Origin of the sequence: Mesorhizobium captivum (assembly GCF_033977165.1) — a bacterium.
GTDB lineage: Bacteria > Pseudomonadota > Alphaproteobacteria > Rhizobiales > Rhizobiaceae > Mesorhizobium > Mesorhizobium captivum.
This window is the reverse complement of record NZ_JAVIJB010000019.1, coordinates 1-107816: the sequence shown is the minus strand read 5'-3', so window position 1 is coordinate 107816 and position 107816 is coordinate 1. Positions and strand designations below refer to the sequence as shown.

Sequence of the window (107816 nt, the reverse complement as noted above, 5' to 3'; positions counted from 1 at the left end):
GCTCTACCGCGTGATGCGGCTTCTGGCGCCGGAGGGGGTGTTCACTGAAATTCGTCCTCGCCATTTCGGCTTGACCGAAGTTGGCGCAGCGCTTCGTTCCGATCGACCCGGACCGCGTGACTTCATCCGGATGATCAACAGCGAGGCCTATCTTGCCTTCGAGCAGCTTCTGCATTCCGTCCGCACGGGAAAGCCGGCCTTCGACAAGGTGTTCGGAAGCCCGAGGTTCGATTGGCTTTCGGCCCACCCGGAACAGGCTGCCCTGTTCCAGCGAGCCATGGTCGCCTTAAGCCAAGGCGGCAACGAGGCGGTAGCCGACGCCTATGATTTCGGCCGATACACGCGGGTCGTCGATGTCGGCGGTGGGCATGGACAGCTTCTCTCGGCCATCCTTGCCCGCAATCCTCATTTGAGCGGCGTTCTGTTCGATCTGCCGTCTGGGGTGGCGGCGGCGCGCCGGGGCGCCGGAGGCGACCTGCCGCGCACCGACTTCGTCGCCGGCGACTTCTTCGAGGGCCTCCCGGCTGGCGATATCTATGTGCTCAAGAAGGTCATCCACGACTGGGACGATGAACGCGCCGGGCTGATCCTGCGGCGTTGCCGCGAGGCCATGGCAATACACGGCAGGGTGCTCGTGGCCGAGACGCTCGTGCCTCCGGGCGACGATCCAGATCCGATCAAGGCCATCGATGTAGTCATGCTTGCGGTCACCGGCGGCCTCGAGCGGACTGAGGCACAATACGCCCGCCTGTTCGCAGGCGCCGGACTGAAGTTCGAGCGGGTGATCGGCACTCGAGCATCGATCTCGATCCTCGAGGCTTCGCCCGCCTAACCAAAGCTTCGCCTGCCTAGCCAAAGAATGTGCCGAAAGATCGCGCTGCTCGGGACCCGAATCCGTCGAGAGATGCAGACCGGTGTCGGTTCGACAATCTTCCGCTTGCGATCAATCCGGCTTCGGCCTAAGTCACCGGCAACCCCCCGGAGACTTTTATGGCAGGCACATCCCAACACGGCAAAGCGTTCATTCGTCCGAAGGCGAAGGCGCATCTGCTTATTGTCGAGGCGCGTTTCCACGACGACCTCGCCGACGCGTTGCTCGAAGGCGCGACCGGCGCGCTGGACGAAGCCGGCGCCACCTATGACGTCGTCACCGTTCCCGGCTCGCTCGAAATACCGGCCGTCATCACCTTCGCGCTTGACGGCGCCGGCGAGGGCGGCACGCACTATGACGGCTTCGTTGCGCTCGGCACCATCGTCCGCGGCGACACCTATCATTTTGACATCGTCGCCAATGAATCGAGCCGTGCGCTGATGGACCTTTCCGTGCAGGAAGCGATCGCGATCGGCAACGGCATCCTGACCACCGAGAACGATGCGCAGGCCTGGACACGCGCCAGGCGCGCCGAAGGCGACAAGGGCGGTTTCGCCGCGCGCGCGGCGCTGACCATGATCGCGCTGAAAGAGAAATTCGGAGCCCAATCGTGAGCGAACCTGCTTCGCCCGGCCAGCCGACTGTGCGCCACGCCAACAAGCGGGGTGCCGCACGCCTTGCCGCCGTCCAGGCGCTCTACCAGATGGATGTCGCCGGCAGCGGTGTCTTCGAAACAACTGCCGAGTATGAGACTTTCCGCCTCGGCAAGGAAGTCGATGGCGCGCTCTACCGCGAAGCGGACGCGCAATGGTTCCGCGCCATCCTCACCGGCGTCGTCGAGAACCAGAAGACCATCGATCCCGTCATCCGCCAGGCGCTGACCGAGGACTGGCCGCTGTCGCGGCTGGATTCGACGCTGCGCGCCATCTTGCGCGCCGGCGTCTATGAGCTGATGAAACGCGAGGACGTGCCGGTGGCGGTGATCGTGTCGGAATATGTCGACATCGCCAAGGCCTTCTACGAGGAAGACGAGCCGAAGCTGGTCAACGCCGTGCTCGATCGCGTGTCGCGCCGCGTGCGCGGCGAAGGTCGAGGCAAGGACGCATCGTGACCGCTACGGCAGTCGTCGCTGGCGCTGGCGGGGAAGCGCGCCGCACGGCGGTGCTGCTTGCGGCGGCGCAGGCGATCGTCGGTTCCGCCGCGCCCATCGCCATTTCGCTCGGCGCGCTTGCCGGACAGTATCTGCTCGGCCCCGACAAGTCGCTGGCGACGGCGCCGGTCACCGGCTTCAATCTCGGCGTGGCGCTCGGCGCGCTGCCTGCGGCCGCCATCATCCGCCGGCTTGGCCATCGCGGTGGCTTCATGACCGGCACTGTCATCACCGCGCTCGGCGGCCTGATCGCGACGCTGGCGCTCTATCAGGCGAGCTTCTGGCTGTTCGCTGTCGGCCTCGGCGTGATCGGCGTCGGCGGCGCCTTCGTCCAGCAGTTCCGCTTCGCCGCCGCCGACAACGCGCCGCCTGAATTCAGGGCGCGCGCCATTTCCTTCGTGCTGGCGGGCGGTATCGTCACCGCTATCCTCGGACCGCAGATCGTCATCTACACCCGCGAGCTTCTGGCGCCGGTGATGTTTGCCGGATCCTTCGCCTCGGTCCTCGCGCTAGCCGCCGTCGGCGCGATTATCCTTTCCTTCCTTCATACGTCCAGGCGGACGAGCAGCGCCGCTGTGGTCGCTGGTCGCGATGCCCGCCCGCTGGCTGAGATCGCCACTCAGCCGCGCTTCGTCGCGGCGCTGTTCTGCGCCGTCGGCAGCTACGCGCTGATGAGCTTCGTCATGACCGGCGCGCCGCTCGCCATGGTTGGCTGCGGCCTGTCGACCGACGACGCGACGCTCGGCATTTCCTGGCACGTCATGGCGATGTTCGGGCCGAGCTTCTTCACCGGTTCGCTGATCCACCGCTTCGGTGCCGAGCGCATCGTCGCCATCGGGCTGGTCCTGCTCATCGGCTGTGCGGTGGTGGCGCTTTCAGGCGTTGCGCTGTGGCAATTCTGGACGGCGCTCATCCTGCTCGGCCTCGGCTGGAATTTCGGCTTCATCGGCGCCACCGCCATGGTCGCCGCCGGCTACCACCCATCTGAAAAAGGCAAGGTCCAGGGCTTCCACGACTTCGTCCTGTTCGGCTCCGTCGCCTTCGCTTCGCTGATGTCGGGAGCGGTCTACAATGCCTGGGGCTGGACCATGCTGAACTGGATCGTGTTCCCGGTTGTAGTGCTCTGCTTCCTGGCACTCGGTGCCTTGAAGCTGCCGGGCTTGCGCGCCGCCAACTGACGCTGCGCGTCATTCGCGCCGGGAACAAAATTATTGCGTGCATCCCGCTAGTTATGAAACCGTGTACCCCGACGGCGCGTTAACGCCATGCTCATATGCCGCCTCCGGTCCATCGGCTCACAGCAAAGGATTCTCAAATGTTTTCAATCGGAAAGCTCGCCGTAGCGGCGATCGCGCTCGGCATCACCGCAGCTTCGGCACATGCTCAGGTGGTGGTCTCCTCGAAGATCGACACCGAGGGTGGTGTGCTCGGCAACATCATCCAGCTGGTTTTGAACGCCAACAACGTCAAGACCACCGACCGCATCCAGCTGGGCGCCACGCCCGTGGTGCGCAAGGCCATCACCGCCGGCGAGATCGACATTTATCCCGAATATACCGGCAACGCCGCCTTCTTCTTCCAGAAGGCGGACGATCCTGTGTGGAAGGATGCCGCCAAGGCTTACGAGACCGCCAAGAAGCTCGATTATGATGCCAACAAGATCGTCTGGCTGTCGCCGTCGCCGGCCAACAACACCTGGGCGATCGCGCTGCGCAAGGAGGTGGCCGACGAGAACAAGCTCACCACGCTGTCGGACTTCGGCAAGTATGTCTCGGGCGGCGGCAAGGTGGTGCTCGCCGCTTCGGCCGAGTTCGTCAATTCGGCGGCGGCCCTGCCGGCTTTCCAGACCACTTACGGCTTCAAGCTGAAGCCGGACCAGTTGATCACGCTCTCGGGTGGCGACACCGCCGCGACCATCGCCGCCGCCGCCAACCAGACCAACGGCGCCAACGCCGCCATGGTCTACGGCACCGACGGCGGCATCCAGCCCTCAGGCCTTGTCGTGCTTCAGGACGACAAGGCCGTGCAGCCCGTCTACCAGCCGACGCCGATCATCCGCGAGCAGGTCTTGAAGGAACATCCGGAAATCGAGACGCTGCTGAAGCCCGTCTTCGCCAAGCTCGATGTCGCCGCGCTGCAGCAGCTCAACGGACGCGTCCAACTGGGTGGTGAGCCCGCGAAGGCGGTTGCCGAGGACTTTTTGAAGACGAACGGGTTTTTGAAGTAGCAAGCCCGGCTAGCGCGATGCCAGTGCGAGGCACCCCCCTCTGTCCTGCCGGCCATCTCCCCCTCAAGGGGGGAGATTGGCAGCTGCTGCGCCGTGCTTCCAGCATCCGGAATTGGCGAAAGCGTTCGCGACATCTGATCTCCCCCCTTGAGGGGGAGATGGCCGGCAGGCCAGAGGGGGGCGTCTCGCGCAACCGCTCTTCATGACCCTCCGCTTCGACAAGCTCGGCGTCGTCATCGCCGTGATCGTCACCTATGCCGCCTTCGTGGCGCCCTTCGCCACGTTCCGCGCCAACCGCATCGTGCCCGGACAGGCGCGCTCGATCCTCGAAGCGTTGCCGCCCACACTTGGCGCGCTGCTGCTTGCGATCGTCATTGCCGGCGGCATTGTCGCGCTGCTGCGGACGTCGCTGATCCTGAGGCTCGTCGCCAGCATGATTGCGCTTGTTGCGCTCGCGATCCTGATCGGCACCGCCGGCGGTTTCCTGACGCCCGCCGGCAACACTTTCGCCCGCGTCGCGCCGGCCTCGGGCTTCTGGCTGCTGATCTTTGCCTTCACGCTGCTTCTGGCCGATGTGCTGACCAGACTTAACCTTTCGCCCTGGGCGCGTGTCGGCGTCCTCATCGTCGCTGCGCTCGCGATCGGCGCGCTGCTGGTCTCGGGAAATTGGAACAGCCTTTCCATTCTCAAGGAATATGCCAGCCGCGCCGACAGTTTCTGGGCCGAAGGGTCCAAGCACGTCACGCTGGCGCTCGGCTCGCTGGCGGCAGCGGTTGTCGCCGGAGTTCCGCTTGGCATCCTCTGCCACCGCGTCGAGCCGCTGCGGGCAGGGGTGCTGAATGTGCTCAACATCATCCAGACCATTCCGTCGATCGCGCTGTTCGGCCTGCTGATCGCGCCGCTCGGCTGGGTCGCCGCGCATGTGCCGGGCGCCGCGGCGGCCGGCATCAGAGGCATCGGCACCGCGCCGGCCTTCGTGGCGCTCTTTCTCTATTCGCTGCTGCCTGTCGTGGCCAACACCGTGGTCGGGCTTGCCGGCGTGCCGCGCGCCGCCAACGATGCCGCGCGAGGCATGGGCATGACCGATCGCCAGCGCCTGTTCGATGTCGAGTTCCCGCTCGCCTTTCCGGTGATCCTGACCGGCATCCGCATCGTGCTGGTGCAGAACATCGGGCTTGCAACGATCGCGGCGCTGATCGGCGGCGGCGGTTTCGGCGTGTTCGTCTTCCAGGGCATCGGCCAGACAGCGATGGACCTTGTGCTGCTCGGCGCGGTGCCCACAGTGGCGTTGGCCTTTGCCGCGGCCATCATCCTCGACGCAATCATCGAAATGACCTCCACCACGCGCAGGGCGGACCCCGCATGATCGAGATCGAAGGCATCACCAAGCGCTATAACGGAACGGCCGTCGTCGACGACGTGTCGATGGTCATCGAACCGCGCACCATCGCCGTCATTGTCGGCACTTCCGGCTCAGGCAAGACGACGCTGCTCCGGATGATCAACCGGCTGGTCGAGCCGACGTCCGGCGTGATCAGGCTCGACGGCGCCGACAACCGATCGCTGCCCGGCTACCAGCTGCGCCGCAGCATCGGCTACGCCATCCAGGGCCATGGCCTGTTTCCGCATCGCACCGTGGCGCAGAACATCGGCACGGTGCCGCTGTTGCTCGGCTGGGACAAGGACCGCATCAAGGCGCGCGTCGAAGAACTGATGACGCTCTACCAGCTTGACCCGCAGGCCTATGGTCCGCGCTACCCGCATGAGCTCTCCGGCGGCCAGCAGCAGCGCGTCGGCGTTGCCCGCGCGCTTGCCGCCGAGCCCAATGTGCTTCTGATGGACGAGCCCTTCGGTGCGCTCGACCCGATCATCCGCACCAAGGCGCAGGAGGATCTGCTGGCGATCCAGAAGCGCTTCGGCACCACCGTCATTCTCGTCACCCACGACATGGAGGAGGCGGTGCACATGGGCGACAAGATCGCCGTCATGGATGCCGGCAAGGTGCTGCAATACGCCAAACCGGCGGAGATCCTGGCGAGGCCCGCAAATGGCTTCGTCGAAACCCTGGTCGGCTCCAGCGAGCGGCCGTTCCGGCTCTTGTCGCTCGGCCGCGTGCGCGATGCCGTGGAGGCCGGCGGCGCCGAAGGCGAGGCGATCCCGGGCGACGCCAGCCAGCGCGACGCATTGGCCGAGCTTTTATGGACGGGCCGCCCGGCACTGCCGGTGAAGGGCGCCGACGGCAAGCCGCTCGGGCGCGTCACCGTGGAAGGGCTGGTGAAGCGCGCGAGGCCGGCATGAAGGCGTGGCTGCCCGCGCTGTTGAGGCTGGCGCTTCTGGTGCTGCTTGTGGTCTTCATCGCCAGTCCGGGCTGGTTCGAGCCACTGCTCCGACCGCTGACCGAGAACGGCGCGCCGGCGATCTACAACCAGGGCAGCCTGCTGACGCTGACATTGCTGCATCTGAGGACCGTGCTCGCCGCCACGGTGGCAGCGACGATCGTCGCCGTCGCGCTCGCCATCCTCGTCACCCGGCCCGCCGGCGCCGAGTTCCTGCCGCTGTCGCGCAGCCTGGTCAATATCGGCCAGACCTTTCCGCCGGTCGCCGTGCTGGCGCTTGCCGTGCCGGCGGTCGGCTTCGGCGAGAAGCCGACGCTGATCGCACTCTTTCTCTATGGGCTGCTGCCGATCTTCGAGAACGCGCTGACCGCGCTCACCACGCTGCCAGGCAACGTCATGGAAGCGGCGCGCGGCGCCGGCATGACCGGCTGGCAAAGGCTGATGAAGGTCGAACTGCCGCTGAGCGCCCCGGTGATCCTCGGCGGCATACGGCTCTCCGTGGTCATCAGCCTCGCCACAGCCACCATCGGCTCGACGGTGGCCGCCAAGACGCTGGGCGAGGTGATCATCGCCGGCCTGATCTCGAACAACCTTGCCTTCGTGCTGCAGGGCGGCCTGATCGTCGCGGCGCTTGCGGTGCTGATCTACGACGGCCTGTCGGCGATCGAGCGCTTCGCCGCGCGCCGCATGGGGCGGGAAGCGGAGTAGCCGGCTATCAGATCTCATCCTCGGCGATTTCCGCCATCTTCAGAAGATGGCGCAGGAGGCCGGTCTTGAGCGGCTTGTTGCCGTGTATCGGGATGGAGAGACGGACGATGCTTCCCTCCTTTCCATAGATATGATGGCTTCCGGCTATGCGCAGAAGTTGCCAGCCTCGTCGCTCTACAGCCTTCGCAAGCTCCTTGCCGGATATGGACTTCAAACAGCGATTTCCACGACCCTGCCGGGCTCCGAGGTCGTTGATGACGGCAGATCGACGGAAAGGCAGCCCTCGATGGCTTCACGCAGATTTGCCAAAAGTTCGTCCAGGGTTTCTCCCTGTGTCGCGCATCCGGGAATGGCCGGGACCTCTGCCCAGAACCCACCTTCTTCGGCTTCGTGGACGATTGCCTTGAATTTCATTGATCGCTCCTGTCTCCAGCGGAAGATAGGCTTGCGGCGGGTATTTGCAAAGTCAGTGGCGCTGCCGCTCAGCGGGCAGGGTGGTCCAGCGTCAGTTCGAGCATCGTGCCGCCTCGGGCGTCGATAATCCAGCGGCGGCGGATGACAGCGAAGTCGTGGCGCGCGCCGGCAGTCTCGAGCGAAATAAGATCACCAACCGCGCAATCGCTGCCGAGATCGAGCGTTTCGACCATCCCGGCAATGGCTTGCTTGCTGGCATAATGTTTCGCGCTGGCTGTGAGCGCGACCGACACTGAGCCCCCGGTTGCGCGATCTTCGGGACTCGGCAATTGATCTTCCCGATGCCCCGATCTTTCAGCAGGAGTTCTTGCCATGACCTTGCGTCTCTCCAAGATCGTCATGTGTCTCTGTCTCGCGGCGTTCGCCTTCCTGGACGCTTTCGGCAACATCACCGATTACGGCTCAAACTTCGCCTTTGTCCAGCATGTGCTGAGTATGGATACCACCTTTCCAGGCAACGCGCTGATGTACCGCTCGATCACCAACCCGGCGCTGTGGACGGCCGGCTACTGGCTGATCATCCTCGGCGAGGCGCTGACTTGCCTGCTCTATCTCGTCGCCGCTTGGAGCCTTTGGCGGGCGCGCAAGGCGAGCGCGCAGGACTTCAACGACGCCAAGAAATTTGGCCGTCATTGCCGCCACGATGGGCTTCCTGATCTGGTATTTCGGCTTCATGGTCGTGGGCGGCGAATGGTTCGCCATGTGGCAGTCGGGCATCTGGAACGGCCAGCAGAAGGCGTTCATGTTCTACATGACCATGCTTGCCGTCCTGATTTTCGTCATCCAGCCTGACGGCGACCTGCGCAAGCGCTGATCACGCCAGGTCATTTCAATCGATCTAAAAAGACGGTGACTCGCACCGGTGAGTCGCCGCCTTCGTCTTTTGGGCGAAAGCCGGGCAAAAACCGAACAATATCTTGACGTTCCGAGCCCTGTTTCGCATACACCGCAGCCAAGGGTTGGATTCCGTGCGCGGCATTCATCCCGTTCCAACGGCCCAGGGAGGGGTTCTTTTGGGCCATCAATCGAGGAAAATCCGGCAATGACCATCATTACCGCCGTCATCGCCTGCGGCTTGCTGTCAATTCTGTACGCCATCTGGGCGACACGTTCGGTCCTTGCGTCCGATCAGGGCAATCAGCGCATGCAGGAAATCTCCGCCGCCATCCGCGAAGGCGCCCAGGCCTATCTGGCGCGCCAATACACCACCATCGCCGTCGTCGGCATCGTCGTGCTTCTGCTTGCCTGGTGGCTGCTGTCCATCACATCCGCAATCGGCTTCCTGATCGGCGCCGTGCTTTCGGGCACCGCCGGCTTCATCGGCATGCATGTGTCGGTCCGCGCCAATGTGCGCACCGCGCAGGCCGCCTCCAACAGCCTCGCCGCCGGCCTCGACATCGCCTTCAAGTCGGGCGCCATCACTGGCCTGCTGGTGGCGGGCCTGGCGCTGCTCGGCGTCGCCATCTATTACGCCATCCTGACCGGCCCGATGGGCCTGCAGCCGAACGACCGCGTCGTCATCGACTCGCTGGTCTCGCTCGGCTTCGGCGCTTCGCTGATCTCGATCTTTGCCCGTCTCGGCGGCGGTATCTTCACCAAGGGTGCCGACGTCGGCGGCGATCTCGTCGGCAAGGTCGAAGCCGGCATTCCGGAAGACGATCCGCGCAACCCGGCCACCATCGCAGACAATGTCGGCGACAATGTCGGCGACTGCGCGGGAATGGCCGCGGACCTGTTCGAAACCTATGCGGTGACCGTCGTCGCCACCATGGTTCTGGCCTCCATCTTCTTCGGCCGCACTGCCGTTCTTGGTGCGGCGATGCTCTATCCGCTCGCCATCTGCGGCGCCTGCATCCTGACCTCCATCGTCGGCACCTTCTTCGTCAAGCTTGGGTCCAACGGCTCGATCATGGGCGCGCTCTACAAGGGCCTGATCGTCACAGGCCTGCTGTCGATCATCGGCCTCGCTATCGCTACGTCGGTAACGCTCGGCTGGGGCGAGATCGGCAATGTCGGCGGGATGGCCATCACCGGCAAGAACCTGTTCATCTGCGGCCTGATCGGCCTCTTGGTGACCGGTCTCATCGTGGTGATCACCGAATACTACACCGGCACCAACAAGCGCCCGGTGAACTCGATCGCCCAGGCGTCGGTGACCGGCCACGGCACCAACGTCATTCAGGGCCTCGCGGTCTCGCTGGAATCGACGGCGCTTCCAGCGCTCGTCATCGTCGGCGGCATCATCGCCACCTACCAGCTCGGCGGCCTCTTTGGCACGGCGATCGCCGTCACCACCATGCTTGGCCTCGCCGGCATGATCGTGGCGCTCGACGCCTTCGGCCCGGTCACCGACAATGCCGGCGGCATCGCCGAAATGTCAGGCCTGCCCAAGGAAGTCCGCCATTCGACCGACGCGCTCGACGCCGTCGGCAACACCACCAAGGCGGTGACCAAGGGTTACGCCATCGGCTCCGCCGGCCTCGGCGCGCTGGTGCTGTTCGCGGCCTACTCGAACGACCTGAAGTTCTTTGCCGCCAATGGCGACAAATATCCCTACTTCCAGGGCATGGGCGAGGTCTCCTTCGATCTCTCCAATCCCTATGTCGTCGCCGGCCTGATCTTCGGCGGCTTGATCCCGTATCTGTTCGGCGGCATTGCCATGACCGCCGTCGGCCGCGCCGCCGGCTCGATCGTCGAGGAGGTGCGCAAGCAGTTCCGCGAAGACAAGGGCATCATGGCCGGTACGTCGAAGCCGAACTATGCGCGCGCCGTCGACCTTCTCACCAGGGCCGCGATCCGCGAGATGATCATCCCGTCGCTGCTGCCGGTGCTGGCGCCGCTCGTCGTCTATTTCGGCGTGTTCTTGATCTCGGGCTCGAAAGCCTCGGCCTTCGCCGCGCTCGGCGCCTCGCTGCTCGGCGTCATCGTCAACGGCCTCTTCGTCGCCATCTCGATGACCTCCGGCGGCGGCGCCTGGGACAACGCCAAGAAATCGTTCGAGGACGGTTTTACCGACAAGGACGGCGTCAAGCACCTGAAGGGCTCCGAGGCGCATAAGGCATCGGTCACTGGCGATACTGTCGGCGACCCCTACAAGGACACCGCCGGCCCGGCCGTCAACCCGGCGATCAAGATCACCAACATCGTGGCGCTGCTGCTCCTGGCCGTGCTCGCGCACGGCTGACCGCAGCCTTTTTTCTAAACAAAAACCCGCGGGAGCGATCCCGCGGGTTTTTCATTGCCTGAGATGTTGAAGCTTCCGAACGAAGCCAAAGAGAGAACGCTGAAAGAAGATCAGGTGCCGGGCGTGCCGCCGCCCGGGATGCCGGGCGCCAGCTTGCTGGCGCCGTTGATGATCTGGCTGAGGAAGTTCTGGTCCTTGCCGCCCGTCGGCGTCGTCCTCGAGATGAAGTCGAAGATCTTGCCGTCCTTCAGACCGTAATTGGCGATCTGGGTGACGCGGCCGTCGGCGCCGAAATAGACCGCCAGCACGTGCTGGTCGACCAGCCGTGGCTTGTCGAAAGCGACATAGCGCTTGCGCGTCTGCGATATGTAGTAAAACGCCTCGTTGTCGAAGGTCGCCGTCGTCGACGGCGTGCCCAGCGCCAGAAGCACCTGCTCGCGGCTCGACCCGACCGGCACCGAGTCGATCGCCGCCTGGTCGATGACATAGCCTTGCGTCAGCGTCTCGCTCGGGCTGAGATCGCCGATCATCTTGGATGAATTGCAGGCCGAAAGCGCGGACACCGCCACCAGCAGAGAAGCTACGCCCGCCGGCAGGGGCGTAAGAAACGACTTGAATTTCAGCGCACCCAACAACAATTCTCCATCACATCCCCGCAACTTGCGCTGGGCCGCAAAACCGGTAAACCAGCTTGCATGCCGATGCAACAAGGCCAAATCAAACACAAGGTCCCCGGGAGACCACCCTCAATGTTCCAGCGCCTTTTTGGTCGCGAACGTCATGCCAACCGCGCCATCACCGAGGCGCTCTACGCACAAATCGTGGCGGCGGCGCGGCAAACCGTGTTTTATTCCGACTGGAATGTGCCGGATACGCCGCTCGGCCGCTTCGAGATGCTGGCGCTGCATATGTTCCTGTTCCAGCACCGGCTGCGCGGGGAGGGCGGTGCGGCAACTGAGATCGCGCAGGTGCTGATCGACGAGTTCTTCCTCGATGTCGACCATTCGCTGAGGGAACTCGGCATCAGCGACGTCGGCGTGCCGAAGCGCATGAAGAAGCTGGCAAAGATGTTCTATGGCCGCACCGCGGCTTATGACGACGCCTTGCGGGACGACGACCGCGCCGCCCTTAGCATGGCACTTGCCCGTAACGTCAGGCCCGATGCCGGCGAGTGGCTCGAGGCGCCGCTGCTGGCGGGCTATGTTTCCGCAGCGTCCCGGCAGCTTGCCGCGCAACCGACCGAATCGATCGCGGCCGGCACCGTGGCGTTTCCGGTCGCCGGAGCCGTGTGAAGGAGGCGAGAATGAAACACGCCGAACCGCAGAGCCCCGTATCTTTCGTCGCCAACGTCGCCCGCCTGCCGCACAAGGGCTTGCCGGTTGTGATCGCGGCCGACGAACGCCAGCGCGCGGCCCTTGCCGCCGAATACGACCTGCTCTCCGTCGAGAGCTACCGCGCCGAACTCCTGGTGGCGTCCTGGAAACGCAACGGCGTCAAGGTCAGCGGTCGCGTCGAAGCCGACATCACCCAGGCCTGCATCGTCACCCTCGATCCGGTCGCGGCCCATATCGACGAACCCGTCGAGGCGCTTCTCTTGCCGGAGCAGTCGAAGCTCGGACGCGAAGGGTTCGAGGGCGGCGGCGAGATCGTTCTCGATGCCGACGGACCGGACAGTCCCGAAACTTTTTCCGGCGACACTATCGATGTCGGTGCGCTCGCCGAGCAATTTTTCGGCCTGGCGATCGATCCTTATCCACGCAAGCCCGGAGCCTCGCTCAAGGCCGAGGCCGACGATCAGCCTGAGGAAAGCGAATTTCAGAAAAAGCTGCGTTCGCTGCTCGGAAAATCCTGAAGGCGGCTGGGATTTTGGAAAAGTTGGTTGTGCGGCTGCCCAAAACCGCTATTTTCGCCGGACCTTCGCGAGCCCCCCTTACCTCGGCAGGCGCACGCCGCCAGCCAGGCAAACCGTGAGAAAAACACCGCGTGATCAGGATTTCCATCGATGCCATGGGCGGCGATCACGGACCAGGCGTCGTCATCCCGGCGCTGATGACGGTCGCCATCCGCCGCCCTGACATCCGCTTCGTCATCTATGGCCGCGAGGACGCCGTGCGTCCCGAGCTGGCCAAGTTCCCCAAGCTGGCCGAGGTCAGCGAGTTCGTCCATTGCGAGATCGCGGTAAGGATGGACGACAAGCCGAGCCAGGCGCTGCGCCACGGCCGCTGGAAGTCGTCGATGTGGAAGGCGGTCGAGGCGGTGAAGAATGGCGCAGCGCAGGCCTGCATCTCGGCCGGCAACACCGGCGCGCTGATGGCGATGTCGAAATTCTGCCTGCGCACCATGGCCACCATCGACCGCCCGGCGATCGCCGCGCTCTGGCCGACGACGCGCGGCGAGAGCGTGGTGCTCGACGTCGGCGCCACCATCGGGGCGGATGCGCATCAGCTCGTCGATTTCGCCATCCTCGGCACCGGAATGGCGCGCTCGGTGTTCGGCATCGAGCGGCCGAGCGTCGGCCTGCTCAATGTCGGCGTCGAGGAGATCAAGGGCCAGGAGGAGGTCAAGGAGGCCGGGCGCATGCTGCGCGAGGCCAACATGGCCTCGATGAACTATCGCGGCTTCGTCGAGGGCGACGATATCGGCAAGGGCACGGTCGACGTGGTCGTCACCGAAGGCTTTGCCGGCAACATCGCGCTCAAGACGGCCGAGGGCACGGCAAGGCAGATCGCCGGCTACCTGCGCGCCGCCATGAGCCGCACGCTGATGGCCAAGATCGGTTATGTCTTCGCCAAGGGCGCCTTCGACCGGCTGCGCGAGAAGATGGATGTCGGCCGCTCCAATGGCGGCGTCTTCCTGGGCTTGAACGGCATCGTCGTGAAGAGCCACGGCGGCGCCGATTCGGACGGCTTCGCGGCGGCGATCGAGCTCGGCTACGACATGGTGCGCAACAATCTGCTTGACCGGATCGAGGCCGATCTCGATCTGTTCCATGCGCGCAATCCGACTGCCCAGGCAAACAGGAAATCCGGCGTCGCCGTCGACGCCGAGGAATAGGAACGAACCTTGATCAGATCAGTCGTGCGCGGCAACGGTGCCGCGCTGCCCCGCCGCATCATGAAGAATGCCGACTTCGAAGGCATGGTCGAAACCTCCGACGAGTGGATCGTCCAGCGCACCGGCATTCGCCAGCGCCACGTCGCGGCCGATGACGAGACGACGGCCTCGCTGGGCGAGGCCGCAGGGCGCGCCGCGCTCGACAGCGCCGGTCTGACGCCTGCCGACATCGACCTGATCGTGCTGGCGACGTCGACGCCCAACAACACGTTTCCCGCGACCGCGGTGGATATCCAGAACCGGCTCGGCATGCATCACGGCTTTGCCTTCGACATGCAGGCCGTGTGTTCCGGCTTCGTCTACGCGGTTGCCACCGCCGACCTCTATATCCGCGGCGGCCTGGCAAAGCGCGTGCTGGTGATCGGCTCGGAAACTTTCTCGCGCATCCTCGACTGGAGCGACCGCTCGACTTGCGTGCTTTTCGGTGACGGCGCCGGGGCCGTTGTGCTCGAAGCAGCGCAGGGGACGGGCGGCATTGCCGATCGCGGCGTGCTGGCGGCCAGCTTGCGCTCGGATGGCGTCCACAAGGAGAAGCTCTTCGTCGACGGCGGCCCATCGACGACGGGCACGGTCGGCCATCTCAAGATGGAAGGCCGCGAGGTGTTCAAGCACGCGGTCGGCATGATTACCGACGTCATCGAGGCAACCTTTGCGCAGGCTGGCATCACGGCGGAAGACCTCGACTGGTTCGTGCCGCATCAGGCCAATAAACGGATTATTGACGCTTCCGCCAAGAAGCTCGGGATTGCCGAACAGAAAGTGGTGGTCACCGTCGATTTGCACGGTAACACCTCGGCTGCCTCCGTGCCGCTCGCTTTGTCGGTGGCCGTTGCCGATGGCCGCATCAAGAAGGGCGACCTGGTTCTGCTCGAGGCGATGGGCGGAGGTTTCACCTGGGGCGCGGTGTTGCTCCGCTGGTAAGTGCCGAACGCGCGGGTTCGGTCCTTGACCTTGCCGGATCAATTACTTAGGCTCTGCCGCTGGCTGTATCGATTTACGTTTTTTTGAGCTGATGGGACGGTTGCATGGGGGGAAAGACACTTACGCGTGCCGACCTTGCCGAAGCCGTTTATCGCAAGGTTGGTTTGTCGCGAACTGAATCGGCCGAACTCGTCGAGGCCGTGCTGGATGAAATTTGCGAGGCCATCGTTCGCGGTGAAACGGTGAAGCTCTCGTCCTTCGCAACCTTCCATGTCCGCTCCAAAAATGAGCGCATCGGTCGCAATCCGAAGACCGGCGAGGAAGTGCCGATCCTGCCGCGCCGGGTGATGACCTTCAAGTCGTCGAACGTGCTGAAGAACCGTATCTTGCGCTCGCACCAGAACAGCAAGGCCAAGAGCGGCAAATAGCGCGCCGGCAAATACGGTTGAAAAACCGCCGTGAGCTTTGACGCCGGGCTTGAATATCCTTTCATAAATCGCTGAAATAAGGCTCGATTCGGCATAAGTGTCGGATCGTCGTCCAGCGTGAGGATTCGTCCATGGACAAGAGCCCCGATGCCTTCCGCACCATCAGCGAAGTCGCGGAAGATCTTGACCTGCCGCAGCATGTGCTGCGTTTTTGGGAAACGCGCTTCAACCAGATCAAGCCGATGAAGCGTGGTGGCGGCCGCCGCTACTACCGGCCGCAGGATGTCGAACTGATCAAGGGCATCCGGCACATGCTCTACGATCAGGGCTACACGATCAAAGGCGTGCAGAAGCTGCTGCGCGAGAACGGCAACCATTTCCTGGTCGCCATCGGCAGTGGCGACATGGCCGCGGTCGAGGCGATCGCGCAACGTCGGCAGGCCGATCAGGTACCGCTGACCGCGGCCGCCCAGCCGCGCAGCGACGAGGATGCGCTTGTCGGCCAGCCGAAGGTGAAGCCCAGCCGCCGTTTCTTCGGCCTCGGCAAAAGCGACGACGAAGGTCCCGTGCAGCCGGACTCCTCGAAATTGTCGCGCGACAACCGGGCTTTGCTGCAGGAAGCGCTCTTTGACCTCCTGGAGTGCAAACGCCTGCTCGACCAGGTGCGTTGAGCTTCGGTCGCCGGCCCTGCGACCTGAGCGGTCAGCGTCTCTGAACGTCGGAACTGCCATCGCGCCCACGCGTTAGGCCTTCTCTGCGAAGGAAGGATACCTGGCATGGCGTTGTTTGCGACCGATCATGATCTGGACAAGCAGTTTGCGGCGCTCTCGCGGCAGTTCGACGATCTTAGGAAAGCCCTCGCCAAACGCGGCGACGCCTATTACGAGGACGGGCGAGAGGCGGCGTCCGACTATTATTCGCAGCTCGCCGAACGCCTCTATGAGACACTGCCGGCAATCAGGCGCAGGGGCAGGGCGCTCGAGCACACCGCGCGCGATCATCCGGCCACCGCGGCAGCGGTAGGGTTGGTTGTGGTCGGGCTGCTTGCCGGCCTTCTCATCAGCCGGCGCTGACTTTCACCCGACTGCGAAACAGAAATGGCGGCCGTTCGCGACGGCCGCCATTTCCGTGCCCCCTCCCGATTTGATCGGCATGAAACGGCTCTATCCCCGATCAGTTCGCGAGCTTGATCCGGCTCTTCGGGTCGACCTGAGCCGTCGCCGGACGGCACTTGCCATAGACGGTGCCGTTGGAGTCGGTGCCGTCGACATATGTGCCCTTGCAATTGAGCTGCAGCACCACGCATGCGCCATGGCCCTTGCAGACAGCGCCGTCGTTGCTGGGAAGAATGCCGGCGAAAGCCGGGGCCGAAACCGAGCCGAAAGCCGAGACGACGAGGGCGGCGGCGAGCGCGATACGCTTGAAGTTGGTCATTGAGCATTTCCTTCCATTGGTTGTTGGGATCGCCTTCCTGGCGTCCCGGTGGGTTGAGGAGCGCCTTCGTGGCGTCCATGACCGCTTGGTGCCGCGTCCAATGGGAAAGGTTCACATCCCATGCGATTTCTTTCGCCGGGCAGATGTGCGCGTTGTTTTGGAAGGTGTCAGACGTCGGATTCGCTTGCAGCGCGGGCTGTGCTTCTGGCCAGCAGCGCCTCGCCGTAGAGGCACCCGATGCCGCGGCGCGGCCGTCTGAGATAGGCGGATTCGTAAAGGCGCCGATGATGCTCGATCGGCAGCATAAACCTTTGCGGACTCAAAGCCAGCCGGTCGCGCATACCGGTGCGGGCAAGAGGTCGAGACTGCAACGAAGAGGGTCGAACACGACTGCGCGTTTGATGGGCAGTTGACGCCAAAGCTGGTGGGCTTGGCCTGCAAAGCGAAAATCCGACGGGAAGGCCGCGCCCGGTCAACAAGGGCCGGCCTTCCCATCTGCAGGAGAAAGGATCAGGCCTTCTTCGCAACGACCTTGTGGTGGTGACGATGATGATGGTGGCGGTGGTGGTGCCGGTGATGATGCTTGCGGTGATGATGGTGATGCTTCTTCATCGGAGCCGCATCGGCGCTGGTCGTGCCGAGGATCGGCATCGTGAACGCCAGGGCCAGAGCCAGCCCGAGCGCGGACAGGAGGGACTTCTTCATGACTTCGTTTCCTTTTTACGCGGGCGTTCGGAGATTCACCGAACCAAATCGGTGACCCAAGCCTCGCGATCGGGACTATCCTCCTGGATTTTTTCGACAATTTTTCCCAACTGTAGATTTTTGTTTCTGGATTGTTTCCGGCTGAACTCCGGCGGCGCCGCGCGTCCGAAAGGACGCGCAGCTGGCGTTGCGACACCATGATCTTTTGAAACCTGCCGGACGGTACGCCGGCCTCTTCGCTCACATCGGCGGGGCGATGCCATGATTGCCGACCACAACGCGGCGCGAGACGAGCTTGCCGTCGCTGCCGCGCTCGGCGCTGACGAAGACCGCCATGCCCGACTTGAGGTCCGTCGGCTTGGCGGTCGCGAATTTCACGATCGGCGTCGATTGCGGGATGGCGATCTCTTTCTTCTGGCCATTGCTATAGGTGAGCGTCACGGTTCGTCCGTTGATCCCGGTCACGTTGGCGACGGTGCCGTTGGTCATCCGGCTGTTGGGCTGCAAATCCCAATCGCGATCGCCTTCTCCGGTGCCCTTCAATGCGGCGGGGAAGATCACGACTTCCAGCGCGCCGCTGCCGCCGTCGGCCTTGGATACCGATGCGATGCCAAGGAAATCGCCCTGCTTGATATCGTCGGCCGATGCCTTGGCGACACCGGAGATCATCCAGTCGGGAGCAAGGGTGACCGTATCGGTCTTGCCGTCATGGGCTTTCACCGTCAGCGCCGTTCCGGCGAGGTCGACCACCGTGCCACGCACGCGCACGCTCTCGGCCTGCGCGGAAACGGCAAAACATGAAATCGTGCCGAGCACGATCGCGAATAACTTCAGTTTCATGGCATCCGATCCTTCCAAAAGGGTTTGACGCCGCCCGCCATCGACCAGTGACAGAGACCTAACGAATTGGAGCAGGCAAAATGCCGACGGTTCCGTCTTCAGCGCTTCAAAAGAACTTGATTGCGCGTCGCGCCATCTTACGTGTTGGTAGCCTTGCGGCTTCGGCCTTCGGTCGACAGGACCGGTTCACGATGGCGTGACGGCCGCGACGGTCCCTCTTGGCAAATCACCTGTTAACGGCCATTCTCCCGCCCGTCTCAGGCAACGCCACATTTCATCTGTCTTGTTTCATCCCAAGGAGTTGCCATGCCCAACACCGCACGAAACGCTGTTTCCAACAACATCATTGCCGCGAACGGCCTCAATCCGCTGAAGGCCGTGCGCGAAACGAGGGGATATACGATCGAGGAGCTTTCCTTGACCTGCGGCTTGGCCGTGGGCGAGATCGTCGACATCGAGGACGGCAAGGACGCCGATCCCGCCAAGCTCAGGCGTATCGCTTCCGCACTGCAGGTGCCGGAAGAGGAATTGATCACGGTGCCGACCGAAGAGAATCGGCCCACACAGCAATAGAGACGCAAGAAGCGTCCGCATGAAGAGAGCCCGCCACGGCTTCGCCTGGCGGGCTTTTTTTCGCCTTCGACGTATGGTTCCTGGCTCTTGCCAAAAGCCGTGGCGCCATGTGCCAATCCCGGCCGGCGCCGCGATTCGGCGGCGCCAGCCAATACGTCTGACGAGGTTTCGCTCATGAGCTTGGAATCGGTCCGCGCCTTCTTTGCCGAATATGCGCCCGACATCGAGGTTCTGGTCACCGACGCGAGCTCTGCGACCGTGACGCTGGCGGCGGAGGCTCATGGCGTGATGCCGGCGCAGATCGCCAAGACCATCTGCCTGCGCGTCGGCGATGAAACCATGCTGGTCGTGACCAGCGGCACCGCCAGGCTCGACAACCGCAAGTGCAAGGACACGCTCGGCGGCAAGCCGCGCATGCTCGACGGCGAGCAGGTGCTTGCCGCGACCAGCCATCCGCCCGGCGGCGTCTGCCCCTTCGGCCTGCCGGCGCCGCTGCCGGTCTATTGCGACGTGTCGCTGAGAGCGTTCGATGAGGTTGTTCCCGCCGCCGGCGCCACCAACGCCGCCGTGCGCATAGCGCCGCAACGAATGGCCGATCTGGTCGGCGCCGTATGGGTCGATGTGTGTCAGTAGGAGGTTGGTGAAGAACGCTTGGGGCCAAGTCTTAGGCTTGAAATGGTCGCAGTAACCCCGCGTTTTTCTGCACATCCATACAATAGCGTTTCAGCCGACAAGTTGAGCCGGACCTGCTTAAGCCCGAATGAAGGAGGCTATCTAAACGCCGATCGCTACGCAGAGGACGGCCGGCTCCTCTACGGCGCATACGATGGCCCGTTAACGGCCCGACGAGCTGCCAGGCAAGTTCCGGTGAAGCGCATCTGGATTGCTGCGGTGCTGGCCGTCTTACCGATAAGTGCCTTGCCGCATTGGGGCGCGTCCTGGAATCCAGAGGGTTTGGCGACTGCCGACGCGCAGGTGATCACTTAGCAAGCGCTGCACCAAGAATGTTTCGCTGCAGGGCGGCGCTGTAGGCCGCATCGTTCGCAAATCGATCCCACAGCGCGAAACAGCTAGAGAGCGCGGCCAGAGCTAAAATCATGCGCATCGAAACCTCCGCCACAAGCGCCTGAAAGCCGCGCAGGCTACGGCCGCCTCAAAATGCAAGCTATTGCTAATATAGTAGGTGAACGCGATTGGACTCCTCTTCGCGCCTACGGCAAATAGATGAGCCCGCGTCATCCGATCGTTGATGAAGCCCCGTCACGGCCTGATGCTACTTAAGAGGCGGCAACCCGGTTTTGCGGCCCAAGAAGCCAGTTGGCTTTAGGGGTTAGATATGAGCAAGACCACTATCGTTGCTATCGCTATCCTCGCGATCAGCATCGGCTATGCCGAAGCCAAGGACCGTAAGGTCCAGCCGGTTTGCACCGCGTCAAGTCCACTCATCGAGGTTCTGGATGGCAGGTGTTTTCTCGTCAAAGGTTCGATGATCTATGGCGATATCGCCGATCTTTCGCAGATAATCCACTTGGGCTGGTAGCCAGGGGCACCTCGGCGCTTAGACGCTGATCTTCACCAGCCTCACGCCAGCACCGCCACCAATCTCAGGGAATGAATTCCACATCGGCGACCGACGGCACGTAGTTTCGCGGAGCCGCAAACGATCAGTGGATTGGTCATCTATTTGTCTGACCTCCCAGCCCAGCAAGGCACGGCTGCTCGGGTGGCCGGGCGTTCTTGTTTCTGTGGCAGAAAAGTCACGCAACTCGAATATGCGGCGCTTCAACTGGCGCGCGCTTATTATCCAGCTAGGTGAGGCGTACCATTATCAAATGGGCAAGGGGACGCCCCTGACCGCACGCGTTTTCATTTCCTCCCGAACTAGCGCCCGCTGCGAAAACGTGGTGGGCGTTTTCTTATCCCGCGAAGGCGAGCCCGATGCCGCAATTCCCGGAGGTCGGGGTTTCCAGGCTTTTGTTACCCAGAACGCACCCGGGTGGATTTTTCAGCGATTCGGGGACGTCGGACTTTTGGGGGTAAGTCCTTGATTTTATGATGGTCGGAGTGGCCGGATTCGAACCGACGACCCCTTGACCCCCAGTCAAGTGCGCTACCGGGCTGCGCTACACTCCGGACCGGGTGGCGATGTATCGTGATAACCCCGTGCCGGTCAACCGAATTCGGCGGCTATCTTGCCGATCATATTGCAGGGACAGCAACGGGCCGCGCCAGCCGCAATTCCTTCTGATGCCGGTACTCCAGCGCGATCGCGCCCCAGATCAGACCGAGCAGCAGGTAGAGATGGCGCCAGTGGTCGATGTCGATGAAGGTGCCAAGCCCGATATTGCCGAGATAGGCGACATAGGCGCAAAGCAGATAGGGCTGCCAGGGCCGGTCGCGCAGGAGGATGCGGAAGCCGGCACCGATCGTCCATAGGGTCAGCGTCAGGAACGAGACGAAGCCCAGCCAGCCATAGTCCATCAGCGCCTTCAGCCAGATGTCGTGCGTGTCCTCGCCATAGATCGTGCCGAAGACCAGCGGGCCGATGCCGAACGGATGCTCCAGCGCTAGCTGGAAGCCGATCGTGTAGCGGGCGAAGCGGCCTAACCGCGCCGTGTCGTAGCTCTGCTCCAGATGCGCGCGCTGCGTGAACATGTCCGACACGCCGGGCAGTTGCAGGATGACGAGGATGGCGATGACCAGCAACGTCAACGCGGCGATCGTCATCACCACGACCCTCAGCCGGAACATGCCGCTGGCGCTCTGCAGGAAGAGGCAAGCGGTGAGCAGCACCGCCGACACCGCGAACATGCCCCAGGCGCCGCGCGAGAAGGAAAAGAAGATGCCGGCGGTGATGATCAGTAGCGGCACCGCCAGCAGCGGCATGCGCGACACCGAACCGGTGAGCAGCAGGTAGAGCAGGTAGGTGCCGGGCGGCACCAGGAACGGCCCGAACACGTTCGGATCCTGGAAGGCGCCGGCGGCGCGGTCGTATTTGGTGAACATCTCCGCGCCCGGAAAGGCATGGAAATAGCCGGCGATGCCGAGCAGCGAGGTCGCGACGGCCGAGACCACATAGGCGATGAAGATCAGCCGGTAGAGGTCGGGCTGGACCGACGTCACCGAGGCGAAGAAGACCGCGCTGAAGGCGAGAAACAGCGAGACCGCAAGATAGAGCGGCGTGCTGGCGAGATCCGCCATTTGCGTCATCGCGATCATGCCGCCGATGTTCATCGCCACGAGCAGCAACAGCAGCGGCACTATCGCTCGCGATATTTTCAGCCCGAACAGCGCCCAGACGGCGATCAGCCCGGCCATGTAGAGCTCGTAAGGCGCGGGCTCGCTGATGACGAAGCCGGAAAGCAGGATGCCGACGGCGATCGCTGCCGACGAAATCAGCGCGATCAGCTTGGCGTTGACCGCCTGAGGCGGCAACTGGTTGACCGCCCGAGGCGGCAACTTGTTGACCGCGGCCGCCGGCAATTCATGCGCGACCGCGCTCAATAGGCGTTTTCCGTGTTGAGCAGGCGGGCCGGCGTCAGGAAAAGGATGCGCAGGTCGAACAGCATCGACCAGTTCTCGATGTAATAGAGATCGTATTCGGTGCGCATGCGGATCTTTTCATTGGTGTCCATCTCGCCGCGCCAGCCATTGATCTGCGCCCAGCCGGTGACGCCGGGCTTGACCTTGTGGCGGGCGAAATAGCCGTCGACCACCTCGTTGTAGAGCAAATTGTGCGACTGCGCGGCGATCGCATGCGGGCGAGGCCCGACCAGCGACAGCGAGCCGAACAGCGAGTTGAAGAACTGCGGCAGCTCGTCGATCGAGGTCTTGCGGATGAAGCGGCCGACGCGGGTGACGCGCGGGTCGTTCTTGGTTACCGTCTGCTTGGCCGTCGGGTCCGAGCGGTCGGTATACATCGAGCGGAACTTGTAGACCTCGATGATCTCGTTGTTGAAGCCGTGCCGCTTCTGCTTGAACAGCACAGGGCCCTTGCTGTCGAGCTTGATGGCGAACGCGGTGGCCAGCATCACCGGCGAGAAGAGGACGATGCCGACGAGCGAGAAGATGATGTCGAAGCTGCGCTTGGCGACCGAATCCCAGTCGTTGATCGGCTTGTCGAAAATATCGAGCATCGGCACGGAGCCGATATAGGAATAGGCGCGCGGCCGGAACTGCAGCGCGTTGGAATGCGCCGAAAGCCGGATGTCGACCGGCAGCACCCAGAGCTTCTTCAGAAGCTGCAGCACGCGCGATTCGGCGGTCAGCGGCAGCGACACGATCAGCATGTCGATGCGCGCGATGCGGGCGAATTCGATCAGTTCGGAGATTGTGCCGAGCTTCGGGTAGCCGGCGACGATGGGCGGCGAGCGCTTGTCGCCGCGGTCGTCGAAGATGCCGCAGATGCGGATGTCGTTGTAGGGCTGTTTTTCGACCGAGCGGATCAGCATTTCGGCCGACTTGCCACCGCCGACAATGACGGCGCGGCGCTCCATCCGGCCGTCGCGCGCCCAGCGCCTGATCAGCCTGGACATCACCAGTCTCAGGCCGAAGATCAGCACGAAGCCGACCACGAACCAGGTGCCGAACAGGAGGCGTGAATAGTCCTGCGAGGCCTTCATGGCGAAGGCCGTGAGCGCCATCAGCGCGTAGGTGCCGGCCCAGACAAGCAGCACGCGGCCGAAATTGGCGAGGGGGCGCATCAGCGCCGCGATCTGGTAGCTGTCGCTGACGTCGAGCAGCACCACCGCCAGGAACGAAGAAGCCGCGATGGTCAGCGGATATTGCCAGGCGAGATAATTGAAGAAGCCGACAAAATAGAAATAGAGGCCGAGCCCCGAAAGGAACAGCACCGCGAATTCAACCATGCGCAGCACGCCGCTGACCATGATCGGCGACATCGTATCGCGCCGATACTGGGAAGCGACCTGGCGCGCGACATCATTGATGCCGCTGGGCGCTTCGCCCTCGGCCGGGCCATCGAATTTGCGCACCGCATCCATGGAAAAGCGGCGCGCGGGATCGATCTCGTTCATGGGATTGTCCGCAAGCTATGCGGAAGTGGATAGCAAAAGAGAGCTAAGAAAGCCTTGAAACAACCGGTGGTTTTGAATGCGTATTGTTGCTTGTGGGGACTGACGTTCTTCTCATGGCGCCAATAAATTAGTAAATTCTAAAGTTTCAGCGCCGCGAAATAAGCCTTCTCGATCTCGGCTGCCATCACGTCGGCGCCGAATCGCGCCTTGAGCTCGCGGCCCTGCGGCATCAGCTTCCGGTAAGCGCCGAGATCGTTGAGAGCCGTTCTGAGGCTGTCGGCGAGCTGGCCGGCATCCGGCCATATCAGTGCAGGGGAGCCTTCGCCGAAGATTTCCGGAATGCCGCCGACGGCGGTCGCGATCATCGGCATGCCGGCGGCCAGCGCCTCGAGCACGATGTAAGGCATGGCTTCCGCGCGGGACGGGACGACGATCAGCTCGGCCAGCGCGAAGGCTTCTCCGGCCGGCATCGGTGGGAGGAAACGGACATGGTTCGTCAGTCCGAGTTGTTCCACTTGCGCGTGATAGCGTGGCAGGTCGTCGCCGTCGCCGACCATCACCGCGCGCAACGGGCGGCCAAACTCAATGCCGGCCAGCGCCAGCGCATCGATGAAGATGTCAGGACCTTTGAGGTCGCGCATCATGCCGATGTATAAGAGATCGGCGGCATCCGCCGCCGTCGCCACCGGTTCGAACTCGACGGCCCGCAGGCCGTTATAGACCAGCCTGTTGGGGATAGGCGGCTCGCCGACCTTCCGACGATAGGTTTTCCGCTCATAGTCGGAGACGAACAGCAGGCAATCGGTGAAGCGCGCCATAAAACGCTCCAGCGCGAAGAACAGCTTTCCCGTGGCCGTCGTTTCGTCATAGTGGAGCGAGCCGCCATGCGGCGAATAGAGGCGGGCCACGCGAGACCTTGAAACCCGCAACAGTGAGCCGAACAGACGGGCATAGGCGCCACCCTTGGCGCCGTGCCCGTGCAGCACGTCCGGCCGCAATTCCTTGATGATTCCATAAGTGCGCCAGGCCGCCGCAAGATCGCCCGGCCCGATGTGACGCTGCATCGGCGTGCGATGGATGCCGAGCGCCAGGCTCTCCTTCATCGCCGCGAACAGCCGCTCCTCATAGTCACCGCCCGTGGTCGAATCGCAGACGATACCTACGGAATGGCCGGCGGCGACCTGAGCCTCGGTCAGGTCGCGCACATGCCGGAAAATTCCCCCGACAGGTGAGCGGAAGCAGTGGACGATGCGGAGGTGTGCCGCCACGTCGGTTTTCAGAACAGCCGTTCGCGGACGTAGACGGTGTCGCCGGGCAGGAGCGGGTCGGATGTCTGCACCCTGCCGGTCATGACCTTGCCGTTGATATCGCGGGTGATGTCGACGCTTTCCTGGTTGGCGCGCGGCGTGAAGCCTCCGGCGATCGCGATCGCCTTTTGCACGGTGACGCCCGGCACATAGGAATATTGGCCCGCGGCGCCGACCTCGCCCATGACGAAGATCGGCCGGTAGCGATCGATCTCGACCGAGACGTCGGGATCGCGCAGGTAGCCCTGGCGCAATTTGTCGGCGATTTCCTTTTCCAGCTGCTGGGCGGTGTGGCCGCGCGCCGGCACGGCGCCGACGAGCGGGAAGGAGATGTAGCCGGACTGGTCGACGCTGTAGGTGTTGGTCAGCCCGTCCTGCTCGAACACGGTGACGCGGATGCGGTCGCCGGCGCCGAGTCTATAAGGCTGGTCGAGCACTTCATGGAAAGCGGCGGGTGTCGGGCGGTAGCTGGAACAGCCGGTAAGCAGCGACAGGGCAAGCATGGCGCGAAAGAGATGAGCAGTGCTTTTCATGATCGGACACGAACCTTCGTCGCTCTCGCCGCCAGTTGCCGCGGCCAACCCCAGGAAGTGCGCCCGTTATCATCCTGTTAGGGTTAATGGCCGGTAAAGGTCCGCGCCCGAAGGCGATGATGACCGGTAAAAAACCAATTGTTCTATTGCTTTCAGCCGATGTTCTTTGAGTGCTGTCTAATAAGTGCGCATTCTGATCTTAACGGCTGAGTTACCATAGTTGTTTACGGTCCATCCTCGACTCAAAGTTCCGGAGCAGGATGCATGTCCGTTCAGTCCGCGGCCGCAGATGTCGATGTCGACCTGAGACAGCTCTTCGCCAGCCTGGCGAGGAACTGGCTGCGCATCGTTCTGGTCACGCTCGTGGTCACCGGGCTGGCGTTTGCATTCGCCTGGCTGGCCACGCCGCAATACAAAGCGGTGGCCAAGTTGGAGATCGGGCCGCGCGAATCGGTGTTCACGCGGCCGGCCGGATCGACCAGCGACGACAAGCCTGCAACCGACGAGGAGGCGGTGGCCACCGAGGTCCAGATCATATCGTCCCCCGACATCCTCAAGAAGGTTGCGGCGGACCTCAATCTGGACAAATTGCCCGAATTCGACGAAGCGCTGAGGATGTCGGCGCTCAGCCGCGCCCTTGTCCTTGTCGGCCTGAAGAGCGATCCCTTCGACATTCCGCCGGAAGAGCGGGTGCTCAATGCAATGCACGATAAGCTCAACGTCTACGGCGTTGAAAAATCTCGTGTTATTGCCGTCGAGTTCTCTTCGAGGGATCCAAAGCTTGCCGCCCAGGTCGCGGACGCCATCGCCCAGGCCTACCTTGCCTCCAAGGGCAACGCGAAGAAGGAATCGAACACCGCCGCCACCGGCTTTCTCGGCCCCGAAATCACCGATCTGCAGAACCGGGTGAAGGAAGCCGAAGCCAAGGTCGCCGCCTACCGCGCGCAATCCGACCTTTTGATGGGCGGCAACAATTCGGTGCTCGCGACTCAGCAGCTCTCCGAACTGTCGACCGAGCTTTCGCGAGTGCGGGCCAATCGCGCCGCCGCCGCGGCGACCGCCGACAGCGTGCGCAAGGCGCTGCAGAATGGCGGCACGCTCGACAGCGTGCCGGAAGTTCTGTCTTCCGAATTGATCCAGCGCCTGCTCGAGCGGCAGGTGGAACTCAGGACCAACATTGCCGACCTATCGACGACCTTGCTCGACAACCATCCGCGCATTCGGGCGCTGAAGTCGCAGCTTGCCGATCTCGAAGGCCAGATCCGCAACGAGGGGCAGAAGATCCTGAAGGGATTGGCGACCCAGGCGCAGACGGCCAAGGCTCGCGAGGACCAGCTCGTCGAGGAGGTCAACCAACTGAAGGCCGCCTCGGCTCGTGCCGGCGAACAGCAGGTGCAACTCGACGCGCTGCAGCGCGACGCCAATGCGCAACGCCAGCAGCTCGAATCCTATATGGCGAGCTACCGCGAGGCGGCCTCGCGCGCCGACCGCAACTATCTGCCGGTGGATGCCCGTCTGCTCTCGAAAGTGCAGGTGCCGACGGAACCCTATTTCCCGAAGATCGGTCCGATCACGGGCGCCGCCGCGGCTGCGTCGCTGCTGTTGATGGCGATCGGCACCCTTCTCAAGGAATTGTTCTCCGGCCGTGCCATGCGGCCGGCCGCAGGCGTCAGATTCGAACCGATCGAGCAGGTGGCGATGCCGGTGCCTCGGACCGAGCCGACAGCCGCCGAAGCCGAGGACGAAGATATCGGCGTCGCCGAAGGCCAGATCAGGCACAGTGCCGCTGCCACCGACACAGAGGCCGCCGAGCCGGCAGAGGTGGAAGCGCCCGAGGGCCGGCGGTCCAGGCTGGGCGAGATCGATGTCGACAAGGCGGCGCAAAAGCTGATCGCCTCGGGTGCGTCACGCGCCATCTTCGTGTCTCCGGAAGGCGACGAGGCCGCCGCCACGGCCGTTCTGGTGGCGCGCGAGGTTTCCGACGCCGGCCTGCGCGTACTGCTCCTCGATCTCACCGCCTCGGGCGCCGCATCGCGCCCGATGCTGGAGAGCGGGCTTTTCCCCGGCATCACCAATCTGCTTGCCTCCGAAGCGCAGTTCAGCGACGTCATTCACCCCGATCTCTATTCCGACGCCCACGTCATTCCGGTCGGCACTGCCGATCCGGTCCGCGCGATGCGCGCCGCCGACCGCCTGCCGATCATCATGCAGTCGCTGACCACCGCCTATGATCTTGTCGTCGTCGAATGCGGTCCGGCCGACGCGCAAGGCATCAGCCGCCTCGTCGGCGACGGCACGGAAGTCTTCCTGTCGATGCTCGAAGCCGATGACGAGGTGACGCAGGCGGCGGTGAAGCTGATCGAGAACGGCTACCCGGATGTCACGCTGGTGACCCCGGTCGGTCACGAGCCTGGAAACCCGTTGCCCGGGCGTCGCTCGGCGGCATAACGTCGAACCCAACAGGGCTGTTTCTGCATCGCGCTGCTAGCGATTGCCCCGAGGTACCGGAGGAAAAACCGAGACGAATCGAGCACGATTCAGTCGGTATCGGGCGCGACAGTCCTTAGGCGCAAGACCGGACCAAGCAGCCCCAGCACTTTACATCGGCGGCAGGGCACCTAGTTTTAACGTTTCGCACCGCGCGCTTTCGTGCGTGGATGATCGAGAACGGGACCCGTAAGCTCTAGGCGGGGTCCCTCAAAAAACTTCCAAAAAGGATGGCTGCTATGACACAGGCCAAGAATGGCGACACTGTACGCATCAACTATACTGGACGTCTGGTCGACGGCACTCAATTCGATTCCTCCGGCAGTGAACCGCTGCAATTTACACTGGGCGAAGGGCAGGTAATTCCCGGTCTCGAAACCCATGTCGAGGGCATGGAGGTCGGCACGAAAAGCACCATCACCGTTCCCGCCGACGCCGCCTATGGTCCCCATCGCCCCGAAGCGGTCGTGACCATCGACCGCGCCAGCGTGCCGGAAAACGTCAACGTCGATATTGGCACCCAGTTGCAGGCCCGCACCCGGGAAGGGCGCCCCATGCAAGTAACGGTCGTCGGCGTAGACGACGCCAGCGTCAAGCTCGACGGCAATCATCCGCTGGCCGGAAAGGACCTGGTGTTCGACGTTGAACTGGTCGAGATCGTTCAGGCGGCGTAGTTAGAGCTTGAACGACTGCTCAGGATCGAGGTTACGAGCGCTACCTGCAAAGCGCTCCCGCGTGGCCTCTAAGAGCAGGGTCAAGGCGCGCGATCGGTCAGAGCGTTGGCCCCTTCCTGCCCGGCGCAATGCGCGCAGCAATAGATGATATCGCCTTGCTCGACGCCATGCCCCATGATCCGTACACTGCAATGAGGGCACGTCGGTGCAAGCTTCTCGATCGCACATTCGAAGCTATCAAACGTGTAGGTCTGCCCGCCCAGGCTCACTTGGAATGCCTTGTCGTAGTCATTGCCGCACTGGTCGCACTTAGCCAAGGCCGTTCTCCGTTTCTGAGTGCGAAAACCTCGCGGCTAGCGATAGGTTCCGCCCGCGGCCCTTCAGGGTCTCAACCTCGACCTGCTTTGCCCGTATCAACCGGAAGCTTGACGGCATTCTGCGACATGCCGACAGGGCTAACTATCATCATCGGCAGCGGCAGGTGCTGCCGTCTGTCCAGCGGTCTTCCGGCGCAGCATCTTGGTCAACTTCCAGACCATCGGATTGTTCTTGATGAAGGCCTTTGCCCGCGCGCCTTGCCGGAGCCCTGTCGCCAGCACCCGGCCCTTCAGCGTCAACGGCGCAAGCGCCTCGAAATGCTGGACCTCGATGTCGCACCAGAGCCGCTTGTAAGGCTCGTCGCCGACCGAGAAATCGTAGGCACCGAAACCGAGCTCGCAAGCTTCCTGGATGTTGTCGAAAAACAAGAAGTCGCCGGGGCTGGTGAAGGCGAGATCGTCCTCGGCGATCGCGCCGAACTCGCAGGTCAGTCGTTTGCCCGAGCGGCTGGAGCCGGTGACGGCGCGAAGTTTGCCCGCTACATCCAGGCCATGCAGCAGGAAGGATGGCTTTTCCTCGGCAAGCGCATCGGCAAACAGCGCCCGGAAGAAGGCACGCACCTCTTCATCACCGAAGACGTTGGCGATGCCCATCTTGGCGAAGCGCACCTCCTTCATGTCGAAGAAGGCATCGAGAAGCCTGTCGACCTCTTCGCGGCTTCGCGCCTCGATGCGGCGGAAGCTGCCGACGGCCTCGAACTTGCGTGTCTGCGAGCGATGCTTCTTGCGCTTACGCTTGCCGCTCGCGCGGGCGAGCAGCGCATCGAATCCTCCGTCGAGATCGACCGCGAGCGCAAGGTTCGGGCTCGGAAAATTCGGCAGCGCGGCGAGCGGATTGGCGACGCCGTCAAGATCGGGCAGCAGCCGCTCCAGCGAAACGAGGTCGATGTCCGGCCGCGCCTTGGCGATGGCCGAGAACAACGAGCGGATCGCCGGACCGTCGATGGCCGGCAAAAACCGCCGGTCGGCGGCGGGGAAATTGCCGTTGGCATGACGTCCGCCCGCGAAACGGGCGACGCGGAACGGGCCACTTCGGACGACTTCCAGCGCCAGCGAAAGCGCCGGCCGGCTGTCGGTGTTCAGTGTGGCGACCACCATATCGGCCCTTGTCTCGGCCGCCCAGTTGCGCACCCAGGACGGACTCTGCGCCGGGGCAAACAGCGCCGAGGCGCAGAACTCCGCATAGTCCGCTAGGCCGTCGCTCACCGCTGCCGTCAGCCGGCCCTGGCTCGAGGCAGGCGCACGCGCCGGCGCTTCGTTGGCCGCGATCCGATTGCCGTCAAATGAAGCGGCGGCGTCAACCATCCCTCAATCCTTAAGACGTATTGGTTGCAACCTGGGGTTCGCATAGGCGTCGTGCTTGGATGAGCCTAGGCGCAAAAGGTGAAGGAATGATCGACGGGGGCGAGGCGATCCGGAAGCTGGCTTTGAACGTTGCTCGCTACACCGGCCTCGCTCCGCTCGCGAAGCCGTTTGTCGGCGGCATCGGCGCCATCTTGATGCTGCATCGTGTCACCGCGACGCCGGAGAAGCCGAACAGCGTCAATCGCCATCTGAACATCGCCCCTGCATTTCTTGACAAGCTGATCGCGGACATGAAGGCAAGGGGCTATGCCTTTGTTACCCTTGATGAAGCGATCGAGCGCATCAAGATTGGCGGCAAGGGCGGTCAGTTCGCCACAATCACCGCCGACGATGCCTATCGCGACAACATGACGGAGGCGCTTCCGGTGCTGGAAAAGCACGGCGCGCCTATCACCATCTATGTCGCGCCCGGCTTGATCGACGGCGCAGCCGACCTGTGGTGGGACCTGGTCGAGGATATCGTCGATACGACCTCGCGGCTTACGCTGAAGACGGCGAGCGAGTCGACGGTCGTCGATTGCTCGACACCCGGCAGAAAGATTCAGGCTGTTGCCCGGCTGAATGCCTGGCTAACCCTCGAGGTCAGTGAGGAAGCGCAGGGTGCGGCGCTGCGCGAACTGGCGCGCTCCAACGGGATCGAATTGGGCACCGGCCGTGCCGGCATCCTGATGAACTGGGACGAGATCCGGACAATGACCGCGCATCCGCTGGTGACGATCGGCGCGCATACCATCAATCACCGCAACCTCAAGCGGCTTTCCGAGGCCGATGCGCGGCATGAAATCGGCGATGTTAAGCGCATCCTCACGGAAAGGCTCGGGCAGGAGCCGCGCCATTTCGCCTACCCGTACGGCTATGCCAGAGCGGTCGGCTGCCGCGAGGTGGGGTTTGCCCGCGACGCCGGCTATGTCTCGGCGGTGACGACGCGGCACGGGGTGCTCAGAGCCGAGCATGCCGGATTCCTGCACGCGCTGCCGCGCATCTCGGTCAACGGCCGCTACCAGAGCGTCGCCCATATCCGCACGATGCTGTCGGGCATCACGACGCCGCTCGCCAATGCCGGCAAGATGGTGGTGACAATCTGAGGCGCCTTAGTCCTTCTGAGGCGACTCCAGGATCAGCCATTTGATGATGCCCATTGCCGGCAGCACCCAGAGCAGGCCGCTGAGCAGGAAGAACAGGAAATGCGCCGTCGCGCCATACTCGGCAAGCCTGGTGACCGCGATGGCCGAAGCGATCAGCGCGTAGATGATGACCAGCGCCACCAGCAGGATGGTTCCAATCAGCTTTTTCAGGCGAATGGGCATGTCGCGGTCCTGTTGAGCAGCTTCGCTTAGGCTGATTGGGCGGCGCGCGCAACTCTCGAGCTTCGGCGCGACGGCGTGCCGCGCTGTTCGGTCTTGCCACCGGGCCTGCCTTGGTCCACCAATCCCGCGATTTCATCTGCCGGGAACCGTCCCATGGCTGCCATCACCGCCACGGCTTCATACGCCGCCCGCGACCGCGATCTGCGTAACCGCGCGCTGGTGCGCGGCTGGCTGTATTTCGTGCTCATCGTGCTGTTTGCGCTGGTCCTGGTCGGGGGCTCCACCAGGCTCACCGGTTCCGGCCTGTCGATCACCGAATGGCAGCCGATCCATGGCGTGATCCCGCCGCTCAGCGATGCCGAATGGCAGGAAGAATTCCAGCGCTACCAGCAGATCCCGCAATACACCGAGCTCAACAAGGGCATGAGCATCGAGGCTTTCAAGTCGATCTTCTGGTGGGAGTGGGTGCACCGTATCCTTGCGCGCAGCGTCGGCGTCGTCTTCGCCTTGCCGCTGCTGGTCTTCTGGGCGACGCGCCGCATCGAACGCGGCCTCGGGCCGAAACTGGCCGGCATCCTTCTTCTTGGCGGCCTGCAGGGCGCCATCGGCTGGTGGATGGTGGCGTCGGGCCTGGTCGACCGCGTCTCGGTCAGCCAGTACCGGCTGGCGACGCATTTGACGATCGCCGCGCTGATCTTTACCGCGACCATGGTGGTCGCGCGGGGCCTTGCGCCGCATTCGGAGCCGGCCGCCGACCGCCCGACGCAGCGGCTCGCCGGCTTCATCGTGCTTTTGGCGCTGATCCAGATCTATCTGGGCGGGCTGGTTGCCGGCCTCCATGCTGGCCTGAGCTACAACACATGGCCGCTTATGGACGGCAAGGTGATCCCATCCGACCTGCTGCTGCTCGAACCGGCATGGCGGAACTTCTTCGAGAATCCGAAGACGGTGCAATTCGCGCACCGGGTCGGCGCCTATACGATCTTTGTCGTGGCGCTCTGGCACATGATCGCCACATGGCGCCGCCGGCCCGGCACCACGCATGCCCGCCGCGCCGCGCTTCTGTTCCTGCTGGTGCTGGCGCAGGCCGCGATCGGCATAGGCACGCTGCTGATGCAGGTGCCGCTGCATATGGCGCTCACCCATCAAGGCGTCGCGCTGTTCGTGCTTGGCTTTGCCGCCGCGCACTGGCGCGGCACCAAGGGCGCTTATCCGCTGCCTGCCGAGATCGCCGTCAGAGGTTGAGGCGGACTTTCCGGATCGCCTCAGCGACCGCCAACTCGCGGTTTTCATCGACCGCATTGCTATCCTCGCGGTGCCAGGCGGCCGACAGGCAGCCATAGGCGATCGCATGGTCGAGGATGACGCGCGGAGACTGCCCGAGGGTCTTTCCAAACACTTCGGCCATATGCGCGATGCGGCGCGGATCGAGGCAGAGATCGTCGCGATCGAGTGGATTGTAGAACATGTTCGCCGCGTCGAAGCCGGGATCGCCGAGCACGCCCTTGGGATCGATCGCCAGCCAGCCGCGCGGCCCGAACAGGATGTTGTCATGATGCAGGTCGCCATGCAGCGGCCTGACCTCGCGGGGATCGGCAAGCAGCCGCTCGGCAGTTGTCGCGGCTTCGACGTAGAGCGTGTCCCGACCGGCATCGCGGTCGGCTTTGGCTGCCCGGAACAGGCTGACAAACCTGTCGCGCAGCGGCTGCAGGTCCGGCGGTGGAAGATGTTCGGAAAGCGAGAGCAGCTTCGCCAACACCTCGGCCGCGATCGCGGCGGCTGCATCGTCGCCATGCTCGGCGAGATGCTGCGAGAGCAGCCGGTCGCCTGCATATTCGAGCAGCATGCGATTGCCGTCACTACCCAGCAGCCGCACCGCGCCTTCGCCGCGCCGCCAGGCAAGAAAATGCTCGCCGCGCAGCTCGTCCGCGACGTCGTCGAAGGGTTTCAGGTCCTTGACGATCGCAGGCGAGCCGTCCTCGCGCGTCACCTTCCAGATGCGGCTGGAGAAGCTCTCGGCAATGAGCTCGGGAGCGCTGACTTTCCAGCGCCCAGGGAACGCCTGCATCGCCGCTCAGTGCTTGATGCCGAGCATCAGGTCCAGGTTCTGCACGGCCGCACCCGAGGCACCCTTGCCGAGATTGTCATAGACGGCCAAGAGTAGGGCCTGCGCCCGATCGTCATTGGCGAACACATAGACCTTCATCCGGTTGGTTCCGTTATAGACCTCCGGATCGATCTCCGGCATGCGCTCCATATGCGTATAGGGCGCAACCTCGACGACGCCGCCATCGATGGAGGCAAAGTGGTCGGCGATCGCCGCGTGGAGCTCGGCGCCGGTCGGCACGCGGTCGAGGCCGCAGAGCTGCAGCGGCACCACCGTGATCATGCCTTGCGCGAAATTACCGACCGCCGGCTGCATGATCGGATCATGCGACAGCTTCGCATAGGTCCTGAGTTCCGGCACGTGCTTGTGCTGCAGCGTCAGGCCATAAGGCAGGAACTCGGGCGCATCCTCGCCCTTGCCGACATAGTCCTCGATCATCGGGCGGCCGCCGCCGGAATAGCCGGAAATGCCGTTGACGGTGATCGGGAAATCGGCTGGCAGCAGGCCGGCGGAAACCAGCGGGCGGAGCGTCGCGATCGGCCCCTGGGGCCAGCAGCCGGGGTTGGCGATGCGTTTCGCGCTGGCGATCTTCTTCGCCTGGTCTTTGTCCATTTCGGCGAAGCCGTATTCCCAGCCTTCGGCCACGCGATGCGCGGTCGAAGCGTCGATGACTTTTGTCGTGTCGTTCTCGATCAGCGACACGCTTTCCTTGGCCGCGGCATCCGGCAGGCAAAGGATCGCGACATCGGCGGCGTTGAGGAATTCGGCCCGGGCCGCGGCTTCCTTGCGGCGGTCGGCGGGAATGGAGATGATCTCCAGGTCGCCGCGGTCGGCCAGCAGTGCCCTGATCTGTAGGCCTGTCGTGCCATGCTCGCCGTCAATGAAGATTTTCGGTTTCATCGGTTACCAAATTCCCTGCGATTTCAAAGCTATATGCCTTGAGCGTTATGCATCACGGCATGAGTGCCGTTGTTCAGGTCCTCGAGCCTCGCCTTCCGCTCCGCCACCAGGCCGAGATAGTGCATGGCGATGATCGATCCGGCGATCGCCGTAATATCGGCATGATCATAGGCCGGCGCAACCTCGACGACGTCGGCGCCGACGATATCGACCTGGCCGAGCTGGCGCAGCGTCGAGAGCATCTTGGCCGAGGACGGGCCGCCGGCCACCGGTGTGCCGGTACCGGGCGCGAAAGCCGGGTCGAGGCAATCGATGTCGAAGGTGAGATAGGTCTTCCTGCCGCCGGTGCGGTCGACGATCGCGTAGGCGATGTCGGAGGCCCGCATTTCCTCGACCTCATGGCCGTAGAGGATCTTGATGCCGAAGCTGTCCGGCGCATGCGTACGGATGCCGATCTGGATCGAGCGGTCGGGATCGATGATGCCTTCATTCACCGCCCTGGCGACGAAGGAGCCGTGGTCGATGCGCTTGCCGTCGTCCGGCCATGTGTCCTGATGCGCGTCGAACTGCACCAAGGCCAGCGGCCCGTGGATCGCGGCATGCGCCTTGAGCAGCGGCCAGGTGATGAAATGATCGCCGCCGAGCGTCAAAAGGAAAGCGCCTGACTTCAGGATCTTGGCCGCCTCGCGCTCGATCGTGCCGGGGGTCTTCTGGTGGTTGCCGCTGTCGAGCAGGCAATCGCCATAGTCGATCACCGCGAGTTGCTCGAACAGGTCGCGCGAGAACGGGTATTGCGGATCGTTGTCGAGGATCGCCGAGGCGCGGCGGATCGCCTGTGGCCCGAACCGGGCGCCCGGACGGTTGGTGACGGCGGCGTCGAAAGGAATGCCCCACACAACGGCGTCCGCACCCTTCACGTCCTTCGTGTATTTGCGCCGCATGAACGACAGCGCGCCGGCATAGGTCGGCTCGAACGACGCGCCCGTCCTTGAACGGGCGGTGAAGGCGTGATCGATCTCTTTATTCGCCATTACGGGTCCTCGGTTGTCATCGGGCAGCCACAACTACAGAACCGGCACGCAACATGCCAGTCACAGCTTGCGGAGACGGAATGGCGCTCGCCGAGTGCCATGGCAACACAGGATTTGTACCATTATGACCGAGGCTGCCTTGCTCAACCTCGCACCTCCGCCGGCGGCGATCCGCGCCGGCACGGTGGCTGGCGAGCGCTTCCTGGTGCTGGATTCCTGGCGCGGCATCTGTGCGCTTTTGGTGGCGCTGTTCCATTTTCCGACGACGTCGACCATCTCGCAGAGCGCCTTTGTCGGCGGCTCCTATCTGTTCGTCGACTTCTTCTTCGTGCTTTCCGGCTTCGTCATCGCCAGCTCCTATGGCAGCCGGCTGAGCGAGCCGGACGGGCTCGCCCGTTTCGCGCTGGTGCGCTTCGGCCGCATCTACCCGCTGCATCTTTTGATGCTTGCCGCTTTTGCTGGCTTCGAGGCGGTGCGGCTTGTGCTCCCGGCCGTGCATGGAACCGCTGCTGCGCCTTTCACCGGCGGCTTCGATCTGAGAAGCCTCATTGCCAATCTCTTGCTGCTGCAGGGCATGGGGGCTGAGGATCGTCTGAGCTGGAACGCGCCGAGCTGGAGCATCTCGGCCGAGTTCTTCACTTATCTGCTGTTTGCCGGCGCGGTGTTCGCGGCCGGCCGCCGCGCCTGGATATGGTTCGTCGCCGCGGCTGTCACGGCGCCATTCTTCCTGCTGGCCTTCTCGACCCGTCATATGGACGTGTCCTTCGATTTCGGCTTCATCCGCTGCCTATACGGCTTCTCGCTTGGAGCGCTGCTTGCCTGGTTTCAGCACCATTCCATTGCAGAGGCGCGACAGGCACGTAGCGGCGGGGCAGGGCGCGTCGCCTGGACGCTGGCCGAACTCGCCATGATCGTGGTGATCGGGCTATTCGTCTCCGCCGCCGGCACGAATGACGCCGGCATCGCAGCGCCTGTCGTCTTCGCGCTGGCGCTTTATCTATTTGCTCATGAGGGCGGCTTGATCAGCGCGCTGCTCTCCAGCCGCCCGATGCTGCTGCTCGGCTCGCTCTCCTACTCGATCTACATGGTCCACATCTTCGTGCAGGCCCGCATGATCAATGTCGGCGGCCTGATCGAGCGCAAGCTCGGGCTTGGCATTGTCGGCGACATGACGCTGCGCGGCGATCCGGTGACGGGCTTCGGTGTCGGCTCGCCATGGATCGGCCTCGCCGCGATCATAGCCATGTTGATCGCCGTCATCGTCGCATCCTGGTTCACCTGGCGCTTTGTCGAGATGCCGGCGCTGGCCTGGTTCCGCCGCCTTTCCAAGCGGATTTGACCCAAGCAATTCCAGGAAAAGTGTGAAACGGTTAGGCTCGGCGACTTCGCCGTAGCCCTTCCGTCCGGAATTGCACCAAAAAAGGAGACAGCTAGCCGGCTTCGTTCACCGCCCTGTCATGGGCATCGCCTAACCGGGTCCCGACCCGGAACGGAGCGATTCCCCCTGATGCGAACACTCTGGCTGAGCCTTCTTCTGTCCGCCACGCTTGCCGCCACAAGCCAAACCTTGGCCGGCGAAACGCGCGCCAGCCAGATTCTCGACCGCTTCGAGCACGCCAACCAGTGGCGCGACCATGTGATGGTCGCCGCGCATCGCGCCGGCAGCATGCAGGCCCGCAAGACGCTCTATGCCGAGAACTCGCTGGCCGCGGTCGAGGGCTCGATCGCGATGGGCGCCGAGATCGTCGAGGTCGATGTCAGGCGCTCGAAGGATGGTGAGTTCGTCATTATGCACGACAGCTGGCTGGACCGCACCACGACCTGCAAGGGCGAAGTGGTGAAATATACGCTGGCCGAGCTGAAGAAATGCCGGCTGGTGATCGAGGGCACGGGCGCGGTCACCAACGAGCCGGTCTCGACGCTGCGCGAAATGCTGGCGGAGACCAAGGACAGAATCCTGATCAACCTCGACAACAAGCTGGAGGTTACAGACCTGCCCGGCATGATCGCGATCGCCCGCGATCTCGGCATGGCCGATCAGGTGATCGTCAAGGAAAACCTGTGGAACCGCCAGCGCATCGATGCAGCGAAGGTGGCACTCGCCAAGGCTGGCGGCGGTTTCCAGTTCATGCCGATCCTTGCCGACGACGCCGTGCATGATGCTGCCTTTGCCGACGAAGTAGGCCGGGCATTCCCGCTGCGCGCGGTCGAGCTGATCAATTGGCGCAACGGCGCAGAGACGCTGACCGAGACCGGCGGCGCCCTGTTCAGCACCCGCATGCGGGCGGAAGCGGTGCGGGGCGACTGGCACCTTTGGGCCGATACCTACGCCATCGTCAACAAGGCGGGCGGCTTCCTTGCCGGCGGTCGCGGCGACGAGCTGGCCGTCGCCGCCAGCCTGCCACGCGAAGCCTGGGGTTTTTGGGTCGACCGTGGCGCAACGATCATCCAGACCGACGAGCCGAAAGCGGCGATCGAATGGCTGACCGCCAATGGGTTTCGCGTGCCTTATACGACGGACGTAAAGCAGACTGAGCCTGCGCATACGGCGAGCATTAATTAAGAGCCGGCGCTGGAGCTGCCAATCTCCCCCCTTGTGGGGGAGGTGCCCGGCAGGGCAGAGGGGGGCGCTGTCCCGCCAGCCTATCAGTGCTTGGGTTCCTCGCCCCCGCCAGAGGCGGGGGAGAGGTGGCCGCGAAGCGGACGGAGAGGGGGCCTTTCGTAGGGCGCTCCCCCTCTCCGCCTCGGCTTCGCCGAGCCACCTCTCCCCCACTTCGTGGGGGCGAGGAACCTGATCCTGGTGGCGCCGCATTCCTTCGCGCCCCCTCTGGCCTGCCGGCCATCTCCCCCACAAGGGGGGAGATCAGCTAATCACGCCGCTTCCGCCACGCCGTCCAGCTCGCTCAGCACCTCCGCCGGCAACTCCAGCTCCGCCGCTGCGAGGTTCTCCCGCAGATGTCCGACCGATGATGTGCCGGGGATCAGAAGCACATCGGGCGAACGCTGCAACAACCACGCCAGCGCCACCTGCATCGGCGTGGCGCCCAGTCGTTCGGCGACGCCCGACAAGGTCGAGGACTGCAGCGGGCTGAAGCCGCCGAGCGGGAAGAACGGCACATAGGCGATGCCGTCGCGGGCAAGCTTGTCGATCAGCGCGTCGTCTTGCCTATGCGCCAGGTTGTACTGGTTCTGCACGCAGACGATCTCGCAGATGCGGCGGCCTTCCTCGATCTGGGTGCGGGTGACATTGCTCAGGCCGATATGGCGCACCAGGCCTTTGCGCTGCAGCTCGGCCAACGCCGTCAGCGGCTCTTCGATGGAACCTTCGGCCGGGCCATGGGTGTCGAACATGATGCGCAGATTGACGACGTCGAGCACGTCGAGCCCGAGATTGCCGAGATTGTCGTGTACGGCTTGCGTGAGCTCTTCCGGCGAATAGGCCGGCAGCCAGGACGCGTCGCTGCCGCGGCGGGCGCCGATCTTGGTGACGATGACGAGGTCGTCAGGGTAGGGCGCCAGTGCCTCGCGTATCAGTTTGTTGGTGACATGCGGGCCATAATAGTCGCTCGTATCTATGTGGTTGACTCCACGTGCCACCGCGTCGCGCAGTACGGCGATTGCCGCGTCATGGTCCTTCGGCGGGCCGAACACGCCTTTGCCCGCAAGCTGCATGGCGCCGTAGCCGAGGCGGCGAACCGGTCGGTCGCCAAGTTTGTAGGTACCGGATTTGTCTAGACTGGACATCGTGGTTCTCCTTCGCTGTCGGCGAGTGAGATAGGGCATGGCCGCTGTCCCGATAACCGGGTATAACCAGCACGACCTGTGCGGAACTAAGAACAATGGCGGCCGATCTCAACGATCTCCGGGCATTTATGGCCGTGGCACGCGCCGGCGGCTTTCGCGAAGCGGCCCGCGTGACGGCAGGCAGCGCGTCCGTGCTCAGTGAAGCCATTCGCCGTCTGGAAACCCAACTTGGTGTGCGGCTCTTCAATCGTACCACGCGCAGTGTCGCGCTGACCGAGGCAGGCGCCGGCCTGCTGGCACGTCTTGGCCCTGCGCTGGGTGAGGTGGAGGCCGCGCTCGACGTCGTGAACGGCTTTCGCGACAGACCAGCCGGGACCTTGCGCCTCAATGTACCGATCAGCACCTCGCGGCTGGTCCTGCCAAAAATCGTTCCGGGATTTCTCGCTGCCTATCCGGCTATCCGGCTGGAGGTGATCGCGGAGGAGAACTTTGTCGATCTGCTGGCGGCCAGCTGCGATGCCGGCATCCGCTATGACGAGCGGCTGGAGCAGGATATGATCGCCGTGCCGATCGGGCCACGCGTCCAGCGCTTCACCACCTCCGCCTCTCCCGCCTATCTTGATCGGCACGGCCGGCCGCAACACCCGCGTGACCTGCTTGGCCACGCGTGCGTGCGCGGTCGCTTTCCCAGCGGGGTCGTGACCCCTTGGGAATTCGAACGCAATGGCGAGGTGGTGCGGGTCGATACCACGGGGCCATTGGTCGTCAGCATCGGTGGAGGCGTCGATCTCGCCATTGATGCGGCGATCGCCGGCGTCGGCATTCTCTGGCTCTTCGAGGACTGGGTGCGCCCGCATTTCGAGAACGGCGTGCTGGAACCTGTGCTGGAGCCGTGGTGGCAGGAATTCTCTGGGCCGTTTCTGTACTATCCCGGCCGCCGTCTGGTGCCGGCGCCGCTGCGGGCCTTCATCGATTACATCAAAACGCCGGCAGGCCGGTGGTGATGAAAACAAAAGGCCGCCCGGAGGCGGCCTTTCGAGAAATCCGTAAGCCGTAAAGCTTAGCGCTTCGAGAACTGGAAGCTGCGGCGGGCCTTCGCCTTGCCGTACTTCTTGCGCTCGACGACGCGGCTGTCGCGGGTCAGGAAGCCGCCCTTCTTGAGTACGGAGCGCAGCGCCGGCTCGTAGTAGGTCAGCGCCTTGGAGATGCCGTGACGCACGGCGCCTGCCTGACCGGAGAGGCCGCCGCCGATAACGGTGGCGACGATGTCGTACTGGCCGGCGCGGTTCGCCGCGACGATCGGCTGGTTGAGGATCATCTGCAGCACGGGACGCGCGAAATAGCTCGCGAATTCCTTGTCGTTGACGATGATCTTGCCGGAGCCCGGCTTCACCCAGACGCGCGCGATGGCGTTCTTGCGCTTGCCGGTGGCATAGGCGCGGCCCGACTTGTCGAGCTTCTGGACATGGACGGGCGCGGCCGGCTGCGCTGCGGCCGTGGCAGTCCCGAGTTCTGCGAGCGAGGAAAGCTCAGCCATTACGAGGCCCTCTTGTTCTTGGAGTTCAGCTTGGCCACATCGAGCGTGACGGGCTGCTGGGCGGCGTGCGGATGCTCAGTGCCTGCATAGACGCGGAGATTCTTCATCTGGCGGCGGCCGAGCGGGCCGCGCGGGATCATGCGCTCGACGGCCTTCTCGACGACGCGCTCGGGGAAACGGCCCTCGAGCAGCTGGCGCGCGGTGCGCTCCTTGATGCCGCCGGGGTGGCCGGTGTGCCAGTAGTAAACCTTGTCGGTGTACTTCTTGCCGGTGAACACCACCTTGTCGGCATTGATGACGATGACGTTGTCGCCGTCATCGACATGCGGGGTGAAGGTGGGCTTGTGCTTGCCGCGCAGATGGTTGGCGATGACAGTGGCGAGACGGCCGACGACGAGACCTTCGGCGTCGATCAGCACCCACTTCTTCACCACATCCGCAGGCTTCTGCGAAAATGTAGCCATGGTTTTGCTCTCAGGTTGGACCTTCCTCATCCGCGAAGACAAGGAAAGGCGTTTTTTGTTGCTTGAATTGTCGCTAGGCAGCTAGGCCCGTCGCCAATAACAAAACGGCGGCCGTTGCGGGCCGCTGCTTCGAGGAAGGCTTATAGGCGAGGGCGGCAAACGCGTCAAGGCGATCGAAAACGAATTCGGCGAATAAAGCAAAGCAAAAACAATAGCTTAATATGGAGGTACTATTTTACCACAAGCTTTGTTGGTGCCTGCTGTGTCCCGGTGCTAATGCTTGGCCTCAATCTCTTTGCGAGCTGCACTCGAGAGAAACGCTGATCTGGTAATGCCGCGCTCGCGCGCAGCGGCATCGATCGCCCGTAACACGCCACGCTCGAACGTCACGTTGGCCCTGACCACGGCGCTGTCATTGTCAATCAGCGGTACCGAGATCAGATATGCTCCCTCGGACAAGGCAGCGCGGATTTCCGGAAGCGATACAATCGCCTCATGGCTGGATGGCTCAGGAACGGACATGTCTTCGGCCCAAAGCTGCAGAGCCTCGAGTGCATTCGGCACGATATCCTCTGGCGTGTCCGAAGCCGAAAAACAGCCAGGAATGTCGGGGAAGCGAACACCAAACGCGCTGTCGGCTTCCTTTTCAACCAGCGCGAAGTAGTTCTTCATTTCAACCTCCTAATTCCGCGCTCTATTTAGTTCTGCTGAATCCAGCCCGCCTGCTTGGCGATTGCGCGAGCAGTGCCGATCGGCAGATCCTTCTCTGGATGCGGGACGACGAGCACAATGGCGCCTTTACGGAATTTATGATGCGAACCCCGAACTGAAACCAGTTCGAAGCCTTCATCCTTCAGGCGCTTTATGATGCGGCGGCTGTCACGCTCGATCAAAGATCTCACCTATGCGCATATATATACACATCTCATCTCTCTATCAATCCTGAGGATGAGCCCGCTTCGGCGGGATCGAATAGGTGCCGGTCGCGTGCGCCACGGTATGCCTGTCCGGCCCGGCGACGATGTCGATGTCGAACACCATCAGGCTTTTGCCGAGCTTCAGGATCCGGCAATGGCCGTCGATCGGTCCGGCCTCCGCCTTGCGGACAAAATTGATGTTGAGGTTGGTGGTCACCGAAAGCGCGTCCGGCCCTGCATGGCTCAGCACGCAGACATAGCCGCCGATGTCGGCAAGCGTGAACAGCGAGGGGCCGGAGACGGTGCCGCCCGGGCGCAGATGCCGCTCGTCGGCGTTGAGCCGAACCGTGCAACCGCCCGGAAACACTTCTGTTGCTTCGTAGAAAGAGAACTGGTCGTTGAGCTGCGGATAGACGCTTGCCATCAGCTCGTTGACCTCCGCCGCGGTGAGCACCGGCTTCAGATTGCTTTGAGCGGCCATGCGCGACTCCTATATACGGGGAAGTTCCAGGCGCGGGCGCCTGGACCAAACGGTGCGACGGAGAAAACACGTCTCGCAGCTGTTCTTCAACCGGCAGCGTGCTAGTTCTGTTGCTCCATAAGCCCGCGAGCGCTGATTACGAGGTTTAGAAAGTGGCTGAAGTTGTCGCCATCAAGCCCGCCGTCGCCGACGGCCCTGTTCTCGCCAGCCGGGACAAGGGCGTGCTGCGTCTTACGCTCGCCAGCCCGCCGGCCAACGCGCTCTCCCTGGCGACGATGGCGGCGTTGCAGGCCGAATTCGACCGCGTAAAGGCGGACAAGTCCGTGCGCGTCATCATCCTGGCGGCGTCCGGAAAAGTGTTTTGCGCCGGCCACGACCTCAAGGAAATGACCGCGCACCGCGCCGATGCCGATCACGGCAGGGCCTTCTTCGAAGAGACCTTCGCTGCCTGCGCGAGCCTGATGCAGACGATCGTGCGACACCCGAAGCCGGTGATCGCCGAGGTCGATGGCCTGGCGACCGCCGCCGGCCTGCAATTGGTCGCGAGTTGCGATCTTGCGATCGCCTCGCACGAGGCGACTTTCTGCACGCCGGGCGTGAACATCGGCCTGTTCTGCTCGACGCCGATGGTGGCGCTGTCGCGCAACGTCTCACGCAAGCAGGCGATGGAAATGCTGCTTACCGGCGAGACGATCGATGCGGCAACGGCCAAGGAATTCGGCCTGGTCAACCGCATCGTGCCGCGCGAATATCTGAATCAGGTTGTCAACAAATACGCGCAAACCATTGCATCCAAATCGTCTTTGGTCGTCAAGACCGGCAAGGAAGCGTTCTACGCCCAGGCCGAGATGGAACTCGCAGACGCCTATGCCTATACCGGCCGCGTGATGGTGGAAAACATGCTGGCGCGCGACGCCGAGGAAGGCATCGGCGCCTTCATCGGCAAGCGCAAGCCGGAATGGGCAGACGAATAGCTGGTCCGGGATGCAGCCGCGCTTTTCCATCGTTGAAGGTCCGCCGTGGCTGCCCGCAAGCAACTGACGCGGCTGAAGGCGCCGTATCTGAGGCGCATCCTGCTTGAGCCGTCGCGGGTCGCGGATTGGGACCAATATCCCTGGAACCTGCCGATCTTCCGGGACCGTGAATTCGAATTCGAATTCGCGTCGGCCATCACCATCATCGTCGGCGAGAACGGCACCGGCAAATCGACGCTGCTCGAAGCCATCGGCGCATTGGCCGGCTATGACGAAGCGGGCGGCGGCAAGGGCTACATGCCGGTGGATCATTCCATCGCCATCGACAAGAGCGGCGCGTCACTCGCCGGTACATTTCGGGCGCATTGGCTGCCGAAAGTGACGGCAGGTTGGTTCTTCCGCGCTGAATCCTTTTATTCGGTCGCGCGCTATCTTGATAAGGCGGCGATCGAAGATCCATTCAAGCCACCGCCGCCCGATTTCCTGTCATGGTCGCATGGCGAAGGTTTCATCCGCTTCTTCGAGGAGCGCTGCCGCCGCCAAGGCATCTACATCCTCGACGAGCCCGAAAGCGCGCTCTCGCCGACCCGCCAGATCGAATTGCTGAAACTGCTTCAGCGCATGGAGCGATCAGGCATCGCGCAGGTGATCATGGCGACGCATTCGCCGCTGCTGATGGCCTGCCCGAACGCCCGGCTCTTCCGCATCAGCCGCTTCGGACTCGATCCGACCGATTTTCACGACACCGATCATTTTCGCATGATGCGCGACTTCTGCAGCGATCCGGCTGCCTTTCTCGCCGAAGCGCTGTATGAGGACGAGCCATGAATCACGACGCCTACGACAACACCTACATCGCCGGGATCCTGAACTCGGTGAAGACGATCGCCATGGTCGGCGCCTCGCCCAACGACGTGCGGCCGAGCTATTTCGTGTTGAAATATCTGCTCGCCAAGGGATTTTCGGTGTTGCCGATCAATCCCGGCCATGCCGGCAAGCAGATCCTCGGGCAAACGGTCTATGCCAGCCTGGCCGAGTTGCCGCATCCGGTCGACATGGTCGATATTTTTCGCGGCTCGGCCGCCGTGCCGGGCATCGTCGACCAGGTGCTGAGGCTCAGCCCGTTGCCAAAGGCGGTCTGGATGCAGCTTGGCGTGCGCCATGACGAGGCCGCCGCGCGCGCCGAGGCGGCCGGCATCAAGGTCGTGATGAACCGCTGCCCGAAGATCGAATACGGCAAGCTGTCGGGCGAGATCGGCTGGACCGGCGTCAATTCCGGCGTGCTGTCATCGAAGAAGCCCTTGATGCGCCAGGGCTTCCAGAGCTTCGGCGTGCGGCAGAAATAAGCCAGCGTTCGGCTGCGCAAATTTATTCCGGGAAGAATTGGATTTTCCCCGGCGTTCGTCGCAGATCGCAGGCCGAAAGGTATTTTCTTCTTTGCATTTGTGACCGCGCTTCGCCAAGAATGCCCGGCGATTTTCGAAAGATTTGGAGGGAGGTCTCGATGACCCGTATGCCCGGTTTCAACACGCTCGCCGTCCATGCCGGTGCCAAGCCCGATCCGGCGACGGGCGCACGCGCCACGCCGATCTACCAGACTACCTCCTACGTCTTCGATGACGCCGACCATGCCGCCTCGCTGTTCGGGCTGAAGGCCTTCGGCAACATCTACACCCGCATCATGAACCCGACGCAGGCGGTTCTCGAGGAACGCATCGCCGCGCTCGAGGGCGGCACAGCCGCGCTTGCCGTGGCCTCGGGCCACGCCGCGCAGGTGCTCGTCTTCCACAATCTGATGCGGCCGGGCGACAATTTCGTATCCGCCACAAAACTCTATGGCGGCTCGATCAACCAGTTCGGCCACGCCTTCAAGAATTTCGACTGGCAGGTGCGCTGGGCCGACACCAACGACATCTCGACCTTCGAGAGCCAGATCGACGACAGGACCAAGGCGATCTTCATCGAGAGCCTCGCCAATCCCGGCGGCATTTTCGTCGACATCGAGAAGATCGGCGACATCGCCCGCAGGCACGGCCTGCCGCTGATCGTCGACAACACGCTGGCCTCGCCCTATCTGGTGCGGCCGATCGAGCACGGTGCCGACATCGTGGTGCATTCGCTGACCAAGTTCATCGGCGGCCACGGCAACTCGATCGGCGGCGCCATTGTCGACGGCGGCACTTTCGACTGGTCCAAGTCCGGCAAATATCCGATGCTGTCGGAACCGCGCCCCGAATATGGCGGTCTCGTCCTGCATGAGACCTTCGGCAACTTCGCCTTCGCCATTGCCGCGCGCGTACTCGGCCTGCGCGACATCGGCCCGGCGATCTCGCCTTTCAACGCCTTCCTGATCCTGACCGGCCTCGAAACCCTTCCGCTGCGCATGCAGCGCCATTGCGACAACGCGGTGAGCGTCGCCGCATGGCTTTCGAACCATCCGAAAGTCGCGTGGGTGAACTATCCCGGACTGCCAAGCGACAAGAACAACGCGCTGCAGAAGAAATATTCGCCGCAGGGTGCGGGCGCGGTGTTCACCTTCGGCCTCAAGGGCGGCTACGAGGCCGGGATCAAGTTCGTCGAGGCGCTGGAGCTGTTCTCACATCTTGCCAATGTCGGCGACACCAAGTCGCTGGTCATCCACCCGGCGTCGACCACGCACCGCCAGCTGTCCGACGAGCAGAAGGTGAAGGCCGGCGCCGGACCGGACACCGTCCGGCTTTCGATCGGCATCGAAGATGTCAACGACATCGTCGCCGATCTGGAACAGGCGCTGAGCAAGGTCTGACCGCGATGTCGGCCTTTCTTGTGGTCAACGCCGATAATGTCGAGCCGGAGGCCGGTGCGCCGGCCCCGGATCGCGTGATCTCCGGCGATCCGAAATTCCGCACCTGGAATGTCGAGGAGCGCGACGGCGGCCTCTATGCCGGCATTTGGGAAGCGACGTCCGGCAAATGGCGTATCGTCTATGACGAATGGGAGTTCTGCCACATCCTGTCCGGCGTCTCGGTCATCGCCGAGGAGGGTGGCGAGGCCCGCACGGTGAGGGCCGGAGACAGTTTCGTGCTCAGGCCCGGGTTCAAGGGCACTTGGGAAGTGGTCGAGGCGACGCGGAAGGAATACGTGATCCGGCTTTGAGGACGCTTGAAAACCGTCTCGCCCATCCCACCTGTCGGGCGCACCAGAGTGTGACTTAGTCACACTAGGGTGTTAAGATATGGCCAGAAAGGTTGTAACCATGCGAACTACTCAACCACTGACCATCACCTTGCCGCACGATCTGGCGCAGATGGTGAAAGACAAGGTCTCTTCAGGCAAATATGCCAGTGAGAGCGAGGTCATCCGCGATGGCCTGCGCACCTTGGCGGCTCGCGATGCGGCTCTGGAGCGCTGGTTGTTGGAGGATGTGGTGCCAACTCTTGAGGATGCTCGCGCCCATCCCGAACGCCTCTTGACTGCCGACGAGGTGCGTAAAAACCTCTCTGATCACGTCCGCGCCATAACTGCCAAACCCCGCTCTGGTGCATGAGATACCGAGTAAGGTTTCACGCCGCGGCGCAACAAGACATAGCGGAGCTGCTGACCGAACTCGCGCCAAAGGCTGGCGTTGATACCGCGCTGAAATTTGTGGGGCGTATCGTCGACTACTGCCTGAGCTTTGAGACGTTCCCGGAACGAGGCGCACGCCATGACGAGATTGCCCATGGCTTGCGGACCGTCGGCTGGCGACGCCGGGCAACTATTGCATTTGAAGTTGCCGGCGACACGGTGATCATACTGCGGGTGCTTTACGCCGGGCGCACACTCAAGCTGCCCGACGAGGAGTGAGGCTCCCACTCAGAAGGTCACATCCAGCCTCTCCAGCCCATGAAAATGATAGCTGTCGCGGAATTGCGGCTCCTCGGCCATACGCAAATTGGGCAGGCGCTCGAACAGCGTTTTCAGCGACACCTGCAGCTCGAGCCGCGCCAGCGGCGCGCCGATGCAGAAATGGATGCCGGCGCCGAAGGAGACGTTCTTCTGGTCCGTGCGCGCCGGGTTGAAAGTGTCAGGTCCGGCAAACGCCAGCGGGTCGTGATTGGCCATGCCGAGCAGCAGCGCGATCATCTCGCCGGGTTTGACCGAAATGCCCGGCGCCACTTCGATCTCCTCATAGGCGTAGCGCAGGAACATGTGCAGCGGCGCGTCGTAGCGCAGGCATTCTTCGACCGTCGCGATATTTGCTTCCGGCGCGGCGAAGAAGCGGCGCGGATCGCCGCCCTGCGCCAGCAGCGAGCGCACGGCGTTGCCGGTCTGGTGCACGGTCGCCTCGTGCCCGGCATTGAGCAAAAGGATCGCCGAGGAAACAAGCTCGTCCTCCGAGAGTTTTTGGCCGTTGTCCTGGGCCTCGATCAGCAGCGACAGCAAGTCGTCTCCGGGCTTCTTGCGCCGCTCGGCGACGTAACCGCGTAAGAAGGCCGCGAAATCGCGCGCGGCGCGGTTCGCGGTCTCCTCGGTCTCGCGCGTGCGGCCATGCATGTACATGGCGACCATCCGGTGCGACCAGTCGAGCAGTTGCGGCCCCATCTCGACCGGAACGCCGAGCATCTCGGCGATGATGGTGATCGGCAAAGGCGAGGCGTAAGCCGGGAGAAGATCGGTGCGGCCCGGCTCGAAGCGGTCGATCAGCTCATTGGCCAATGCTTCGACGCGCGGCCTCAACCGCTCGACTTGGCGCGAGACGAAGGCGCGGTTGACCAAGGTTCTCAGCCTCGTATGCACCGGCGGCTCGAGCTCCAGCATCGAATTCGCCTCGATGCCGTCGAAAGCAGTCAGGTGCGAGCGGTCGTCGCCGACGCCGCGGCTGTCGGGAATGCCGGTCGGGCTCTGGCGGCCGAAGCGGCGGTCGCGTAGCAGTCGATTGACATCGTCGAAACCGCCAAAACACCAGAAGCCGTAGTCTTCCCAGAAGAAGGCGTTCGAGACGCCGTGCAGGAAGGCATAGGCCTCATAGGGGTTTTGCACGAAGGCTGGCGTGTGCGGGTCGAGCCGCAGGCGGCGGCTGGCGTGATCGAAGGCGAGATAGTCTGGCATCATGATTGACCATTAGCGCGCCCTGTCGGCCCGATGCCAGACCGTATTTGGCGCCTGTCGTGCAGATATCTTGAGCAGGCTAGCCGTTGGAAAGGGACAGCGGGCAGCGGGCACATTGCTCCGGCGGAGCGACTCAGTGTCCCGTCTTCAGGATGCCGGCCACCTTGGTGGCGATCGCGGCGTCGAGCGCCCGCCAATTTCCGAGGAGCTCGCGCGGGAAACGGTAAGTGAGGCTGAGATCGTCGCCGACCTGGATGTCGCGCTCGCAGGGCGCCAGCGATTCCTCGGCGCTCGGTCCGCTCAGGCAGCGGGCGACGAACGGGTCCTTGCCCGGCCGGTCGGCAACCGCCAGCACCTCGTTGAGGTAGCCGGATTTCTCCGTGAAGCCATAAAGCGTCGTGCCGTCCGGGCCGGGCGCGCCTGGCTTGACGATCAGGCTGCTATAGATCGGCGCGAAGCGGCCGCTCATGTCGCGCGACATCATCCGCGGCTCGAACGACAGGAAGATGATCTTCTTGGCCGTGGCGTGGTTGAAGTCGTCGCGCGCGGCGGTGCTGTAGCCGTCCATCTCGGGATAGCGCAGATAGAGGTCGAGGCGTGAGGCGATGCCGTCGCGCCTGGCCTGGTCGAAGCGGATGAAATTGGCTGGCACGCTGATCACGTTGTTGCCTATGACGACCTGGCGCACGGTCGTGTCGTCGGTATAGCCGGCCATGGCGATCGACCGGCCAAGCCATTTGCCGCCGACGCTGATGGCCACCGAAAGCAGGGCCAGCGCCGCGAAGGCGTAAAAGACCCGCTTCATGAAGGTCGAGTCGACGACCTCGAAGTCCGGGCTGTCGGCGGCTGCCTCTCTCATCGCGATCCCCGATCCGCTCACCTGTCCTCAGGTGGCACAGCGCGCACGGCATGGCTCTTGCAGCGCGTCGGGCACGACTGTGCGATTTCATGGTAAACGGTTGGTAAAGATGGATCCGATGTTGCTCCCTCTCTACGCTTTTGCGGTCGGCCTCACGGCTTGCGGCCTCATTGGCTCGGCCATGGAAATCGTCTTTGGCCGCAGGCTGGCCTTTGCCGAGCCCTATGTGTCGCCCGCCCATGTTGTGCGCTCGCTCGCGGCGACTGCTTGCGCCGGCCCTTTCATGCTCACCAATGAAGCGCTAGCCGCCAGACGCGAGGGGCGCATCGGCACACTAGCGCTGCTTTCCTGCGGCTGCACGGCCGTGGCCTGGGCGCTGGCGCTCGGCATTGTGCTGATCACCATTGCCTCCTGGGCGACCGGTCTCTTAGGTTCGACTGATTTCCCGGCCTGAAACGAATCGGAGACGAAAATGCCAATCTACGCGATCGACGGGAAGGCGCCGCGATTCGACGATGTCGAGACGAACTGGATCGCGCCGGACGCCACACTGATCGGCAATATCATGATCGGACGCAATGCGGGCTTCTGGTTCGGTGTCGTCATCCGCGGCGACGGTGAGCCGATTGCGATCGGCGCCGATACCAATGTGCAGGAACATACGGTCATGCACACCGATCCGGGCTATCGGCTCACCATCGGGCAGGGCTGCACCATCGGCCATCGCGCGCTGCTGCATGGCTGCACGATCGGCGACAACAGCCTGATCGGCATGGGCGCCATCGTGCTCAACGGCGCCAGGATCGGCAACAATTCGCTGGTCGGCGCCGGCGCCCTGGTGACGGAAAACAAGGTTTTTCCGGACAATTCGCTGATCGTCGGCTCGCCCGCCAAGGTGATCCGGGTTCTGGACGAGGCGGCGATCGAGAGGCTGCGCGTCTCGGCCGCGTATTACGTCGCCAACGGCAAGCGCTTCAAGGCTGGATTGAAGCAGGCCTGAGAGCGAGACGGCGGGGGTTCGCGTCACGGCTTGCCGTCGGTTAAACCGCGGCTTTGCCGTCGGCTTACCCGCGCCCGGACATCGCATCGCGCAGCAGCGACGCGCCCGGTTCGAAACCGGCCTGGTCGGCTCCTTCCAGCGCAGTTTCATAATCATCGATACGGGTTCTGAGTGACGGGTCCGCGCCCGATGCCAAGAGCAGGCGGATCGCCTCGGCGTCGCGCAGCGACACCGCATAGTGCAGTGGCGTCCAATCGTTGACGCCGCGCATGTTCGGGTCGGCGCCATGTTCCAGCAGGAGCCGGACGATCTCCAGCCTGTCCGGCCGCTCGGTCGACAGCGCCGCGATCAAAGAAGGAAAGCCTGCTTGATCCTCATAGTTCGGGTTCGAGCCGTAACGGAGCAAGGTTCCGATGAAAGCCGTCGGACTCCAATAGATCGCGTATTCCAGTGGATGGCCAAGGCCGAGTTCGAACGGCATCCGCTCATCGAACCAGCGCGCCGAGCCGCCGAGCGCCGTGCCAAGACTTTCGAAGTCGCCCGCCTTGAAGGCGTCGTCTATGGCGTTGAACAGTCGGTGGCGCTCGCAGCGATCGTCAGGGACTTCCAGCATCGCCTTCCATCCGGATGGACGGCCATATTGCGCCTAACCACCGCAATCAGGAAGGCCTGTCGGCTGGTTCCCTCGATAGGCATCGCCAGAAATGGCGGAGCCGGCCCGGGGACAGGGCCGGCTCCTAAAACCCGGTCGTTGGGGACGGGGAGGGTGGGGACTCGACCGGGCTTTTTGGTCGCGCCCTTAGCGGACGCTGGCGACCGCGTCCTCGCGGCCGTCGTTGATCGTTACCCAAACGCCCGAATTCTCGGTCGATTGACGTTTGAGGTAGGTGTAGACCGTGTTGTTCCAGGCGAGCACTTTGGGCTCGAGGTTGTCGAGGATGAACTCGCCAAGGCTGGTGCGCACCGTCAGCACCGCGTGGCCGTCGCCGTTCGGCTGGCGCACGACCGTCATCAAAAGGTCGCCGGCGGGGACACCGGCGGCCATCAGCGTGCGGCGCTTCTCCAGCGCATAGTCCTCGCAGTCGCCAAAGCCGTTGTCGGGATAGGCCCAGTATTCCTCGACCCCATAGATCTCCATATCGGTGCGCGGCTTGACGCGGGTGTTCACCGAATTGTTGACATTGATGATCGTCGCCCACAGCTTGCGGGTCAGCTCGACCGGAGACCCTTTCGGCGTCCGCTCGCTGCATTCGACAGGGATGCGCTGGCAGAATTCATAGTGGCCGACCGGCTGGGTGGTGCGGCCCCCCGTATGCATGAATACCGGCCCCGCGCTTGCCGTGCCCCACGCGGAAAGCTGCATCGCCATTGCCAAGAGCAACAGCTTGCCCCTCTTCATTTTCATTATGGTAGTCTCCCCGTTTGAGAGAGACTGTGCCACGTTGGGATTTATTTGACGCAAAAACCCGAAGTAGATATTGAGTAAAACGCCCGTAGAATAAATATAAAATTTGAGCTATCTCGATTTCGGATTGTTGAGGTTTCGCCGTGCGCGCGCCCTCCCGCTTCTCAGCGTTTCGACATGCCGCCCGCCTACGAAAAGGAGCCGGTCTGGCCAACAAAAAACCGGCCGCTGAGGGCCGGTTTGGGGCTTGCGTGATTTGGTACCGGTCAGGACCGCGGCGCGTTGAATTCCGAATCCAAAGTTTCCGGCCGCTGAATGACGGCGAATTCGATGGCGACGCCATCCTCGAAATGACGCACCACCTGGCCGCGCATCGTCCCCAGCATGACCTGCACGCCGATCGCCGGCTTGACGTCGATCTCGATCGCCGCGCCCGAAAGCGACAGGTCGATGATGCGGCACTGATATTGGCGCCCGTCGGTAAGCTGCAGCACGCTCATCGGATTGCGCGGCGCGACGCGCTCATGGCGGCGGTCTTCCGGCAGGTCCAGCTCATGTTTGTTGGCGAGCCAGGTGAGCTGCGCAGCAAGCTTGTCCTTCTTGCGGTCGGAAGCGATGACGGTCATGGCGAAACCGTCCTGCGAGGTCCGTGTCACGACGCCTTCGATGCGACCGATATGGTCGATATAGGCAATGACCTTTTCGCCGGGCATGCCGACGCGATCGGTGCGCAAGGCGACATTACCGGGCGACATGTCGATCACCTGGCACGCATGCTCTGTGCGGTCCTCCAGCATGAAGCGTCCGTATATCTTCACCCGGACGCGCTGGAAATTGCGCCGCTCTGCTCGGGACGGCGCGTATTCTACCGCCGCTGACCTCATGACTGCCTACACCCCGCTGGCATCCCACGCGACGTTGCGCAGAATTTCGCCGTAAAAAACTACAGCAAGGCAGGTTAACAAAGGGGAAAAAGCCGGCCCTAAATGGCTCGGGATCGCACGTCCGCGCAAGGCAAAAAGCGAGGTCCGATCAGGGGCGAAAAAGCTTCGCGATCCGCCTTACTCATTGCGCCCGCCGTCGAAGACGACGAGGTGCCGGATCCGGCGCACGCGGCCGAGCGCCGAGATGGTCTCAGGCGCGTCGAACTCAGTCGGAACGAGCGACGGAACGTCGATCGCGGGCCGGTTTTTCAGGAACATCGGCTCCTTGTCGGGATCGATGACCCTGATCGCGTCGATCAGCGCATCGGCGAGCGGGTCGGCGCCCAGCCAGAACGGTCTTTCCGCGGCGCTGACGATGCCGAGACAGCGCGGGCTTTCGACGCCGCCGTCCAGCGGCAGCGCAAGCAGTTCAAACTTGTTGGAACGGCCGTTTCGGCTGAATCCTTCATAGGTCAAAAGCAGGACCGATTTCTGATCGAAAACGCCGTGAATGAGCCGCGACATCAGCCGCTGGTCTTTCTCGCGCCAAAGCGAGGGGAAGGAGAAGCCCTTGAGCTCGCGGCCGTAACAGGCGCAGAGCCTGGTGCCGGCGAGCCGGAACACGGCTTCGCCGCGTGTGTCGCGCTCCAGGATAAACGTGTCCGCCAAAAGCGACTTGATGTCCGCCGGCTCGACTTCCGAGCGCTTCGGGGCAGGGCGGCCATCACGGAGCTGGTTCCAATATTGGAACAGCGTGACTGATCCGTTCTGATTCATTCCATTCCGCTCCGAGCAATCTGTCTTTTTTGTTGTCCCATCGGCGAACAGACAGGGCGCCCTCCGATGACCTTCATGCGGTGCGGAGCAGGATGCGTGCCAGCATCGTTAACGTTTGTTCACGGGTCGAGGCCGTTAAGGTTAAGAAGTGGTTTACATTGCGCGCCGGCGGCGCCCGTGGCACACCAAAAACCACTCCAAAACGGTCGTTTCAGCAGCGATCGGCAGCACTTCAGTCAGAATTTACGGGGAGCAGGGGGACTCGACCGGCCGTTCAGGGGAAAACCCTGGACGGCTTTCTTTTTGATTCGCGCCCTGTCCGAATCGGCCTGAGGCGATTCGCGGTTTGTGATTCGATCGGGCGTGAACTACATGCTCGCCCGACATCAAAGTCTCCAGCCAACTGCAAGGGGCGCATGAGCGAACCGGTAAACCCGACAGAACCCGAACCACAGCCGGACGAAGAGGCGCCGGAGCCGCGCCGCGAGCCGGTGTTTAACCTGCCGCCGATCGTGCTGGCGGTGATCGGGATCTGCGCGATCGTCTTCCTGCTGCAGCAATATGTGCTGAATGACACGCAGCAAATGACGCTGCTCTACGACGGAGCCTTCATTCCGGTGCTCTACACCGGCCAGTACGGCTTCGACTGGTTCCTGTTCACGCGCCCTTTCACCTACGCCTTCATGCACGGGGGTTTTGCCCATATTGCCATCAACATGATCTGGCTCGCCGCTTTCGGCTCGCCGCTTGCCAATCGTCTGGGCGCAACCCGCTTTGCAGTGTTCTACGCCGTGACCGGGCTGGCCTCGGTCGCGCTGTTCTGGGCAATGCACCCGTATGGCGAGATGCCTCTCGTCGGCGCCTCGGGTGCGATCTCGGGCATGATGGGGGCAGCGGCGCGCTACGGTTTCCGCATCGACCGCTCGTCCGGCAGGGGGGCTTTCGCCGGCGAGCCGCTGCCGATCGCAATCGTTTTGCGCTCGCGCGGCGTCATGACCTTCCTCGGCGTCTGGATGGTGATCAACCTCGCCACCGGCTTGCTCGGCTTCGCGCCGGGTATCGAAGGCCAGATCGCCTGGGAGGCCCATATCGGCGGCTTTGTCGCCGGCTTCTTCGGCATGCGCTTTTTCGACCGCCCCGAGCAGGTGGCGTGAGCCCCGCCGCACTTGAAATGCAACGAATCACGGCGCACGATGTTCACCGGAACGTGAATGCCGGTCAGGGCAGGAGCCGGCAGGCAAGGCATAGGAGGACGCCATGACTGTGAAGGCAATTCTCGAGCAAAAAGGCCATGATGTGTTCACGCTCGGGCCTAACGAAAAGCTGAGCGAAGCCATTCGCATCCTGACCGAAAACAGGATCGGCGCGCTTGTCATCACCAACGGCGACCGCAAGATCGTCGGCATTCTCTCGGAGCGCGACATCGTGCGGGTGCTCGCCAGGGAGGGCGCAGCCGCGCTCGACATACCGGTCCGTTCGGCCATGACGCCCAAGGTCAAGATCTGCAACGAGAACCATACGGTCAACGAGGTCATGGAGATCATGACCAAAGGCCGCTTCCGCCATCTTCCGGTGGAGAAGGATGGCATGCTCGACGGCATCGTCTCCATCGGCGACGTGGTCAAGCGCCGCATCGAGGACGTCGAGCGTGAGGCCGAGGAGATCAGGGCCTATATCGCTACCGCTTGAGGCGGGGCGAGGGAACCGCCGGTCACTGCCGGCCGGCGGAACCGGGCATGAAAGCCTCTATCTGTTGTCGATCTCGGCGCGGACGAGTTCCAGCCCGCGCCGGGTGATGCGGTAGGGACCGCCGGCAGTCGAAGATACAGCCTTCTTCCGCCTTAGCTTTCGAAAGAGGTCCAGGTCGAGGCCCGGATAATGCCAGCCATCGCGGGTCAGGCATTGGACCGAAGCGATCTTCTTGCTGTCGTTCTTTTCAATTTCGATGCGCCCGCCTTGCGCGAGCAGGTGCAGGATGCGCTGTTCGTTGCGCGAAATGTCCATTGGAGAATTCCCGGGAAAACAACAAAAGCCGCCGCCGCGAAATCGCGGCACGGGGTTTCAGGTTTTCTGCCCTGCCTCGCTAGGAGGTCAGGGCCTTACCGGGACTGAGCGTAAGTGGACATCCACTCTCCATTGGGATGGATGTCCTGTAGGCGAAAACGGCCGAAAAGGCCAGCACACAGGCTTTGCGCTTGTCTCGCCGGGCGGTTTGCACTAGCGAAGTTGCACACCAAATTATCCGTTTGCGCATATCCGCGAATTCTAAGACACGCAGGCCTCTATGACCATTATCGATACCCGCACGCCCGAACCGAAACGCCTGATCTCCGGCGCCACCGGCGATTGGGAAATCATCATCGGTCTCGAAGTGCATGCGCAAGTGACGTCCGAGGCAAAGCTCTTCTCCGGCGCCTCGACATCTTTCGGCGCCGCGCCCAACGCCAATGTTAGCCTGGTCGACGCGGCGATGCCCGGCATGCTGCCGGTGATCAACGAGGAATGCGTCAAGCAGGCGATCCGCACCGGGCTGGGCTTGAAGGCCGAGATCAATCACAAGTCCGTCTTCGACCGGAAGAACTATTTTTATCCAGATCTGCCGCAGGGCTATCAGATCTCGCAGTACAAGCAGCCGATCGTCGGCGAGGGCAAGGTGATCGTCTCCGTCGGGCCCGACCGGCAGGGTGAGTTCGAGGATATCGAGGTCGGCATCGAACGGCTGCATCTGGAGCAGGATGCCGGCAAGTCGATGCACGACCAGCACCCGACCATGTCCTATGTCGACCTTAACCGTTCGGGCGTGGCGCTGATGGAAATCGTCTCCAAGCCCGATATGCGCTCCGCCGACGAGGCCAAGGCCTATGTCAGCAAGCTGCGCACCATCATGCGCTATCTCGGCACTTGCGACGGCAACATGGACGAAGGTTCGCTGCGCGCCGACGTCAACGTCTCGGTGCGCCGTCCGGGCGGCGAATTCGGCACGCGCTGCGAGATCAAGAACGTCAACTCGATCCGCTTCATCGGCCAGGCCATCGAATCCGAAGCCCGTCGGCAGATCGCCATCCTGGAAGACGGCGGCGCGATCGAGCAGGAGACAAGGCTGTTCGATCCCAACAAGGGTGAGACGCGCTCGATGCGCTCCAAGGAAGAGGCGCATGACTACCGCTATTTCCCGGATCCCGACCTTCTGCCGCTGGAGTTCGACCAGGCCTATGTCGAGGCCTTGGCGCAGCATCTGCCGGAACTGCCCGACGACAAAAAGGCGCGCCTGATCGGCTCGCTAGGCCTTTCGACCTACGACGCATCGGTACTGGTATCGGAAAAGCCGATCGCCGACTATTTCGAGAAGGTGGCGGCCGGGCGCGACGGCAAGCTTGCCGCCAACTGGGTCATCAACGACCTGTTGGGTGCTCTCAACAAGGCCGGAAAAGATATTGAAAACGCTCCGGTTTCGCCTGATCAGCTTGGCGCCGTCATCGATCTGATCAAGGAAGGCACGATCTCCGGCAAGATCGCCAAGGACCTGTTCGAGATCGTCTGGAACGAGGGCGGCGACCCGCGGGAACTCGTCGAGAGCCGCGGCATGAAGCAGGTGACCGACACCGGCGCCATCGAGAAAGCGGTCGAAGAGGTCATCGCCGCCAATCCGGACAAGGCCGAGCAGGCGCGCGCCAAGCCGACCATGGCCGGCTGGTTCGTTGGCCAGGTCATGAAGGCGACCGGCGGCAAGGCGAACCCGCAGGCGGTCAACGAGCTGGTCAAAGCCAAGCTCGGCATCGAATAGAGCGATGTTCGTCCGCACTGCCAGCGAGCGCGATCTTGTTGCGATCCGCGCGCTGCTGGTCGAGACCTGGCATGCGACCTATCACGCCATCTACGGCTCCGAGCGTGTCACGGCGATCACCGACGACTGGCATTCGATCGCCTCGCTCAAGGCGAGGCTGGCCCGGCCGAATTCCGAATTCCTGGTGGCCGACGACGGCAAGCGGCTTGGCGGCATGGCTTTCGCCGCCGCCACCACGGACCCGAAGATCGTCCTACTGAACCAGCTCTATGTGCATCCGGCCTGCCAGCGGCAAGGGATTGGACAGTCGCTGCTCGACGAAGTCGAGGCCAGTTTTCCGGAGATGAGCACGCTGCGCCTTGAGGTCGAGGCGGCGAATGCCGTGGCGATCGCCTTCTACGAGGCGAACGGGTTCCGGCCGGCAGGCAGGACGGCGGATTGCGGCGGCAGTTCGGGATTGCCCGCGCTCATCCTGGAGAAGCGGCTCGGCTAATGCGTGTCGCCCAAAGTGCGCAGCGGTTTTGGGCGAACGACATGCATCAAAACAAAGATTTAAAGCGCGTCGTCTGATGATGCACGTGCCGTCGGAGGAGTAGGAAGCCTGCCCGTTTAATCCTGAGCCTAATCAGGCGGAGGGAATTTCCAGGTTGTCGATCATCCTGGTCGTGCCGAGCCAGGCCGCCGCGAGCAGGCGGCCGTCGCGGTCGCGCCGCCAGGGCCCGAGCGTCACGGCCTCGCGCGCGGCGACGTAATCGACCTTTCGGAAGCCTGCCTGGATAAGCGCTCCTACAGCCTCGCTTATGGCGCTTGCCTCATCCGCGCCGGACGCGAGTTTGGCCGCGGTCTGATGCAAAACCGCGTTCAGCTTGCGCGCAACGTTGATTTCGGTCTCGCCGAGATAGGCGTTGCGCGACGACATGGCGAGGCCGTGGGAATCACGCACCGTGGGCGCGCCGACGATCTCGACCAGCAGATCGAGATCGCGGCAAAGCTGCCTGACGACGCAAAGCTGCTGGTAGTCCTTCTCGCCGAAGATCGCGAAATCGGGCGCCGCCTGCAGGAAAAGTTTGGCCACCACCGTGGCGACGCCATCGAAGAAGGCCGGCCTGAAATCCGTCTCCAGGCCGGAAGAGGGGCCGCCGACCGAGATCCTGGTGGCAAAGCCGGCCGGGTACATTTCCGCCACGCTCGGCGTGAAGGCGAGGTGCGCGCCTGCCTCCCGCAGCCGGTCGAGATCGCGGGCCAGTTGACGCGGATATTTGTCCAGGTCCTCTGTGGGCGCGAACTGCGTTGGATTGACGAAGATCGACACGACGCAGCGCTCGGCCTTTTCGAGCGCGATCCTGACCAGCGAAATGTGGCCGTCATGCAGGGCGCCCATGGTCGGCACCATGGCGATCGTCTGACCGTCTTGGCGCCAGTCCCGGATTTGCGCGCGAAGTGCTGCGACGCTGTCGACAACGATTGGCCCACTCATTCCTTGTCCTTGCCCGATGTCGCCGAAAAGACGTGGTCCGGTCCCGGAAATGCGCGGCCGCGCACTTCGGCGGCGTAACGCGCCGCCGCATCCGAAATTGTATCGCGCAGGTTTGCGTATTCCTTGACGAATTTCGGCACGCGGTCGACGGTCATGCCGATCATGTCGTCGATGACCAGGATCTGGCCGTCGCAGTCGCCGCTGGCGCCGATGCCGATGGTCGGGATGACGATATGGCGGGTGATGTCCGAGGCCACTGCCTCCACCGTGCCTTCGATGACGACCGAGAAGGCGCCGGCCTTTTCGACCGCCTCGGCGTCACGAAAAAGAGCGGCGATGTTTTCCTCGGTCCGGCCCTTGATCTTGTAGCCGCCGTCTTTTTCCACGGATTGCGGCTGCAGGCCGATATGGCCCATGACCGGGATGGCTCCGGCGACGATGGCCGCGATCTGTTCGGCCACGTCGACACCGCCCTCGAGTTTCACCGCCTGGCAGCCGGTTTCCTCGACAATTCGTCGAGCCGAGGCAACGGCCTCCGCCGCCGAGGTCTCGTAGCTGCCCGCCGGCATGTCGACGACGACACAGGCTTTTGTCGAGCCGCGCATTACCGCCTGTCCGTGCGCGATCATCATCTCCAGCGAGGCGCCGAGCGTGGTGGCATGGCCATGCAGCACCATGGCGACGCTGTCGCCGACCAAAAGCAGGTCGACATGCGGATCGAGCATGCGGGCTATCGGATAGGTATAGGCGGTGAGACAGACGATCGGCACGCCACCCTTGCGGCGGCGGATGTCTTTGGCGCCGATCCGATTGCCGGTGGATCGTTCTGGGGCCAATCGTCACCTCCTCAACCGGCGCGGGCCAGATGCCCGCTTGCTGGGCGCGTGCGAGCTTTAGAAACACAGGCAACGCTTGGCAAGCCGAGGTGGCGACATCTCCGCGCGTGTATCGATTTAATGCATGTCGCGCAAAAGTGCGCAGCTGTCTTGCGAAACGACATGCATAAAAACAAAACTGAAGCGCATCGCCTGAATCGATTTCAGCGCGACGCGCTTTAGCGCACGAAGCATTTACCTCGTGCGGCGCGGCAAAACTCTTGCCTTCGCGCTGACCTGACGCCATAAGCAGGAAACAGCGCGGCTGCTGCCGCCACGAGGATCTGGATGAAGACTTTCCTGCTGCAATTTTTCACCTGGTGGAACAGCCAGACGCTGGGCACGCGCTTCCACACCTGGCGATTCGGCAAGAAGGTCGGCGAGGACGAGGCCGGCAACGTCTACTATGAGGGCGGCATCGATTCGGAAGGCCGCACCCGCCGCTGGGTCATCTATCGCGACTATTCCGAAGCCTCGAAGATCCCTCCGGGTTGGCATGGTTGGATCCATCACCGCGTCGACACGCCTCCGCCGAGCGAGAGCTATAAGGCCCGTGAGTGGCAGAAGCCGCATCGGCCGAACCTGACCGGAACGCCCGGCGCCTATCGCCCGCAGGGTTCCATCCTGACCAACCAGCACCGCCCGCAGGTGACTGGCGACTACGACGCCTGGACTCCCGGTTCGTAAACGCGTTTTCGGTCCTTTGTCGCCACAATTGGCGTTTAGCTGCTTGCTGATATCGCAGCCATGACTAGCCTTGGGCGATTGGAAGAATCACCCGGGCGCAACCACCGGTACCCCGCATGAGCATTTTCGAGCAATTCCAGGAAAAGTGCGTAGCGGTTTTCCGCCCGGAATTGCGCGCAAAGATTGTAAGCCGTATCTCGACGGGATTGTTCGCGGCAGCTTCGGTTCTGACAGCCTCGACTGCCGTGTTCGCCGCCGCGCAAGCGCCCGCGGCGCCGCCGGCCTCCGACCGCGTCACCAATCCGGTGGCCGAATTCGCCGGCATCGACAAGATCACCGGGCGCATTATCACCTTCGACGTCTATATCGACGAGACGGTGCAGTTCGGTGCCCTGCAGGTGACGCCGCGCGTCTGCTACTCGCGGCCGGAGACTGAGCAGCCGAAGACGGATTCCTTCGTCGAGGTCGACGAGATCACGCTCGACCGCAAGATCCGCCGCATCTTCACCGGCTGGATGTTCGCCGAAAGCCCCGGCCTCAACGCCGTCGAGCATGCCGTCTATGACGTCTGGCTGAAGGCCTGCAAGCAGAAGTCGGACGTTCCGCCGCCGACCGCCGCCAAGGCCGATACGGGCAAGCCGAAGACGAATGCCGCCAAGCCAAAGGCGCCCGCACAGGAGCAGCCGACCGACGCGGCGCCTGATGCGACGGATACCGCGCCTGCGCCGGACGGCACGGACTCCACCGACACGAACTGACCCGGAACCCTCGTTTTCGCAATCCGTTGGTAAGCGGTGACAGCGACGGGAGGATTCCACCATGGCCAAGACCAAGCCGATCACCGCCAGCAGGGAAGAGCTTCTCGATATCGAGAAGGGATTCTGGACAGGCGACTCCGCGTATTATGCGGCCAATGCCGACACGGAATGCCTGGTCGCCTTTCCGCAGATGGCGCAGCGACTGACGAATGATGAACTCGCCAAGACCGCGAGCAAGCCCAACCGCTGGCGCGACCTCGACGTCAAGCTGAAAGGCATGGTCGAGCCCGGAAGCGACATCGTCATGCTGACCTATGAAGCGCACGCCACGCGGGAAAGCGGCGAGCCCTACGCGGCTCTCGTCAGCACCGGGTACGTCCATCGCGCCGGCGGCTGGAAGATGATGTTCCATGCGCAGACGCCGATCGAGACATCAGCCGGCGCGCTTTAGGGATAAAAAATCGCCTCGCCCTTCAAGGCCTCGGCCAGCATCTTCTCATAGCGGCTGCGCGGCACGTCAATGGCGCCGAAGCGCTTGAGGTGCTCGGTGGTGAACTGTGTGTCGAGCAGCGCGAAGCGGCGTTCGTTCAACCGCTCGACGAGATAGTAGAGGCAGGTCTTCGAGGCGTCGGTTTCCCGGGCGAACATGCTCTCGCCGAAGAACACGCGCCCGAGCGAAACGCCATAGAGGCCGCCGACCAGCCGGCCCGCGCGCCACGCCTCGACTGAATGGCAGTGGCCCAGCCGGTAGAGATCGATATAGGCTTCGCGGATCGGGGCATTGATCCAGGTCGAGCGCCGCTCGTCGCGCTTTTCGGCGCAGCCGTCGATCGTCGCCTCGAAGTCGAAATCGTAGCGGATGTCGAAAGGGTGCCTGCGGATCGTCTTCTTCAGGCTGCGCGGCGTGTGGAAGCCGTCGAGCGGGATGATGCCGCGCGTTTCCGGCCGCACCCAGAATACCTCCGGGTCGTTCGCGCTCTCAGCCATCGGGAATACGCCCGAAGCGTAGGCTTTCAGCAGCAGGTCGGTCGGGATGCGGTAGCCGGGCGCGTAGGGACGAGTCATTGCGCCATTATAACCGCAAGACCACAACGCATGTCGCTCAAAAGTGCGCAGCGGTTTTGGGAGAACTTCATGCATCAAAACAACGATTGAAGCGCGTCGCCTGAATCTGTTTCAGAGCGATGCGCTTTTAACGTACGTGAGCGCAGGAAGCCGCTATTTGCAGGCCGGCATCACCTGAATATCGGTAGACTCTAATCCTCCTTGGCCAAATATTTTTCCAGCCAGTGGATGTCGTAGTCGCCATTGGCGATGTCCGGATTGCCGACCAGGTCGCGGAACAGCGGCAGCGTCGTCTTGATGCCGTCGACGACGAACTCGTCGAGCGCCCGGCGCAGCCGCATCATGCATTCCACGCGGTTGCGCCCATGCACGATCAGCTTGCCGATCAGGCTGTCGTAATAGGGCGGGATCCTGTAGCCGGAATAGACGCCGGAATCGACACGGATGCCGAGGCCGCCCGGCGTGTGGAAATGCGTGATCGTGCCGGGCGAAGGCGTGAAGGTGCGCGGATCCTCGGCATTGATGCGGCACTCGATGGCGTGGCCGTTGAACTTGATGTCCTCCTGCCTGACCGACAGCCCGCCGCCGGACGCGACGCGGATCTGCTCATGCACGAGATCGATGCCGGTGATCGCTTCCGTCACCGGATGCTCGACCTGCAGGCGGGTGTTCATCTCGATGAAATAGAACTCGCCGTTCTCGTAGAGGAATTCGATGGTGCCGGCGCCGGAATAGCCGAGATCGGCTATCGCCTTGGCGCAGATGCCACCGATGCGGGCTCGCTCCTCGGCATTGAGAGCGGGGGAGTTGGCTTCTTCCCAGACCTTCTGGTGGCGGCGCTGCAGCGAACAGTCGCGCTCGCCGAAATGCACGCCGCGGCCGGCGCCGTCGCCGAACACCTGCAATTCGATATGGCGTGGCTTTTCCAGATATTTCTCAATGTAGACGGCGTCGTCGCCGAAGGCGGCGCCGGCTTCCGACTTTGCCGTCTGCAGCGCCACCTCGAGGTCGGCCTCCGTGCGCGCCACCTTCATGCCGCGGCCGCCGCCACCGGCCGAAGCCTTGATGATCACCGGATAGCCGATCTCGGCGGCGACGCGCTTTGCTTCCTTCTCGTCGCTGATCGCGCCATCGGAACCAGGCACCACCGGGATGCCCAGGCGCTTTGCAGTGCGCTTGGCCTCGATCTTGTCGCCCATGATGCGGATATGGTCGCCCGACGGGCCGATGAAGGTGATGTTGTGGGCGGCGAGGATGTCGGCGAACTTGGCGTTTTCCGACAGGAAGCCGTAACCTGGATGCACGGCGTCGGCGCCGGTGATCTCGCAGGCGGCGACGATCTGGTGGATGTTGAGGTAGCTTTCACGCGAGGGTGGCGGGCCGATGCAGACGCTCTCGTCGGCAAGCCGCACATGCATGGCGTCGGAATCGGCCGTCGAATGGACCACCACCGTCTGGATGCCGAGCTCCTTGCAGGCGCGCAGCACTCGGAGTGCGATTTCGCCGCGATTGGCGATGAGGATCTTCTGGAACATCTGCCCGCGTTCCCGGCTCTACTCGATGACCACGAGCGGCATGCCGTATTCGACCGGTTGGGCGTCCTCGATCAGGATCGCCGTCACCGTTCCGGCGCGCGGCGAGGGAATCTGGTTCATCGTCTTCATCGCTTCGATGATGAGCAACGTCTGGCCTTCCTTCACCTTCTGGCCGATCTCGACGAACGGCTTGGCGTCGGGCGAGGGCGCCAGATAGGCGGTGCCGACCATCGGCGAGGGCACCGCGTTCTTGGAAGGGTCTGCTACTGCCCCAGCCGCTGCCGATTGGGCCGGTGCGGCAACCGCCGCGGCTGGGATAGGAAGCGGAGCGGCGACCGCATGGACGGCCTGCGACTGGCGCGACACGCGCACCTTCAGGTCGCCGAGCTCGACCTCGATCTCGGTCAGGTTGGTGTCGTTCAGTATGCCTGCCAGATCGCGGATCAGCTGCTGGTCAACACCGTTCTTCTTTATCGACATGTTCGAGCCTTCTGTTTGGGAGCCGGTCACAGGCGTGCCGCCAGTGCCTGCAGCGCAAGCGTATAGCCGAGCGGCCCGAACCCGCAGATCATGCCGACGGCGACCGGCGCGACCATGGAGACGTGGCGGAAAGGCTCCCGCGCGTGGATGTTGGAAAGATGGACTTCAGCGACAGGCAGCGGCGCGATCGCCCGGATGGCGTCGTGGATGGCAATCGAGGTGTGGCTGTAGGCGCCGGGATTGATGACGATACCTGCGGCCTTGTCGCCGGCTTCCTGGATCCAGTCGACGAGATCGCCCTCGTGATTGGACTGGCGAAAATCGATCGCGAGCCCAAGCGCCTTGCCTGCGGCCTTGCAGTCCTCGGCGATGGCGGCAAGCGTCTTGCCGCCATAGATGCCCGGCTCGCGCTTGCCGAGTGCATTGAGATTGGGACCGTTCAGGACGAAAATCGTTTTCAAATATGCCGACCTCTTCGGCGCCGGCCTCAAGCCGGCGCGCCGGACCTCTATAATGGGCATAGCCGCCCGCGAAAAGAGCGCAAGTGCGTTCTTTCGCTGTCCACAACAGGCGGAAAACGGCCTGCTGGCGCGGCCCGGCAGTTACTTAGAGCGCGCTCTTTGCCTGCTCGATCTTTTCCGCCAGAACCTGTTGTCCGAGCGCGCCGAACACCACCTCATTGCCGACCACATAGGACGGCGTGCCGGTGATCGACAGCTTGGTGGCGAGGTCGTAGGTCCGGGAGAGCGCTTCGTTGATGCTCGGATCCTTCATCTTCTCACGCAGCTTCGATTCGTCGGCGCCGAGCGAAAGCGCGACCTTCATGGCGGTCGCTTCGGTGGCACGGCCCTGGCCGCCGAGCAGGGCGGTGTGGAATTCGCCGTACTTCTCCGGCATCATCAGGTGGAAGGCCATCGACACCACGCTCGCCCTTTGCGAATCCGGGCTGAGGATTGGGAATTCCTTGAGCACGAAGCGCAGGTCCGGATCGGCCTTGGTCAGCGCCTTCATGTCCTCGATGGCGCGTTTGCAGAAGCCGCAATTGTAGTCGTAGAACTCGACGATAGTGACCTTGCCCTGCGGGTTGCCGACGACGCCATCGAAGGTGGAGTTGAAGATCTCGTCCTTCGCATCCTTGATGACGCCGAGCGCCGCGAGCCGCTGCTCTTCCTTCTGCTTGGCCTCGAGCGCGTCCTGAACCTCGAGCAGGACCTCCGGGTTCTTCAACAGATAGTCGCGGATGATGCCTTCGACCTCCTTGCGGTCGACCTTGGTGTCGGCGGAAGCCACCTGGATGGCTTGCGTCGTATCGGCCTTCGCGGCCTCCGGGCTTCCTGCCACGAAGCCGAATGCCAGCATGCCGAGCGCTACCGCCACGCCGGCGCTGCCGAGCAGGATTGCCTTGTTCATGATCATTTCCTTCTGCCTGTCCCGGTCCATTTTAGTCGCCGCGCACGGCCGGGACGTTCATTTGAGTTTGTTCGATGGCGTGTAGTTTATGATATCCTGCGCACGAAGCCAGCCGGGCTCGCCGCGCTTCAGCTTCTGTTGAGCGCGCATGGCGAAGATTTTCGCGTTCTTGTAGTCGGCCGAATAGAAATGGCCTTCGGCGGTGGCGAGATCGGCGGCCGGGATTTGTCCCAATTCGCCATAGGCCTGCGCCAGATAGCGATAGGCTTCCGCATTTTCCTTGTCGCGCCCGATCGCGTTGTTGAGCTGGGTCGCCGCCTTCTTCGCTGAATCGGGCGTGCCGACCGCCATCAGCGCCTGGCCGAGCGAAACCAAGAGCAATCCGGACCGCGCCGGATCCAGGCTCACGGCCTTGGCATAGGCATCCGCGGCGTCCTTGGGCTTGTTGACCTTCATCAGGATGTCGCCGCGCAGTTCCTGGAAATAGGGGTTCTTCGGCTGTTCCTTGATCAGCGCCGCGGTCTTGACGAGGGCGGCCCCCGGATTGCCATAGAGGTAGGTCTGCTGCGCGTCGCCATAGCGCGAAGCGAGGCTGGTCGGGTTCTTGCGCATCAGCCGCGCCACGGCCGCCTGGCCCTGCATATAGGCGGCGATCTTGATCCGCATCATGTCGTGCCGCTGCTGCAGCGCCGGCGGATCGACCTTGTCGACATATGGGCTCGCCTTGACCAGGACTTCGAGATTGGAGATGCGCTCCCGCGGCATCGGATGGCTGATCCGGTAGGGATCGAGCTGGGTGCCCGACAGCGACAGTGCGCTCTGGAAGCGGGCGAAGGTCTTCAGCATGCCCATGCCGGACTGGCCGGTGGCGTTGAGATAGGTGATTGCCGAGCGGTCGGCGGTGATTTCTTCGCCGCGCTGATAGGCAAGGATACTGCGCTGAGCCATCTCGCCGCCGCCGGCGGCGACACCCATGCCGGCGCCGGCAAGGCCGCGGCTGTTGGTCGTGGCGCCGGCGACCATCGCGCCCGCGCCGAGCAGCGTGGCGATGATGGCCATGGTCTTGGCGCGGTCGAGCTGGTCGCGCAATTTCTGCTGATGGCCGCCGGCAATATGGCCGGCCTCGTGCGCGATGACGCCGATGATCTCGTTCGGCGTTTCGGCCGTCACCAACGCGCCGGTGTTGATGAACAGGCGCCGTCCGGTGACAAAGGCGTTGAAGCTTTGATCATTGACGAGAACGATGTCGATGCCGTCATTGGCGAGGCCAGCCGCCCTGAAGATCGGCCGGGCATAGTCGCGCACCAGCGCCTCGATCTCGGCGTCGCGCACCACCGGCACGCCCTGCGCGAAGGCGCTCACGGAAGTCGACACCGCGACCGCGGCGGCAAGCAGAAGTGTCGCGAAGCCGCGAGCGGTTCGCCCTATTTTCGATCTGGCTATCATAGTTCGGGTCGGCTCAACATGACTGGTCCACTGGTAGACGAGCGGGCGAAGGATGAAAAGTCGGCGCCGATAACTTCCTGCGCGCTTGTGATCCCCACATCAATCGGGCATTTGTGCGGCGCTACCGTCGAACCGCGGCAGCTCACGGGCAGGTCTGAGATGGTTTCCATCCGGAATTTCGCCGGATAAAGGCAGTTGGAAGAGGTCAAATGGTCGTTTCGCTTTCGCGCCGGGGGGAAGTCGAGCCATTCCACGCCATGGACATCCTGGCCGAAGCCAACCGGCTGAAGGCTGCCGGCGTTCCCGTGGTTTCGATGGCGGTCGGCCAGCCGTCGGACCCGGCGCCAGCCGGTGTCCGGGAAGCCGCGGCTCTGGCGCTCAAGCACGGCCGCATCGGCTACACCGACGCTTTGGGGCTGGCTGAGCTGCGCAAGGCGATCGCCGCGCACTATGGCGAGCATTACGGGATCGACGTTGCGCCGTCGCGCATTGCCGTCACGACCGGTTCGTCGGCCGCCTTCAACCTCGCCTTCCTGGCCATGTTCGACCCGGGCGACCGCGTCGCCATCGCCGCGCCCGGCTATCCGGCCTACCGCAACATCATGGCCGCGCTCGGCATCGAGATCGTCGAGATCGAGCTCGGTTCGGATGCCTATCTGCATGCCGATCACTTGATGAGCGCGCATCGCGAGAAGCCCTTGAAAGGCGTGCTGTTCGCCAGCCCCGCCAACCCGACCGGCGCGGTCATTCCAGCGGATGAGCTTGCCGCGCTGGTGAAAACGGCGGAGGAGCTAGGCATCGCGGTGATATCGGACGAAATCTACCACCGGCTGGCCTATGCCGCGCCGGACGTCAGCGCGATGACCTATGGCGCCGGCGTGACGGTGATCAACTCCTTTTCGAAATACTATTGCATGACCGGTTGGCGCATCGGCTGGATGGTGCTGCCGGAGGAATTGGTGCGGCCGGTCGAGCGCATTGCCCAGAGCCTCTACATCTCGCCGCCGGAACTGTCGCAGATCGCCGCCACCGAGGCCTTCAAGGCAACCGATGAACTGGAAGCGGTAAAGGCCCGCTACGCCTGGAACCGCGACCTGCTGATGAAGCGCCTGCCGGAGCTCGGCTTCGCGCTCGCGGCACCCATGGACGGCGCCTTCTATGCCTTCTGCGACGTCACCAGGCACACCAACGACAGCATGGCCTTCGCGCGCAAGATGCTGGCCGAGGCGCATGTAGCCGCGACGCCCGGCCGTGACTTCGATCCGCTCCAGGGCCACCGCACCATGCGCTTTTCCTACGCCGGCAGCCATGACGACATGGTCGAGGCGCTGGCCCGCATCGAACGTTGGCTGAAATAGACGCCGTGCCGGAACTCGAGCAGGCGCTGGCCGAAGTGGCCGCCGAAATGGCGGAGCGCACCGATCGCGGCGATGTCGCCACCTATATCCCGCGGCTCGGCAAGGTCGATCCGAAGAGATTCGGCATTGCCGCCGCAACCAATGACGGCCGCGTCATCCTTGCCGGCGACGCCGATCAGCCGCTTTCGATCCAGAGCGTCTCGAAAGTCTTCACCTTGACACTGGCGCTCGGCAAGGTCGGCGATGCGCTCTGGCACCGTGTCGGCCGTGAGCCCTCCGGCAATCCGTTCAACTCGATCGTCCAGCTCGAGCATGAGAACGGCATTCCGCGCAATCCGTTCATCAATGCCGGCGCCATCGTCATCTCCGACGTCCTGCTTGCCGGTCATCAGCCGCGCGAGGCGATCGGCGAGATCCTGCGCTTCGTCCAGTTCCTCGCCGACGACGACACGATCATCATCGACCACGAGGTCGCGGCCTCCGAGCGCGCCACTGGCTACCGCAATTTCGCTCTGGCCAACTACATGAAATCCTTCGGCAATCTCCACCACGAGCCGGAGCTGGCCTTGGGCGTCTACTTCCACCACTGCGCCATCGCCATGAGCTGCCGGCAACTCGCCATGGCCGGCCGCTTCCTCGCCAATGGCGGCCGCAACCCGGCGACCGGGCATTCGGTCGTGTCGACCGAGCGGGCGCGCCGCATCGGCGCATTGATGCTGACCTGCGGCCATTATGACGGCTCCGGCGATTTCGCCTTCCATGTCGGCATTCCGGGAAAAAGCGGCGTCGGCGGCGGCATTCTCGGCATCGTGCCGGGCGTGGCCTCGCTTGCCGTCTGGTCGCCCGGCCTCAACGAGAACGGCAACTCCAAGCTCGGCTCGATCGCGCTGGAAAAGCTCGCCAGGATGATGAACTGGTCGATCTTCGCGCCTTGAGCGGCGGGTTCGGAAAAGAAAAATCCCGCGCTGGGCAGCACGGGATTTTTTGCTAACAGATCGTCTTAACAGGCTGAAACGGCTTAGAAAAAGCCCTTTCTCTGCCACCAGCCGGCGCGCTTCGGCTTGTCTTCGGCCTTGGCCTCCTCGGTGACGTTGGACGAAACGACGGGAACGACCGGCGCCTCGCTCGACTGGGGCTTGCGCCGCGTCGGGTGCGCATTGACGGGCTCCTCGGCCGGAGCGGAAGCAGCGGCTGCCGGCTCCGGTTCGGCGACCGCAGGCGCGGCGGCAAGTTCCGCGACCGGTTCGGGCGCGGCCTCGGCCACCTTTTCCTCCGCAGCCTTCTTTGATCGCGATGCACGGCGGGGCTTCTTCGGCTTCTCCGCGGCCGCAGCATCGTCATTGGCGGGCGAGGGCGCGGCCTGCTCTCCCGCTGCTGCTACCGGCGGTGCGCCTTCGGGAGCTTCTTTTTCCGCTTCCTTGCCTTCGATGCCATCGGCCGCCTCGCTGGCAGCATCGGCAGCGATTTCGCCGTCTTCGTGGCGATTGCGCTTGCCGCCACGTTTGCCGCGGCGGCGCTTCTTGCCGGGACCGTCCTCCGACGACTCCACGGTCCCTTCCGTGTCGGCCGGCGCGTCGGCCTTCAACTCGGCTGTCGCTTCGCCTTCCTGTGCGGCGGCATCCGCCTGCACGGGGGCCGAAACGGCTTCGCCATGGGCACCATGCTCGCGGTCGCGATCCTTGCCGCCGCGCCGCCGCCGGCGCTTGCGGCGCTTGCGACCTTCGCCCTCCTCGGACCGCTGCTGGTGCTGGCCCTGCTGCGGGTGACGCGGCTGCTCGGCCTCGACCGAAACCTCATCTTCCTCCTCGACGACGATCTCGTCCTCGGGCTCTTCCGGCTCGGCATAGGTCGGCAGGCTGCGCACCTCGACGAAGCCTTCCGGCTTCTCGGCCACGGCGCCGCGGAAGATCGCGTAGTGCTGTGCGCCCAGCGTCTCGTCGGCTTCGAGCGTGATCGTCAGGCCGAACCGGGCCTCGAGCTCGACCAGATTGGCGCGCTTGTGGTTGAGCACATAGAGCGCGGTCGCCGCCGGCGTGCGCACGGTGATGTGGCTGCGCGAATCCTTGAGCAGGAATTCCTCGATTGCCCGCACCACCATCAGCGCCACCGAAGAGTCGGAGCGCACATGGCCGGTGCCGCCGCAATGCGGGCAGGGCTTCATCGTCGATTCCAGCACGCTGGCGCGGATGCGCTGGCGCGACATCTCCATCAGGCCGAAATGCGAGATGCGGCCCACCTGGATGCGGGCGCGGTCGTTCTTGAGGTGATCCTTCAGCCGCTTCTCGACGGAGCGGTTGTTGCGGTTCTCCTCCATGTCGATGAAGTCGATGACGATCAGGCCGGCAAGGTCGCGTAGCCTTAGCTGCCGCGCGACTTCCTCCGCGGCCTCCAGATTGGTGTGGAGCGCGGTGTCTTCAATCGAATGCTCCTTGGTGGAGCGGCCGGAGTTGACGTCGATCGAAACCAGCGCCTCGGTCTGGTTGATGATGATATAGCCGCCGCTCTTCAGCGTCACCTGCGGCTGCAGCATCCGGTCGAGCTGCGCCTCGATGCCGTTGCGCACGAAGATCGGCGTCGTGTCGCGATAAGGCTGAACCACTTTGGCGTGGCTCGGCATCAGCATGCGCATGAAGTCCTTGGCCTCGCGATAGCCGTCCTCGCCGGAAACCAGGATCTCGTCGATATCCTTGTTGTAGAGGTCGCGTACCGAGCGCTTGATCAGGCTGCCTTCCTCATAGACCAGAGCAGGGGCCGAGGATTGCAGCGTCAGATTGCGGACGTTTTCCCAAAGCCGCATCAGATATTCGTAGTCGCGCTTTATCTCCGCCTTGGTGCGGCTTTCGCCGGCGGTGCGCAGGATGACGCCCATGCCTTGCGGCACCTCGAGGTCGGCAACGACCTCCTTCAGCCGCTTGCGGTCCTGGGCATTGGTGATCTTGCGCGAGATGCCGCCGCCACGCGCGGTGTTGGGCATCAGCACCGAATAGCGGCCGGCGAGCGAGAGATAGGTGGTCAGCGCCGCACCCTTGTTGCCGCGCTCTTCCTTGACGACCTGGACCAGCAGAATCTGGCGGCGCTTGATGACTTCCTGGATCTTGTACTGGCGGCGGACCGGCTTGCGGCGGTTGCGGACCTCTTCCAGCGCGTCCTCGGCGCCGACCGATTCGATCTCATGCTCGTCCGAATGCGCGGATGAGATCTCTTCGAGCATGCCGCGATCGCTGTCGCTGGGAGCGGCTTCGTCGGCGGGGGCGGCCTCGCTGGTGGATTCAGCCTGCGGCATCGCTTCGGAAATCACATCCGCATCGACGCTCGCAGCCATCGAGGTGGGGCCGCCTTCGGAAGGCTGTTCGTCCTCGTGCTCGGCGGCTTCGCCTTCGGCAGCGTCGCTGCTGGCTTCGGGCGCCTTGCTTTCCTGTTCGCCGGCTGCCTCGGCTACGGCCTCGATGGTTTCGGCGGCCGCTTCGGCGTTCTCCGCCGGGGCATCGGTTGCTTCGCCGGCCTCAGTGCCAGCTTCTCTCGAAGCCGCGACGTGCTCGGCGTTTTCGCTATTTTCCTCGGAACCGGCAGCGTCAGCGCCGCGCTTCTGCTCGGTGCGGTCGCGGTTCTTGCCGCCGCGCCGGCGGCTGCGGCGGTTGCCGCGATCGCGCGCCTGCTGCTCCTCGCCGGCCTCTGCCTCCTCGTCGTCTTCGTCCTCGGCCTCCTGCGCTTCGGCGCGCAGCAGGGCCTGACGGTCGGCGACCGGAATCTGGTAATAGTCGGGGTGAATTTCACTGAAGGCGAGAAAACCGTGACGGTTGCCGCCATATTCGACAAAGGCCGCCTGAAGGGACGGCTCGACGCGGGTTACGCGGGCGAGATAGATGTTTCCTTTGAGCTGCTTCTTGTCCTGGGATTCAAAGTCGAATTCTTCGATACGGTTACCGCGAACGACAACAACGCGTGTTTCCTCCGGGTGGGAGGCGTCTATCAGCATCTTGTTGGGCATTATTTCGTTTCCTCCCGGCAGCCATCAGCCGCAGCTGGCGAGGCAAACCTCGCCGCTGTGTGCCTGGATTTGTGTGGATGCCGGATAATTGAATGTCCGCCGGCCGCTGCTTCAACGCGATGGCGGTGCCGCCCGCAGCCAAAATGGCGCGGTTCGATGCGGACCTTTCCATGATTGCGCTTGAAGCCATCGGCACTCAGCAGAACCTTTTGAACCAAAGCCCGGGCTTAGCCGGACCAGCTTGTTTGCTCACACAGAGCCGGCGCGGGACATCCCGGCCGTTTTCATCGCGCAAGCGATTCCCCCGCCACGGGAGCACGCCTGCGAAAATCGTCGCGATCACCTGAAACCCGGAAGCGCCTTCACATCTTACCCCTGGCGGGAAAGTGCAGAGGCGGGCGGTTCCAGGATTGCAGTGATCCAATGTCGCTTTTATGATTTGGCGGGGTGGAAGGCAACCCCGATTTCGGATGCCGGCAAAAAGCGCTTCCGTTGGGGAAGGTTGCGCTCCACCCATCGTGAAAAGGCTTGGTTAACCTTCTCTGGATACCAATCGTTAATCGAGTTGGCCGCCAGACTGGCCCATCTGCGAAAAAAGCCGGCGCAAGGCGCCAAACCAGGAGCGACGGCATAGAGATGGGACTGGCAGGCACCGCAGACAAGTGGCGTGGCGCTGCCGGGCATCTCTGGCTCACGGCCAGGGCGCTTTTCCTGCTGGCGGTCCTGTTTGGCCTAACCGCCGCCGCGCGGGCCGATGGGCTGCTTGGCGCAACCGGCTACAAGATGGCCGGCGACGCCACCAGGATCCGCATCGTCATGACCTTCGACCGTGAGCCGGACGTGAAGTGGTTCCTGCTGCGCGGCCCCAACCGCCTTGTCGTCGATCTGCCGCGCACGCGATTCGCCCTCGACGCCAAGGACGTGAAGCCGCGCGGGCTGGTGCGCGCCGTTCGCTTTGGCGACCAGGGCCAGGGCTCGCGGCTGATCCTCACCGGCAAGGGGCCGTTCGCCGTCGACAAGCTCGACGTGCTGAAGAACGACGACGGCGGCTATCGCATTGCCATCGACATGTCGGCCGCGTCGGAACGCGAATTCGACGAAGCCCTCGCCAACCAGTCGCTGACGACCGGCTCGACCGTTTCCGCCGACAAGGGCGGCCGCGTCGGCACCGGGCCGATCTCGGCGCCCGGCCATCGCTTTACGGTGGTCATCGACCCCGGCCATGGCGGTGTCGACGGCGGCGCGGAGAGCGCCGGCGGCACCGTCGAGAAGAACGTCACGCTGGCCTTTGCCACCGAATTGCGCGGCAAGCTGGCCGCGGTCGGCAAATATGATGTGTACATGACGCGGGAAAACGACGTCTACCTCACGCTCGACGACCGCGTGCGCATCGCCCGCCAGCATGAAGCCGATCTTTTGGTTTCCATCCATGCCGATACGATCGCCGTCAAGGGCCTCCGGGGCGCCACGGTCTACACACTCTCCGACAAGGCTTCCGATCCCGAGGCCCAGGCGCTCGCCGATCGCGAAAACCTGTCCGACCAGTTCGCCGGCATGAAGATCGAGGACGACAACAAGGAGGTCACCGACATCCTGATCGACCTGATCCGTCGTGAGACGCACGGCTTTTCGATGAGCTTTGCCCACACGCTGGTCGGCCAGCTGTCGACCAGCGTCGGCCTGATCAACAACCCGCAGCGCTCGGCGGGCTTCAAAGTGCTGAAGGCGCCTGACGTTCCCTCAGTGCTGGTCGAGCTTGGCTATCTCTCCAACAGCAAGGACGAGGCGCAGCTGCTCAGCGCCGACTGGCGCGGCAAGGCGGCCCAGAGCATAACCAATGCCGTTGCCCTGTTCGCCGCGGCGAAAGCCGGAGCCAGGGCTGGCGGCTGACGGGCTGCACCCGCCCACAACCATGAGCCGTTCTACAACCACAAGCGGCGTTGCATGACGACAACACGTAGCGTTATTATTTGGCGGACCGAGTTCTGAAATTTCGCGCTGCCGTATTTTGTCCACATGGTAGCGACATGGGTTTTTCATTGCGGATTGGGACCGCCCCGTGAAGCTTGCGCGACTGTCGGCTTCGTTTAGGAAAATCCCGAACCTCGGACTGGAGCGGGCATGATTCGTCTCATCGGCTATTTCTTCGGCATCGGCACGACGCTGGCGCTGCTGGTCGCCGCCGGCCTGGCCATCTACATCAGCCACCTGACGAAGGATCTGCCCGACTACGAAGTCCTGGCCAAATACGAACCTCCGGTGACGACGCGCATCCATGCCTCGGACGGCTCGCTGATGGCTGAATACGCCCGCGAGCGGCGCCTCTATCTGCCGATCCAGGCGATCCCGGATCGCGTCAAGGCCGCCTTCATGTCGGCCGAGGACAAGAACTTCTACAACCACCCCGGCATCGACGTCACCGGCCTTGGCCGCGCCATCATCGTCAACCTGCAGAATTTCGGCTCCGGCAGGCGCCAGGTCGGCGCCTCGACGATCACGCAGCAGGTGGCGAAGAACTTCCTGCTCTCCTCGGACCAGACCTACGAGCGCAAGATCAAGGAGATGATCCTGGCCTTCCGCATCGAGCAGGCCTATTCGAAGGACCGCATCCTCGAGCTCTATCTCAACGAGATCTTCTTCGGCTTCGGCGCTTACGGCGTCGCCGGTGCTGCGCTCACCTATTTCGACAAGTCGGTCAACGAACTGACCGTCGCCGAGGCCGCCTATCTCGCTTCGCTGCCCAAGGGTCCCAACAACTATCATCCCTTCAAGCATGCCGATCGCGCGCTGGAGCGCCGCAACTGGGTCATCGACCAGATGGTCGAGAACGGCTACGTCACACGCGAGGAGGGCGACAAGGCCAAGGCGGAGCCGCTCGGCGTAAAGCCGCGCCGCAACGGCTCCTATCTGTTCGCGGGCGAGTATTTCACCGAGGAAGTGCGCCGCCAGATCATCGCCCGCTATGGCGAGAATGCGCTCTATGAGGGCGGCCTGTCGGTGCGCACGACGCTGGACCCGAATATCCAGTTGATCGCCCGCAAGGCGATGCAGAATGGCCTGCTGAAATACGACACGCTGCGCGGCTACCGTGGACCGGTTACCCATATCGACGTTTCCGGCGACTGGGGCGTGCCGCTGGGCAACGTCAAGGGTCTCGAGGACGTGCCGGAATGGACGCTGGCCGTGGTGCTCGACAGTTCCGCCGATGGCCTGACGATCGGCATTCAGCCGGCGCGCCAGGTTTCGGGCGATCTCGTCAAGGACCGCGTCGAGGGAACCGTCAGCAAGGACGACATGAGCTTCGCCATGCGCCACTTCGTCAACGGCAAGTCCGTCAGGGCGAAATCTCCGGCGGAGGTGCTGGAGCCGGGCGACGTCATCTTCGTGCAGAAGAACGACGGTTCCGACAATACCTACAGCCTGCGCCAGGTGCCCGAGGTCGAAGGCGGCCTGGTCGCCATGGATCCCCATACCGGGCGTGTGCTGGCCATGGTCGGCGGCTTCTCTTACGCGCAGTCGGAGTTCAACCGCGCGACGCAGGCGATGCGCCAGCCGGGCTCCTCGTTCAAGCCGATCGTCTATTCGGCGGCGCTCGACAACGGCTACACGCCGGCATCCGTGATCATGGACGGCCCGATCACCATCCAGAGCGGCAACACCACCTGGACGCCGAAGAACTATGACGGCACGGTCGCCGGCCCCGCCACCTTGCGCTCCGGCATCGAGAAGTCGCGCAACCTGATGACGGTGCGGCTCGCCAACGATATGGGCATGAAGCTGGTCGTTGAATATGCCGAGCGCTTCGGCGTCTACGATCATCTGGCGGCCTACCTGCCGATGGCGCTGGGCTCCGGCGAGACGACCGTCATGCGCATGGTCTCGGCCTATTCGATCATGGCCAATGGCGGCAAGTCGATCAAACCGTCGCTAATCGACCGCATCCAGGATCGCTATGGCAAGACCGTCTTCAAGCAGGACGAACGCGGCTGCGAGGGTTGCAACGCCACCGAATGGAAGAACCAGGCCGAGCCGGAACTGGTCGACAATTCGGAGCAGGTGCTCGATCCGATGACCGCCTACCAGATCACCTCGATGATGGAGGGCGTGGTGCAACGCGGCACCGGCGCCACCATCGCCGAGCTCGGCCGCCACATCGCCGGCAAAACCGGCACGACCAACGATGAGAAGGACGCCTGGTTCATCGGCTTCACGCCGAACCTGGTCGTGGGTCTCTATATGGGCTACGACACGCCGCGCGGCCTCGGCAAGGGCGCCACCGGTGGCGGTCTCGCCGCGCCGATCTTCAAGGATTTCATGCGCGTCGCGCTTGACGGCACGCCCAATGTCGACTTCCAGGTTCCGGAAGGCATGAAGCTGATCGCCATCAACCGCAAGACCGGCATGCGCGCGGCCGAGGGCGATCCCAACACCATCATCGAAGCGTTCAAGCCCGGCACCGGCCCGGCCGACAGCTATTGGGTCATCGGCATGGGCGCGGACGGCTCCAACGGCGCCGGCGGCGCGCTGTCGCCGCAGGCCACTCAGGCCATCCAGGACGGCGGCGGCGGCCTCTACTAAAATTTCCAAATTTCGGAACGGGCCGGCCAGACCATGATCCCGAAAAGTGGATATCGGTTTTCGGAAAAGATCATGGTCAGACAAGAAGATAGCCGGCCCATTTCGCTTTACAGGCAGCGGTGGCATGCCTATGTATCGCGCCGATTCCGAAAAGAATGAGAAGAACAGGACAGCACGAGACCCATGCGCGCGGAAACGCTCAACATTGTCGACGAGATCAGGCAGGCGATAACCCTGCTGAGGAGGCATCTTTGACTGGGATCAGGCCATCAAGCGGCTTGAATACCTGAACACGCGCGCCGAGGATTCCAGCCTCTGGAACGACCCGGTGGAAGCGCAGAAGCTGATGCGGGAGCGCCAGGGCCTCGAGGAAGGCATTGCGGCGGTCAAGGGTCTGACCCAGGCGCTCGAGGACAATATCGGCCTGATCGAGCTTGGCGAGGAAGAGGGCGACGAGGCTGTCGTCGCAGAAGCCGAGGCCGCGCTTCGTTCCATGCAGGGCGAGGCCAAGGCCCGCCAGGTCGAGACGCTGCTCTCGGGCGAGGCCGACGCCAACGACACCTATCTCGAAATCCATGCCGGCGCCGGCGGCACCGAGAGCCAGGACTGGGCCTCGATGCTTTTGCGCATGTACACGCGCTGGGCCGAGCGGCGCCGCTTCAAGGTCGAGGTGCTGGAAGTTCATGACGGCGAAGAAGCCGGCATCAAGTCCGCCACGGTGCTGATCAAGGGCCACAACGCCTATGGCTGGCTCAAGACCGAGTCCGGCGTCCACCGCCTGGTGCGCATCTCGCCTTACGACAGCAATGCGCGGCGCCACACGTCTTTCGCCAGCGTCTGGGTCTATCCGGTGATCGACGACTCGATCGAGATCAACGTTTCCGAATCCGACGTCCGCATCGACACCTATCGTTCCTCGGGCTCGGGCGGGCAGCACGTCAACACCACCGACTCGGCGGTCCGCATCACCCATCTCGCGACCGGCATCGCGGTCGCTTGCCAGGCTGAGCGCTCGCAGCACAAGAACCGCGCCAAGGCGTGGGAGATGCTGCGCTCGCGGCTCTACGAGGAAGAGCTGAAGAAGCGCGAGGCGGTGGCCAACGCCACCGAGGCGTCGAAGAGCGATATCGGCTGGGGCCACCAGATCCGCTCCTATGTTCTGCAGCCCTACCAGTTGGTGAAGGACCTGCGCACGGGTGTCGAAAGCACCAGCCCGTCAAGCGTGCTCGACGGCGATCTCGATGAGTTCATGGAGGCTTCGCTGTCACACCGTATCGAGGGCGGCGCCGGGGAGGCGGTGGCGGACCTGGATTAGAGCGATCCGAGAAAAGCCAGCCTACTAGCAGGTGGCGGCTGGCAGGGAGGAAGACCTTGGCAAATCCGGAAAAGGCAAGCGTTCGCACGCTTGCCGGAAAATGCTTCTGCGGCGCAGTTTGCTACGAGGTAGCCGACGAATTCGTCTACGCGGCCAATTGCCATTGCTCCAACTGCCGCCGCACCACAGGCTCCGCCTTCAAGCCCTTCGCCGGCATCGAACGCGACAAGTTTCGTCTCACCGCGGGCGACGGCAAGTTGCTGATCTACGGCGATGCCAGCGGCCACGACGCGCATTGCGGGCAATGCGGCTCTCTGCTCTATTCATTGGTGCGGGAGGGCGCTTACGTCCATGTCGCGATGGGGACGCTGATGGACGATCCAAGCGTTCGCCCGAATGCACACATCTTCGTCGGTTCCAAGGCGTCATGGTTCACGATTACGGACGACCTGCCGCAATATCGTGAACATGTCACCGGCTGAGGGCCGGAACCTCCGTCAGCAGAATTTCGTTCTTAGGCACCCTGGTCGCAGGCTTGTCGTTTAATTCTCGTTACCCAAGTCGGCGCACCCTTTTCCGTGGCCGATGCTGAAGCTCCGGTGCGATCCGAAGGGCGCGCCCACTTCTTGCGCCGGCCAAGGAATCAGCTCAGCATTTGGGCTGGGGGATAGAAGCATTTATGGCCGGACGCGGCATATCTGCGACTGACGATCCGGCCACTGGGAAGACACGTTCCGGGAACGGGCAAGCGAAAACGCTTGATGCTCGAAAGGAACGCTTCGATGTCTGCTGCCAAGTCAAGATCGGCCCAAGCCGTTCATCCGGCCGGCCGACTCCTGTTTTCCCTGTTCGTCACCGGCGTGGTCGCGGTTCTGACTGCGCCTGCTTTCGCGCACGACGCCAAGCCTACGGCGGCCATGCCGCAGGGCTGGAGCTATCCCTTTGCCTGCTGCGCCAACTACGATTGCCGCACTGCTCACACGGGTGAGGTCCTTGAGAAACCCGAAGGGTATGTAATTGCCGGAACCGGTGAAGTTGTTCCCATGACCGACAAGCGGGTAAAGGATAGCCCGGACGGTGAATTCCATTGGTGCGCGCATCAGGCTGGTTTAGATGCCGGCAAGACAATCTGCCTATTCGTGCCGCCGCGTTCCTACTAAAGCATGTCTCCTGAAAGTGGGAACCGGTTTCGGGGCAAAGACCTGCAGCGAATCTGAAAGATCGCGACGCGCTTTAGGGCCGACCGCCGAACTGCCAAACCTGCTGGCAGACAGTTGTCAGGACCGCTTCTTTATGTTGCCTTGCCGCTAAAGCAATTCCGCAGCGGTTTCCGTCTGGAATTGCGTGATCCAAGGGGCGGCGGACGACGGTGAGGTGACGTTCATGACCATCAAGGGTAGCTGCCACTGCAAGGCGACGACATTCGAAGTGTCCGAAGCGCCGCAGACAGTCACGCAATGCACATGTTCCTTTTGCTCCAAGCGCGGGGCGCTCTGGGCTTATTACGTCCCGTCGCAATTCAAGCTCACCAGCCCGCCTGAGAACGTCTCCTTCTACCGCTGGGGTTCGAAAACCATCAAACACGGTTTCTGCGCCACCTGCGGCTGCGGCACCTTTACCGAAACGCCCGATTGGTCGACTGGTCAGCCCGACTTCGATAACCCGAAAATCAGCGTCAATTCCCGGCTGTTCGACGATTTTGACCTGGACAAGGTCGAAGTGGTGGTGATCGACGGCAAGAACCTCTGGTAGCACGCTTTGCCGTTCCGCTTTTTGCCGCAATTCATGTTACAAGGCATGCGGAAGGGCTGATTTGGCGCGGCTGCAATGGCCGCGATTTGGAGAGGGACCATCTTATGAAGAAGACCGTGCTCGTCGTCGTGGCGACGGCTGTGCTCGTGAGCGCCTGCACCACCACCGATCCGTATACCGGCGACCAGAAGATCTCCAACACGGCGGCCGGCGCCGGCCTCGGCGCGCTGGCAGGCGCCAGCCTCGGTCTGTTGGCCGGCGGCAATGATCGCCGCAACGCGCTGATCGGCGCGGGCATCGGCGCGCTCGCCGGCGGCGCGATCGGCGCGACGATGGATCAGAACGAAGCGGAACTTCGCCGCCAACTGCAAGGCACCGGCGTCAGCGTCACCCGCAGCGGCGATCAGATCATCCTCAACATGCCGTCCGACATCACCTTCAACATCGACCAGGACGCGGTGAAGCCCGGCTTCTATCCGGTGCTGAACTCGGTGGCGCTGGTGCTGAACAAATTCCGCCAGACCACCGTCGACGTCTTCGGCCACACCGACTCGACCGGCGGCGACGAGCACAATTTCGACCTGTCGCAGCGGCGCGCGCTGGCAGTCGCCAACTACCTCTCCGGCCAGGGCGTCGATTCCCGCCGCTTCGCGGTCACCGGCTTCGGCAAGACACGCCCGGTCGCTTCCAATGCGACGGCCGCCGGCCGAGCGCAGAACCGACGCGTCGAGATTCAGCTGTCGCCGCTCACCTGAGAGAAACGACTCACGACGGAGCAAGTCCACTAAGCAAAACGGCCCCGGAAGGGGCCGTTTTTGTTTGGCGTACCTCAAATTAGGTCAAAAGTCTTAGGCCATTAGCTTGCTCTAATTGATACTTTTCCAGAGCCATGGAAAGGACTAGCATCGATGCTGTTCCAGAGGGGATGAGGCGGTAACTGGCCGCGCCATCAGCATTTTTCCGCCTCGGTCTTGCACGGCCAGATCAAAGTCTGGGAGGAATGCATGACAAGAACGGCTCGCCTTGGGCGCTGCGGCGTCCTCGTTTTGACTGGTCTCTTGGGCGCATGGCTTGGTGCCGCCACGGCTCGGGCCGAAGACGCCAACAAGGCCGACCTCGAGGCCCTGAAAAAATCGTTGGCAAAGTATGAAGACTACACCGCCGCCCTCCGCGACCTCTATCTGTCGACCGAAGGCTGCGTCTACTACAGCGGCGAGAAGATACCGGGCACGATGGACTATCCGAAGGGCGCCATGGGCGTCCATTTCGTCAACGTCCCAAGTGTCGGCAAGCCGCTCGATCCGATGAAGCCCAATGTCCTGATCTATGAACCGACCAAGAAAGGCTTGAAACTGGTCGGCGTGGAATGGCTGGTGCCGCTGACGCCGGACGTCAAGGAAGCCCCGAGTCTGTTCGGTCAAAAATTCATGGGGCCGATGGAGGGGCACTATCCGCTGATCCCGAAGGAGTTCGTCCACTACGATCTTCACGCCTGGCTGTTCAGGGACAATCCGAACGGCATGTTCACCCCGACGAACCCGAAGGTGAAATGCACCAACGCCGAGTTTCCGATGCTGGAGAAACCAACCAAGATGATGCCAGGACCTATGTAGGGGCCAGCGGGACAATTCCATCAAAAGTGCTTCGCTGAACCCCTTTGGGCGAGCCGCAGTAAGACAACGGCCCCGTTTGGGGCCGTTTCGATTCTGCCGATGCTGGTATCGAAGATCAGACTTTCGCGTCGTCGCCGAAGCGACGGTCGCGTCGCCTTCCACTTTTGTTGGTTATCCTGGTCGGCTAACCGGCGATCTTCGGTTCCACAGATCAGGATCTGGCCGGCTGATCGACAATTGCCGCAACGATCCGGCGCACGATCGGAAGCACAATCAGCAAACTCGGAAACGCAACAAGCCATGATGCGCCCCATGCATACCACCAGGTCGCTATGAACCCGGTTGTCCAGCCTGTGCTGATTGACGTCGACATTGCCGAGACAATGCAGGACATGAGGATCGAAAGAACGAATGGCATTACCAGTGCATTGTAAGAGGGCGGTAGCTTTCTCAATTTCAAATCTCCTGGTCAGAAAAATAGGTAGGCGCCTGCGGGCAATCAGGCGATAGTCGCCGACTGCAGGGCCAACTCACGAATGAGGCTTCGTAACGAGCGCGGCTCGTGGCCCAGGGCGGCGCGCAATGTCAGGCTGTTGCCGCCGAGGCCATATCGAGCGTAGTGGTCATGGACCTTGGCCAGCGATTGCATCTGGTGGTCGCTGTAAGGGACACGGGCGTTCGCCGCCCACTGGGCAAAGGTCGGCTCGCCCGCGGCGATGGGGCGGCCTAGCTCCTCGCTCATCATCGAAACGATCTCCTCCCGGCTATGCATGCCCGCTGCGCATAGCTCGAGGGTTGCATAGGACAGTCGCGATTCGGTCAATGCGATCGCCGCCACTTCCGCGACATCGCGGTAGTCGACGCGCGCTAGCTTCGCCGTCTTTGGAAACGGCTCCGCGAAGACGCCATGCTCGACGACTGACGGCCAGGCGGCGGCAATGTTCTGCATGAAATTGGCGGGGTGCAGAATGGTATATTCCATGTTCGTCGAGTAGAGCGCATCCTCGACGGGCACCTTGCTGGCATGGTTCTTCAGCCTCGTATTGGTGGGCTGGATCACCGACGAGAAGACGAATTTCCGAACGCCTGCCCGCGCGGCTGCCTCGACCATGGCAACACCCATGGCGGCTTCGTCGGCGGCAAAGGCCGGTCCGATGTGAAAGACGCCGTCGACACCTTCGAGCGCGCTTTCGAGGCTCCGGCGATCGCGCAAATCTCCTGTCGCAACCTCGGATGCTCCGAACTGCCGCGCCTTTTCGACGTTCGCGGAGTCGCGGATGAGCGCTCGAACATTGGCGTTGCGGCGGACCAGTTCAGGCACGACAAGTCCGGCAAACCGGCCTGTGGCGCCAACGACCAGAACGGTTGGCCTGGGTGCTTGCATGACTATTCCCTCCATCGGTTTTGTCCTTTCGGGACCTCTGGTCGGGAAAATAATAAGTCACGAACTTCGGTACAATTATGCAGATTTGCGATAGTTTCTCTCGATTGTCGGGAGAAACTATGAGGCGGATAGATGAGCCGGATCGACGACTTTGAAGCTTTCATCGCAATCGTCGAGCATGGCAGCTTGACGGCTGCCGCGCGACGGACGAATCGCTCGCTGCAGTCGATCAGCCGGTCCTTGGCAACGCTGGAGGAAGCCGTTGGGGTCGAGCTTGTGCACAGAACGACACGCCGCTCGGCACCAAGCGAAGCCGGGGCGGCGTTTTTCCGCCGCATCAAGCCCGCCATCGACGAAATCAACGAAGCAACGCTTAAGGCTGCCAACCAGCGCTCGGAGCCATCAGGCGTCCTGCGCGTCGGCGCGCCGGTGCTGTTCGGCCCTGATTTCCTCGTGCCTGTCATCGCCGGCTACATGCGGACGCACCCGCGGGTCGAGGTCGACCTCCGGCTTTCCGATGAATTTGCCGACCTCGGCGCCGAGGCCCTCGATCTGGCGGTACGGATCGGCGATCTGCCGGATTCCAGCCTAAGAGCGAAACGCCTTGGGGCGTTGCGGCGCGTGGTGTTCGGCGCGCCTTCCTATTTTGCGGAGCGCGGCCGGCCGAGCCATCCGTTTGAACTTGGCAAGCACAGTTGCATCGTTCGTACCGTCGACGAGCGTCCGGGCGAATGGATGTTTCAGATCGACGGCAAGCCCCGAACGGTGAAAGTCGCAGGCACCTTTCGCTCCAATCTGATGACGCCGATCTATGCCGCAGCGATCCACGGACTGGGCCTCGGCTACTCGCCTCTTTGGCAGATCAAGCATCTGGTGGATGACGGCCGCGTTGAGTTGGTTTTGACGGAATTCGAGCCGGTGCCGGTGCCGATACACGCACTGTGGCAGGAAGGCAGATCATCCTCTGCCAAGGTTCGTGCGTTTCTGGATATGCTGGCATCCCGCCTGGACCTTAGAAACCTGTAACGGAGGGATGCCATGCAGTGGCGCGCCGGGTCGACAGCAACGCCGACGACCATGTCACCGTCTCGCGGCCACTTTGAAACACAACGAGATTAGGTTCGTGAGTTGTTCTGGAAAGAAAAGACGTCTGTGCGCGTCGGCAAGGACGCGCGAGACCTTAGCGTCAGACCTTGGCGACGATCCGCATGAAGGCCGGCACGTCGTCGCCGAAGCCAACGGTCGCGTCGTCTTCCTCCTGGCGATGGCGGGCAGGGCGGTTGTGATCGCGCTGGGAACGGCCGTCGCTGCGCTGCTCATTGCGGTTGGCGGAACCCTTGCGGTCGTTCTCGGAACGGATCGCGTCCTTGCGGGCGCGGCGCTCCGCAATGTCGGCGACCTCGGCGACCGGCGGCTCTTCGCGCGCCGTCTCCGGCATCTCGTCCTCGCCATGCCTGGCGTGACGCTCCTTCTTGCGCTCGCCCCGCCCCTTGCGATCCTCATCCTTGCGGCCAGCGCGGCGCGGGGTGCCGCGGCCACGGCGGGGCGAGTCCTCGCCTTCGCTCTCGGTCACGGTCGACAGGTCGCCATCATGCCATTCGATCTTGGTGCCGATCAGCTTCTCGATGGCGTCGACATATTTGGTGTCGGAGCGCGTCGCGATGGTGAAAGACTTGCCGGAACGGCCGGCGCGGCCGGTGCGGCCGATGCGGTGGACATAGTCCTCGGCATGAATCGGCACGTCGTAGTTGAAGACGTGGCTGACGTCCGGAATGTCGAGGCCGCGCGCGGCGACGTCCGAGGCGACGAGATAACGCAGCTTGCCATCGCGGAAATTGGCCAGCATCTGCATGCGCGCGCGCTGGTCCATGTCGCCATGCAGCGCGCCGGCGTCGAAATCATGCTTCAGCAGCGAGCGGAAAAGCTCCGACACCTCGACCTTGCGATTGCAGAAGATGATGGCGTTCTTCAGATCGGAGTCTTCGGCCTTGATCAGGTTGCGCAGCGTCTCGCGCTTGTCCCACGGCTTGGAGCCCGACTTCACCAGGCGCTGCGTGATGCTGGTCGCAGTGGAAGCAGCCTTGGAGACCTCGACGCGCACCGGCGCGTGCAGGAACTTTTCCGTGAGCTTGGTGATCTCCGGCGGCATCGTCGCCGAGAAGAACAGCGTCTGGCGCGTGAACGGGATCATCTCGCAGATGCGCTCGATGTCGGGGATGAAGCCCATGTCGAGCATGCGGTCGGCTTCGTCGATGACGAGGATCTCGACGCCGTTGAGCAAGAGCTTGCCGCGCTCTCGATGGTCGAGCAGGCGGCCGGGCGTCGCGATCAAGACGTCTGCGCCGCGCTCCAGCTTCTTGTCCTGCTCATCGAATGAGACACCGCCGATCAGGAGCGCGATGTTGAGCTTGTGGTTCTTGCCGTATTTGATGAAGTTCTCTTCGACCTGCGCCGCCAGTTCGCGCGTCGGCTCGAGGATCAGCGTGCGCGGCATGCGGGCCCGCGCTCGGCCCTTTTCCAGCCTGGTCAGCATCGGCAGCACGAAGGAGGCGGTCTTGCCCGTGCCGGTCTGGGCAATGCCCAGCACGTCCTTGCCGAGCAGCGCATGCGGGATGGCGCCGGCCTGGATCGGGGTCGGCTTGGTGTAGCCGGCATCGGTGACTGCGGAGAGGACCTTTGGCGACAGGCCGAGGTCGGTGAATGTCAACGCTTCTTGAGCGGTCGTGGCGTCTGAGGACAAGTGTTTGTTGTCTTTGGCTGGTTCGGGAAAAATCGCAACACGCGTTGCGGCAGGCGCCGCGCGCCTGCAAGATCGGGCTTGCAGTTAGGCGCAAGTCCGCGATTTGTCAACAGAAACGGCCCGGAAATCCAGCAATTGTGAAGACGTAACCTTAATCGCGATGCTTAATCGTGGTCTTGTCCTTGCGCCGGCTCAATAGCGGAATTGCTCTGCAAGAATACGCTCGTTCCAAGAATGGTTGGGGTCGAACAGCAACGTCGCCGTCGCGGTCGGCGATTCCCGGACCGTGACCGAGGCAATCGCCTTGACCTCGGTATGGTCGGCGGCGGCGTTAACCGGGCGCTTTTCCCACTCCAATATGTCGAAGCGCACCGTTGCCTTGTTCGACAGCAGCGCGCCGCGCCAGCGTCGAGGCCGGAAGGGGCTCACCGGCGTCAGCGCCAGAAGCGGCGCATCGAGCGGCAGGATCGGCCCGTGCGCCGACAGATTGTAGGCGGTGGAGCCTGCCGGCGTGGCAATCATCACGCCGTCGCAGTTCAGTTCCTCCAGCCGCACCTGCTCGTCGACGGTGATGCGGATTTTTGCGGTTTGATAGGACTGACGCCAAAGCGCCACTTCGTTGATCGCCAAAGCCGAAACGGATTCTCCGTCATGCGTGACTGCGACCATTTCCAGCGGGCGGATCGTTTCGGACACCGCCCTCGCGATGCGCTCATCGAGACCGCCGGCGCGATATTCGTTCATCAGGAAGCCGATGGTGCCACGGTTCATGCCGTAGACTTTCTTGCCGGTGCTCATCGTGTCGCGCAGCGTCTGCAGCAGGAATCCGTCGCCGCCGAGCGCAATGACGATCTCGGCATCCGCGACAGGCATCTGCCCATAGCGCGCCGACAAGGTGTCCAGCGCCGCGCGAGCGTCGTCGGTATCGGAAGAGACGAAGGCGAAGCGGCTGGTTTCTTTGCTCATGGCTCCCAGGGGGCGACCGCTTGCATGGCCGCGCCGGCGACGGCGTAGCATGCGGCGCAGGCCTCTGCAAAGGGCGGCTGCCGTGCCTCGAAGGGAAGGCGCAATCGCGCTTCGTGACAGGCGTGCAACGAATGTGATGACCGGAATGGTTAAGACGAAGCTTAAACACTCGTAAAGCCGGATCGATCATGTTAGCCGGCAGTGGATGGGTGGCGGGGGCTAGCCAGTCGAGAGACCTGTCTATTGCCGGTGACGCGTCTGATCATAGTCTTCCTGATGATGGGAAGTTTCGCCCTCATGTTCGCCGAACTGGTGCGGCATTCGGAAGAGATGAGTTTGCGGCCGCAGCAGCCCACGGTCTCCCGTTGCGGCGACGCCGCCGGAACGCCCTGTCCGCAAAGGGCGCTTTAAAGCGCGTCGCGATCTTTCAGATTCGCTTCATGCGCTTTAGTTTTTGATTTTACGCATGTCTTTATCCCGAAACCGGTCCCACTTTCGGGAGACATGCTTTAAGTCAGCATCGCAAACAGCGTCGGATCGTTCAGCTGCTCCGCTGCAGGTGGCAGCCGGCCTTGCGCTTGTGCGCCAGATACTCATCGATCAATTGGCGATAGCGCACCTTGCCGAAGCTCGGGAAATGGCCGCCATGCACGACCGAGACGTCGATGTCGCGCATGGCAAGCAGCGTCTCCACATAGTCCTCGATGTCTGAGTGGTAGACGTCGTCGATCAGCGGCCCGTCATAGACGATGTCGCCGGACAAAAGGATGCTCGTCTTCTTCTCAAAGAGCGCGATGCCGCCCGGCGAGTGTCCGGGCGTGTGGATGACCTCGAAGGCACGGTCGCCAAGGTCGACAACGTCTCCATGCTCGAGCAGGTGGCCGGCAGGCGCGGGTAGGATGCGGTAGCGCGCAGTGTCCCAGCCCTCCGGCCAGCGATCGAACATCTCCTCATTGGCATAGCGGTCGGCGACCGTCCATTCGTTGCGCGGGTCGGCAAGGATGTCCGCCTCAGCCGAATGCACGCAGCGGTCCGGGAATTCGTGATGGCAGCCGATATGGTCGAAATGCGTGTGGCTGGCGACGCAGACGAGCTTGCGCTCGGTGACCAGCGGTACATGGCGCCTGAGGCTGAAATGGCCAAGCCCGGTATCGAACAGCAGATCGCGGTCGCGGCCGCGCACATGCCAGACGTTGCAGCGGAAGAACGGTTTTATCCATGGCTCGTGGATCAGCGTGACGTCGTCGCCCATGCGGATGGTTTCGTACCAATCCGAAGCTTCGATAACCGGAAGCGTGCTCATTGCTCAGTCCGCCAGCAGGATGATGTCTTGAGCGTCGCATGAAACCGCGATCGTGTCGCCTGCCTGGACAGAGGCCGAAGCTGGAGCCTTGGCGATGAACTCCAGAGCGGGATCCAGCGTCGAGCTGGCCAGCACGCGCTTGAAGCTGCCTTGGAAAACGACGTCGCTGACTTTGGCGGTACCCAGCGCGACATCGCCTTTGGCTTCGCCGAGGACGAGGTGCTCGGGCCGGATGGCAAGCGCAACGCCGGCGCCGGCCGGCGAAGTGCCGGGCAGCGAGATCGGGCCGAGCTCTGTCGTGACCGTGATGCACCCATCCCGGGAATCGCCAACCTTGCCGGCGAGGATCGTGCTTTCACCCATGAAGGTGGCGGAGAAGCGCGTCTTCGGCCGCGCATAGACGCGCTCGGGCGAACCTTCGTCCTCGATGCGTCCGTCATTCATCACCACGCAATGGTCTGCCAGCGCCATCGCTTCTTCCTGATCGTGCGTGACATGGACGAAGGCGGTGCCGACGCGCTTCTGAATCGCCTTCAATTCATCCTGCATCTGCCGGCGCAGTTTCAGGTCGAGCGCGCCGAGCGGCTCGTCGAGCAGCAGCACCACCGGCTCGATGACCAGCGCGCGTGCCAGCGCCACGCGCTGTCGCTGGCCGCCGGAGAGCTGATGCGGCTTCTTGTCGAAGGCAGCCGCCAGGCCGACAAGGGCAAGCGCCTCGCGCGATTTCGCCGCGCGAGTCGCGCCGTCGACGCCCTGCATGCGCAACCCGAAGCCGACATTGCCGCCGACGCTCATATGCGGGAACAGCGCGTAGTCCTGAAATACGGTGGTCGTCGGACGCTTGGCCGGCGGCACGGACGTGCAGTCCTCGCCGCGAATAAAGACCTTGCCTTCGCTGGGCGTGACAAAGCCGCCAAGGATCGACAGCAGCGTCGTCTTGCCGGAGCCGGACGGCCCGAGCAGGATCGTGTAGCTGCCGGGCTCGATAGCGAGCGAGACGTTCTTCAGCACCGGGAGCTGGCCGAAGCGATGCGAGACGTTGCGGATGTCGACAAGGGGCGCGCTCATGCCGGCTTTCTCCGCAACAGCGTCAGTTCGAAAAACACCACCAGGACGATGGAGACGGCAAAGACCAGCGAGCCGACGGCATTGGTCTTGGGATTGAGGCCGGAGCGCAAGAGATTCCAGATTTCCACTGGGAGCGTCGTCTCGAAGCGTGTGAGCAGGAAGGAGATGACGAACTCGTCCCACGAAAAGGTCATCGACAGGAAAAAACCGGCGAAGATCGCCGGCGCCATCACCGGCACGGTAATCATCAGCAGCACCTTCCATTCGGCGGCGCCGAGGTCGCGCGCGGCGCGCTCGATGTTGATCTGGTGGTCGCCCATCTGGCTGTAGATGATGGCGAAGCAGAGCGGCAGGTTGATCACGACATGGCCGATACCGGCGGCAGTGAGCGACTTCGGCACGCCGGCCCAGTTGAACAGCACCAGCAAGCCCATGCCGATAATGAGATAGCTGACGGTGAGCGGCAGCGCGATCAGCCCGCGCAGCAGCGCCGAGCCCGGCAGCACGAAGCGCGCAAAGCCCCAGGCGGAGAGGAAGCCGAGCGTGACGGACGTCAGCGAGGAGAGCACCGCCACCAGCAGCGAATTGACCAGCGCCGAGGTGAGCCGCGTGTCGGACAGAACAGCTTGGTACCAGCGCAACGAGGGGCCGGTGAAGGGTGGGATCGGAAAGGAGGTCGCCTGCAGCGAGAACAGCACCAGCACGACCACCGGCAGGAAGATGAAGCCGTAGATCAAGATGGCGTAGAGCCAGGCGGCGAAGCGGACGATGGTGCGCATGGTCAGGCTCGCTCGATCTTCAGCCAGCGGGCGCAGGCGAGATAGGCGATGGTGACGACGGCCATCAGGATGATCGACAGCGCCGAAGCCAGCGGGAAATCGCCGCGGCGTCCGATCTGCATCATCACCAGCTGTGGCATGACCAGCTCGTTGTTGCCGCCGAGGATCTGCGGCGTGATGTAGTCGCCGATGCAGAGCACGAAGGTCAGGAAGGCGCCGACCATGATGCCCGGCAGGGTGAGCGGCAGCACGACATGCAGGAAGGTGCGCACCGGCCCGGCGCCGAGGTCGGCGGCGGCCCTGCGGTAGCTCGGGCTGAGTTGCTTGAGATTGGCGAAGATGGTCAACGTGAGAAGCATAACAAAGAAGTGCACGAAACCGGTGACGGTGGCGAAACGCGTGTTGGCAAGCTGCAGCGGCTCGGTAATGAGGCCGGTGCCGGTCAGCGCCCGGTTGATGACGCCATTCTGTGCCAATACCAGCAACCAGGAATAGGAACGCACGACATAGGATGTCCAGAAGGGCAGCACGGCCAGCATCAGCGCCAGCCGCTGCCAGCGCTCCGGCACTTGTTCCGCGAGGATCCAGGCAAAGGGGTAGGCGAGCAGGATGGAGATCACGGTGACGATCATCGTCACCTCCAGCGAGTTGACCATCGCCCGCCAGTAGGACGGATCGGTGAAGAACTGGCTGTAGTTGGCGAGCGTGAATGCGCCGCCCTCATGCGCCGTGAGGCTGGAAAGCCCCATGGCGATGAAGGGCAGCACGAAGAACAGCAACGTCCATGCCAGCGCCGGCGTGACCAGCGCCCAGGGCAGGGCACGCCCTTTGTTTGCCGCAACGCTCATCGGCCGGTTACTGCGCCTGCAGCATCTCGGTCCACATGTCCTGCATCTTCTTGTCGAGATCGGCGTTCGGCGCCGGATAGGCCTGGGCGCGGGCGAGGAACCCGGGCTGCTCATCGAAGCGCAGGATCTTCTTCTGCTCGTCGGTCAGCGCCGCCTTGCTGTTCGAGGGCATGCCCCAGTAGCAGGAGGACGTGGCAAGCCGCGCCTGGCCTTCCGGGCTCATGATGTACTGGATGAACTTCAGCGCCATGTCCTTGTTCTTGGAATCCTTGAACATGGCGAGCGACTGCGACCAGAGCACCGCGCCTTCCTTCGGGATCGAGAAGTCGAGCGCCGGGTTTTCCTTGGCAAGACCGGCCGTCACCCATTCGCCGCCGCCGACCAGTATGTCGACCTCGCCTGTGGCTAAGGCGGTCTGGCTGGCGGTGACTTCGCCGACCAGCTTGGCGTTGGCCTTCATCTTGAGCAACTCGGCCTTGAGCGCGGGCAGGTCGGCCTCGGTGAGCTCGGCGGTCTTCTTGCCGACGGCCAAAGCCGCCATGCCGATCACCGGCAGGTAGTAGTCGTATATCGCGACCTTACCCTTGTATTTGTCGCTGGTGAGCGATGCCAGCGACTGCATGTCGGCCGGATCGACCTTCGTCTTGTTGAAGCCGATGGTGTTGTAGCCGAACTTTTCGGTGATGCCGTAGCGTTTGCCGTCGATGACGGTGGACTTGTCCATCGTCACTTCCGGGAAGAGGTCGCCGACAGGCAGCTTGTCCTCGGGCAGCGGCTCGAACAGGCCCTTTTCGACGCCGCGCGGCACGTCGATGGAATCGATCACCATCACGTCCCAGTCGCCGGGCTGCGATTGCTCGACGATTGCCAGGCCGGCGCCGGTGCCCTCGAACTCCTTGACGTTGATCTTGACGTTGTTGGCCTCCTCGAAGGGCTGCAGCAGCGCCGGATCGGCATGGTCGCACCAGATCAGCGCGTTGAGGTCGGCAGCCTGAGCGCTGCCGGCGGCCACGAGCAGCGCCGCGGCCGCGCATGCTGCGACGAGGCGGGACTTCAGGGTGGAAAGCGGATTCCGGGCGTTGACGGTCATCGAGTGTTCTCCCTGCCTTGCTGGCTTGTTGGAGAAAACTTGAACCAATTATAAAATTGAGTCAATTATGATTTTCTGGCAAAGAGGCCGATATGAGCGGATTGCGCGAACGGCAGAAGGCGGACCGGCATCGCCGCATCATCGATGCGGCCACCTTGCTGTTTCGCGAGGCCGGCTATGAAGGCGCCAAGATCGAGGCGATCGCAGCACAAGCCGAAGTCTCGATCGGCACGATCTACAATTACTACCAGAACAAGGGCGACATCCTCGGCGCCATCGTTGCGCTGGAGGTCAACGAGGTGCTGAATGCCGGGCGAGGGGTGGTCGCCAGTCCGCCCGCCAATGTCGGCGATGCGCTGGACACGCTGATCGGCATCTATATCGAGCACTCGCTGAACTATCTGAGCAAGGAGATGTGGCGCCAGGCGATGGCGATCTCGACGCAATTGCCCGACAGCCCCTTCGGCCAGGCCTACACGGCGCTCGACCGCGCGCTGACTGAGCAGCTCCGCGCGCTGATCGCGCGGCTGCAGGAGATCGGCGTGGTTCGCGCCGATATCGACGGGCCGGCGGTGGGTGAACTGATCTTCAACAACATGAACATGATGTTCATCGAGTTCGTGAAGCGCGACGAGGCGAAGATACCGGAACTGAGGGCGGCGATCCGAAGGCAGAACCGGATATTGGTGGCGGCGATCGGGGTGTGAGACGATCGAGGCGAGGGCCAGAGCATCCCCTAACGGTTGATCAGCCATAGGATCGCCGAGAGCACGACGCTGATCAGTATTCCGGTGGTGATGGGAACGTAGAGCCTGAAATTCTCACGCTCGATCACGATATCGCCGGGCAGCCTGCCAAGGCCGATCCGGGTCATCCAGGGCCACAGCAGGCCTATGGCAACTATGCAGAGACCAACGACGATCAGTGTGCGCGACATGGCGGCATCCCGCCGGAATAGCATCCTGCCGGAGATATATAGAGCGACGGGTCTTGCCGGCAGGGCCAGGTGCGAAGCCCGCTCTGGTTTCGGCTATCGGGTGACTTTTTCGCCACCTAGACCGCGAAGGCGCTTTACTCCCCGAGATCGCCTCTTGCGTTGAAACTGAAATCTGCTACAACTTATAAGGGCATATTTCCATCTGGCATTGGGCAATCGTGCTGCTGTTGATCGGCGTGCCTGTTATCTTTGCCATCCGCTCGGCGATCAAACCGTCGCAAAATCCAGGCAGTTTGGTGGGATTTGGAGGCTGGCTTATGCTGCTGGCAATCGGTCAGACCTTGTCGTCGTTCCGCACGTTGGCTGAGCTGTTCTCCTCGAGCGAGGGCTACCAACAGCTCATGCCGCTGGCCAATGGTCCTTTGGCCGTCTGTGGCGAAATCGTGCTGTTGTTGGCATTTGCAGTGCTTCAGGTGGTTGTTCTCTTCGCAATGCTGCGGCGGAGTCCACGCTTCAAGCAGCTGTTTTTGTATCAGTGGATTGCGATTCCCGTGGTGTTCATCCTCGACGCTGTTTGGACGTCCACTGTTCTCGGCGTTCCGATGAGCCGAGTCGTTGCCGGAGACGCACTGGTCGCGCCGATCGCGTCGTTTGTCGTGACCGGAATTTGGGTTGTCTATGTCTACAAGTCCGTAAGGGTGCGGAACACCTTCGGCGGACTGGCGGTGGGTCAGGTTGCTGCTGCCTAGTAGTGGGCTGCTCTAGCTGTTTGCAGGTAGCTTGTGCCGCTGCGCGGCGCTGAAATCGGATCGTCCTCAAATGTCGGACAGATTCACCACCTTCGTGTCGTGATGCCTACCTCTATTGGAGCAGACGAGGAGACGATCGGAAAGTTCGTCTCGGGAGCTACAATGCCGCTTGGATTTCGCGGTCACCCGAGAGGGAGGAGATTATGAAATACCTGGTAAATTGGAACGAGCGGCCACAGGGATCGGCGATTGAATACGAGAACGTCCAAAAGCGCATCCTGAAAATCTTCCAGCACTGGGAAATACCCAGCGAGGTCAAGGTGCATGCCTTCGTGGCGCGGGTGGGCGAATGGGGCGGCAGCATGCTGCTCGAGGCAGATGACCCGCTGGTAGTCCACAAAATGTGTTCGACCTTCCCGGCCTTCCAATTCGACGTCCATCAGGTCATCGACGTTCCGGACGCGGTCCGCGTCGAGATGGAAGCTATCAAATGGCGGGATGAACTTCCTTCGTGAGCGGCGGCCGACAAGGCGGCGCATTCGCTGCGTATGCTGCCGCTTACTCACCAGGAAACCCCGAAGAGTGAGGCGCAGACGCGCCTTCGTCTGTCGACTTTCGGGACGGCCCGCCACCCGAAGCTCGAAGAGCGAAGGATGGTGCCCCCGGCAGGGATCGAACCCGCGACCTTCGGTTTACAAAACCGCTGCTCTACCAGCTGAGCTACAAGGGCACGGCGCTCCGGTAGCACATTCCGTGCGCCAGTAAAGACAAAACTCCGTTTTGGGTTGCTAATGGACCGCGTGGCTTAGCCGGCATGGGTGAAATGCGGCGCGTCGCCTCCTACATCTCTGTAAGGTGCAATCGCGCCATACGGGGTGCCGCATGATCAGATTCGTCATCATCCTGCCGCTTGTCGTCGTGACCTGGCTTCTCCTGGTGAAGGCCGTCAGCGATCTGAAGAAGGCCAACATCGACTGGACGGGCGTTGCCACCATCGCCGGCTTCATCGCGCTCGCTTTCTGGCTGCGCCACATCACGGGGATGGGGTGAGGGGAGCGAATAGGGAATAGCGAATAGCGAATAGGGCTTTCGGTTCGGCGCATGCCATTTCCCTACTCGCTATTCGCTATTCGCTATTCGCTCGTTTCTTCGAACCTTTTGCCGCTTCGCCGCGAGATCTCCCGGGGCGAATGGTCGCCTCGATCAAGGATCCAGGAGATCATCATGTTGAAGCGTACGCTTACGTCCGGCCTCGTTGCCGTCTTCGTCGCCACCGGCGCGCTCGCCGCCACGGTCGAGACGTCCTCGGCTCACGGCAACCACCACCACCATCATCACCATAATCATCACAAAAAGCCTTGGTGGTGGTGGCACCACAACCATCACCACAATCACCACGGCAAGGTGATCATCTTCCTTTGACGAGAAGACCAATTGTCTCGAAAGGGCGGCTCCGGCCGCCCTTTTTGCGTTCGAAGCAATGAACTGGCCGGGGGGCGACTGGTCAGAAAAATTGCTGGGCGAAAAAAAGCGAAAAAACTTTCGAACCTTTTCTTAAGCCGCCGCGACAGACGATCAAGAGGCGGATGGATCGCCTCGGTTAACGAAACCAAGGAGATCGTCATGTTCAAGCGCACGCTCGTTTCCGCCCTGATCGCCACCACTGTCGCCGCCGGTACGCTGGCCGGCACCATCCAGCCCTCGGCCGCCCACGGCCATCACCACCACAACCGCGAAATCGGTATCGGCATCGCTGCCGGCGTCGGCGGCTTCGTCCTCGGCAGCCTTCTGTCCCAGCAGCAGCCACAGCCGGTCTATGTCGACGAATATGGCGGCGGTTCCTGGCATGTCCGCCGCTGCATGGCCCGCTACGCCAGCTACGATCCGGACTCCAACACCTATATCGGCTACGACGGTTACCCGCACTATTGCCGCCTCTGAGAGGGGCCGGAACAACGACGGGAAGAGGGGTTGCACGCAGCCCCTTTTTCGTCTTGAAACAAGTGTTTAGAGTTAAGTCTTCGGGCCAGCGTCGAGGATCGGCAATCCGGCCGTGCGGCAGGCTGCGCCGACGACAAGCCTGCCATTCGGCGACCCGTCGCCCATGGCGACGAGTTCGAAGCTGCTTCCGGCATCCGGGAAAATCTTGGCGATGAAAGGTTCGTCGCCGCCATAGGCGCCTGAAGCGTTCCTGACAGTACCGCAGACCACGATCTCCTGGTGGCCGTTCAGCGCCCGCTCGCCGGCAAGCATCGCCCCGAATTTGGCGAAGGCAGGATCATGCAAGCGCTGGCGGATGCCGGTGGTGATGATCTCTTCCAGCGCAAGTGAGATCGGAATGGAATCGACGCGCTGGCCGCCGGCATCGGGTTGAGGCGCCGCCACGCATCCGCAAAGTGAGGCGGCGAGCAAAAGCTGAACCGTTTTCCGCATCCATGCCCTTTGGCATGCATTCGAACGCTCCGGCAAGACGATCAAGTCCGACGCAGCCGACGGTGTACAGCGATTTTACGAGCGTCTAATCTATTCCTCGACCGGCAACTGAGGGGAGGGTGGCTTGGACAAACAGGATCCGAAGGAAGACCGAGTCGAGCCGGTTTTTCGTAACGGCACTGTCACTATCGTCGGCATCCTGCTGGCGTTTTCGCTGGGCTTCATCACCCATTGGGCGGCCAACCCGATCCCGTGGCAGACCTACCATCTGGTTGCCGTCGTACCGATCCTGGTCGGTATTGCCTTGCAGATGCGAGCGCTCGCCATTCTGCTCGACATCAAATCCCTGCAGCGCACCATTCATGATCGCGCCAGCCGGATATTCATCGCCGGCCTCATCTTCACGGCCTGCGGCGTCGGGCTGGCGATCCTGCTCGATTTCTTCGACATAGCGGCCAAAAGCGCCCTGCCGGGCGCGTCCTGATCAACCCGTCACACCGCCAATCATCTTTGTCACTTCCGCCGCAGCCTCGCGTACTAGCGGGCCGATCTCGGCAAGACGTTCGGGCGTCACCCGAACGGTCGGGCCAGACACGGAAACGCCGCCGATCGGTTCGCCGAACTCGTTGAAGATGGCGGCGGCCACGCAGCGCATGCCGGGATGGCGTTCCTCGTCGTCGACCGACCAGCCGCGATGCTTGATGGTCGCGAGATCGTGGGCGAGGGCGGAAATATCGGACAGCGTCTTGTCGGTGTAGCGCTGCAGGCCTGCCTTGCGCAGGATGGCGGCCACCCGCTCGGGCTCGAGATGCGCCAGCACCGCCTTGCCGATGCCCGAAGCATGGAAGGAACTGCGCGTACCCGGCCGGAAGAAGGCGCGGATCGCCTGGTGCGTCTCGACCTGGCTGACGAAGACGACGCAATCGTCCTCGGCAACGCCGAGATTGGCGGTTTCGCCGGTCTTCTCCATCAATTCCTGCATGACGATGCGGGCGCGGTCGACCAGTTTTCTGCTGCGCAGGAAGGCGGCACCCATGCGGTAGGTCTCGACGCCGATCGACCAAAGCTGGTCGGTCGAGTCGAATTCGACCATGCCGTGGTTCTCCAGCGTCGTCAGCATGCGGTAAGCGGTGGAGGCGGCGATGCCGCTGCGCGCCGCGATCTCGCTCAGCGACAGGCCGCTCGCTTCGGCGACGATCGCCAGTATGCGCAGCGCTCGGTCGAGCGACTGCACCGAGGCCGCTTCCGACGGACCGTTGAAGGCGCGCGGCCGCCCGCGCTGGCGTTTCTCCGTGGTTTCCATGCGCGCATTCTGGTCGATTTCCCGCCAAGCGCAATGAAAAAGTTTTTCATTGATCTCTAAGGCGATTTTCTGGAAAACGAAAAGCGGAGTAAAATCAGTTTATAAGCGGCGTTTTCTAGAAATGAAAAAATATTCTGAAAAAATTGAAAAATCACAAGCGCGCTGGCATTCTCAAGCCAACCAACGAAGTGGAGGCTGGACATGGCCAGGATGCGCGCTGTCGACGCAGCGGTTCTCGTTCTCGAAAAGGAAGGCATCACCAATGCATTCGGCGTGCCGGGGGCGGCGATCAACCCGCTTTACTCGGCGCTGAAGGCGAGGGGCACCATCCGCCACGTCCTTGCGCGCCACGTCGAGGGCGCCTCACACATGGCCGAGGGTTTTACGCGCGCCAAGGCGGGCAATATCGGGCTGTGCATCGGCACGTCCGGCCCGGCCGGCACCGACATGATCACCGGGCTCTATTCGGCATCGGCGGATTCCATTCCGATCTTGTGCATAACCGGCCAAGCTCCCCGCGCGCGCCTCAACAAGGAGGATTTCCAGGCCGTCGACATCGCCGCGATCGCAGCACCCGTCGCCAAATGGGCGGTCACCGTCATGGAGCCTTATCTGGTTCCGATGGCGTTGCAAAAGGCGTTTCATCTGATGCGCTCCTCGCGGCCAGGACCGGTGCTGATCGATCTGCCGCTCGACGTGCAGCTCGCCGAGATCGAGTTCGACATCGACGCTTATGAGCCGCTTGCCGTCTTCAAGCCCGCGATGACGCGCGCCCAGGCCGAGAAGGCGCTTTCGATGCTGAACGAAGCGGAAAAGCCGCTGATTGTCGCCGGCGGCGGCATCATCAACGCCGACGCTTCCGATTTGCTGATCGAGTTCGCCGAAGTCACCGGCGTGCCGGTCATCCCGACGCTGATGGGCTGGGGTGCGATCCCCGACGACCACCGGCTGATGGCCGGCATGTGCGGCCTGCAGACCTCGCATCGCTACGGCAACGCGACGATGCTGGCTTCCGACTTCGTCTTTGGCATCGGCAACCGCTGGGCAAACCGCCACACCGGCTCGGTCGACGTCTACACCAAAGGCAAAAAATTCATCCATGTCGACATCGAGCCCACTCAAATCGGCCGCGTCTTTGCGCCCGACCTTGGCATCGTCTCGGATGCGGGCGCTGCGCTGAAGATCCTGCTCGACGTCGCCACCGAATGGCGCACGGCCGGCAAGCTGCGCGACTGGTCGGGCTGGGCGAAGGAATGCCAACAGCGCAAGAAGACGATGAAGCGCAAGACGCATTTCGAGCAGGTGCCGCTGAAGCCGCAGCGTGTCTATGAGGAGATGAACAAGGCGTTCGCCCGCGATACCACCTATGTCACGACGATCGGACTGTCGCAGATCGCCGGCGCGCAGTTCCTGCATGTCTACAAGCCGCGCAACTGGATCAATTGCGGCCAGGCCGGCCCGCTCGGCTGGACGCTGCCGGCCGCCCTTGGCGTGCGCGCTGCCGATCCGGATCGCGACATCGTCGCGCTTTCCGGCGACTACGATTTCCAGTTCATGATCGAGGAACTGGCCGTCGGCGCGCAGCAAAAGCTGCCCTACATCCACGTCGTCGTGAACAACGCCTATCTCGGCCTGATCCGCCAGGCGCAGCGCGGCTTCTCGATGGACTACGAGGTCAGCCTCGCCTTCGAGAACGTCAACCGGGCGGACGACCCCGAGGCCGGATACGGCGTCGACCATGTCGCGGTCGCCGAGGCGATGGGCTGCAAGGCGGTCAGGGTGAGGAAGCCCGAGGAGTTCGCCGGCGCCTTCAAGGAAGCGCAGCGGCTGATGAAGGAGCACCAGGTTCCGGTTGTTCTCGAATTCATCCTCGAGCGCGTCACTAATATTTCCATGGGTACCGAAATCGACAAGATCACGGAATTCGAGGAGCTTGCCGAAAGCCATGAGGATGCGCCGACAGCTATCGTGATGCTCGATTAAGGTCCGGCGCAGAGAAGGAGAAAAAGAATGCCGCGTTTTTCAGCCAATCTTTCGATGCTCTTCGGCGAGCACGAGTTCCTCGACCGCTTCGATGCCGCCGCCCGCGCCGGCTTCAAGGGCGTCGAATATATCGGCCCCTACGACCATGCGCCGGATGTCGTCGCCGCGCGGCTCAAGAAAAACGGCCTGACGCAAGTCCTCTTTAACCTGCCGGCCGGCGACTGGGGCAAGGGCGAGCGGGGCATTGCTGCGCTGCCCGACCGGGTACCGGAATTCCGCCAGGGCGTCGCCAAGGCAATCAGCTATGCGCATGCGCTGGGCTGCGAGCAGATCAACTGCCTTGCCGGCATCGCGCCGCAGGGCGCCGACCGCGCCGTTCTGGAAAACGTCTTTGCCGAGAACCTCGCTTTCGCGGCCGAGAAGCTGGAGCAGGCCGGCATCAGGCTGTTGATCGAGCCGATCAACACCCGCGACATTCCGGGCTTCTTCCTGAACTACACCGACCATGCGCTGGCGCTGATCGACCGCATCGGCTCGAAGAACCTGTTCCTGCAATACGACATCTATCACATGCAGATCATGGAGGGGGATCTCGCCAGTACCATCGAAGCAAACCTCGGCCGCATCGCGCATATCCAGCTTGCGGACAATCCCGGCCGCAACGAGCCGGGGACGGGCGAGATCAACTATCCCTTCCTCTACGAGCATATTGACCGCCTCGGCTATTCCGGCTGGATCGGCGCCGAATACAAGCCGAAGGCCGGCACGGAGGCCGGGCTTGGCTGGTTCCGGCAGTTCGCCGGGCAGGGCAGCGCGGCGGCTTAGCGGCTATCGCAATTGAAGTAGCGTTCCTTCGCGCCCGCCTCTGGCCTGCCGGCCATCTCCCCCACAAGTGGGGAGATCAGAGCTCGCCCCTGCGACGTTGGGAGATGTCCGGCAGGACAGAGGGGGGCGTGAAGGAACGCGGCCTAACAAAAAGCGGAGCAAAATCATGGAAACCATAGGCTTCATCGGACTGGGCATCATGGGCGCGCCAATGGCGGGGCATCTGCTTGACGCCGGCTATCCGGTCGTCGCCAGCGATCATCGCTCGAAGCCGCCGGCCGATCTCGTCGCCAAAGGGCTGAAGACCGTGACCGGCAATGATGCCGTGGCCAAGGCTGCCGACATCATCATCACCATGGTTCCGGATACGCCGCAGGTGGCCGACGTGCTGTTCGGCGAGAATGGCGTCGCTTCAGGTCTGTCGAAGGGCAAGCTCGTCATCGACATGAGCTCGATCTCGCCGATCGAGACCAAGGAATTCGCGAAGAAGATCAACGATCTTGGTTGCGACTATCTCGACGCGCCGGTGTCGGGCGGCGAGGTCGGCGCCAAGGCGGCCTCGCTGACGATCATGGTCGGCGGCGAGGACAAGGCGTTCGAACGAGCGAAGCCGGTGTTCGAGAAGATGGGCAAGAACATCACTTTGGTTGGCCCGAACGGCGTCGGCCAGACCACCAAGGTCGCCAACCAGATCGTGGTCGCGCTGACCATCGAAGCTGTCGGCGAAGCGCTGGTCTTCGCTTCAAAGGCCGGCGCCGATCCGGCCAAGGTCAGGCAGGCGCTGATGGGCGGACTCGCCGCCTCGCGCATTCTCGAAGTGCATGGCGAGCGCATGATCAAGCGCAGCTTCGCGCCTGGCTTCCGCATCGAACTGCACCAGAAGGACCTCAACCTGGCGTTGGAAGGTGCAAAGACGCTCGGCGTTTCGCTGCCCAACACCTCGACCACACAGCAGCTGTTCAACTCCTGCGCCGCCAATGGCGGCGCCAAGGAAGATCATTCAGCGCTGGTCAGGGCGCTGGAGCGGATGGCGGGGCACGAAGTGGCCTAGTAGCGAATAGCGAATAGGGAGTAGCGAATAGGGGTTGCGGGCCAGCAGGCCATCGCGTCCCGATTATTCGCTATTCGCTATTCGCTATTCGCTATTCGCCAGGAATTTCCTTGCCGCATAAAGGCTCACCGCCGCCGCGTTCGACACGTTGAGCGAGCGGATGGCGCCTGGCATGTCGAGACGGGCCAGCGCCGTCACCGTTTCCCGCGTCTTCTGGCGCAAGCCTTTGCCTTCGGCACCCAGCACCAGAGCGATCTTGTCGCCGGCGAATGTTTTCTCCAACTCTGCCGGCCCGTCGGAATCGAGCCCAATCGTCTGGAAGCCGGCCTCGTGCAATTGGCCGAGCGCATCGGCCAGGTTCTTCACCTCGATCTGGTCGATATGCTCGAGCGCGCCGGAGGCGGATTTCGCCAAAACGCCGGATTCCTGCGGGCTGTGGCGCGCCGTGGTGATCAGCGCACCGGCGCCGAAGGCGACCGCCGAGCGCAGGATCGCGCCGACATTGTGCGGATCGGTCACCTGGTCGAGCACAAGGACGAGCCTGGTGTCGCCGAGCGCGTCGAGGCGCTTAGGCTTGAGCGGCTCGGCCTCGATCAGCACGCCCTGATGGACGGCGTCCGAGCCGGTGATCTTGTCGATGTCCTTCGGCTCGACCATCTCGATCTTGAAGGGCAGGGCAGCGAGATCGCCGATCGCCAAGCGCTCGGCGGCGTTTCGCGTCACCAGCATTTTGTTGATCTTGCGCCGCCGATTGTCGAGCGCCGCCCGCACCGTGTGTAGGCCATAGAGCCGCACCAACCCCTCGGCAGGCGCTTCGCCCGGCGGCACAGGCTGGCGCGGTCGGAAAGCGGGCGCGCCGCCAGCCTTCTGGTCGCGATGCGCGCGCCTAAGCTTAGCGTAGTGGGTATCCTTTGGCGTGCCCGGCTTGTTGCTTTTGTTGTCGCTCATGCGGGCCTCTATAGCCGTCTCGTCCGGCTAAGGATATGGGCCGCGGCAATGAATGCCGAACATCCTCGAAAAACCCTGGCCACGCCGGTTGACACCCACCGGCCTTGCCGCCATAAGGCGCATCGCTGATTTCGGAGAAGATCTTACTTGGGCTCCGGATCGGCATGAATGCCTCGTTGCATGGCTCCGGCGGCAGACTGGAGAGGTGCCCGAGTGGTTAAAGGGGACGGACTGTAAATCCGTTGGCTTAGCCTACGTTGGTTCGAATCCAACCCTCTCCACCACTGCCGGCCCGGAAGCCCTGAAACGAAAAGTCTCGGACCGAAAGTGCATGGCGCTTTTCGGGTGAATCCGGTACTTCAGTGTAAGGCGCGGGTATAGCTCAGTGGTAGAGCAGCAGCCTTCCAAGCTGAATATGCGGGTTCGATTCCCGCTACCCGCTCCAGATTTCCGTCAGCATCGCTGATCGCACGAAACCGCCACGCGCCGTAGCGCGCAGCGCATTCGAAAGTGCCATAGCGCTTGCGGTCTCCCGAGGCGAAGGCGAGTCCATGCCGGATCGCAGCCGCTGGCGTCCGGCAAAGTCTTCGTCGAGGTTGCTCTCCTGGCGCCAGCCCGGCAAAGGGAAGGCTGACCGCCCCAGGAGAGGTCGGGTCACGGCTTCGGGCGGTAGCGCAGGTGGGTGACGTACGGCGACTGGACCGCCCCCAACTGCTCCAGCTCGATATGTTTTACGCAGAGGTGCTCGAAAAGGCGCGTGCCGAAACCGAGCATCACGGGCGCGATCTGCACCCTGATCTCGTCGACGAGCCCGGCCTTGAGGAAGTGCTGGGACACCTCGGCGCCCATCAGCCGCACTGCGCTGTCCCCGGCCGCGGCGACGGCCTGCGCGTAAGCGTCCTTCACGTCGGTGACGAAGGTGAACGTGCCACTCTTCTCGACCCGCGGCTCCAGCGGGGCGTGGGTGAGCACGAAGCACGGGGTCGCGAACGGCGTGTCGTTCCACACCCCGTAGCCGACGTCGAAAGTGCGTCGGCCCAGCACCACCGCGCCCGTCGCCTCGTGGCTGTCGCTCTCGGCTTTGGCATCGACCGGGCTGGACGAGCTGTTAGACAGCCACTCGTGCAGCCGCAGGCCGCCCTCACCCATTGGGTGCGCCACGCTGACGTTGGGGCCGGCCATGAAACCGTCCAGCGATATGGTGGCGTCAATGAGCACTTGTGTCATCGGCTATCTTCATCGCAGGGCCGACGCGCTCCAGCGCGTCCGATGGGAACTAGCTAGCTATGGTCGCGGTAATCCTGAAATTCGCCATGTCGTGAGTTTTGGGATTTCTGCGACATTCGCTGATCTGCACTGGCCGGAGGAAATCTAGTCTACCACCGCGCCGCCGGTGAGATTGATGACGGCCCCGGTCATTGACGCCGCATGCGGTGAGGCAGCGAATACGGCGGCATTCGCCACCTGATCAAGCGTGGGAAGCTGCCTTAGCATCGTTCCCGCCGCTACTCCCTCCATCATCTCCTCGAGGCTGATGCCTGCGCTTCGGGCGACAGGCTCGAACACATCGCGGGAGTGAGAGCCCATGGCCGCAGCCTCTGGAATTGCGTGCGACCGTATGCACACGACCCGGACACCGGCCGGAGCGAGTTCTGCCGCCAGCAGCCGTGTCATGCCTTCCGTGGCGGCACAGGAAACTCCGTAGCCGAGAAATCCTGTGCCGGGCATTCGAGCGCCCGGTGTCGATGGCATCATGATAACGCCCGAGCCCCGAGACGCCATGTGCGGCGTCACGGCTCGGGCAGTGATGAAGTATGCCGTCGCGTAGGCCGTGATCGGATGAAGGAAGTCTGCTGCCGACAAATCGGTGAGAAGGATGCCCTGCACATGATTTATGCCAAGTCCATTGAACGCGATGTCAATCCCGCCCGCCTTGGCAGCAACACGCGCTGAATGCAGTGCGACCTCCTTCTCGTTGAGGGCGTCGATGACAGAAACCTCGGCGCGACCGCCTACGCTACGAATGTCATCTGCGACCGCATCCAGCTTTTCCTTTGTTCGGCCAGCGAGGAAAAGTTCGGCTCCTTCTTTCGCAAAAGCGCGTGCAACTGCCCCGCCTATCGCGCCGCCGCCGCCGTAGACGATCGCCACCTTGTTTTGCAACATCATTGTTCACCTCGGAAACCGATTGCATTTCGCAATTGGTTTCTGTACCGTCAGTGATACGAAAATGCAATCGGTTTCGAGGTAAAGAGGGAATGAGCATTCCCTTTTGGTCCCTGCCCCTAGCTGTTGAAGGCCGAGGCGACCTGATGGTGCTGCGGGATCTGGCCGTTCGGCGTCAGCTTGTCGACGATGCCGGGCAGCGCCGTGGACAATTGCTGCAGCAGTTCCTGTTCGTTCAAACCTGTCCGCTGCGCGATCTCGCGGATGACCTGCGGGCCGATCGCTGCGCCAAGGTCGTTGGAGTTGATCGGCTGGTTCTGGCCGGTGCCGACCCAGGAATCGGCAACGCCGCCATGCCCGGCATCCTTGAGCTTGTCGAGCAGCCCGCCCAGTCCGCCGAGCAGGCCGCCATCGGCGGAGGTTCCGGTTGCGGCGGGAGTCGGTAGCGGGGCTTGAGGTTCGGCCGGCTGTTCCTCGCTCCTGCCGCTCAGCATCTTGCCGACCAGCAGCGCACCGAGAGCGATCATCAAGGGTTTGGTGATGTTGCCGCCGGGAACGGCGTTGTCAAAAAGGCCCATAGTGGATCTCCTATCAACCAAGTCCGCCCGGCGCCACAATGGCGCAACCGGGGGGAATTTCAAGCTGTCTTGAGCTTTTGACAATCATATGAAAATGATTGGCGCGGCGGGGATTGGAGGGAAAAATGGGCATCATCAGCTGGATCATTCTCGGCGTCGTCGCCGGTTTCATCGGCAGCAAGATCGTCAACAAGACCGGCCAGGGCATGATAATGGACATCGTGCTCGGCATCGTCGGCGCCATCGTCGGCGGGGTGATCTTCAGCGCCTTCGGCGCGTCGGGCGTCACCGGCCTCAACATCTGGAGCCTGATCGTCGCCGTCGTCGGCTCGGTCGTCGTGCTCTGGGCCTATCACCAGTTCTCCGGCAAGCGCACGCTGTAGCAGCAAAGCGCCAAAGCGAACGCCGCAGGAGCGCTAAGCCGAGGCCAGCCGTCCGGGCCGGCCACGGGCGGCGTGTTGCGTGGTCGGCGGGCCTGCTGCTAACAATCTGGCTGCCGTCCTTCGATCGGCCCTCGGTCAAACGGCCGGGTCGGGCACGAATTCGCGGACCTCTTGAGCACAGCGGCAGGCCACGGCGACTTTGGCAGCCCACTCCAGGGCCTGTTCGCGTGAGGACACATCGACGACACAGAAACCGCCGAGGTACGCCTTGCTTTCCGGGCCGTCGGTGACCGTCCCGTCGGTGGCCACCACGCTCACGTCCTCGTGGTTCGTCAGCCCGCCGCCGAACACCCACACGCCGGCGTCCTTGGCCTCCTGCACCACCGCGTGCGCTGCCTCGGCAACATCGGGCAGATCCTCCTTGGGGAAGGTCATCGCGCCGTCATCGAACGAAATCAGATACCGCGCCATCTCGGGCTCCTCGCGGGAGGAGAGTGACACGACAGCCCTGGCAAGGCCAGAGGTTGATCGGCGTCTGACCGGCGCAGGGCAGATCGGCTCGGTTCGAGTAGACGGGTTGACAATGCGCGTAAGTCATTAGGCCAGTTGCGGATCGGACAGCCTCAGGCGACCACCGCCAGACGCCGCCGTCTTTCGTCGAGCGACACGATCGCCAGGCCGCTGCCGATGACCAGCAGGATGCCGCAGACGGCAAGCGCATTTGGGAATTGGCCGAACACCAGCAAGCCGGAAATCACCGCCCAGACGGTGAAGCAGTAGTAGAAGGGCGCCACCGCGCTTGTCGGTCCGACGCGATAGGCCATGAAGATGAAGAAATGGCCGAAGATCAGGAACAGGCCGGCGCCGGCTATGAGCAGCAGGTGGCGACCCTCCGGCACCACCCACTGCTCGGAAACGACATGCGCGATCCCTGAGCCGATCAGCACGACCAGGACAGCAGAGATGGCGACGATCATGCCGGGCACCTCGGCGCCCACCTTGCGTCCGGCGAGGTCGCGCGCCGCGGCCAGGGCAGCGTTGCCGAGCGCCAGCAAGGCATAGATGGAAATGCCTTGCATGGTCGGCTGCGCCACCATGAGCGCGCCGACAAAGCCGAGGCCGATCAGCGCCATGCGCGGGGCGCCGATCTTCTCGCCGAACAGCATCGAGGATCCGACCAGCACGATAAGCGGCGTGATCTGCCCGAGCGCCGTCGAATCGGCGATCTGCATGTTGGCCAAGGCAACGACGTAGCAAAGGATCGCCGCCAGTTCGCAAACGTTCCGGCGCAGCACCTTGCGCTCGAATAGCAGCGGGATCCGCTTGCCATAGCCCAGCATGAAAAGCAGCGGCATGCCCCACAGCGTCGCGGCCGCGCCGCGCAGCAGAAGCACCTCATAAGGCGGCAGTCCTGCGGTCGCGAGCTTCATCATCGTGTCGTTGACGAGGTAGGACCCCGTCGAGACGATCATGAACAGCGGTCCGCGGATATTTGCCGGAATGAACTGCATTTACCGAAGAAATCAGAGGCGTGTCGCGGCGGCAATGGGCCAGTTCCGGGCGATCTTGCTGCTATCCGCAGGAAGCTGTTGATGAGAAGCCGAGGCGTCGAACCGCGCGCCCGTTTGAATTCGTCTGCGGCAATCCTATATCCGCGCCATATCCTGAAATTGGATCATAGGTTCGGGTCGAGCGCCAGAACGCTCAACCACAAGGCACTTGTGTTTTTCGGCCGTTGTCGCTAATCGCCCCGCATTCGACTGAACTGAAGGTCAAGGCCGCCCAAGGAAAGAGACTATGGCAAAAGGTAAATTCGAGCGCACCAAGCCGCATGTGAACATTGGCACGATCGGTCACGTCGATCATGGCAAGACGTCGCTGACGGCGGCGATCACGAAGTATTTTGGCGAATACAAGCGCT

The 107816-nt window shown here is 63.0% G+C and carries 126 protein-coding genes, 4 tRNA genes and 1 pseudogene (1 of these 131 running past the window's edge); 69 read left to right on the top strand and 62 right to left on the bottom strand.

What is annotated here, in order from left to right; genetic code table 11:
• The 8 genes from RFM40_RS17790 to RFM40_RS17755 form a co-directional block, all read left to right on the top strand.
• Positions 1–832 carry the 3' portion of a methyltransferase gene (locus RFM40_RS17790; RefSeq protein WP_320277885.1) on the top strand. It extends 158 nt beyond the left edge of the window, so only the last 832 of its 990 coding nucleotides appear in the window; its start codon lies off the left edge, out of view; its stop codon occupies positions 830–832.
• A 158-nt stretch (positions 833–990) separates the two neighbouring features.
• Positions 991–1485 carry a 6,7-dimethyl-8-ribityllumazine synthase gene (gene ribH / locus RFM40_RS17785; RefSeq protein ID WP_320222695.1) on the top strand — a complete coding sequence of 165 codons (495 nt, stop codon included), beginning with the start codon at positions 991–993 and terminating at the stop codon, positions 1483–1485.
• Complete coding sequence (gene nusB, locus RFM40_RS17780) at positions 1482–1982, top strand: transcription antitermination factor NusB (protein ID WP_320227780.1); 501 nt, start codon at positions 1482–1484, stop codon at positions 1980–1982. Before ribH ends, nusB begins: the two co-directional genes overlap by 4 nt.
• Complete coding sequence (locus RFM40_RS17775) at positions 1979–3199, top strand: MFS transporter (protein WP_320277884.1); 1221 nt, start codon at positions 1979–1981, stop codon at positions 3197–3199. The genes nusB and RFM40_RS17775 overlap by 4 nt, the downstream gene beginning before the upstream one ends.
• Before the next feature lie 137 nt (positions 3200–3336).
• Complete coding sequence (gene osmF / locus RFM40_RS17770; RefSeq protein ID WP_320227776.1) at positions 3337–4248, top strand: glycine betaine ABC transporter substrate-binding protein OsmF; 912 nt, start codon at positions 3337–3339, stop codon at positions 4246–4248.
• Positions 4249–4450: 202 nt separating this feature from the next.
• Positions 4451–5614 carry an ABC transporter permease gene (locus tag RFM40_RS17765; protein WP_320227775.1) on the top strand — a complete coding sequence of 388 codons (1164 nt, stop codon included), beginning with the start codon at positions 4451–4453 and terminating at the stop codon, positions 5612–5614.
• Positions 5611–6546, top strand: a complete 936-nt coding sequence (locus RFM40_RS17760; protein ID WP_320227773.1) for an ABC transporter ATP-binding protein — start codon at positions 5611–5613, stop codon at positions 6544–6546. The genes RFM40_RS17765 and RFM40_RS17760 overlap by 4 nt, the downstream gene beginning before the upstream one ends.
• Complete coding sequence (locus RFM40_RS17755) at positions 6543–7292, top strand: ABC transporter permease (protein ID WP_292373080.1); 750 nt, start codon at positions 6543–6545, stop codon at positions 7290–7292. Before RFM40_RS17760 ends, RFM40_RS17755 begins: the two co-directional genes overlap by 4 nt.
• Before the next feature lie 7 nt (positions 7293–7299).
• Here the strand turns inward: RFM40_RS17755 and RFM40_RS17750 are convergent, their stop codons facing one another.
• From RFM40_RS17750 to RFM40_RS17740, 3 genes are all read right to left on the bottom strand, one after another.
• Positions 7300–7506: a type II toxin-antitoxin system HicA family toxin gene (locus RFM40_RS17750; protein ID WP_320227772.1), complete on the bottom strand. Its 207-nt coding sequence runs from the start codon at positions 7504–7506 to the stop codon at positions 7300–7302.
• Complete coding sequence (locus RFM40_RS17745) at positions 7503–7706, bottom strand: type II toxin-antitoxin system HicB family antitoxin (RefSeq protein WP_320227770.1); 204 nt, start codon at positions 7704–7706, stop codon at positions 7503–7505. Before RFM40_RS17745 ends, RFM40_RS17750 begins: the two co-directional genes overlap by 4 nt.
• Before the next feature lie 68 nt (positions 7707–7774).
• The gene (locus RFM40_RS17740) at positions 7775–7999 is read right to left on the bottom strand and encodes a hypothetical protein (protein ID WP_320227768.1); all 225 of its coding nucleotides are present in this window, start codon (positions 7997–7999) and stop codon (positions 7775–7777) included.
• A gap of 79 nt (positions 8000–8078) precedes the next feature.
• Here RFM40_RS17740 and RFM40_RS17735 point away from each other — a divergent pair.
• Positions 8079–8580: pseudogene (locus tag RFM40_RS17735) on the top strand (DUF2165 family protein).
• Between the two features lie 10 nt (positions 8581–8590).
• Here RFM40_RS17735 and RFM40_RS17730 read toward each other — a convergent pair.
• On the bottom strand, positions 8591–8788 hold the full coding sequence (locus RFM40_RS17730; RefSeq protein ID WP_320227767.1) for a hypothetical protein: 198 nt from the start codon (positions 8786–8788) through the stop codon (positions 8591–8593).
• A 20-nt stretch (positions 8789–8808) separates the two neighbouring features.
• Here RFM40_RS17730 and RFM40_RS17725 point away from each other — a divergent pair, with 20 nt between their 5' ends.
• Positions 8809–10950 (top strand): sodium-translocating pyrophosphatase, encoded by a 2142-nt coding sequence (locus RFM40_RS17725; RefSeq protein ID WP_320227766.1) that lies wholly within the window; start codon positions 8809–8811, stop codon positions 10948–10950.
• Positions 10951–11060: 110 nt separating this feature from the next.
• Here RFM40_RS17725 and RFM40_RS17720 read toward each other — a convergent pair whose 3' ends face one another.
• Complete coding sequence (locus RFM40_RS17720; protein WP_126100136.1) at positions 11061–11582, bottom strand: outer membrane protein assembly factor BamE; 522 nt, start codon at positions 11580–11582, stop codon at positions 11061–11063.
• A 117-nt stretch (positions 11583–11699) separates the two neighbouring features.
• Between RFM40_RS17720 and RFM40_RS17715 the strand changes: the two genes are divergently transcribed.
• The 7 genes from RFM40_RS17715 (at position 11700) to RFM40_RS17685 (ending at position 16486) form a co-directional block, all read left to right on the top strand.
• Positions 11700–12242 (top strand): ubiquinol-cytochrome C chaperone family protein, encoded by a 543-nt coding sequence (locus RFM40_RS17715; RefSeq protein WP_320227764.1) that lies wholly within the window; start codon positions 11700–11702, stop codon positions 12240–12242.
• An 11-nt stretch (positions 12243–12253) separates the two neighbouring features.
• Positions 12254–12802: a YceD family protein gene (locus RFM40_RS17710; protein ID WP_320227762.1), complete on the top strand. Its 549-nt coding sequence runs from the start codon at positions 12254–12256 to the stop codon at positions 12800–12802.
• 131 nt (positions 12803–12933) lie between these two features.
• Entirely contained in the window at positions 12934–14004 is a 1071-nt protein-coding gene (gene plsX, locus RFM40_RS17705) for a phosphate acyltransferase PlsX (protein WP_320222683.1), read from the top strand.
• A 9-nt stretch (positions 14005–14013) separates the two neighbouring features.
• Entirely contained in the window at positions 14014–14985 is a 972-nt protein-coding gene (locus RFM40_RS17700) for a beta-ketoacyl-ACP synthase III (protein ID WP_292340361.1), read from the top strand.
• A gap of 104 nt (positions 14986–15089) precedes the next feature.
• Positions 15090–15413 (top strand): integration host factor subunit alpha, encoded by a 324-nt coding sequence (locus RFM40_RS17695; RefSeq protein WP_320222681.1) that lies wholly within the window; start codon positions 15090–15092, stop codon positions 15411–15413.
• 131 nt (positions 15414–15544) lie between these two features.
• Positions 15545–16084, top strand: a complete 540-nt coding sequence (locus tag RFM40_RS17690; RefSeq protein WP_320227761.1) for a MerR family transcriptional regulator — start codon at positions 15545–15547, stop codon at positions 16082–16084.
• Between the two features lie 105 nt (positions 16085–16189).
• On the top strand, positions 16190–16486 hold the full coding sequence (locus RFM40_RS17685; RefSeq protein WP_320227760.1) for a glycine zipper domain-containing protein: 297 nt from the start codon (positions 16190–16192) through the stop codon (positions 16484–16486).
• Between the two features lie 100 nt (positions 16487–16586).
• Here RFM40_RS17685 and RFM40_RS17680 read toward each other — a convergent pair whose 3' ends face one another.
• From RFM40_RS17680 to RFM40_RS17665, 4 genes are all read right to left on the bottom strand, one after another.
• Positions 16587–16847 carry a hypothetical protein gene (locus tag RFM40_RS17680; protein ID WP_320222678.1) on the bottom strand — a complete coding sequence of 87 codons (261 nt, stop codon included), beginning with the start codon at positions 16845–16847 and terminating at the stop codon, positions 16587–16589.
• A gap of 167 nt (positions 16848–17014) precedes the next feature.
• On the bottom strand, positions 17015–17152 hold the full coding sequence (locus RFM40_RS17675; protein WP_320277883.1) for a hypothetical protein: 138 nt from the start codon (positions 17150–17152) through the stop codon (positions 17015–17017).
• A 205-nt stretch (positions 17153–17357) separates the two neighbouring features.
• Positions 17358–17552 carry a hypothetical protein gene (locus RFM40_RS17670; RefSeq protein ID WP_126100144.1) on the bottom strand — a complete coding sequence of 65 codons (195 nt, stop codon included), beginning with the start codon at positions 17550–17552 and terminating at the stop codon, positions 17358–17360.
• Positions 17553–17792: 240 nt separating this feature from the next.
• Positions 17793–18392 carry a hypothetical protein gene (locus RFM40_RS17665; protein WP_320227759.1) on the bottom strand — a complete coding sequence of 200 codons (600 nt, stop codon included), beginning with the start codon at positions 18390–18392 and terminating at the stop codon, positions 17793–17795.
• A 306-nt stretch (positions 18393–18698) separates the two neighbouring features.
• On the opposite strand from RFM40_RS17665, the gene RFM40_RS17660 reads away from it, so the two are divergent.
• Entirely contained in the window at positions 18699–18965 is a 267-nt protein-coding gene (locus tag RFM40_RS17660; protein WP_059184850.1) for a helix-turn-helix domain-containing protein, read from the top strand.
• 174 nt (positions 18966–19139) lie between these two features.
• Entirely contained in the window at positions 19140–19598 is a 459-nt protein-coding gene (locus RFM40_RS17655) for a YbaK/EbsC family protein (RefSeq protein ID WP_320227758.1), read from the top strand.
• A 346-nt stretch (positions 19599–19944) separates the two neighbouring features.
• On the opposite strand, the gene RFM40_RS17650 is transcribed toward RFM40_RS17655, so the two are convergent.
• Positions 19945–20070, bottom strand: coding sequence for a hypothetical protein (locus RFM40_RS17650; protein WP_320227757.1), 126 nt, complete (start codon positions 20068–20070; stop codon positions 19945–19947).
• A gap of 231 nt (positions 20071–20301) precedes the next feature.
• Here RFM40_RS17650 and RFM40_RS17645 point away from each other — a divergent pair, with 231 nt between their 5' ends.
• The gene (locus RFM40_RS17645; RefSeq protein WP_320227756.1) at positions 20302–20505 is read left to right on the top strand and encodes a hypothetical protein; all 204 of its coding nucleotides are present in this window, start codon (positions 20302–20304) and stop codon (positions 20503–20505) included.
• Between the two features lie 516 nt (positions 20506–21021).
• Here the strand turns inward: RFM40_RS17645 and RFM40_RS17640 are convergent.
• From RFM40_RS17640 to RFM40_RS17620, 5 genes are all read right to left on the bottom strand, one after another.
• A tRNA-Pro gene (locus tag RFM40_RS17640) sits at positions 21022–21098 on the bottom strand.
• Between the two features lie 66 nt (positions 21099–21164).
• Positions 21165–22469: an O-antigen ligase family protein gene (locus tag RFM40_RS17635; protein WP_430691689.1), complete on the bottom strand. Its 1305-nt coding sequence runs from the start codon at positions 22467–22469 to the stop codon at positions 21165–21167.
• Entirely contained in the window at positions 22466–24001 is a 1536-nt protein-coding gene (locus tag RFM40_RS17630; protein WP_320227754.1) for an undecaprenyl-phosphate glucose phosphotransferase, read from the bottom strand. The genes RFM40_RS17635 and RFM40_RS17630 overlap by 4 nt, the downstream gene beginning before the upstream one ends.
• A gap of 137 nt (positions 24002–24138) precedes the next feature.
• Positions 24139–25269 (bottom strand): glycosyltransferase, encoded by a 1131-nt coding sequence (locus tag RFM40_RS17625; RefSeq protein WP_320227752.1) that lies wholly within the window; start codon positions 25267–25269, stop codon positions 24139–24141.
• Between the two features lie 8 nt (positions 25270–25277).
• Complete coding sequence (locus RFM40_RS17620; RefSeq protein WP_320227751.1) at positions 25278–25841, bottom strand: polysaccharide biosynthesis/export family protein; 564 nt, start codon at positions 25839–25841, stop codon at positions 25278–25280.
• Positions 25842–26105: 264 nt separating this feature from the next.
• On the opposite strand from RFM40_RS17620, the gene RFM40_RS17615 reads away from it, so the two are divergent.
• Both RFM40_RS17615 and RFM40_RS17610 read left to right on the top strand, forming a co-directional pair.
• Entirely contained in the window at positions 26106–28289 is a 2184-nt protein-coding gene (locus tag RFM40_RS17615; RefSeq protein WP_320227750.1) for a GumC family protein, read from the top strand.
• A 278-nt stretch (positions 28290–28567) separates the two neighbouring features.
• Complete coding sequence (locus tag RFM40_RS17610; RefSeq protein WP_320227749.1) at positions 28568–29002, top strand: FKBP-type peptidyl-prolyl cis-trans isomerase; 435 nt, start codon at positions 28568–28570, stop codon at positions 29000–29002.
• A gap of 80 nt (positions 29003–29082) precedes the next feature.
• Here RFM40_RS17610 and RFM40_RS17605 read toward each other — a convergent pair whose 3' ends face one another.
• Positions 29083–29319 carry a hypothetical protein gene (locus tag RFM40_RS17605; RefSeq protein WP_320227747.1) on the bottom strand — a complete coding sequence of 79 codons (237 nt, stop codon included), beginning with the start codon at positions 29317–29319 and terminating at the stop codon, positions 29083–29085.
• Positions 29320–29457: 138 nt separating this feature from the next.
• Complete coding sequence (locus tag RFM40_RS17600) at positions 29458–30684, bottom strand: GNAT family N-acetyltransferase (protein WP_320277882.1); 1227 nt, start codon at positions 30682–30684, stop codon at positions 29458–29460.
• Between the two features lie 86 nt (positions 30685–30770).
• Between RFM40_RS17600 and RFM40_RS17595 the strand changes: the two genes are divergently transcribed.
• The gene (locus RFM40_RS17595) at positions 30771–31829 is read left to right on the top strand and encodes a polysaccharide deacetylase family protein (protein ID WP_320227744.1); all 1059 of its coding nucleotides are present in this window, start codon (positions 30771–30773) and stop codon (positions 31827–31829) included.
• Positions 31830–31835: 6 nt separating this feature from the next.
• On the opposite strand, the gene RFM40_RS17590 is transcribed toward RFM40_RS17595, so the two are convergent.
• Positions 31836–32051: a DUF2842 domain-containing protein gene (locus tag RFM40_RS17590; RefSeq protein WP_320227742.1), complete on the bottom strand. Its 216-nt coding sequence runs from the start codon at positions 32049–32051 to the stop codon at positions 31836–31838.
• 153 nt (positions 32052–32204) lie between these two features.
• On the opposite strand from RFM40_RS17590, the gene RFM40_RS17585 reads away from it, so the two are divergent.
• The gene (locus RFM40_RS17585) at positions 32205–33296 is read left to right on the top strand and encodes a COX15/CtaA family protein (protein WP_320277881.1); all 1092 of its coding nucleotides are present in this window, start codon (positions 32205–32207) and stop codon (positions 33294–33296) included.
• Here the strand turns inward: RFM40_RS17585 and RFM40_RS17580 are convergent.
• From RFM40_RS17580 to speB, 3 genes are read right to left on the bottom strand one after another with little or no spacing between them, the layout of a single operon-like run.
• Positions 33286–34119: an aminoglycoside phosphotransferase family protein gene (locus RFM40_RS17580; protein ID WP_320227740.1), complete on the bottom strand. Its 834-nt coding sequence runs from the start codon at positions 34117–34119 to the stop codon at positions 33286–33288. The genes RFM40_RS17585 and RFM40_RS17580 overlap by 11 nt on opposite strands.
• 6 nt (positions 34120–34125) lie before the next feature.
• On the bottom strand, positions 34126–35058 hold the full coding sequence (gene argC, locus RFM40_RS17575) for an N-acetyl-gamma-glutamyl-phosphate reductase (protein ID WP_320227739.1): 933 nt from the start codon (positions 35056–35058) through the stop codon (positions 34126–34128).
• Between the two features lie 29 nt (positions 35059–35087).
• Positions 35088–36089: an agmatinase gene (gene speB, locus RFM40_RS17570; protein WP_320227738.1), complete on the bottom strand. Its 1002-nt coding sequence runs from the start codon at positions 36087–36089 to the stop codon at positions 35088–35090.
• A 124-nt stretch (positions 36090–36213) separates the two neighbouring features.
• Between speB and RFM40_RS17565 the strand changes: the two genes are divergently transcribed.
• Positions 36214–37428, top strand: a complete 1215-nt coding sequence (locus tag RFM40_RS17565; RefSeq protein WP_320227736.1) for an acyltransferase family protein — start codon at positions 36214–36216, stop codon at positions 37426–37428.
• A 168-nt stretch (positions 37429–37596) separates the two neighbouring features.
• A complete protein-coding gene (locus RFM40_RS17560; protein ID WP_320227735.1) occupies positions 37597–38652 on the top strand; it encodes a glycerophosphodiester phosphodiesterase family protein in 1056 nt (351 codons plus the stop codon).
• A 308-nt stretch (positions 38653–38960) separates the two neighbouring features.
• Here RFM40_RS17560 and RFM40_RS17555 read toward each other — a convergent pair whose 3' ends face one another.
• A complete protein-coding gene (locus RFM40_RS17555; protein ID WP_320227733.1) occupies positions 38961–39833 on the bottom strand; it encodes an aldo/keto reductase family oxidoreductase in 873 nt (290 codons plus the stop codon).
• 95 nt (positions 39834–39928) lie between these two features.
• Here RFM40_RS17555 and RFM40_RS17550 point away from each other — a divergent pair, with 95 nt between their 5' ends.
• Positions 39929–40837 carry a LysR family transcriptional regulator gene (locus RFM40_RS17550; protein WP_320227732.1) on the top strand — a complete coding sequence of 303 codons (909 nt, stop codon included), beginning with the start codon at positions 39929–39931 and terminating at the stop codon, positions 40835–40837.
• 56 nt (positions 40838–40893) lie between these two features.
• Here RFM40_RS17550 and rpsI read toward each other — a convergent pair whose 3' ends face one another.
• The 5 genes from rpsI to RFM40_RS17525 all read right to left on the bottom strand — a co-directional run bounded on the left by rpsI (position 40894) and on the right by RFM40_RS17525 (position 43232).
• A complete protein-coding gene (rpsI, locus tag RFM40_RS17545) occupies positions 40894–41370 on the bottom strand; it encodes a 30S ribosomal protein S9 (protein ID WP_320227731.1) in 477 nt (158 codons plus the stop codon).
• On the bottom strand, positions 41370–41834 hold the full coding sequence (gene rplM, locus RFM40_RS17540) for a 50S ribosomal protein L13 (protein ID WP_066989450.1): 465 nt from the start codon (positions 41832–41834) through the stop codon (positions 41370–41372). The genes rpsI and rplM overlap by 1 nt, the downstream gene beginning before the upstream one ends.
• 273 nt (positions 41835–42107) lie before the next feature.
• A complete protein-coding gene (locus RFM40_RS17535; protein WP_320227728.1) occupies positions 42108–42506 on the bottom strand; it encodes a type II toxin-antitoxin system HicB family antitoxin in 399 nt (132 codons plus the stop codon).
• A gap of 26 nt (positions 42507–42532) precedes the next feature.
• Complete coding sequence (locus RFM40_RS17530) at positions 42533–42724, bottom strand: type II toxin-antitoxin system HicA family toxin (RefSeq protein WP_320227800.1); 192 nt, start codon at positions 42722–42724, stop codon at positions 42533–42535.
• A 46-nt stretch (positions 42725–42770) separates the two neighbouring features.
• Positions 42771–43232 (bottom strand): PaaI family thioesterase, encoded by a 462-nt coding sequence (locus tag RFM40_RS17525; protein WP_320227727.1) that lies wholly within the window; start codon positions 43230–43232, stop codon positions 42771–42773.
• Between the two features lie 152 nt (positions 43233–43384).
• Between RFM40_RS17525 and RFM40_RS17520 the strand changes: the two genes are divergently transcribed.
• The 7 genes from RFM40_RS17520 (at position 43385) to RFM40_RS17490 (ending at position 48031) form a co-directional block, all read left to right on the top strand.
• Positions 43385–44206 carry an enoyl-CoA hydratase gene (locus tag RFM40_RS17520; RefSeq protein ID WP_320227726.1) on the top strand — a complete coding sequence of 274 codons (822 nt, stop codon included), beginning with the start codon at positions 43385–43387 and terminating at the stop codon, positions 44204–44206.
• 45 nt (positions 44207–44251) lie between these two features.
• Complete coding sequence (locus RFM40_RS17515) at positions 44252–45034, top strand: AAA family ATPase (RefSeq protein ID WP_320227725.1); 783 nt, start codon at positions 44252–44254, stop codon at positions 45032–45034.
• A complete protein-coding gene (locus RFM40_RS17510) occupies positions 45031–45552 on the top strand; it encodes a CoA-binding protein (RefSeq protein WP_320227724.1) in 522 nt (173 codons plus the stop codon). The genes RFM40_RS17515 and RFM40_RS17510 overlap by 4 nt, the downstream gene beginning before the upstream one ends.
• A gap of 158 nt (positions 45553–45710) precedes the next feature.
• A complete protein-coding gene (locus tag RFM40_RS17505; protein ID WP_320227723.1) occupies positions 45711–46991 on the top strand; it encodes an O-acetylhomoserine aminocarboxypropyltransferase in 1281 nt (426 codons plus the stop codon).
• 5 nt (positions 46992–46996) lie between these two features.
• The gene (locus tag RFM40_RS17500; RefSeq protein WP_320227722.1) at positions 46997–47341 is read left to right on the top strand and encodes a cupin domain-containing protein; all 345 of its coding nucleotides are present in this window, start codon (positions 46997–46999) and stop codon (positions 47339–47341) included.
• Between the two features lie 100 nt (positions 47342–47441).
• Positions 47442–47732, top strand: coding sequence for a type II toxin-antitoxin system ParD family antitoxin (locus RFM40_RS17495; protein WP_320227798.1), 291 nt, complete (start codon positions 47442–47444; stop codon positions 47730–47732).
• On the top strand, positions 47729–48031 hold the full coding sequence (locus tag RFM40_RS17490) for a type II toxin-antitoxin system RelE/ParE family toxin (RefSeq protein WP_320227721.1): 303 nt from the start codon (positions 47729–47731) through the stop codon (positions 48029–48031). The genes RFM40_RS17495 and RFM40_RS17490 overlap by 4 nt, the downstream gene beginning before the upstream one ends.
• 9 nt (positions 48032–48040) lie before the next feature.
• On the opposite strand, the gene RFM40_RS17485 is transcribed toward RFM40_RS17490, so the two are convergent.
• On the bottom strand, positions 48041–49279 hold the full coding sequence (locus RFM40_RS17485; RefSeq protein ID WP_320227720.1) for a cytochrome P450: 1239 nt from the start codon (positions 49277–49279) through the stop codon (positions 48041–48043).
• Positions 49280–49409: 130 nt separating this feature from the next.
• The gene (locus RFM40_RS17480; RefSeq protein ID WP_320227719.1) at positions 49410–50135 is read right to left on the bottom strand and encodes a hypothetical protein; all 726 of its coding nucleotides are present in this window, start codon (positions 50133–50135) and stop codon (positions 49410–49412) included.
• Positions 50136–50253: 118 nt separating this feature from the next.
• On the opposite strand from RFM40_RS17480, the gene RFM40_RS17475 reads away from it, so the two are divergent.
• Complete coding sequence (locus tag RFM40_RS17475) at positions 50254–50589, top strand: DUF6949 family protein (protein WP_430691688.1); 336 nt, start codon at positions 50254–50256, stop codon at positions 50587–50589.
• Positions 50590–50607: 18 nt separating this feature from the next.
• On the top strand, positions 50608–51135 hold the full coding sequence (locus tag RFM40_RS17470; protein ID WP_320227717.1) for a gamma carbonic anhydrase family protein: 528 nt from the start codon (positions 50608–50610) through the stop codon (positions 51133–51135).
• A gap of 64 nt (positions 51136–51199) precedes the next feature.
• On the opposite strand, the gene RFM40_RS17465 is transcribed toward RFM40_RS17470, so the two are convergent.
• The 4 genes from RFM40_RS17465 to RFM40_RS17450 all read right to left on the bottom strand — a co-directional run bounded on the left by RFM40_RS17465 (position 51200) and on the right by RFM40_RS17450 (position 54240).
• Positions 51200–51748, bottom strand: coding sequence for an ankyrin repeat domain-containing protein (locus tag RFM40_RS17465; RefSeq protein ID WP_320227716.1), 549 nt, complete (start codon positions 51746–51748; stop codon positions 51200–51202).
• A gap of 186 nt (positions 51749–51934) precedes the next feature.
• The gene (locus RFM40_RS17460; RefSeq protein WP_320227715.1) at positions 51935–52540 is read right to left on the bottom strand and encodes a transglutaminase-like cysteine peptidase; all 606 of its coding nucleotides are present in this window, start codon (positions 52538–52540) and stop codon (positions 51935–51937) included.
• Positions 52541–52806: 266 nt separating this feature from the next.
• A complete protein-coding gene (locus tag RFM40_RS17455) occupies positions 52807–53424 on the bottom strand; it encodes a PilZ domain-containing protein (protein ID WP_320220679.1) in 618 nt (205 codons plus the stop codon).
• Positions 53425–53601: 177 nt separating this feature from the next.
• Entirely contained in the window at positions 53602–54240 is a 639-nt protein-coding gene (locus RFM40_RS17450) for a PAS domain-containing protein (protein WP_320227714.1), read from the bottom strand.
• Between the two features lie 416 nt (positions 54241–54656).
• Between RFM40_RS17450 and RFM40_RS17445 the strand changes: the two genes are divergently transcribed.
• The gene (locus RFM40_RS17445; RefSeq protein WP_320227713.1) at positions 54657–55394 is read left to right on the top strand and encodes a rhomboid family intramembrane serine protease; all 738 of its coding nucleotides are present in this window, start codon (positions 54657–54659) and stop codon (positions 55392–55394) included.
• Between the two features lie 103 nt (positions 55395–55497).
• On the top strand, positions 55498–55929 hold the full coding sequence (locus tag RFM40_RS17440) for a CBS domain-containing protein (RefSeq protein WP_320227712.1): 432 nt from the start codon (positions 55498–55500) through the stop codon (positions 55927–55929).
• Positions 55930–55986: 57 nt separating this feature from the next.
• On the opposite strand, the gene RFM40_RS17435 is transcribed toward RFM40_RS17440, so the two are convergent.
• Positions 55987–56244, bottom strand: a complete 258-nt coding sequence (locus RFM40_RS17435) for a YjhX family toxin (RefSeq protein WP_320227711.1) — start codon at positions 56242–56244, stop codon at positions 55987–55989.
• A gap of 280 nt (positions 56245–56524) precedes the next feature.
• Between RFM40_RS17435 and gatB the strand changes: the two genes are divergently transcribed.
• Complete coding sequence (gene gatB, locus RFM40_RS17430) at positions 56525–58024, top strand: Asp-tRNA(Asn)/Glu-tRNA(Gln) amidotransferase subunit GatB (RefSeq protein WP_320227710.1); 1500 nt, start codon at positions 56525–56527, stop codon at positions 58022–58024.
• Positions 58025–58028: 4 nt separating this feature from the next.
• Positions 58029–58517 carry a GNAT family N-acetyltransferase gene (locus RFM40_RS17425; RefSeq protein ID WP_320227709.1) on the top strand — a complete coding sequence of 163 codons (489 nt, stop codon included), beginning with the start codon at positions 58029–58031 and terminating at the stop codon, positions 58515–58517.
• 132 nt (positions 58518–58649) lie between these two features.
• Here RFM40_RS17425 and panC read toward each other — a convergent pair whose 3' ends face one another.
• Positions 58650–59501 carry a pantoate--beta-alanine ligase gene (gene panC / locus RFM40_RS17420; RefSeq protein ID WP_320227708.1) on the bottom strand — a complete coding sequence of 284 codons (852 nt, stop codon included), beginning with the start codon at positions 59499–59501 and terminating at the stop codon, positions 58650–58652.
• Positions 59498–60337, bottom strand: coding sequence for a 3-methyl-2-oxobutanoate hydroxymethyltransferase (gene panB / locus RFM40_RS17415; protein ID WP_320277880.1), 840 nt, complete (start codon positions 60335–60337; stop codon positions 59498–59500). Before panB ends, panC begins: the two co-directional genes overlap by 4 nt.
• Positions 60338–60664: 327 nt before the next feature.
• Here panB and RFM40_RS17410 point away from each other — a divergent pair, with 327 nt between their 5' ends.
• The 3 genes from RFM40_RS17410 (at position 60665) to RFM40_RS17400 (ending at position 62272) form a co-directional block, all read left to right on the top strand.
• A complete protein-coding gene (locus tag RFM40_RS17410) occupies positions 60665–61063 on the top strand; it encodes an NADH:ubiquinone oxidoreductase subunit NDUFA12 (RefSeq protein WP_320227706.1) in 399 nt (132 codons plus the stop codon).
• Positions 61064–61179: 116 nt separating this feature from the next.
• Positions 61180–61821: a DUF2155 domain-containing protein gene (locus tag RFM40_RS17405; RefSeq protein ID WP_320227705.1), complete on the top strand. Its 642-nt coding sequence runs from the start codon at positions 61180–61182 to the stop codon at positions 61819–61821.
• A gap of 61 nt (positions 61822–61882) precedes the next feature.
• Positions 61883–62272 (top strand): hypothetical protein, encoded by a 390-nt coding sequence (locus RFM40_RS17400; RefSeq protein WP_320227704.1) that lies wholly within the window; start codon positions 61883–61885, stop codon positions 62270–62272.
• On the opposite strand, the gene aat is transcribed toward RFM40_RS17400, so the two are convergent.
• From aat to RFM40_RS17370, 6 genes are all read right to left on the bottom strand, one after another.
• Positions 62269–62886 (bottom strand): leucyl/phenylalanyl-tRNA--protein transferase, encoded by a 618-nt coding sequence (gene aat / locus RFM40_RS17395; protein WP_320227703.1) that lies wholly within the window; start codon positions 62884–62886, stop codon positions 62269–62271. The two genes, RFM40_RS17400 and aat, sit on opposite strands and share 4 nt — an antisense overlap.
• A gap of 191 nt (positions 62887–63077) precedes the next feature.
• Positions 63078–64421 carry an acetyl-CoA carboxylase biotin carboxylase subunit gene (gene accC / locus RFM40_RS17390; protein WP_320227702.1) on the bottom strand — a complete coding sequence of 448 codons (1344 nt, stop codon included), beginning with the start codon at positions 64419–64421 and terminating at the stop codon, positions 63078–63080.
• Positions 64422–64439: 18 nt separating this feature from the next.
• Complete coding sequence (accB, locus tag RFM40_RS17385; protein WP_320220669.1) at positions 64440–64901, bottom strand: acetyl-CoA carboxylase biotin carboxyl carrier protein; 462 nt, start codon at positions 64899–64901, stop codon at positions 64440–64442.
• A gap of 26 nt (positions 64902–64927) precedes the next feature.
• Positions 64928–65362 (bottom strand): type II 3-dehydroquinate dehydratase, encoded by a 435-nt coding sequence (gene aroQ / locus RFM40_RS17380; RefSeq protein WP_126100187.1) that lies wholly within the window; start codon positions 65360–65362, stop codon positions 64928–64930.
• A 145-nt stretch (positions 65363–65507) separates the two neighbouring features.
• Positions 65508–66311 (bottom strand): DsbA family protein, encoded by an 804-nt coding sequence (locus RFM40_RS17375; protein ID WP_320227701.1) that lies wholly within the window; start codon positions 66309–66311, stop codon positions 65508–65510.
• Positions 66312–66368: 57 nt separating this feature from the next.
• A complete protein-coding gene (locus RFM40_RS17370; RefSeq protein WP_320227700.1) occupies positions 66369–67757 on the bottom strand; it encodes a M48 family metalloprotease in 1389 nt (462 codons plus the stop codon).
• A gap of 209 nt (positions 67758–67966) precedes the next feature.
• On the opposite strand from RFM40_RS17370, the gene RFM40_RS17365 reads away from it, so the two are divergent.
• Positions 67967–69115 (top strand): pyridoxal phosphate-dependent aminotransferase, encoded by a 1149-nt coding sequence (locus RFM40_RS17365; RefSeq protein WP_320227699.1) that lies wholly within the window; start codon positions 67967–67969, stop codon positions 69113–69115.
• 5 nt (positions 69116–69120) lie between these two features.
• Positions 69121–70050 (top strand): glutaminase, encoded by a 930-nt coding sequence (locus tag RFM40_RS17360; RefSeq protein ID WP_430691690.1) that lies wholly within the window; start codon positions 69121–69123, stop codon positions 70048–70050.
• A gap of 83 nt (positions 70051–70133) precedes the next feature.
• On the opposite strand, the gene RFM40_RS17355 is transcribed toward RFM40_RS17360, so the two are convergent.
• Entirely contained in the window at positions 70134–73103 is a 2970-nt protein-coding gene (locus tag RFM40_RS17355; protein WP_320227697.1) for an Rne/Rng family ribonuclease, read from the bottom strand.
• Between the two features lie 92 nt (positions 73104–73195).
• Here RFM40_RS17355 and RFM40_RS17350 point away from each other — a divergent pair, with 92 nt between their 5' ends.
• From RFM40_RS17350 to RFM40_RS17310, 9 genes are all read left to right on the top strand, one after another.
• Positions 73196–73450 carry a hypothetical protein gene (locus RFM40_RS17350; protein WP_320220662.1) on the top strand — a complete coding sequence of 85 codons (255 nt, stop codon included), beginning with the start codon at positions 73196–73198 and terminating at the stop codon, positions 73448–73450.
• 289 nt (positions 73451–73739) lie between these two features.
• Positions 73740–74993, top strand: coding sequence for an N-acetylmuramoyl-L-alanine amidase (locus RFM40_RS17345; protein ID WP_320227696.1), 1254 nt, complete (start codon positions 73740–73742; stop codon positions 74991–74993).
• 231 nt (positions 74994–75224) lie between these two features.
• A complete protein-coding gene (locus RFM40_RS17340; protein ID WP_320227695.1) occupies positions 75225–77681 on the top strand; it encodes a penicillin-binding protein 1A in 2457 nt (818 codons plus the stop codon).
• A gap of 183 nt (positions 77682–77864) precedes the next feature.
• Positions 77865–78996 (top strand): peptide chain release factor 2 gene (gene prfB, locus RFM40_RS17335; protein WP_320227694.1). Its coding sequence is split into 2 segments (ribosomal slippage): positions 77865–77930 and positions 77932–78996, totalling 1131 coding nucleotides; the frame shifts between segments, so codons are not numbered across the junction.
• Positions 78997–79052: 56 nt separating this feature from the next.
• Complete coding sequence (locus tag RFM40_RS17330; RefSeq protein ID WP_320227693.1) at positions 79053–79478, top strand: GFA family protein; 426 nt, start codon at positions 79053–79055, stop codon at positions 79476–79478.
• 300 nt (positions 79479–79778) lie between these two features.
• Positions 79779–80156 (top strand): hypothetical protein, encoded by a 378-nt coding sequence (locus tag RFM40_RS17325; RefSeq protein WP_126100198.1) that lies wholly within the window; start codon positions 79779–79781, stop codon positions 80154–80156.
• Positions 80157–80379: 223 nt separating this feature from the next.
• Positions 80380–80748, top strand: coding sequence for a GFA family protein (locus RFM40_RS17320; protein ID WP_320227692.1), 369 nt, complete (start codon positions 80380–80382; stop codon positions 80746–80748).
• A gap of 104 nt (positions 80749–80852) precedes the next feature.
• Positions 80853–81503, top strand: coding sequence for a YiaD family glycine zipper/OmpA-like lipoprotein (locus tag RFM40_RS17315; RefSeq protein WP_320227690.1), 651 nt, complete (start codon positions 80853–80855; stop codon positions 81501–81503).
• Positions 81504–81752: 249 nt separating this feature from the next.
• A complete protein-coding gene (locus RFM40_RS17310) occupies positions 81753–82361 on the top strand; it encodes a hypothetical protein (protein WP_320227689.1) in 609 nt (202 codons plus the stop codon).
• 211 nt (positions 82362–82572) lie between these two features.
• Here the strand turns inward: RFM40_RS17310 and RFM40_RS17305 are convergent, their stop codons facing one another.
• Positions 82573–82821, bottom strand: coding sequence for a DUF2798 domain-containing protein (locus RFM40_RS17305; RefSeq protein ID WP_488259958.1), 249 nt, complete (start codon positions 82819–82821; stop codon positions 82573–82575).
• A 39-nt stretch (positions 82822–82860) separates the two neighbouring features.
• Positions 82861–83745: an NmrA/HSCARG family protein gene (locus RFM40_RS17300; RefSeq protein WP_320277878.1), complete on the bottom strand. Its 885-nt coding sequence runs from the start codon at positions 83743–83745 to the stop codon at positions 82861–82863.
• Positions 83746–83877: 132 nt separating this feature from the next.
• Here RFM40_RS17300 and RFM40_RS17295 point away from each other — a divergent pair, with 132 nt between their 5' ends.
• Positions 83878–84771, top strand: a complete 894-nt coding sequence (locus RFM40_RS17295) for a LysR family transcriptional regulator (RefSeq protein WP_320277877.1) — start codon at positions 83878–83880, stop codon at positions 84769–84771.
• A gap of 160 nt (positions 84772–84931) precedes the next feature.
• On the opposite strand, the gene RFM40_RS17290 is transcribed toward RFM40_RS17295, so the two are convergent.
• From RFM40_RS17290 to RFM40_RS17260, 7 genes are all read right to left on the bottom strand, one after another.
• Positions 84932–86485, bottom strand: a complete 1554-nt coding sequence (locus tag RFM40_RS17290) for a DEAD/DEAH box helicase (protein WP_320277876.1) — start codon at positions 86483–86485, stop codon at positions 84932–84934.
• 192 nt (positions 86486–86677) lie between these two features.
• The gene (locus RFM40_RS17285; RefSeq protein ID WP_320220652.1) at positions 86678–87451 is read right to left on the bottom strand and encodes an NAD kinase; all 774 of its coding nucleotides are present in this window, start codon (positions 87449–87451) and stop codon (positions 86678–86680) included.
• Between the two features lie 541 nt (positions 87452–87992).
• Positions 87993–88754, bottom strand: a complete 762-nt coding sequence (locus tag RFM40_RS17280) for an MBL fold metallo-hydrolase (RefSeq protein ID WP_320277875.1) — start codon at positions 88752–88754, stop codon at positions 87993–87995.
• Positions 88755–88757: 3 nt separating this feature from the next.
• Positions 88758–89822 carry an ABC transporter ATP-binding protein gene (locus tag RFM40_RS17275; protein ID WP_320277874.1) on the bottom strand — a complete coding sequence of 355 codons (1065 nt, stop codon included), beginning with the start codon at positions 89820–89822 and terminating at the stop codon, positions 88758–88760.
• Entirely contained in the window at positions 89819–90601 is a 783-nt protein-coding gene (locus RFM40_RS17270) for an ABC transporter permease (RefSeq protein ID WP_320227682.1), read from the bottom strand. Before RFM40_RS17270 ends, RFM40_RS17275 begins: the two co-directional genes overlap by 4 nt.
• Before the next feature lie 2 nt (positions 90602–90603).
• On the bottom strand, positions 90604–91449 hold the full coding sequence (locus RFM40_RS17265; protein WP_320227681.1) for an ABC transporter permease: 846 nt from the start codon (positions 91447–91449) through the stop codon (positions 90604–90606).
• Positions 91450–91456: 7 nt separating this feature from the next.
• The gene (locus tag RFM40_RS17260; protein ID WP_320277873.1) at positions 91457–92539 is read right to left on the bottom strand and encodes a polyamine ABC transporter substrate-binding protein; all 1083 of its coding nucleotides are present in this window, start codon (positions 92537–92539) and stop codon (positions 91457–91459) included.
• Between the two features lie 92 nt (positions 92540–92631).
• On the opposite strand from RFM40_RS17260, the gene RFM40_RS17255 reads away from it, so the two are divergent.
• Entirely contained in the window at positions 92632–93246 is a 615-nt protein-coding gene (locus RFM40_RS17255) for a TetR/AcrR family transcriptional regulator (protein ID WP_320277872.1), read from the top strand.
• A gap of 29 nt (positions 93247–93275) precedes the next feature.
• On the opposite strand, the gene RFM40_RS17250 is transcribed toward RFM40_RS17255, so the two are convergent.
• A complete protein-coding gene (locus RFM40_RS17250) occupies positions 93276–93476 on the bottom strand; it encodes a DUF2905 domain-containing protein (RefSeq protein WP_320277871.1) in 201 nt (66 codons plus the stop codon).
• A 218-nt stretch (positions 93477–93694) separates the two neighbouring features.
• Between RFM40_RS17250 and RFM40_RS17245 the strand changes: the two genes are divergently transcribed.
• Together RFM40_RS17245 and RFM40_RS17240 are read left to right on the top strand one after the other, a co-directional pair.
• Positions 93695–94225 (top strand): DUF2569 family protein, encoded by a 531-nt coding sequence (locus RFM40_RS17245; RefSeq protein WP_320277870.1) that lies wholly within the window; start codon positions 93695–93697, stop codon positions 94223–94225.
• A 203-nt stretch (positions 94226–94428) separates the two neighbouring features.
• Positions 94429–94740, top strand: coding sequence for a DUF3303 domain-containing protein (locus tag RFM40_RS17240; protein WP_059184794.1), 312 nt, complete (start codon positions 94429–94431; stop codon positions 94738–94740).
• A 139-nt stretch (positions 94741–94879) separates the two neighbouring features.
• On the opposite strand, the gene RFM40_RS17235 is transcribed toward RFM40_RS17240, so the two are convergent.
• A tRNA-Thr gene (locus RFM40_RS17235) sits at positions 94880–94955 on the bottom strand.
• Positions 94956–95107: 152 nt separating this feature from the next.
• Between RFM40_RS17235 and RFM40_RS17230 the strand changes: the two genes are divergently transcribed.
• The 3 genes from RFM40_RS17230 to RFM40_RS17220 all read left to right on the top strand — a co-directional run bounded on the left by RFM40_RS17230 (position 95108) and on the right by RFM40_RS17220 (position 96166).
• Positions 95108–95275: a hypothetical protein gene (locus RFM40_RS17230; RefSeq protein ID WP_292303059.1), complete on the top strand. Its 168-nt coding sequence runs from the start codon at positions 95108–95110 to the stop codon at positions 95273–95275.
• 174 nt (positions 95276–95449) lie between these two features.
• Complete coding sequence (locus RFM40_RS17225) at positions 95450–95647, top strand: hypothetical protein (RefSeq protein WP_320227675.1); 198 nt, start codon at positions 95450–95452, stop codon at positions 95645–95647.
• 201 nt (positions 95648–95848) lie between these two features.
• On the top strand, positions 95849–96166 hold the full coding sequence (locus tag RFM40_RS17220; RefSeq protein WP_320220640.1) for a BA14K family protein: 318 nt from the start codon (positions 95849–95851) through the stop codon (positions 96164–96166).
• A gap of 72 nt (positions 96167–96238) precedes the next feature.
• Here RFM40_RS17220 and RFM40_RS17215 read toward each other — a convergent pair whose 3' ends face one another.
• A complete protein-coding gene (locus RFM40_RS17215) occupies positions 96239–96658 on the bottom strand; it encodes a hypothetical protein (protein WP_320227674.1) in 420 nt (139 codons plus the stop codon).
• A gap of 124 nt (positions 96659–96782) precedes the next feature.
• Here RFM40_RS17215 and RFM40_RS17210 point away from each other — a divergent pair, with 124 nt between their 5' ends.
• The gene (locus tag RFM40_RS17210; RefSeq protein ID WP_320227673.1) at positions 96783–97142 is read left to right on the top strand and encodes a hypothetical protein; all 360 of its coding nucleotides are present in this window, start codon (positions 96783–96785) and stop codon (positions 97140–97142) included.
• On the opposite strand, the gene bhcR is transcribed toward RFM40_RS17210, so the two are convergent.
• Positions 97143–97961, bottom strand: coding sequence for an HTH-type transcriptional regulator BhcR (gene bhcR, locus RFM40_RS17205; RefSeq protein ID WP_320227672.1), 819 nt, complete (start codon positions 97959–97961; stop codon positions 97143–97145). It lies immediately after the preceding gene.
• A gap of 201 nt (positions 97962–98162) precedes the next feature.
• Here bhcR and gcl point away from each other — a divergent pair, with 201 nt between their 5' ends.
• The 3 genes from gcl (at position 98163) to RFM40_RS17190 (ending at position 101820) form a co-directional block, all read left to right on the top strand.
• Positions 98163–99944, top strand: a complete 1782-nt coding sequence (gene gcl / locus RFM40_RS17200) for a glyoxylate carboligase (RefSeq protein WP_320277869.1) — start codon at positions 98163–98165, stop codon at positions 99942–99944.
• A gap of 27 nt (positions 99945–99971) precedes the next feature.
• Entirely contained in the window at positions 99972–100769 is a 798-nt protein-coding gene (gene otnI / locus RFM40_RS17195; RefSeq protein WP_320227670.1) for a 2-oxo-tetronate isomerase, read from the top strand.
• A gap of 166 nt (positions 100770–100935) precedes the next feature.
• Positions 100936–101820: a 2-hydroxy-3-oxopropionate reductase gene (locus tag RFM40_RS17190; RefSeq protein ID WP_320277868.1), complete on the top strand. Its 885-nt coding sequence runs from the start codon at positions 100936–100938 to the stop codon at positions 101818–101820.
• A gap of 84 nt (positions 101821–101904) precedes the next feature.
• Here RFM40_RS17190 and RFM40_RS17185 read toward each other — a convergent pair whose 3' ends face one another.
• Positions 101905–102768, bottom strand: a complete 864-nt coding sequence (locus RFM40_RS17185; RefSeq protein WP_320277867.1) for a TrmH family RNA methyltransferase — start codon at positions 102766–102768, stop codon at positions 101905–101907.
• A gap of 199 nt (positions 102769–102967) precedes the next feature.
• On the opposite strand from RFM40_RS17185, the gene RFM40_RS17180 reads away from it, so the two are divergent.
• A tRNA-Tyr gene (locus tag RFM40_RS17180) sits at positions 102968–103052 on the top strand.
• An 87-nt stretch (positions 103053–103139) separates the two neighbouring features.
• A tRNA-Gly gene (locus tag RFM40_RS17175) sits at positions 103140–103213 on the top strand.
• A 209-nt stretch (positions 103214–103422) separates the two neighbouring features.
• On the opposite strand, the gene RFM40_RS17170 is transcribed toward RFM40_RS17175, so the two are convergent.
• The 3 genes from RFM40_RS17170 to RFM40_RS17160 form a co-directional block, all read right to left on the bottom strand.
• The gene (locus RFM40_RS17170; protein ID WP_320227667.1) at positions 103423–103995 is read right to left on the bottom strand and encodes a dihydrofolate reductase family protein; all 573 of its coding nucleotides are present in this window, start codon (positions 103993–103995) and stop codon (positions 103423–103425) included.
• Positions 103996–104139: 144 nt separating this feature from the next.
• Positions 104140–104934 (bottom strand): SDR family NAD(P)-dependent oxidoreductase, encoded by a 795-nt coding sequence (locus RFM40_RS17165; RefSeq protein ID WP_320277866.1) that lies wholly within the window; start codon positions 104932–104934, stop codon positions 104140–104142.
• Between the two features lie 119 nt (positions 104935–105053).
• Positions 105054–105512: a YidB family protein gene (locus tag RFM40_RS17160; protein WP_320227665.1), complete on the bottom strand. Its 459-nt coding sequence runs from the start codon at positions 105510–105512 to the stop codon at positions 105054–105056.
• A gap of 125 nt (positions 105513–105637) precedes the next feature.
• On the opposite strand from RFM40_RS17160, the gene RFM40_RS17155 reads away from it, so the two are divergent.
• Positions 105638–105895 (top strand): GlsB/YeaQ/YmgE family stress response membrane protein, encoded by a 258-nt coding sequence (locus RFM40_RS17155; RefSeq protein WP_320227664.1) that lies wholly within the window; start codon positions 105638–105640, stop codon positions 105893–105895.
• A 135-nt stretch (positions 105896–106030) separates the two neighbouring features.
• On the opposite strand, the gene RFM40_RS17150 is transcribed toward RFM40_RS17155, so the two are convergent.
• Together RFM40_RS17150 and RFM40_RS17145 are read right to left on the bottom strand one after the other, a co-directional pair.
• Positions 106031–106366, bottom strand: coding sequence for a YciI family protein (locus RFM40_RS17150; protein WP_320227663.1), 336 nt, complete (start codon positions 106364–106366; stop codon positions 106031–106033).
• A gap of 152 nt (positions 106367–106518) precedes the next feature.
• Positions 106519–107406: a DMT family transporter gene (locus RFM40_RS17145; RefSeq protein ID WP_320227662.1), complete on the bottom strand. Its 888-nt coding sequence runs from the start codon at positions 107404–107406 to the stop codon at positions 106519–106521.
• A gap of 286 nt (positions 107407–107692) precedes the next feature.
• Between RFM40_RS17145 and RFM40_RS17140 the strand changes: the two genes are divergently transcribed.
• Positions 107693–107816: GTP-binding protein (locus tag RFM40_RS17140; RefSeq protein ID WP_246677656.1), on the top strand; the 124-nt coding region annotated here is incomplete at its 3' end.

Bases quoted from the DNA above. Each gene is read 5' to 3' on its own strand.
- RFM40_RS17270 (WP_320227682.1), bottom strand. From the start codon at position 90,601: ATGCGCACCATCGTCCGCTTCGCCGCCTGGCTCTACGCCATCTTGATC.
- RFM40_RS17440 (WP_320227712.1), top strand. From the start codon at position 55,498: ATGACTGTGAAGGCAATTCTCGAGCAAAAAGGCCATGATGTGTTCACG.
- RFM40_RS17680 (WP_320222678.1), bottom strand. From the start codon at position 16,847: ATGACCAACTTCAAGCGTATCGCGCTCGCCGCCGCCCTCGTCGTCTCG.
- RFM40_RS17580 (WP_320227740.1), bottom strand. From the start codon at position 34,119: ATGCAGGCGTTCCCTGGGCGCTGGAAAGTCAGCGCTCCCGAGCTCATT.
- RFM40_RS17260 (WP_320277873.1), bottom strand. From the start codon at position 92,539: ATGACCGTCAACGCCCGGAATCCGCTTTCCACCCTGAAGTCCCGCCTC.
- RFM40_RS17565 (WP_320227736.1), top strand. From the start codon at position 36,214: ATGACCGAGGCTGCCTTGCTCAACCTCGCACCTCCGCCGGCGGCGATC.
- RFM40_RS17675 (WP_320277883.1), bottom strand. From the start codon at position 17,152: ATGCTGCCGATCGAGCATCATCGGCGCCTTTACGAATCCGCCTATCTC.
- speB (WP_320227738.1), bottom strand. From the start codon at position 36,089: ATGGCGAATAAAGAGATCGATCACGCCTTCACCGCCCGTTCAAGGACG.
- RFM40_RS17295 (WP_320277877.1), top strand. From the start codon at position 83,878: ATGAGCCGGATCGACGACTTTGAAGCTTTCATCGCAATCGTCGAGCAT.
- RFM40_RS17730 (WP_320227767.1), bottom strand. From the start codon at position 8,788: ATGGCCCAAAAGAACCCCTCCCTGGGCCGTTGGAACGGGATGAATGCC.
- RFM40_RS17350 (WP_320220662.1), top strand. From the start codon at position 73,196: ATGTCCGCCGGCCGCTGCTTCAACGCGATGGCGGTGCCGCCCGCAGCC.
- RFM40_RS17300 (WP_320277878.1), bottom strand. From the start codon at position 83,745: ATGCAAGCACCCAGGCCAACCGTTCTGGTCGTTGGCGCCACAGGCCGG.
- RFM40_RS17690 (WP_320227761.1), top strand. From the start codon at position 15,545: ATGGACAAGAGCCCCGATGCCTTCCGCACCATCAGCGAAGTCGCGGAA.
- gcl (WP_320277869.1), top strand. From the start codon at position 98,163: ATGGCCAGGATGCGCGCTGTCGACGCAGCGGTTCTCGTTCTCGAAAAG.
- RFM40_RS17340 (WP_320227695.1), top strand. From the start codon at position 75,225: ATGATTCGTCTCATCGGCTATTTCTTCGGCATCGGCACGACGCTGGCG.
- osmF (WP_320227776.1), top strand. From the start codon at position 3,337: ATGTTTTCAATCGGAAAGCTCGCCGTAGCGGCGATCGCGCTCGGCATC.
- RFM40_RS17310 (WP_320227689.1), top strand. From the start codon at position 81,753: ATGACAAGAACGGCTCGCCTTGGGCGCTGCGGCGTCCTCGTTTTGACT.
- RFM40_RS17600 (WP_320277882.1), bottom strand. From the start codon at position 30,684: ATGGTTGACGCCGCCGCTTCATTTGACGGCAATCGGATCGCGGCCAAC.
- RFM40_RS17370 (WP_320227700.1), bottom strand. From the start codon at position 67,757: ATGATAGCCAGATCGAAAATAGGGCGAACCGCTCGCGGCTTCGCGACA.
- RFM40_RS17145 (WP_320227662.1), bottom strand. From the start codon at position 107,406: ATGCAGTTCATTCCGGCAAATATCCGCGGACCGCTGTTCATGATCGTC.
- RFM40_RS17505 (WP_320227723.1), top strand. From the start codon at position 45,711: ATGACCCGTATGCCCGGTTTCAACACGCTCGCCGTCCATGCCGGTGCC.
- otnI (WP_320227670.1), top strand. From the start codon at position 99,972: ATGCCGCGTTTTTCAGCCAATCTTTCGATGCTCTTCGGCGAGCACGAG.
- RFM40_RS17170 (WP_320227667.1), bottom strand. From the start codon at position 103,995: ATGACACAAGTGCTCATTGACGCCACCATATCGCTGGACGGTTTCATG.
- RFM40_RS17490 (WP_320227721.1), top strand. From the start codon at position 47,729: ATGAGATACCGAGTAAGGTTTCACGCCGCGGCGCAACAAGACATAGCG.
- accB (WP_320220669.1), bottom strand. From the start codon at position 64,901: ATGTCGATAAAGAAGAACGGTGTTGACCAGCAGCTGATCCGCGATCTG.
- RFM40_RS17620 (WP_320227751.1), bottom strand. From the start codon at position 25,841: ATGAAAAGCACTGCTCATCTCTTTCGCGCCATGCTTGCCCTGTCGCTG.
- RFM40_RS17455 (WP_320220679.1), bottom strand. From the start codon at position 53,424: ATGAGGTCAGCGGCGGTAGAATACGCGCCGTCCCGAGCAGAGCGGCGC.
- RFM40_RS17485 (WP_320227720.1), bottom strand. From the start codon at position 49,279: ATGATGCCAGACTATCTCGCCTTCGATCACGCCAGCCGCCGCCTGCGG.
- RFM40_RS17280 (WP_320277875.1), bottom strand. From the start codon at position 88,754: ATGAGCACGCTTCCGGTTATCGAAGCTTCGGATTGGTACGAAACCATC.
- RFM40_RS17590 (WP_320227742.1), bottom strand. From the start codon at position 32,051: ATGCCCATTCGCCTGAAAAAGCTGATTGGAACCATCCTGCTGGTGGCG.
- RFM40_RS17655 (WP_320227758.1), top strand. From the start codon at position 19,140: ATGAGCTTGGAATCGGTCCGCGCCTTCTTTGCCGAATATGCGCCCGAC.
- RFM40_RS17555 (WP_320227733.1), bottom strand. From the start codon at position 39,833: ATGTCCAGTCTAGACAAATCCGGTACCTACAAACTTGGCGACCGACCG.
- aat (WP_320227703.1), bottom strand. From the start codon at position 62,886: ATGACTCGTCCCTACGCGCCCGGCTACCGCATCCCGACCGACCTGCTG.
- RFM40_RS17475 (WP_430691688.1), top strand. From the start codon at position 50,254: ATGTTGCTCCCTCTCTACGCTTTTGCGGTCGGCCTCACGGCTTGCGGC.
- RFM40_RS17255 (WP_320277872.1), top strand. From the start codon at position 92,632: ATGAGCGGATTGCGCGAACGGCAGAAGGCGGACCGGCATCGCCGCATC.
- RFM40_RS17150 (WP_320227663.1), bottom strand. From the start codon at position 106,366: ATGGCGCGGTATCTGATTTCGTTCGATGACGGCGCGATGACCTTCCCC.
- RFM40_RS17405 (WP_320227705.1), top strand. From the start codon at position 61,180: ATGAGCATTTTCGAGCAATTCCAGGAAAAGTGCGTAGCGGTTTTCCGC.
- RFM40_RS17410 (WP_320227706.1), top strand. From the start codon at position 60,665: ATGAAGACTTTCCTGCTGCAATTTTTCACCTGGTGGAACAGCCAGACG.
- RFM40_RS17660 (WP_059184850.1), top strand. From the start codon at position 18,699: ATGCCCAACACCGCACGAAACGCTGTTTCCAACAACATCATTGCCGCG.
- RFM40_RS17495 (WP_320227798.1), top strand. From the start codon at position 47,442: ATGCGAACTACTCAACCACTGACCATCACCTTGCCGCACGATCTGGCG.
- RFM40_RS17715 (WP_320227764.1), top strand. From the start codon at position 11,700: ATGTTCCAGCGCCTTTTTGGTCGCGAACGTCATGCCAACCGCGCCATC.
- RFM40_RS17535 (WP_320227728.1), bottom strand. From the start codon at position 42,506: ATGAAGAACTACTTCGCGCTGGTTGAAAAGGAAGCCGACAGCGCGTTT.
- RFM40_RS17615 (WP_320227750.1), top strand. From the start codon at position 26,106: ATGTCCGTTCAGTCCGCGGCCGCAGATGTCGATGTCGACCTGAGACAG.
- RFM40_RS17155 (WP_320227664.1), top strand. From the start codon at position 105,638: ATGGGCATCATCAGCTGGATCATTCTCGGCGTCGTCGCCGGTTTCATC.
- RFM40_RS17480 (WP_320227719.1), bottom strand. From the start codon at position 50,135: ATGAGAGAGGCAGCCGCCGACAGCCCGGACTTCGAGGTCGTCGACTCG.
- RFM40_RS17745 (WP_320227770.1), bottom strand. From the start codon at position 7,706: ATGAAATTCAAGGCAATCGTCCACGAAGCCGAAGAAGGTGGGTTCTGG.
- RFM40_RS17400 (WP_320227704.1), top strand. From the start codon at position 61,883: ATGGCCAAGACCAAGCCGATCACCGCCAGCAGGGAAGAGCTTCTCGAT.
- RFM40_RS17670 (WP_126100144.1), bottom strand. From the start codon at position 17,552: ATGAAGAAGTCCCTCCTGTCCGCGCTCGGGCTGGCTCTGGCCCTGGCG.
- RFM40_RS17365 (WP_320227699.1), top strand. From the start codon at position 67,967: ATGGTCGTTTCGCTTTCGCGCCGGGGGGAAGTCGAGCCATTCCACGCC.
- RFM40_RS17725 (WP_320227766.1), top strand. From the start codon at position 8,809: ATGACCATCATTACCGCCGTCATCGCCTGCGGCTTGCTGTCAATTCTG.
- RFM40_RS17465 (WP_320227716.1), bottom strand. From the start codon at position 51,748: ATGCTGGAAGTCCCTGACGATCGCTGCGAGCGCCACCGACTGTTCAAC.
- RFM40_RS17160 (WP_320227665.1), bottom strand. From the start codon at position 105,512: ATGGGCCTTTTTGACAACGCCGTTCCCGGCGGCAACATCACCAAACCC.
- RFM40_RS17470 (WP_320227717.1), top strand. From the start codon at position 50,608: ATGCCAATCTACGCGATCGACGGGAAGGCGCCGCGATTCGACGATGTC.
- RFM40_RS17225 (WP_320227675.1), top strand. From the start codon at position 95,450: ATGTTGAAGCGTACGCTTACGTCCGGCCTCGTTGCCGTCTTCGTCGCC.
- RFM40_RS17650 (WP_320227757.1), bottom strand. From the start codon at position 20,070: ATGCGCATGATTTTAGCTCTGGCCGCGCTCTCTAGCTGTTTCGCGCTG.
- RFM40_RS17425 (WP_320227709.1), top strand. From the start codon at position 58,029: ATGTTCGTCCGCACTGCCAGCGAGCGCGATCTTGTTGCGATCCGCGCG.
- RFM40_RS17610 (WP_320227749.1), top strand. From the start codon at position 28,568: ATGACACAGGCCAAGAATGGCGACACTGTACGCATCAACTATACTGGA.
- RFM40_RS17250 (WP_320277871.1), bottom strand. From the start codon at position 93,476: ATGTCGCGCACACTGATCGTCGTTGGTCTCTGCATAGTTGCCATAGGC.
- rplM (WP_066989450.1), bottom strand. From the start codon at position 41,834: ATGGCTACATTTTCGCAGAAGCCTGCGGATGTGGTGAAGAAGTGGGTG.
- RFM40_RS17215 (WP_320227674.1), bottom strand. From the start codon at position 96,658: ATGCGGAAAACGGTTCAGCTTTTGCTCGCCGCCTCACTTTGCGGATGC.
- RFM40_RS17550 (WP_320227732.1), top strand. From the start codon at position 39,929: ATGGCGGCCGATCTCAACGATCTCCGGGCATTTATGGCCGTGGCACGC.
- RFM40_RS17435 (WP_320227711.1), bottom strand. From the start codon at position 56,244: ATGGACATTTCGCGCAACGAACAGCGCATCCTGCACCTGCTCGCGCAA.
- RFM40_RS17665 (WP_320227759.1), bottom strand. From the start codon at position 18,392: ATGAAACTGAAGTTATTCGCGATCGTGCTCGGCACGATTTCATGTTTT.
- RFM40_RS17355 (WP_320227697.1), bottom strand. From the start codon at position 73,103: ATGCCCAACAAGATGCTGATAGACGCCTCCCACCCGGAGGAAACACGC.
- RFM40_RS17265 (WP_320227681.1), bottom strand. From the start codon at position 91,449: ATGAGCGTTGCGGCAAACAAAGGGCGTGCCCTGCCCTGGGCGCTGGTC.
- RFM40_RS17190 (WP_320277868.1), top strand. From the start codon at position 100,936: ATGGAAACCATAGGCTTCATCGGACTGGGCATCATGGGCGCGCCAATG.
- RFM40_RS17595 (WP_320227744.1), top strand. From the start codon at position 30,771: ATGATCGACGGGGGCGAGGCGATCCGGAAGCTGGCTTTGAACGTTGCT.
- RFM40_RS17240 (WP_059184794.1), top strand. From the start codon at position 94,429: ATGAAATACCTGGTAAATTGGAACGAGCGGCCACAGGGATCGGCGATT.
- RFM40_RS17275 (WP_320277874.1), bottom strand. From the start codon at position 89,822: ATGAGCGCGCCCCTTGTCGACATCCGCAACGTCTCGCATCGCTTCGGC.
- RFM40_RS17460 (WP_320227715.1), bottom strand. From the start codon at position 52,540: ATGAAAATGAAGAGGGGCAAGCTGTTGCTCTTGGCAATGGCGATGCAG.
- RFM40_RS17560 (WP_320227735.1), top strand. From the start codon at position 37,597: ATGCGAACACTCTGGCTGAGCCTTCTTCTGTCCGCCACGCTTGCCGCC.
- rpsI (WP_320227731.1), bottom strand. From the start codon at position 41,370: ATGGCTGAGCTTTCCTCGCTCGCAGAACTCGGGACTGCCACGGCCGCA.
- bhcR (WP_320227672.1), bottom strand. From the start codon at position 97,961: ATGGAAACCACGGAGAAACGCCAGCGCGGGCGGCCGCGCGCCTTCAAC.
- RFM40_RS17445 (WP_320227713.1), top strand. From the start codon at position 54,657: ATGAGCGAACCGGTAAACCCGACAGAACCCGAACCACAGCCGGACGAA.
- RFM40_RS17685 (WP_320227760.1), top strand. From the start codon at position 16,190: ATGGCGTTGTTTGCGACCGATCATGATCTGGACAAGCAGTTTGCGGCG.
- RFM40_RS17695 (WP_320222681.1), top strand. From the start codon at position 15,090: ATGGGGGGAAAGACACTTACGCGTGCCGACCTTGCCGAAGCCGTTTAT.
- RFM40_RS17165 (WP_320277866.1), bottom strand. From the start codon at position 104,934: ATGTTGCAAAACAAGGTGGCGATCGTCTACGGCGGCGGCGGCGCGATA.
- argC (WP_320227739.1), bottom strand. From the start codon at position 35,058: ATGAAACCGAAAATCTTCATTGACGGCGAGCATGGCACGACAGGCCTA.
- RFM40_RS17185 (WP_320277867.1), bottom strand. From the start codon at position 102,768: ATGAGCGACAACAAAAGCAACAAGCCGGGCACGCCAAAGGATACCCAC.
- accC (WP_320227702.1), bottom strand. From the start codon at position 64,421: ATGTTCCAGAAGATCCTCATCGCCAATCGCGGCGAAATCGCACTCCGA.
- RFM40_RS17345 (WP_320227696.1), top strand. From the start codon at position 73,740: ATGGGACTGGCAGGCACCGCAGACAAGTGGCGTGGCGCTGCCGGGCAT.
- RFM40_RS17325 (WP_126100198.1), top strand. From the start codon at position 79,779: ATGTCTGCTGCCAAGTCAAGATCGGCCCAAGCCGTTCATCCGGCCGGC.
- ribH (WP_320222695.1), top strand. From the start codon at position 991: ATGGCAGGCACATCCCAACACGGCAAAGCGTTCATTCGTCCGAAGGCG.
- RFM40_RS17630 (WP_320227754.1), bottom strand. From the start codon at position 24,001: ATGAACGAGATCGATCCCGCGCGCCGCTTTTCCATGGATGCGGTGCGC.
- RFM40_RS17765 (WP_320227775.1), top strand. From the start codon at position 4,451: ATGACCCTCCGCTTCGACAAGCTCGGCGTCGTCATCGCCGTGATCGTC.
- RFM40_RS17230 (WP_292303059.1), top strand. From the start codon at position 95,108: ATGATCAGATTCGTCATCATCCTGCCGCTTGTCGTCGTGACCTGGCTT.
- RFM40_RS17450 (WP_320227714.1), bottom strand. From the start codon at position 54,240: ATGAATCAGAACGGATCAGTCACGCTGTTCCAATATTGGAACCAGCTC.
- RFM40_RS17220 (WP_320220640.1), top strand. From the start codon at position 95,849: ATGTTCAAGCGCACGCTCGTTTCCGCCCTGATCGCCACCACTGTCGCC.
- RFM40_RS17510 (WP_320227724.1), top strand. From the start codon at position 45,031: ATGAATCACGACGCCTACGACAACACCTACATCGCCGGGATCCTGAAC.
- RFM40_RS17710 (WP_320227762.1), top strand. From the start codon at position 12,254: ATGAAACACGCCGAACCGCAGAGCCCCGTATCTTTCGTCGCCAACGTC.
- RFM40_RS17320 (WP_320227692.1), top strand. From the start codon at position 80,380: ATGACCATCAAGGGTAGCTGCCACTGCAAGGCGACGACATTCGAAGTG.
- RFM40_RS17500 (WP_320227722.1), top strand. From the start codon at position 46,997: ATGTCGGCCTTTCTTGTGGTCAACGCCGATAATGTCGAGCCGGAGGCC.
- gatB (WP_320227710.1), top strand. From the start codon at position 56,525: ATGACCATTATCGATACCCGCACGCCCGAACCGAAACGCCTGATCTCC.
- RFM40_RS17315 (WP_320227690.1), top strand. From the start codon at position 80,853: ATGAAGAAGACCGTGCTCGTCGTCGTGGCGACGGCTGTGCTCGTGAGC.
- RFM40_RS17285 (WP_320220652.1), bottom strand. From the start codon at position 87,451: ATGAGCAAAGAAACCAGCCGCTTCGCCTTCGTCTCTTCCGATACCGAC.
- RFM40_RS17755 (WP_292373080.1), top strand. From the start codon at position 6,543: ATGAAGGCGTGGCTGCCCGCGCTGTTGAGGCTGGCGCTTCTGGTGCTG.
- RFM40_RS17375 (WP_320227701.1), bottom strand. From the start codon at position 66,311: ATGAACAAGGCAATCCTGCTCGGCAGCGCCGGCGTGGCGGTAGCGCTC.
- RFM40_RS17645 (WP_320227756.1), top strand. From the start codon at position 20,302: ATGAGCAAGACCACTATCGTTGCTATCGCTATCCTCGCGATCAGCATC.
- RFM40_RS17760 (WP_320227773.1), top strand. From the start codon at position 5,611: ATGATCGAGATCGAAGGCATCACCAAGCGCTATAACGGAACGGCCGTC.
- RFM40_RS17585 (WP_320277881.1), top strand. From the start codon at position 32,205: ATGGCTGCCATCACCGCCACGGCTTCATACGCCGCCCGCGACCGCGAT.
- panC (WP_320227708.1), bottom strand. From the start codon at position 59,501: ATGAGTGGGCCAATCGTTGTCGACAGCGTCGCAGCACTTCGCGCGCAA.
- RFM40_RS17525 (WP_320227727.1), bottom strand. From the start codon at position 43,232: ATGGCCGCTCAAAGCAATCTGAAGCCGGTGCTCACCGCGGCGGAGGTC.